The 115,343-nt window shown below is 45.3% G+C and carries 71 protein-coding genes, 1 other RNA gene and 1 riboswitch (1 of these 73 running past the window's edge); of the genes, 36 read left to right on the top strand and 36 right to left on the bottom strand.

What is annotated here, in order from left to right; all coding sequences use genetic code 11:
- From AC1DP6_RS16515 to AC1DP6_RS16435, 17 genes are all read left to right on the top strand, one after another.
- Positions 1–628, top strand: the 3' portion of a protein-coding gene (locus tag AC1DP6_RS16515) for an aldehyde dehydrogenase family protein (RefSeq protein ID WP_477055815.1). The gene continues 737 nt to the left of window position 1, outside the view; the window shows 628 of its 1,365 coding nt (coding positions 738–1,365); its start codon lies off the left edge, out of view; its stop codon occupies positions 626–628.
- 234 nt (positions 629–862) lie between these two features.
- Positions 863–1,072, top strand: a riboswitch (cobalamin riboswitch).
- A 180-nt stretch (positions 1,073–1,252) separates the two neighbouring features.
- Positions 1,253–2,383, top strand: coding sequence for a DUF5074 domain-containing protein (locus AC1DP6_RS16510; RefSeq protein ID WP_477055814.1), 1,131 nt, complete (start codon positions 1,253–1,255; stop codon positions 2,381–2,383).
- A 144-nt stretch (positions 2,384–2,527) separates the two neighbouring features.
- The gene (locus AC1DP6_RS16505; protein ID WP_477055813.1) at positions 2,528–2,986 is read left to right on the top strand and encodes a hypothetical protein; all 459 of its coding nucleotides are present in this window, start codon (positions 2,528–2,530) and stop codon (positions 2,984–2,986) included.
- Between the two features lie 398 nt (positions 2,987–3,384).
- Entirely contained in the window at positions 3,385–3,978 is a 594-nt protein-coding gene (locus tag AC1DP6_RS16500) for an RNA polymerase sigma factor (RefSeq protein WP_477055812.1), read from the top strand.
- Positions 3,979–4,093: 115 nt separating this feature from the next.
- Positions 4,094–5,101, top strand: a complete 1,008-nt coding sequence (locus AC1DP6_RS16495) for a FecR family protein (RefSeq protein WP_477055811.1) — start codon at positions 4,094–4,096, stop codon at positions 5,099–5,101.
- 424 nt (positions 5,102–5,525) lie between these two features.
- Positions 5,526–9,167 carry a SusC/RagA family TonB-linked outer membrane protein gene (locus AC1DP6_RS16490; protein ID WP_477055810.1) on the top strand — a complete coding sequence of 1,214 codons (3,642 nt, stop codon included), beginning with the start codon at positions 5,526–5,528 and terminating at the stop codon, positions 9,165–9,167.
- Positions 9,168–9,177: 10 nt separating this feature from the next.
- Positions 9,178–10,665, top strand: coding sequence for a RagB/SusD family nutrient uptake outer membrane protein (locus tag AC1DP6_RS16485; protein ID WP_477055809.1), 1,488 nt, complete (start codon positions 9,178–9,180; stop codon positions 10,663–10,665).
- A gap of 37 nt (positions 10,666–10,702) precedes the next feature.
- Positions 10,703–11,602, top strand: coding sequence for a zinc-binding metallopeptidase (locus AC1DP6_RS16480; protein WP_477026002.1), 900 nt, complete (start codon positions 10,703–10,705; stop codon positions 11,600–11,602).
- A 33-nt stretch (positions 11,603–11,635) separates the two neighbouring features.
- The gene (locus AC1DP6_RS16475; RefSeq protein WP_477055808.1) at positions 11,636–12,934 is read left to right on the top strand and encodes a DUF4302 domain-containing protein; all 1,299 of its coding nucleotides are present in this window, start codon (positions 11,636–11,638) and stop codon (positions 12,932–12,934) included.
- A 28-nt stretch (positions 12,935–12,962) separates the two neighbouring features.
- Complete coding sequence (locus tag AC1DP6_RS16470) at positions 12,963–21,884, top strand: Ig-like domain-containing protein (RefSeq protein WP_477055807.1); 8,922 nt, start codon at positions 12,963–12,965, stop codon at positions 21,882–21,884.
- 11 nt (positions 21,885–21,895) lie between these two features.
- The gene (locus AC1DP6_RS16465) at positions 21,896–22,252 is read left to right on the top strand and encodes a T9SS type A sorting domain-containing protein (RefSeq protein WP_477055806.1); all 357 of its coding nucleotides are present in this window, start codon (positions 21,896–21,898) and stop codon (positions 22,250–22,252) included.
- A 60-nt stretch (positions 22,253–22,312) separates the two neighbouring features.
- Positions 22,313–26,413 carry a PKD domain-containing protein gene (locus AC1DP6_RS16460; protein WP_477055805.1) on the top strand — a complete coding sequence of 1,367 codons (4,101 nt, stop codon included), beginning with the start codon at positions 22,313–22,315 and terminating at the stop codon, positions 26,411–26,413.
- A gap of 31 nt (positions 26,414–26,444) precedes the next feature.
- Positions 26,445–27,449, top strand: a complete 1,005-nt coding sequence (locus tag AC1DP6_RS16455; RefSeq protein ID WP_477055804.1) for a PorP/SprF family type IX secretion system membrane protein — start codon at positions 26,445–26,447, stop codon at positions 27,447–27,449.
- A gap of 27 nt (positions 27,450–27,476) precedes the next feature.
- Complete coding sequence (locus tag AC1DP6_RS16450) at positions 27,477–29,474, top strand: OmpA family protein (protein ID WP_477055803.1); 1,998 nt, start codon at positions 27,477–27,479, stop codon at positions 29,472–29,474.
- Positions 29,475–29,507: 33 nt separating this feature from the next.
- Positions 29,508–30,539, top strand: coding sequence for a PorP/SprF family type IX secretion system membrane protein (locus AC1DP6_RS16445; RefSeq protein WP_477055802.1), 1,032 nt, complete (start codon positions 29,508–29,510; stop codon positions 30,537–30,539).
- 52 nt (positions 30,540–30,591) lie between these two features.
- The gene (locus AC1DP6_RS16440; RefSeq protein ID WP_477055801.1) at positions 30,592–31,179 is read left to right on the top strand and encodes a hypothetical protein; all 588 of its coding nucleotides are present in this window, start codon (positions 30,592–30,594) and stop codon (positions 31,177–31,179) included.
- 1 nt (position 31,180) lies between these two features.
- Positions 31,181–31,852, top strand: coding sequence for an RNA polymerase sigma factor (locus AC1DP6_RS16435; protein ID WP_477026010.1), 672 nt, complete (start codon positions 31,181–31,183; stop codon positions 31,850–31,852).
- A gap of 49 nt (positions 31,853–31,901) precedes the next feature.
- On the opposite strand, the gene AC1DP6_RS16430 is transcribed toward AC1DP6_RS16435, so the two are convergent.
- Positions 31,902–33,527 (bottom strand): glycoside hydrolase family 99 protein, encoded by a 1,626-nt coding sequence (locus AC1DP6_RS16430; protein WP_477055800.1) that lies wholly within the window; start codon positions 33,525–33,527, stop codon positions 31,902–31,904.
- A gap of 61 nt (positions 33,528–33,588) precedes the next feature.
- Positions 33,589–34,938 (bottom strand): GDSL-type esterase/lipase family protein, encoded by a 1,350-nt coding sequence (locus tag AC1DP6_RS16425; RefSeq protein WP_477055799.1) that lies wholly within the window; start codon positions 34,936–34,938, stop codon positions 33,589–33,591.
- Positions 34,939–35,124: 186 nt separating this feature from the next.
- On the opposite strand from AC1DP6_RS16425, the gene AC1DP6_RS16420 reads away from it, so the two are divergent.
- From AC1DP6_RS16420 to AC1DP6_RS16405, 4 genes are all read left to right on the top strand, one after another.
- Positions 35,125–35,751, top strand: coding sequence for an RNA polymerase sigma-70 factor (locus tag AC1DP6_RS16420; protein WP_477055798.1), 627 nt, complete (start codon positions 35,125–35,127; stop codon positions 35,749–35,751).
- Between the two features lie 52 nt (positions 35,752–35,803).
- Complete coding sequence (locus AC1DP6_RS16415) at positions 35,804–36,736, top strand: FecR family protein (protein ID WP_477055797.1); 933 nt, start codon at positions 35,804–35,806, stop codon at positions 36,734–36,736.
- Positions 36,737–36,807: 71 nt separating this feature from the next.
- Entirely contained in the window at positions 36,808–40,044 is a 3,237-nt protein-coding gene (locus AC1DP6_RS16410; protein WP_477055796.1) for a TonB-dependent receptor, read from the top strand.
- 16 nt (positions 40,045–40,060) lie between these two features.
- Complete coding sequence (locus AC1DP6_RS16405) at positions 40,061–40,861, top strand: hypothetical protein (protein WP_477055795.1); 801 nt, start codon at positions 40,061–40,063, stop codon at positions 40,859–40,861.
- Between the two features lie 96 nt (positions 40,862–40,957).
- Here AC1DP6_RS16405 and AC1DP6_RS16400 read toward each other — a convergent pair whose 3' ends face one another.
- The 5 genes from AC1DP6_RS16400 to AC1DP6_RS16380 form a co-directional block, all read right to left on the bottom strand.
- On the bottom strand, positions 40,958–41,974 hold the full coding sequence (locus tag AC1DP6_RS16400) for a GntR family transcriptional regulator (RefSeq protein WP_477055794.1): 1,017 nt from the start codon (positions 41,972–41,974) through the stop codon (positions 40,958–40,960).
- Positions 41,975–42,087: 113 nt separating this feature from the next.
- Positions 42,088–43,158, bottom strand: coding sequence for a UDP-glucose--hexose-1-phosphate uridylyltransferase (locus tag AC1DP6_RS16395; protein WP_477055793.1), 1,071 nt, complete (start codon positions 43,156–43,158; stop codon positions 42,088–42,090).
- Between the two features lie 8 nt (positions 43,159–43,166).
- Positions 43,167–45,374 (bottom strand): alpha-galactosidase, encoded by a 2,208-nt coding sequence (locus AC1DP6_RS16390; protein ID WP_477055792.1) that lies wholly within the window; start codon positions 45,372–45,374, stop codon positions 43,167–43,169.
- 92 nt (positions 45,375–45,466) lie between these two features.
- A complete protein-coding gene (locus AC1DP6_RS16385) occupies positions 45,467–47,122 on the bottom strand; it encodes a RagB/SusD family nutrient uptake outer membrane protein (RefSeq protein WP_477055791.1) in 1,656 nt (551 codons plus the stop codon).
- A gap of 39 nt (positions 47,123–47,161) precedes the next feature.
- Positions 47,162–50,251, bottom strand: coding sequence for a SusC/RagA family TonB-linked outer membrane protein (locus tag AC1DP6_RS16380; RefSeq protein ID WP_477055790.1), 3,090 nt, complete (start codon positions 50,249–50,251; stop codon positions 47,162–47,164).
- A gap of 304 nt (positions 50,252–50,555) precedes the next feature.
- On the opposite strand from AC1DP6_RS16380, the gene AC1DP6_RS16375 reads away from it, so the two are divergent.
- The 4 genes from AC1DP6_RS16375 to AC1DP6_RS16360 all read left to right on the top strand — a co-directional run bounded on the left by AC1DP6_RS16375 (position 50,556) and on the right by AC1DP6_RS16360 (position 57,377).
- Positions 50,556–51,689, top strand: a complete 1,134-nt coding sequence (locus AC1DP6_RS16375) for a helix-turn-helix domain-containing protein (protein WP_477055789.1) — start codon at positions 50,556–50,558, stop codon at positions 51,687–51,689.
- A gap of 187 nt (positions 51,690–51,876) precedes the next feature.
- A complete protein-coding gene (locus AC1DP6_RS16370; protein ID WP_477055788.1) occupies positions 51,877–55,185 on the top strand; it encodes a SusC/RagA family TonB-linked outer membrane protein in 3,309 nt (1,102 codons plus the stop codon).
- A 17-nt stretch (positions 55,186–55,202) separates the two neighbouring features.
- Entirely contained in the window at positions 55,203–56,789 is a 1,587-nt protein-coding gene (locus AC1DP6_RS16365) for a SusD/RagB family nutrient-binding outer membrane lipoprotein (protein WP_477055787.1), read from the top strand.
- A 60-nt stretch (positions 56,790–56,849) separates the two neighbouring features.
- Entirely contained in the window at positions 56,850–57,377 is a 528-nt protein-coding gene (locus AC1DP6_RS16360) for a DUF6886 family protein (protein ID WP_477055786.1), read from the top strand.
- A gap of 74 nt (positions 57,378–57,451) precedes the next feature.
- Here the strand turns inward: AC1DP6_RS16360 and AC1DP6_RS16355 are convergent, their stop codons facing one another.
- The 16 genes from AC1DP6_RS16355 to tam all read right to left on the bottom strand — a co-directional run bounded on the left by AC1DP6_RS16355 (position 57,452) and on the right by tam (position 84,316).
- A complete protein-coding gene (locus AC1DP6_RS16355) occupies positions 57,452–60,247 on the bottom strand; it encodes a M16 family metallopeptidase (RefSeq protein ID WP_477055785.1) in 2,796 nt (931 codons plus the stop codon).
- Positions 60,248–60,304: 57 nt separating this feature from the next.
- Positions 60,305–61,618 carry a MutS-related protein gene (locus AC1DP6_RS16350; RefSeq protein ID WP_477055784.1) on the bottom strand — a complete coding sequence of 438 codons (1,314 nt, stop codon included), beginning with the start codon at positions 61,616–61,618 and terminating at the stop codon, positions 60,305–60,307.
- Positions 61,615–62,964 (bottom strand): MutS-related protein, encoded by a 1,350-nt coding sequence (locus AC1DP6_RS16345; RefSeq protein WP_477055783.1) that lies wholly within the window; start codon positions 62,962–62,964, stop codon positions 61,615–61,617. The genes AC1DP6_RS16350 and AC1DP6_RS16345 overlap by 4 nt, the downstream gene beginning before the upstream one ends.
- A 12-nt stretch (positions 62,965–62,976) precedes the next feature.
- On the bottom strand, positions 62,977–65,277 hold the full coding sequence (locus AC1DP6_RS16340) for a Gldg family protein (protein ID WP_477055782.1): 2,301 nt from the start codon (positions 65,275–65,277) through the stop codon (positions 62,977–62,979).
- Between the two features lie 22 nt (positions 65,278–65,299).
- Positions 65,300–66,229 (bottom strand): ABC transporter ATP-binding protein, encoded by a 930-nt coding sequence (locus AC1DP6_RS16335; RefSeq protein ID WP_477055781.1) that lies wholly within the window; start codon positions 66,227–66,229, stop codon positions 65,300–65,302.
- Positions 66,230–66,372: 143 nt separating this feature from the next.
- A complete protein-coding gene (locus tag AC1DP6_RS16330; RefSeq protein WP_477055780.1) occupies positions 66,373–67,296 on the bottom strand; it encodes a hypothetical protein in 924 nt (307 codons plus the stop codon).
- Between the two features lie 27 nt (positions 67,297–67,323).
- Entirely contained in the window at positions 67,324–68,745 is a 1,422-nt protein-coding gene (locus AC1DP6_RS16325; protein WP_477055779.1) for a RagB/SusD family nutrient uptake outer membrane protein, read from the bottom strand.
- Positions 68,746–68,756: 11 nt separating this feature from the next.
- Positions 68,757–72,344: a SusC/RagA family TonB-linked outer membrane protein gene (locus AC1DP6_RS16320; RefSeq protein ID WP_477055778.1), complete on the bottom strand. Its 3,588-nt coding sequence runs from the start codon at positions 72,342–72,344 to the stop codon at positions 68,757–68,759.
- A gap of 258 nt (positions 72,345–72,602) precedes the next feature.
- Positions 72,603–73,820, bottom strand: a complete 1,218-nt coding sequence (locus AC1DP6_RS16315; protein WP_477055777.1) for a FecR family protein — start codon at positions 73,818–73,820, stop codon at positions 72,603–72,605.
- A gap of 56 nt (positions 73,821–73,876) precedes the next feature.
- Positions 73,877–74,479, bottom strand: a complete 603-nt coding sequence (locus AC1DP6_RS16310; protein WP_477055776.1) for an RNA polymerase sigma factor — start codon at positions 74,477–74,479, stop codon at positions 73,877–73,879.
- A gap of 351 nt (positions 74,480–74,830) precedes the next feature.
- Complete coding sequence (locus tag AC1DP6_RS16305; protein ID WP_477055775.1) at positions 74,831–76,357, bottom strand: redoxin domain-containing protein; 1,527 nt, start codon at positions 76,355–76,357, stop codon at positions 74,831–74,833.
- Between the two features lie 12 nt (positions 76,358–76,369).
- On the bottom strand, positions 76,370–77,899 hold the full coding sequence (locus AC1DP6_RS16300) for a RagB/SusD family nutrient uptake outer membrane protein (RefSeq protein ID WP_477055774.1): 1,530 nt from the start codon (positions 77,897–77,899) through the stop codon (positions 76,370–76,372).
- Positions 77,900–77,909: 10 nt separating this feature from the next.
- The gene (locus tag AC1DP6_RS16295; protein WP_477055773.1) at positions 77,910–81,461 is read right to left on the bottom strand and encodes a SusC/RagA family TonB-linked outer membrane protein; all 3,552 of its coding nucleotides are present in this window, start codon (positions 81,459–81,461) and stop codon (positions 77,910–77,912) included.
- Between the two features lie 186 nt (positions 81,462–81,647).
- Positions 81,648–82,787, bottom strand: coding sequence for a FecR family protein (locus tag AC1DP6_RS16290; RefSeq protein WP_477055772.1), 1,140 nt, complete (start codon positions 82,785–82,787; stop codon positions 81,648–81,650).
- 76 nt (positions 82,788–82,863) lie between these two features.
- Complete coding sequence (locus tag AC1DP6_RS16285; RefSeq protein ID WP_477026036.1) at positions 82,864–83,433, bottom strand: RNA polymerase sigma factor; 570 nt, start codon at positions 83,431–83,433, stop codon at positions 82,864–82,866.
- A 94-nt stretch (positions 83,434–83,527) separates the two neighbouring features.
- Positions 83,528–84,316, bottom strand: coding sequence for a trans-aconitate 2-methyltransferase (gene tam / locus AC1DP6_RS16280; RefSeq protein ID WP_477055771.1), 789 nt, complete (start codon positions 84,314–84,316; stop codon positions 83,528–83,530).
- Positions 84,317–84,485: 169 nt separating this feature from the next.
- On the opposite strand from tam, the gene AC1DP6_RS16275 reads away from it, so the two are divergent.
- The gene (locus AC1DP6_RS16275) at positions 84,486–85,250 is read left to right on the top strand and encodes a MerR family transcriptional regulator (RefSeq protein ID WP_477055770.1); all 765 of its coding nucleotides are present in this window, start codon (positions 84,486–84,488) and stop codon (positions 85,248–85,250) included.
- 150 nt (positions 85,251–85,400) lie between these two features.
- On the top strand, positions 85,401–85,757 hold the full coding sequence (locus AC1DP6_RS16270) for a HopJ type III effector protein (protein WP_477055923.1): 357 nt from the start codon (positions 85,401–85,403) through the stop codon (positions 85,755–85,757).
- 201 nt (positions 85,758–85,958) lie between these two features.
- Here AC1DP6_RS16270 and AC1DP6_RS16265 read toward each other — a convergent pair whose 3' ends face one another.
- Positions 85,959–86,741: a M57 family metalloprotease gene (locus AC1DP6_RS16265; protein ID WP_477055769.1), complete on the bottom strand. Its 783-nt coding sequence runs from the start codon at positions 86,739–86,741 to the stop codon at positions 85,959–85,961.
- A gap of 356 nt (positions 86,742–87,097) precedes the next feature.
- Here AC1DP6_RS16265 and AC1DP6_RS16260 point away from each other — a divergent pair, with 356 nt between their 5' ends.
- Together AC1DP6_RS16260 and AC1DP6_RS16255 are read left to right on the top strand one after the other, a co-directional pair.
- Positions 87,098–88,069: a hypothetical protein gene (locus AC1DP6_RS16260; protein WP_477055768.1), complete on the top strand. Its 972-nt coding sequence runs from the start codon at positions 87,098–87,100 to the stop codon at positions 88,067–88,069.
- A gap of 787 nt (positions 88,070–88,856) precedes the next feature.
- On the top strand, positions 88,857–89,996 hold the full coding sequence (locus AC1DP6_RS16255; protein WP_477055767.1) for a glycoside hydrolase family protein: 1,140 nt from the start codon (positions 88,857–88,859) through the stop codon (positions 89,994–89,996).
- A gap of 105 nt (positions 89,997–90,101) precedes the next feature.
- Here AC1DP6_RS16255 and ssrA read toward each other — a convergent pair.
- The 4 genes from ssrA to AC1DP6_RS16235 all read right to left on the bottom strand — a co-directional run bounded on the left by ssrA (position 90,102) and on the right by AC1DP6_RS16235 (position 94,764).
- Positions 90,102–90,475, bottom strand: a transfer-messenger RNA (tmRNA) gene (gene ssrA / locus AC1DP6_RS16250).
- A 113-nt stretch (positions 90,476–90,588) separates the two neighbouring features.
- Positions 90,589–91,923 (bottom strand): RIP metalloprotease RseP, encoded by a 1,335-nt coding sequence (rseP, locus tag AC1DP6_RS16245; protein ID WP_477055766.1) that lies wholly within the window; start codon positions 91,921–91,923, stop codon positions 90,589–90,591.
- Between the two features lie 85 nt (positions 91,924–92,008).
- Positions 92,009–93,175, bottom strand: a complete 1,167-nt coding sequence (locus tag AC1DP6_RS16240; protein WP_441577617.1) for a 1-deoxy-D-xylulose-5-phosphate reductoisomerase — start codon at positions 93,173–93,175, stop codon at positions 92,009–92,011.
- Positions 93,176–93,264: 89 nt separating this feature from the next.
- On the bottom strand, positions 93,265–94,764 hold the full coding sequence (locus AC1DP6_RS16235) for a GH3 auxin-responsive promoter family protein (protein ID WP_477055765.1): 1,500 nt from the start codon (positions 94,762–94,764) through the stop codon (positions 93,265–93,267).
- 385 nt (positions 94,765–95,149) lie between these two features.
- On the opposite strand from AC1DP6_RS16235, the gene rplU reads away from it, so the two are divergent.
- The 7 genes from rplU (at position 95,150) to AC1DP6_RS16200 (ending at position 100,080) form a co-directional block, all read left to right on the top strand.
- Positions 95,150–95,506, top strand: coding sequence for a 50S ribosomal protein L21 (rplU, locus tag AC1DP6_RS16230; protein WP_331957880.1), 357 nt, complete (start codon positions 95,150–95,152; stop codon positions 95,504–95,506).
- 49 nt (positions 95,507–95,555) lie between these two features.
- Positions 95,556–95,834, top strand: coding sequence for a 50S ribosomal protein L27 (rpmA, locus tag AC1DP6_RS16225; protein WP_133809043.1), 279 nt, complete (start codon positions 95,556–95,558; stop codon positions 95,832–95,834).
- Positions 95,835–95,898: 64 nt separating this feature from the next.
- A complete protein-coding gene (locus AC1DP6_RS16220; RefSeq protein WP_477026043.1) occupies positions 95,899–96,330 on the top strand; it encodes a hypothetical protein in 432 nt (143 codons plus the stop codon).
- A 122-nt stretch (positions 96,331–96,452) separates the two neighbouring features.
- On the top strand, positions 96,453–98,141 hold the full coding sequence (locus tag AC1DP6_RS16215) for a helix-hairpin-helix domain-containing protein (RefSeq protein ID WP_477055764.1): 1,689 nt from the start codon (positions 96,453–96,455) through the stop codon (positions 98,139–98,141).
- A complete protein-coding gene (locus AC1DP6_RS16210; RefSeq protein ID WP_477055763.1) occupies positions 98,138–98,839 on the top strand; it encodes a PrsW family intramembrane metalloprotease in 702 nt (233 codons plus the stop codon). The genes AC1DP6_RS16215 and AC1DP6_RS16210 overlap by 4 nt, the downstream gene beginning before the upstream one ends.
- Positions 98,840–98,945: 106 nt before the next feature.
- Positions 98,946–99,581 (top strand): DsbA family protein, encoded by a 636-nt coding sequence (locus AC1DP6_RS16205; protein WP_441577621.1) that lies wholly within the window; start codon positions 98,946–98,948, stop codon positions 99,579–99,581.
- A gap of 4 nt (positions 99,582–99,585) precedes the next feature.
- Positions 99,586–100,080 carry an N-acetyltransferase family protein gene (locus AC1DP6_RS16200; protein WP_477055762.1) on the top strand — a complete coding sequence of 165 codons (495 nt, stop codon included), beginning with the start codon at positions 99,586–99,588 and terminating at the stop codon, positions 100,078–100,080.
- A 190-nt stretch (positions 100,081–100,270) separates the two neighbouring features.
- Here AC1DP6_RS16200 and AC1DP6_RS16195 read toward each other — a convergent pair whose 3' ends face one another.
- The 8 genes from AC1DP6_RS16195 to AC1DP6_RS16160 all read right to left on the bottom strand — a co-directional run.
- On the bottom strand, positions 100,271–101,650 hold the full coding sequence (locus tag AC1DP6_RS16195; RefSeq protein ID WP_477055761.1) for a di-heme oxidoreductase family protein: 1,380 nt from the start codon (positions 101,648–101,650) through the stop codon (positions 100,271–100,273).
- A gap of 8 nt (positions 101,651–101,658) precedes the next feature.
- Positions 101,659–102,753 carry an imelysin family protein gene (locus AC1DP6_RS16190; protein ID WP_477055760.1) on the bottom strand — a complete coding sequence of 365 codons (1,095 nt, stop codon included), beginning with the start codon at positions 102,751–102,753 and terminating at the stop codon, positions 101,659–101,661.
- Between the two features lie 11 nt (positions 102,754–102,764).
- Complete coding sequence (locus AC1DP6_RS16185) at positions 102,765–103,199, bottom strand: QcrA and Rieske domain-containing protein (RefSeq protein WP_477055759.1); 435 nt, start codon at positions 103,197–103,199, stop codon at positions 102,765–102,767.
- 18 nt (positions 103,200–103,217) lie between these two features.
- Complete coding sequence (locus AC1DP6_RS16180) at positions 103,218–104,468, bottom strand: hypothetical protein (protein WP_477055758.1); 1,251 nt, start codon at positions 104,466–104,468, stop codon at positions 103,218–103,220.
- A 273-nt stretch (positions 104,469–104,741) separates the two neighbouring features.
- A complete protein-coding gene (locus AC1DP6_RS16175; protein WP_477055757.1) occupies positions 104,742–107,225 on the bottom strand; it encodes a Calx-beta domain-containing protein in 2,484 nt (827 codons plus the stop codon).
- Positions 107,226–107,267: 42 nt separating this feature from the next.
- Entirely contained in the window at positions 107,268–109,415 is a 2,148-nt protein-coding gene (locus AC1DP6_RS16170; RefSeq protein ID WP_477055756.1) for an OmpA family protein, read from the bottom strand.
- A 22-nt stretch (positions 109,416–109,437) separates the two neighbouring features.
- Positions 109,438–110,352: a PorP/SprF family type IX secretion system membrane protein gene (locus AC1DP6_RS16165; protein WP_477055755.1), complete on the bottom strand. Its 915-nt coding sequence runs from the start codon at positions 110,350–110,352 to the stop codon at positions 109,438–109,440.
- 56 nt (positions 110,353–110,408) lie between these two features.
- Positions 110,409–115,343 (bottom strand): Calx-beta domain-containing protein (locus tag AC1DP6_RS16160; RefSeq protein ID WP_477055754.1); only part of this gene is annotated, 4,935 nt, incomplete at its 5' end.

Genomic DNA, 115,343 nt, shown 5'->3' with positions numbered 1-115,343 from the left:
TGAAGCCACCGCTGATGGTGCCTTTTATAACAACGGACAAAGCTGTTGTGCAGTAGAACGTATATACGTACACGAAAATGTATACGATGAATACGTGGCGGCCTTTGTAAAAGCAGTGCGCTCCTGGAAGCTGGGTTTACCTACAGACGATGGTGTATACTTCGGCGCCTTAACAAGGTATGAACAACTGGAAGTACTGGAAGAACAAGTGAAAGATGCCAAAGCAAACGGCGCTACGGTATTACTTGGTGGCAAACGTATTGTGCATGATGGGAATTTCTTTGAACCCACCATTATCGTAGATGTCAATAACAAGATGAAGGTGATGCAGGAAGAAAGCTTTGGCCCAATCATCGGCATCATGAAAGTAAAGACCGACAAAGAAGCCATACAATTCATGAATGATACGGACTACGGACTCACCGCTTCCGTATATTCCAGCAGCCAGGAGAGAGCCGAAACCATTCTCTCGCAGGTAAACAGTGGCACCGGCTACTGGAACTGTTGCGACAGGGTTACAGCAGGATTACCCTGGGCCGGCAGAAAACATTCCGGCATCGGCGCTACCCTATCACATCAGGGCTTACGTGCTTTTACAAAAACAAAATCGTGGCAGATGAAGGGCTGATTATTTTTTCACCACCACGTAACAACCATCCAGCGCATGTTTGTCGGAGGTATCGAATCCGACTGTCAGCAGCTGGAAAGGTAGTTGCTGGGTGGTAGAAAAAATTAAGTAGTGCTTAAAAGATTAATAAAATGTTGTCGGCGACAACACTGGAAAAGATGCCTTGATATTTTTCGATAGTGATGCTACGCACTACCTCCTTCTTTCATTTTGGATTTTACTAATACTTCACGTACGTTTGCATCCACAATTGGTTCCGCCTGCGGGCGGATTAAAAGGGAATCCGGTGCAATACCGGAGCTATCCCCGTAGCTGTGATCCTGCATTCATTTTTGAATGAATTGATTTTCCGGATACTCCATACCACTGTCTGCATGTCCGCAGATGGGAAGGTTCCCGGAAAAGCAGGAGAGCCAGAAGACCTGCCAGATGTCATCAATCATTCAGCGCTTTCGGGTGAAAGGCCAGGAATGTAAGCCTAACGGCATATATTCTATTGTGTAAATATTATTTACCCCTGGGCGCATTATGCAGGTGTGATATCACCGGCTTTTGAGTTTTGTTTTTTTCCGGATCCAATATCCGGACAGGGAAAAGTATGTCATCATTCCAAATATCTATTATATGAAAAAACAGTTATTATCCTCCTTGTTGGTAGCGTTTGCCTTGTTGGTGGCTTCCTGTAAAAAAGAAGATGCACTGCAGTCATCACAGTTACAAAAGTTGGACGCCAATAACAAAACCGGCGTTACAACATCATTGATTACCGGTAAATATGCAAATGGTTTCTTTATTGCCAATGAAGGATGGTTCGGTCATGGCACCGGCGACCTGCACTTCTATTCGTATAGTGGTGACAGTTTGGTGCAGGACGTATATCACCTGGAAAACCCAACCGGTGCATTAGGTGGACCTTCCAACACATTGCAGTTTGCTACCTTCTTCAACAATAAGCTGTACATCGTAGTAAAAGCCGGTGGACCGCTGGTGGTAACAGATGGTGGCAGCATGGTAGAAACCGGTCGTATCACTACCTTGCCGGGTAACGATGGGCATGCCTTCCTGGGTGTTGATGCCACACACGGATTGCTGAGTGCCAGCGATGGTGTATACCCTATTACACTGCCATCTCTGGCAGTAGGCACTAAAATCAGTGGGGTTGCTGGTTATACCGGTGACATGCTTAAAATTGGCAGTTATGTTTTTGTATTATCTCAAACAGATGGTATCGTAGCCCTGAATAGCAGCACTTATGCTGTAGTGAAAAAGTTCGGCGCTGCTAACCTTGCTTTTGCCGCAGGTAAAGATGGAGCGGTATATGCGACCAATTCAGATTCACTGATTCGCATTGTTCCGTCTACCCTGGCGCGTACTGCGATCAAACTGCCGTTTACCGTGCCTTCTCCGTGGGGAGCATGGCGCCATGCGGGTATTACTGCCTCTACACAGGACAGTGCTATTTTCATTGTGCGCAACAACGGTTTTGCCGGTGGTACACAATTATACCGTTACGTAATTGGCAACGCCGCTTCATTAACTACGCCATTTATCACGCTGCCAACGGGTCAGTATTTCTATGGTGCAGGAGCAGCATATAATAAGGAAAAGAATGAACTGGTAGTGACTACGCTGAACGGATCATTCACCGGTAGTATCAACCGGGTGCTGATTTATGATGCCACCACTACTACCCTGAAAAAAACGCTGACCTACAACGGATGGTATTTCCCGGCTATGCCAGTGTTTCACGAATAAAGAGCCCTAAAATAAAAAGATACCCCGTTTGCCAATGGCAGGCGGGGTATTTTTTATCCCGATACTTCACTAGGATATTCAAGATTTTCTGGTTACTTTAATACGATATTTTTTCCACGTATTTCACTCTTAAACCATTGTTAAATGAGCGTTAAACTCACTCAGGTATCCACGTTTTTTTGTGCCCTGCTATTGCTATTATGTTTAGGCGGTAGCAAAGTTGTTGCCCAGGTAGGACCCGTTAGTATTTCTGGACCCACTACTGTGACTCCCGGCAGCGTTGGCATCTATTCACTGGTACCCACTGTTAGCGGCAGCACGTACGTAGCCTGGAACGTTACCGGGGATGGACAGATTATTTCTGCACCACCCAATACCGGTCTGGAAGGTTATGGCATCAACACCTGCTATGTCACCTGGGGACCCAACATTCAAACCGTTTATCTGACGGTAACGCTGGCCCGGAATACTCCGATACAGCAGTACACGCTGCGGATAACACGGGGAACGGGACTGAATGGTGCAGATAGTTATGAGGTAGTGAAGCAGGTACCAGCTGCGGAAAAAATAGCGGAGTCCAGGGAAACACCGTTAAAACGGTAAGGGCGGAAATTTTCAACGTATATCCATTGGTGTTGTTATGCGGCGTCAATGGATATATGTCATTATTCTTCTTAAAAACTGTGCTCTTTCAATAACGGATACCGCTCTCTTCCTGCTTAAGTATAAATTTCATGCTGTTTCTTCTGCCTTATACACATATACATAATTAATAATACAAATACCATTGCGCGGCTACGCTGCTTTTCCCTCTTACGCTGATCCTTCTGTATATGCTTATAACAATTRATAATTATAGTTAATACGAATTTATTTATTAAATAATAATATTTGTTACTAATTTATGCAGCAGAATAGATGGCCATTGCCTTTGGGAAACCTGGCTTTTTTCTAGCCATATAAATTGTATTCCACGATATGATTTATATAAAAGAAGAAATATGAATATACTAGATGCTGAATTGGTAGTACGGTTGCAAAACCACGAAGTAAGCGCCTTTGATACCTTATACTGGAAATATCACGAGGCGGTGTACCGGAATATTTTCAAGTTTGTGAAAGATGAAGTGGTAACAGAAGATATCCTGCAGGACGTGTTTGCGCGCCTATGGGAAAAACGACAGGATATCCAGCCAGATCAATCGGTCAGTGGATGGTTGTTTGTTATCAGCTTTAATATGTGCGTATCCTTCGTCAGGAAGAAGCTCCGGGAACAGGCTTTTCACAAAAACATCTTCCAGTCGGACGAGGATGATCCTGTAGCTATTGAACGTAAGAACATAGACGAAGAGCAATATCATTTGCTGGAACAGGCGATTTCAAAATTATCTCCCAAAAAAAGAACCATTGTTACCCGCTGTAAACTCGAAGGGAAAACCTATGAGGAAGTGGCACACGAACTGAATATTTCCCGGAATACTGTAAAAGAACATTTATCAGCCGCCATGATCAAACTCAATGACTATATACAACGCAACGGAGATCACAAATATATTGTGTTACTGTTGCTCTTCTTAAATTATCACGATTCATAATCACCAATCATTTTCATATTATATTTAAATTAATATTTTTATTTTCCAAAAAAAAATCAAAAAGGACCCACCCGTTTTTATCAACTGCGCGTATTTAGATTAAACCATCACGCTAGTGCCCAACAGAAAGGAATATCTCAAACAACTGTTAAATAAAGACAACTGGACTGCCGCAGAGCAGGAGTGGATGATGGAATACCTCGATGCCAATGACTTTGCTGAGCTGGAAATGGTAGCCGCAGAATATTTTGAAGCTGATATCATAACGGTAAAGTATATATTAGATAAACGCCTGTCTGACAGAATGCTGAAAAACATTCATCAACGTATAGGCATAAAGGATAGTTCTTTCAAAGGTATTTTCAGACTCTACAAACAGAAGATCGCTGCTGCCGCCGTGGTACTGCTGCTGGCGGGAGCCGCAGGGTACATGCTGTTACAGCACCGGGTAAAACAAAAACTGTTTGCCACTACTTCAGAAAGACAAACAGTGAAATTGCCGGATGGCTCAGTGGTATATCTTGAAAAGAATTCCAGTATTACCTTTCCGGAGGTATTTGATAAAAAGAACCGCGAAGTAACATTGAAAGGAGAAGCTTTTTTTAAAATCAACCATGATGCCCGACATCCTTTCATTATTTCTTCTTCGTTAATAAATACAACCGTATTAGGAACCTCTTTTAATATGGAAGTACATGAAGGAAACATTGCCAGAGTAGTAGTGGTATCAGGAATGGTACAGGTAAATACCAGGGAAAGTCAACCACATAAAAATGAAGCACTGGTACTGACCGCCAACAAAAGCGCCGTGTATAATCCGGCTTCGGACGACCTGCAGTTACAGGATGCCACTGATGACGCCAGGTTTTTCGCACAAAAAATGAGTGGTAAATTTATCTATAAGGGAGATCCTTTAGCCAAAGTAGCAGCCGACCTGCAGAGATATTATAATGTGCCGGTAGTAACCGATCAACGGTCCGCTCAGTGCAGGTTTTACGGATCATTTAACACCGTGGACGATTTAGAAAAAGCACTTTCATTAATTGCCTTTTCGTTAGATGCCCGCGTGAAAAAAGACAATACCAGCAGCGGGTATATCATTGTTGGTGGGAATTGTAAATAAAAACAGATGACCGCGATATCGTTAACCAAACTATATTCAAGATGATGATGAAGATAAACTGCTATCAACAAAGCTGAACCAAAATTTAAATAAAAGAACGAAACCATTTAAGTCTGGTATACTATCCTGGTGACCTTTAGCCTGAATGACATTCATGCTGGTTAACTAATTGATCAAATGCAACCCATTTGATCATACGGCCACCTATTGCCCATACTTACCGAATCAATAATCCGTAGCAATCACTCAACCAAACTGAATCGTCCATGAAACAGCATACATCGTTATTGTCCGGCTAATGTATTGCCATTATATGACTGATTAAAAAACACCCTGCATATGCAGAAGGCCTTCTATTGCCCGGTTTTATCCAGAAACCGGAACGGAGATTCTATGCCCAGAACGAAACAAATAAACTATAACTATGTTCAAAAGAAAACTATCATTTATTTATTGTTTACTGCTCCTGCTGGCAGTTACGCAGGCTCACGCCGGTAACAGTTTGCAGGATGCGCTCGACAAAAAAATATCCATCGAATTAAAGAATGTCATCCTGAAAGACGCATTGGAAAAGATCAGCAACCTTGCCGAAGTATCCTTTGTATATGTAGGCAATGAAGTACTGGATGCCAACAAAGTAAGTGTGAATGCACATAATGAGAAAGTCGGCGATCTGCTGAACAAATTACTTACCCCCTACTCCCTTTCCTACAGCGTGATGTATGACCGTGTAGTCATTAAACACGATAACGGAAAAAAGCCGGCACTACTCACTGTAACGAATACACTATTACGTATTACCGTTCCCGTTACCGATGTAAAAGGAATTGTTACCAATGAAAAGAAAGAACCGTTGCCAGGTGTAAGCATCATCATTAAAGGCACCTCCCGCGGCGTCACCACCAACGATAAAGGCGTATTTGAACTGAAAAAGATAGCCAACGATGCCGTCCTGGTATTCAATTTCACCGGCTACAAAACAGAAGAAGTCAGCGTAGCCCAATTCAGAAGCGGCGCCATCACCATTGTAATGAAAGAAAAACCCACCCGCCTGCAGGAAGTGGTGGTAACCGGTTTTCAGAGCATCGACAAAACTAAATTCTCCGGCGCAGCTACCAGGCTGAAAGGAGAAGATGTAAAAATAGACGGACTTACAGATGTAAGCCGTATGCTGGAAGGAAGAGTAGCCGGCGTTGCCATTCAAAATGTATCCGGCACATTTGGTACGGCCCCTAAAGTACGTATCCGCGGTGCTACCTCTATCAACGGTGATAACAAACCGCTGTGGGTAGTGGATGGTGTTGTACTGGAAGATGTAGTGAATATCTCCAATGACCAGCTTTCCAGCGGTGACCCTACCACCCTGCTGGGATCTGCCGTAGCAGGACTGAACTCCAATGACATTGAAAGCTTCGACATCCTCAAGGATGCCGCGGCTGCTGCCTTATACGGTGCCCGCGCCATGAACGGCGTAGTGGTCATCACAACTAAAAAAGGGCGTGCAGGCAAGCCCGTTATTGCCTACAGCGGCAACTTCAGCACACAGCTGAAACCCAACTACAACAATTTCAATATCATGAACTCCGGTCAGCAAATGTCTGTGCTGGCGGAACTGGAAAGAAAAGGAGTACTCAACTCCGACATCCTTTCTCAGGGTGATATCGGCGTTTTCGGCAAGTTGTACGAAAAACTGGATGCAGATAAAAACGGCAACTTCCCCGTAGAAAACGACCCGGAACACCGCAAAGCATTTTTACTCCGCTACGCCAAAGCCAACACCGATTGGTTTGGCCTGCTGTTCCGCAACAACTTTGTACAGGAACATTCCCTCAGCATTTCATCCGGTACCGATAAATCACAATCTTATTTCTCTACCAGCTTTTACAGTGATAACGGCTGGACGCTGGCCGATAAAGTAACCCGATATACACTCAACTATCGCAACACCTATAAATTTTCAGACAGACTTACTGCAGGTTTTTCTACACTGGCTTCCGTACGCCGGCAGAAAGCTCCCGGAGCACTGACCCGCAGCAGCAACCCTGTAGAAGGCCAATACGACCGCGATTTCGATATCAATCCGTTCAGCTATTCCCTCAATACCAGCCGTACACTCACCGCCTACGATGAAGACGGCAAGCTGGAATACTTCCGAAGAAATTATGCACCATTCAACATCATTAACGAACTGGAAAATAATTACCTGGACCTGAATATGATGGATTTACGTTTACAGGGAGATCTCGGCTGGAAGCTGACAAAGCATCTCCGCTACGAATTCACCGGCGCTATCAGGTATGTAAAGTCTTCCCGTGAACACCAGATCACAGAAAATGCCAACATGGCCAATGCCTACCGCTCCGCAGGAAATGCGACCATCGCAGAAAGAAACAAATTCCTTTACCGCGATCCTGAAAATCCGGATGCGCCACCAGTGATCGTGTTACCCGCCGGCGGTTTCTATAATCGTACAGAAGATCAGCTCTTGAATTATGATTTCCGCAATGGCCTCAACTATACCGACACTTTTGCACAAAAACATAACGTCAACATACTGATAGGTCAACAGGTAAAGTATGCGGATCGCCAAAATGCGTCCAACACCGGATACGGCTACCAATATGACAATGGAGGCGCCACTTTCACCGACTACCATATACTCAAACAAACAATTGAAAGCAACTTCCCTTACTTCGGTATGGGCAGAGACTACGATCGCTTCGCAGCCTTTTATGCTACCGGTACCTATGCCTATAACAACAAATATAACTTTACTGCTACCGGACGTTATGATGGCTCCAACCGTTTAGGACAGTCGCGCAAAGCACGCTGGCTGCCCACCTGGAGCGTGGCCGGATCCTGGAATATAGATCGGGAAGATTTTGCGGCCCGCATCAAACAACTGGATTATCTCACGCTGCGCGTCAGCTATGGACTCACTGCCAGCATGGGACCTGCGACAAATTCCAACATCGTTTATCAAACTGTAAATACCAACCGGCCACACCAGACAGAAGTAGAATCAGTGATCAGGTTATCGCACCTACAAAACGATGAACTCACCTGGGAAAAATTATATACTACCAACATAGGATTGGACGGCGGTTTCTTCAACGGACGCCTGAACTTCAGCCTGGATGCATATACCCGCAAAAGCTTTGACCTCATCAGCCGCATCAAAACTTCCGGCATCGGTGGCGAAATGTATAAAGCGGCCAACTATGCCGACATGGACTCAAAAGGATTGGAAGTAATGATAGGCGGAGATGTAATCCGCAGTAAAACCTGGGGGTGGAAATCTAATGTCACCTTTGGTTACAGCGTTAACAAAATCACCAATGCAAAAAATATTCCCGGCATTTTTGACCTGGTAGTAGCAGAAGGCGGCAACACAGAAGGCTATCCCGTACATAGCCTGTTCTCACTTCAATACACCGGTCTGGATGGCAAATCAGGCGCACCCTCATTCATCAATCAGGATGGCGCCAACAGTGGTGATGTAAATCTCCAGTCATTGAACACCAGCCACCTGGTATATGAAGGTCCGGTAGATCCACCTGTTACCGGTGGTTTCTCCAATACATTCCGCTATAAAGCTTTATCACTGAACATATTTTTTACTTATCAGTTTGGCAACAAGATCCGCCTCTATCCTGCTTTCAAAACTACCTACTCTGATCTCGATGCCATGCCCAAAGAGTTTTACGACCGCTGGGTAATGCCGGGAGATGAAAGCAAAACGTCCGTGCCTTCTATGCTGGATGCCTTTGAACAATTGCTGATAAGAGGTGCACACCCTTACAACAATTACAACTTCTCCACAGAAAGAGTGGCGAAAGGTGATTTCATTCGCCTCAAAACCATCTCTCTCACCTACCAGTTACCTGGTGAGTTAAGCAAACGTGCAGGGCTGAGTAACATTGCGGTAAGTGCCGCTGCTATTAACCCCTGGCTGATTTATGCAGATAAAAAATTACAGGGACAAGATCCCGAATTTTTTAATGCAGGTGGGGTGGCGCAGCCTATTCAAAAGCAATTCACTTTTTCATTAAAAGTTGGTATTTAAAAAAGGAACTATGTCAATCTACTATATAACATCTACCCATACACGCAAAATGAAACCAGTGCTCATCGGGGCATTTGCACTGATGACCCTTCTGGCAGGCGGCTGTAAAAAATACCTGGAGCAGGTACCTGACAGCACCTGGACAGACCTGAGTTCACCGGCCAAAGTGAGTAAGTTACTGGGCACTGCCTATCCGCAATCCAGCTACATTACTATGTGCGAAGCCATGTCGGATAATGTTGGCGACAAAGGAGTGGGCGCCTACTATCGCCCTAACGAAGACGCCTATTTGTTCAATGACATTCAATCAATAGATGAAGACTCGCCGGAAGATTACTGGAAGGCCTGCTATACCGCCATCGCCGCTACCAACCAGGCCTTGCAGGCATGCAACAACGCAGCTGATCCGGCGCTCTATGCACACCAGCGCGGCGAGGCATTGGTAGCCAGAGCCTATGCACATTTTATGCTGGTCAATATTTTCGCTAAAAGTTACGATGCCACTACTGCTGCCAATGATCCCGGTATTCCTTATGTAACGGAACCTGAAACAGTGGTGATGAAACAGTACGACCGTAAAAGCGTGGCCTATGTATATGAGATGGTGGAGAAAGATCTACTGGCTGGACTGCCGCTGATCAGCGATGATGCGTATAGTGTTCCCCGTTTTCATTTTAACCGCAGTGCTGCCTTTGCATTTGCCACCCGTTTTTATCTGTTCAAAAAAGATTACGCCAAAGTAGTAGCCTATGCCGACAATACCTTTTCCAATAATGATTTGGCCAACAACATGCGCGAATGGAATACCGTGTACGGCAGTATGTCACCCGCTCAAATCTTTGACCTCTATGCCAACGCCAACGAAAGAGCCAACCTCCTGATTGCAGAAGCGCCTTCTCTCTGGGGACGCAATGTAGGCAGGCTACGCTATGACCTGGACTACGTACATGAAGCCCAGATCATAGGCCGCAATGTAACCGGCGGCACATGGGTGTATCCCATCTATTACTATGGTTCGCAGGATTACTTTGTTCCCAAGCTGACAGAATATTTTGTGAAGAACTCTGTCAACGCCACTATTGGTCAACCCTATGTGATGGTGCCACTATTTACCACTGAAGAAGTATTGTTTAACCGCGCAGAAGCCAATACTTACCTCAATAACACCAGTGCAGTAGTTAAAGATCTCAACCTTTTCGCCAGCAAACGTATCCGGAATTACAACCCTTCCCTGCATAATATTTCGCTCTCCGACATGCAGAACTTTTACGGCATCGGCGATGTCAAAAATGCCTGCATCCGCACCATCCTTGATTTTAAACGGGCAGAGTATTTACAGGAAGGTCAACGCTGGTTTGATTTGCAACGATACAAAATACCAGTTGTGCATAACACCCGTGAAGGGAAAACACTGGAGCTGAAAGCAGATGATAAACGCCGCCTGTTTCAGATACCGGCATCTGCTACTACTTCCGGCTTATCATTAAATCCAAGATAACAATACAGCGATCGTATCAACATAAATACCTATTCAAATGAAAGCATTCTTACTCATCATTCCCTTATGCTTGCTGATGGCTTGCAGCAAGAAAGAAGACCTGGGCAATGTAGAAGATATACCCGGCCTGGGCGGAGACACCTGGGCAGCTTCTCCGTTGGACAAATGGCTGCACGACACGCTTACCGTGCCTTTTAACATTGCAGTAAAATACAAATGGGATCAATTCGAATTTGAATTGAATAAAACACTCGTACCGCCTAAAGAAGAAAAAATAATCCCAGTGATGTCGGCCATCCGGAAAGTATGGATGAATACTTATATCGCCGAAGCCGGCAACCTCTTCTTTAAGAAATACTGTCCCAAGTACTTCATTCTTTCCGGTAGTGCCAGCTGGAATGAAAACGGCACCATTACCCTTGGCACCGCAGAAGGTGGCCGCAAAGTAGTGTTGTACCTGGTAAATGATTTCTTAACGAAATCTATGGATGGCTACAAACTCTCCGACTCCGCTAATGTGAAACAGATGTTTCATGTAATAGAACATGAGTTCGGACATATCCTGCATCAAACAGTGATGTACCCCGTAGCATTCAAGCGGATCTGCGCAGGTTTCTACACCGGCAACTGGAACAACATTTCCGATATGGAAGCACGCCAGGATGGTTTTGTAACCCCCTATGCCATGTCTGCTTTTGATGAAGACTTTGTGGAAATGGTATCTACCATGCTGGTAGAAGGTAAGACTGGATTTGATGCGATCGTCAACAGCATTCCGGAAGGAACCAGTATCAATGGGGTGACAAAAGCAGTAGCACAATCCCGCTTACGCCAGAAAGAAGCCATGGTGGTCAGCTATTTTTTAACAGTATGGAATATCAATTTCTATAGTCTACAGACACGCACCAGGAAAGAAATTAATCAGTTACTCTATTAAATGCAAGGTTTCGCAAGGCGTAAAAATAATAGTATGAAAAATAATCTGATCTGTTTATTATTCATCATGACCGGGATGTTTGCCTGTAAAAAGGAAACGGATCCCGTTTTTGATAAGTCACCCGATGAACGTATCAATGAAGCGTTGTCACATTATCAGCAGGTACTCACCAGCGCGCCGTATGGCTGGAGAGCGCTGGTATATCCGGCTGGTGTACCCGGCAGCGTATACGGCTTCTATTTCAGTTTCTCTGATGCCAACCGGGTACAGATGTTTTCTGATTTCACGGCAGCCAGCACCAATGCTGTAAAAGAAAGCAGCTGGCGCCTGAAAGCATTGCAGCAACCCTGTCTCCTGTTCGACACTTATTCCTATCTCCATGTACTATGCGATCCGGATGCCAGTCATAATGGCGGACAGTATGGTCAGGGACTGGGATCTGATTTCGAATTTGYCATCAATGACGCCGCTGGCGACTCAGTTTGGCTCACCGGTCGTTTCAACAAGAGTAAAGCCGTTTTGATAAAGGCTACCCAGCAGGAAAAAACAGCTTATTTCCAGCAGCAAATCAACCGCTCTATCGATAGCATCGGAGCGATACTCACCTACTTCCACCGGCTGACAGTAGGCTCCAGCCGCTATGACATCAGCATCGATAACTTCCTGCATCAAATAACTTTTACCTGGATAGCCGATGGGAAGGTAAAAACGAAAACTACCGGTTACACCTATACGTCCACCGGCATTTCGTTATCACCGGCTTTTAACGACAACGGCATTACTATCAGCAGTTTTGATCAGGTAAAATGGGAAAACGGCGCCATCAACTTTACCGTCGGCGGCAAAACCGCCAGTATCACGGAAACGGCTACACCAGTAGCGATTGATTATGCTGCCCCGAAAAGATGGTACCAGTATGCCGCGGAAAACGGAAAGTATTGGGCCACTGACGGCGGCTTTCATGTAAACGGTCAGGATAATGCGTTCCATCTTAATTCATTACCCGGTTATGCTTTTCTCACCTACTATCCGCAGATAAATGGTCCGGGTACAGACCTGGATTTACTGGGTTTTGTATTGAGAGGAGATGACGGAAATACGATCGCTTATGGCCCCGGTTACAGTGCACCTACCTACACCTCCGATGGCAGGATCATCTTTAACGACATCGGTTTTTCCGGTAGCATGCCTGCCAACAAAGCCCCGGTAGAAAAAACAAGATCACTGATGGCGGACCCAATGGGGTATTACCTCGTGCAGCTCCGCCCACTTACCTATGCCATGGTAAGCGCCAGGGATGGAAAATCCTGGATCACCTGGCAAAGCTTTTAATCGCATCAACCAAATTTAAATACCTCATATGAGAAATTGTACTGTTCATTATCTATATAAAACAACATTACTTGTAGGAGTACTGCTGATGCTGGCTTGCCGGCTATCGGCACAAACAGATATCAGTGTTGGTCACGGTACTTCCGGTAATACAGATCTGGGCTATCCTTGTCCCCTGCAGGATTACTACGAAGGCACCAGGACTCAGTACCTGTATCGCGCTTCAGAACTCCATGCAGCAGGAATGAATGCCGGCGTTATCAACGGTCTTAAATACAAGGTGCTCAACCTCAATGCGACAGATACCATTGAGCAATACACCATTAAAATTGGTACTACTACAGATACCACCCTCAGCGATGCCACCTGGATCACGATCAGTAACCAGGTGTTTGGTCCTGTTAACTACCTGCCTGTGGCAGGTACCAATACGCTCAACTTCATTTCAGGTTTCTTCTGGAATGGTACAGACAACATTGTGATAGAAATATGTAATGGCGCACCTGATTCAGATACGCGCCTTACCTACACCCACAACCCCGAAGTTCCCTGGACAACAGGACTTCCCTTTAATGGTTCACATACTTACCGTACGGATGGCATGAACTATTTATGTGGTACCACCTCCACCAGTAACACTGGTACCATGACAACCCGCCCCGACGTTATATTTTCCTGGACACCTGCAATAGCCTGTACAGGAACACCTTCAGCAGGAACAGCTACTGCCAATCCGACTACCGTTTGTATGAATGGCCAGGTAACAGTTACCCTCACCGGCGCTACCATTGCATCTGGTCTTAAATACCAGTGGCAGTCATCTGCCGACAATACGAATTGGTCCAATATCGTTAATGATACTACCAACAGACTGGTGACTACTCAACCAGCCACCAGGTACTACCGTTGTAAAGTAACCTGTGTAACAACTAATCTCACAGCTACATCCAACAGCGTAACCGTTACCTCACCGCTTGCTATATCAGGTACCTTCACCATCAACAAGGCATTGCCTACCGGTGGTACCAACTTTGCCTCTTTTAATGATGCATACAACTGGATCAAATGCGGTATCAATGGTCCTGTTATATTCAATGTGGCCCCCGGTGGCACCGCCTATAATGAGCAACTGGTGATCACCCCTGTACCAGGCGCCTCTGCCACCAATACCATTACGTTTAACGGTAACGGAGATACGCTCACCTATGCAGGAACTTCTTCTTCTCCGGCAGTGATCAAACTGTCTGATGCGGACTATTTCACGTTTAATAACCTGGTCATTAAAAACCCTGTTACCAACAATGGTTGGGGCGTACACCTGACAAATGATGCAGATTATAATGCGATCCGTAATTGTACATTTATCCTGGACACTACCAATACTTCCAGCAGCAATGCAGGTATAGTGATCAGCAGCAGTGCTACTTCGGCTACTTCTACCGGTGAAGCAAAATGTGATTTTAATGTCTTCTCTGATAATACCATCAACGGTGGTTATTATGGAATCGCATTAACCGGCAGCAATACTTTTGCCAATGGTAATAATAAAGTAACCAATAACAAGATCAGTAACTTCTACAGTTATGGTATCTATGTAACCGGTTCCTTCAATACCCTGATAGAAAACAATATCATCAGCAGGCCCACACGTAGCAACGTCAGTACCTTCTATGGTATTTACTTTACCAATCTCAGTACAAAAGCAAACATCACCCGCAACACTATCCGCAATCCTTTTGGCGGTGCACCGAATAATACCAATGCTGCCTACGGTATTTACTTCAGCAGCACGGATGCATTGTCACAACTGGAAAATGTGGTGAGCAATAACCTCCTTTATAATTTTACAGGTAAGGGAGATGTTTATGGCCTCTACAATTCGAGCTCGGATAACGTTTGGTACTATCATAATACTATTGCGCTGGACGGTGCTTCCACTACCAGCGCTACTTATACTACCCGTGGATTTTATCAGACTTCCCAGGCAGACGGGGTTGAATTCCTCAATAACATTATTTCCGTAACACGCAGTGGCGGCGGCAATAAATATTGTATTTACTTCTCTTCTACCAGTGGTACTATTCATGCCAACAGGAATGACTACTACCTCGCTGCTACCGGTGGTACCAATAACATTGGTTACTATGGCGCTAACAACAGCAGTCTGCTCGACTGGCAAACCGCATCCCATCAGGACAGTAGTTCTGTCAGCTCCAATCCTTTGTTCGTAGGTGTTGCCAGCGGTAACTATCAGCCGGCAAACGCGTCTATCGATAACAGGGGAGTTCCGGTGAATATTACGGTGGATATTAACAACGCTGTCAGAAGTACCACCACACCTGATATAGGCGCTTACGAATTTACACCCGGCCCCTGTACTTCGCCACCACTGGCAGGTAACGCACAGGTAAGTCCTTCAGTGATTTGCGTAAACAGGAAGGTGTCATTAACATTAACAGATAATTCCATTGGACTGGGACAAACCTACCAGTGGCAAAAGTCTGCTACCGCTAACGGTACTTATACCAACATAGGTGGCGTACTGACCAACCCGGATACAGTCATTACTTCGGTAATCACCTCCTGGTATCGTGTAGCCGTTACATGTAGTGGGAATACATCTTACTCACAACCTATACTGCTTACGGTAACCCAGGCTTTCCCGGCAGGTACTTATACCATTAATAAAAACGCACCGGCCAGTGCCACCAACTTTATCAGCTTCAATGCTGCCAAAGCTGCGATGGAATGTGGTATACAAGGTCCTATTGTACTGAATGTAGTATCCGGATCCGGTCCTTACCTGGAGCAACTGGTACTCGATTCCATTGCAGGTACCTCCGCTGTCAATACCATTACTTTTAACGGTAACGGTAACAAGATAAAGTTTGCACCTACCGACAACAATGAAAGAGCAGTGATCAAATTGCGCGGTGCAGATCATATCACTTTTGATAGTCTTACCATAGATGCCACCAGCGACGACTATGGCTATGGCGTGCAAATGCTCAACAATGCAGATAGTAATACCATTACCCGCTGTAATATTATTGCTGACACCGAAGCCACTTATTCCGACTATGCCGGCATCGTGATTAACGGCAGTGAATCCAGTGCAACTACGGGTACCACCAATAATTGTGACGGCAATATCATCTCCAAAAACACCATCACCGGTGGCTATTACGGGGTGATCATCTACAGCCAGACCAATGGATCTGCTACCGGCAATATCATCAGTAACAATACCGTAAAAGATTATTATGAAACCGGTATTAATATAAGCTATGTTACCAATACCAAAATAGATCATAATGATGTTTCAAGACCTGCCCGCACAGATGGCAGTTGGTCTATCTACGGCATCAGTGTGGAAAACAAAGGAGCGGACGTAGTAGTCAGCAATAACCGTGTCCACAACCTGGCAGGCGGCATGCTAACTACCACCTCTTCTATTTATGGCATAGAAATGTCCTATGCAGATGCTACGGCCACTAATCCAGCCAGGGTATTCAACAACGTAGTATACGATATCCGTAATCAGAGCACACAATATGGATTCTCCAACTATAGCGCTGATTATGTTTATTATTACCACAACACCATCGTACTGAACGATGCAAAGAATACTTCTAACAACAGTAGTACCGGCTTTTATCAGTCAGGTAGCGCCAGCGGTATTCAGTTCTTCGATAATATTCTTGATATCAGCAGAGCTGGCAGAGGAAGCAGAACAGGTATAACAATTGGTAACGGTACCGTACTCACTTCCAATTACAATGACCTCTATGTAAAGAGCAGTTTCAATACCGCCTTCGTGGGTGGTAACTCCACTACCCTGGCGGCATGGACAACAGCTACCAAACTGGATAGCAACTCCCTGTTCATTTCACCGGTATTTGCAGATCCGGTAGCCGGCAACTTTGCCCCTGTTATTTCTCCGCTGGATAATACCGGTAAAGCAGTAGGTATCACCAACGATATCCTGGGCGTTACCAGAAGTACCACCAAACCAGATATGGGTGCTTATGAAGTAAGTGTTCCCAACTGTAGTAAACCGGTAGTACCAGGTACCTCCAACGTATTCCCGCTTACACCGGTTTGTATGGGTACCGACATTAAACTGGACCTCACCGGCAACAGCACCGGTGGTACACAAACCTATCAGTGGCAGCGTTCCAAATCGGCCACCGGTCCTTGGGCAAATGCCAGCGATACCCAGTTTGTGAGTGCATTTAATACTACCATCAGCATCGAAAATTACTATCGTTGCTTAGTGGTGTGTGGCGGCACAGACAGTGCTTATTCTACTACGGTAATGGCTAACCTGAACCCGCCTCTGCTGGCAGGTACCTATACCATTAACCCGGCGCTGCCCAGCAGCCTTACCAACTTCCAGTCATTCAGCAGCGCTGTTTCCAAACTGGAATGCGGTATAGCCGGTCCCGTTATCTTCCTCGCCAAAGCAGGTAGCTATACTGAGCAGATCACCATGCATCATATACCTGGCGCATCTGATGTAAACAGGGTTACCTTCCGCAGCGAAACAAACAGTGCTGCAGCGGTTACGCTGACCTACACCGGCACTTCCGCTTTAAACTATGTATTGAAGCTGGACAGCGTAGATTATGTTACCTGGAAAGCGATCACTATTAAACCAGCGGGTACCACCAATGCAAGAGGTGTGGTATATGCCAAAGGATCTTCTTACGACAGCATTGCTGCATGTACCATTCCATTACCARCTACTACCAGCACCGGCTCTTCCGTGAGTGGTATTTACGGCGATGCCTGTATAGGTACCGGCAACGTGATCACTGGTAACACCATCACCAATGGATCAAATGGTATTTACTGGAACGGCACTTATAGTGCAGTTACCCCAGGACTGGTGCTGGATAGCAATATGGTGGAAACACCGTATGCAAAAGGTATCTACGCTACCTATACAGACAGCGTGATGATACTCCGCAACCGTGTGAACCTGAGTGGCAATTTGGCCGCTGATGCTTATGGTATTTACACCGATAACACCAACGGCTACTCGATTTCACGTAACAATGTTCATGCTACCAATACCACCGATGATGTACACGGCATATATCTCTATTATGCAGAGGCTAATGCCGGTGTAAAAGGGATCGTATCCGGCAACACCATTGTAGCCAGAAAAAATCTCACCGGAGAAATACGTGCGCTCGAGCTTTATCAGACCGATGCGGCCACTATTTCCAATAACGTCATCAGCGTACAAGCAACTGGCAGTGCTGCTTATGGTATTTACAGTGAAAGCAGTCTTAATCTCAACTACTATAACAACTCCGTACTGAACAGCTCTGTCACCACCGGTGATAACTATGCCGCTTACTTCCGGCATACTGCTTCTTACTACGGAAATGTTAAAATCAAAAACAACATCTTCGCATCAGATACCAGTGGCGTGGCCATGTACGTGGCAGATCCGCTTTACCTGAAAAGCGATTACAATACCCTGTATACAAAAGGTACTCTACTGGTGAAACAATCAACACCAGCAGGTTCCTATGCTACGCTGCATGATTACATTGCCGCGGACACACTGGATATAAATTCCATTGTATACAAACCTGCCTTTACTAATGACACCACCCTGCAACCGGCTATCGCTAATCCGGAAGTTTGGGCGATCCATGGTCGTGGTGTGCAGATAGAAGGCAATGATAAGGATATCAACGGCGCTGCCAGACCGGTTAGACTCACTGAAGGAGTACCGGATATGGGTGCCTATGAATTCCTGCCTACTTCTGTACCTCCGGTACTGCCTGCATTCCCTGCTGTAGCAGCACCAGGCGTTACCCAAACATTTATGTTTGGTACTGATACGGTTACCAAAATTACCTGGAACCCAGGTACCGCTATACCCAGTAATATAGCCGTAAGACGCTACTCTGGTATTAAGCCACCTAACCTGGCTACCGGTGCCGCCTATATGTATTTTTATACAGATGTAGATGTTACGCCTGCAAATGGCACCTATAATTTTAATATCGATCAGTTCTACCTGGATCCATGGCAGGGCTTCATCAAACGCCAGAAAGACATCCGTTTGGCGCGTACAGATGCTGCCAACGCCTGGATTGTGGATTCACTCAGCCACGTGTATGATATCCCGAATGTGATCAGGGATAGCTCATTGCACTTCCTGGATAAATTCACCGGTCTGAATGGTGGTGGTACTAATACACAATTACTGCAGCCATCAGACAGCTCCAACAGGGGCACCCGTTTCTGGGTGGGTTATGGTCACCATCAGTTCTTCCCGGGCAACAACTCGCAGAACATGGTATTGTACCTGAATGCGCAGGATTCTTCTAACGTAACAGTACGTATTAATGGTACCAGCTGGGAACGTGTATATCACATTCCTGCCAATAAAACCATCACTACCGAAATAATACCAAAAAGCGGACTGAATGACGCCCGCCTCATAGAAGAAGGATTCTCTGATAAAGGCATCAGCATAGAAAGTGATGTGCCTATTGTTGCCTACGCACATATTTATGGCAGTGCCTCTTCCGGTGCTACCATGCTACTGCCGGTAGGTACTTACGGCTATGAATATGCTACGCTATCATCCAGACAGAATTACAGCACCGATACTTATTCCTGGTTCTATGTAATAGCCGACTATGATAATACCAAAGTAGAAATCACGCCTTCTGTACCAACCCTTGGCGGTAAACCGGCTAATACAACGTTTACGGTTACACTGAATAAAGGAGAAGTATACCAGATACTCGGCGCTATGATGCCGGGTGGTGGCAGCGAAGGATACGACTTATCCGGCAGCCATGTGAGATCCATCATCAACGAAGATGGAAAATGTTATCCGATGGCGGTGTTCTCCGGCAGTAGCCGTACAGGCATCGGTTGCGGCGGAGATGTCGGCAGTTCAGGAGATAACCTGATTCAGCAAAACTTCCCGTCACAGGCATGGGGTAAAAAATATCTCACAGCGCCTACTTCTAACAGTTCGGCTGCGAGCTCACTGATGACGAACATCTACCGCGTGCTGGTGAAAGATCCTGCCACTGTGGTAAAAGTTAATGGCTTCAAGTTAACAGGTTTAGTCAATAACCGGTTCTATCAGTTTGAAAGTAATACGGCTGATAAAATTGAGGCAGACCAACCTATCATGGTAGCCCAGTACATGGCATCCAGCGGTAGCTGCGCCAATACAAACGGCGATGGTGATCCGGAAATGATTTACATCAGTCCTGTAGAACAGGGTATCAAAAGAGTAGGTCTGTACCGTAATACGCGGGAATCTATCAACGTCAACTATCTGACCCTCATTATACCAACAGGAGGTTTGTCCTCCCTGCTGATCGATGGTAGTGGTACCTTCGACCATACTTATCCCCATCCTAACGCCAGTGGTTACACGGTAGTGGTGAAACGTTGGGCAGCGGCGCCTGCACAGTGTACCGTTACCAGCGACTCCGCCTTTACTGCGGTAACCTATGGTTTGGGCAGCGTGGAAAGCTATGGTTACAATGCCGGTACCCTGGTGAAAAATCTGAATATCCTTCCGGCATTCAACAACGTGTTGAATAATACAGGACAGAACAACACCTATACCTGCGCTAATACACCGTTCCGGTTCTCTATGCTGATACCGGTGAAGCCAACGGCTATCACCTGGAAATTCAGCCAGGTTGCAAACCTTGCGCCTAAAGCAGATATCCTGCAAACCAACCCGGTACCGCTGGACTCTGTAATCCGCAACGACCGGAAGTATTACCGCTTCGTATTACCAAACGATTATGTGTTCAGCAAACCAGGTATCTATTATGTACCTATCCTGCTCACACATCCTGATATAGAAAGTTGCAGCAACAGTTTTGAAAGCATCCTGGAAATAAAAGTGATCCCGGCGCCGGTGGTGAACTTCACCGTTGATTATACTGGCTGTGTGAATGATGCTGCGTTGTTCAAAGGCACCGCTACTACCAGCAATGGCGTAGGTATCAGCAGCTGGAAATGGAATTTCGCTGACTCTACAGGTTCGTCCGCAAAAGATACCACCAAGTATTTCAAATACCCGGGTATCAAACAGGTGAAATTAAGCATCGTGGCAGCAGAAGGTTGTGTGGGTGATACGACCAAAGAAGTGGAAGTATATGCACCTGCTGTGGCACAGATCGTGAAAGACTCTTTCACCGTGTGCAACGGATCTGATGTAACGCTCTCTGCTAAAAATCCTGAACCAGGTGTATTATACAACTGGTATGACGCACCAGCAGGCGGTAACCTCCTGCATACCGGCAACGACTACACGATTAACAACATCGCTGCTGATGGTACTTATTATCTCGAAACACTTACACATGGATGCCCCGGCCTGTCACGCGCCAAGGCGATTGTATATGTACTGCCGGTACTGACCACACCAGTGGTAACGGTAGACAGTGTAGGCGTGAATATGATCCGCTTCAAATGGAAGGCCATCGCCAATGCTACGGGATATGAAGTATCTATAGATGGTGGTACTACCTGGACATTGCCATCTTCCGGCAGAGAAGGACTGGTACATATCATCACAGGCTTACAACCGGTGCAAACCGTGAAACTGATCGTACGTGCCAAAGGTTGTGAAGACAAAACATCACTGCCTGCTGAAGGCAAAACCTTACCGGACGGCATTTACATCCCGAATACATTCACTCCTAACAGCGATGGTAAGAATGATGTGTTGCTGGTATATGGTTATATCATCAAGCAACTGCACCTCACCATTTTTGATCAGTGGGGCGAAAAAGTATTCGAATCCAATACCCAGACAACAGGCTGGGATGGCAACTACAAAGGAAAAGCATTGCCTTCCGGCGTATACATCTATGTATGTCATCTTACCCTCATGGATGGAAGTAAAACAGAAAAGAAAGGAGTTATTAACCTGATCCGTTAAAAAGCAGTTCTATGAAAAAAATCAGCATAGTGAAGTCGTTACTGTTTGTCATCGGATGTTTAATGTTGCATTGGCCTATGGCCAATGCAACCATCCGACCGACACGACAGGGAATAGACAGTATTATGATGGACAGAAGATCCGTACTCGTATATCCTAACCCGGTAATTGCTGCACTGAATATAAAGTCCCGCCAACCAATTCAACAACTGGTACTCTATACCATGGATGGCAAACCCATTAAAAAGATGACAGCTACCGGAAAAAATAACCAGATGTATGTGCGGGATATACAACGCGGCGCTTATATGCTGAACACCATTTTTGAAGATGGAACCAGGACGTCGAAGATGATCATCAAACAATAATCATTTCAATATGAAAAATTGAAGAAGATGTCAACCAAATTAACATATTATAAGGCTTGCATGTCGGCAAAACAACTTTGCATTGCCATATCCCTTATCTTGATTTCCTCCGTGGCCAATGTTGCATACGCCCAGAATCTTTCCAACAAGGGGAAAGATTTCTGGGTGGGCTACGGACACCATCAGTTTATGGAAATGGGACAGAGCAACAGCCAGGAAATGATCCTGTACCTCAGTGCAGAACAGCCGGCTACCGTAACTGTCAGCATTACCGGCACTACCTGGACACGTACCTATAATATTCCCGCTAATACGGTTATTGCTTCTGACCTGATTCCGAAATCAGGCGGTATAGATGCAAGATTGTATTCCCTGCCTCCCTCCTTTGGTGGTACCGGCGGAGAAGGCGTATTCACAGGTAAGTCTATACACATACAAAGTAATGTGCCCATTGTAGCCTATGCACATATTTATGGCAGTGCCTCTTCGGGTGCTACCATGCTGATGCCGGAAGAAACCTGGGGATATTCCTATATCTCCGTCAACAGTATGCAGAACTATGCAGACGACTGTTTCTCCTGGATGTTTGTAATTGCAAATCAGAATAATACCGTGGTAGAAATCACGCCATCTGTATTAACGCGCAATGGCCGGCCGGCGGGTGTGCCTTTCACTGTTACGTTGAACCGCGGCGATATTTACCAGCTGGTAGGCGCCTCACTCGGCAGCGGCGTTGGGCGGCAACTCACAGGTACTACTATTAAATCCATAGGTAATCCGGCGGGGCAATGTTATCCCGTAGCAGTATTCTCCGGCAGCAGCCGAACCGCTATCACCTGTAACAACAGTAGCAGCAGCGGAGATAATAATATTCAACAGATCTTCCCTTTCCAGGCATGGGGTAAACGTTATCTCACAGCGCCTACTTCTGAAGACGACGTGGCATCCAGTCTGCAATTTAATATCTATAAAGTGGCGGTGAAAGATCCAACCACAGTGGTAAAAAGAAACGGCGTGATCCTACCGGCCGGCAGTCTGATTGCTAACTCTTATTATGAATTTGTGAGTAATACCGCCGATTATATTGAATCGGATAAACCGGTACTGGTGGCGCAGTTTATGTCTTCATCAGGCGCCTGTGGCAATACCGGCGGCCTCGGTGATCCGGAAATGATATACCTGAGCCCTGTGGAACAGGCCATCAAACGGATTGGATTTTACCGCAACAACCGGGAGTTTATTGAAACCAACTATCTCACGATGATCATACCTACGTTAGGTGTTCCTTCCCTGTTGATAGATGGTAGCCCTTTGTATGACTTCTCTTACCCGCATCCTAACCTCCCCGGCTATACGGTAGTCATTAAGAGATGGGCGGCGGCACCTGCACAATGTATTGTAAAAAGTGATTCTGCCTTTACCGCCGTTACTTATGGCCTCGGAAGCGTAGAAAGCTATGGCTACAATGCTGGTACGCTGATCAACAACCTGAATGCAGTAGGGTCCATTCATAACAGTTATGATACTTCAAAAAGTTCCAATGATTTTACCTGTACCAATACTCCTGTGCAGCTCTCCATTTTAATGGCCTATCAGCCTACTAAAATGGTATGGAAGCTCAGCGCACTCGGCACGGCAGTTACGCCCAATGCCGATGTAACAGATAACGCACCCGTAAGTACCGGCACCGTGTCGATCAACGGTATTACTTACTATAAATATACTTTGCCAGGCACCTACCAGTTTAGTGCCATAGGAGAATATGATGTGCCGGTGCTGACCACACATCCCAGCATTGAGAACTGTACGCACACAGAAAAGGTGGGATTCACCGTCAGCGTAAAAGGTAAGCCCCGTGCGGTGATGACCTATACCTACACCGGTTGCACCCTGGATACGGTTTATTTTAAAGGAGACAGCAGTTTAAAAGATCCTTTGATTGATCGCTGGCAATGGGAATTTCCCGGCGCAATAAAAGATAGTGGCGTGAGAGTTGGCAAAGTATTTCCGGTTGGCAATGCTGCGGTAAAACTCACCGTTATTTCAAGAGATGGCTGCGTGGGAGATACCTCCTTCACCGTAGCAGCAGTAGCGAAACCCGTGGCCACCTTTACCACTGATATGGCTGCCATATGCGAAACAGGCACATTAAAAATTACGGATCAGTCGACCTATGGAGGCACTGCGCCATTAAAATCCTGGTACTGGAATTTCGGTAACGACTCCGTGTTAAATGCGACTACCGGTGCCGTACAAACGATTACTTACAAAGATCACAACTCCTATACCATCAAACATGTGGTAAAAGTGAGTGACCTGTGTATAAGTGATACCGTAACAAAGGTGGTGACCGTATATGCAAAGCCTACTCCGCTGTTTGCTTACCCGGGCGATTGTTTGCCTGTAGGTGGCCTGGTTCAGTTTACCAGTGGTGCCGTGGTACCTGATGCACAAACCATCAGCACCCATGCCTGGAATTTCGGAGACGCCAACGCAACAGGCGCCAATCCCAACACTTCTGTACTGAAAGATCCCACACATAACTATACAAAGTTTGGAACGTATAGCATTAAATATAGTGTGACTACCAATAAAGGCTGTACGAAAGATACAACAGTTACGGCCACCTTTAAACTGAAACCACAACTGGCTTACGCTGCATTAACCGGTGTTTGTGTAAATGTACCTGGCACCATCGCAGTAGGCAAAGCCACTGTACAAAACGGCGTGGCGGGTAAAGGTTTTTATCGTGGTCCGGCAACGGATTCCGCTGGTAACTTTACACCTGCCACCGCCGGCACCGGTACACATACGATCTGGTATGTATTTAATACAGACAGTGGTTGTACCGATTCCATTTCCACTACGATGGTGGTATATCCTAAACCTACAGCTGCCTTTACTGCAGCAGCCAATCTGTGCCTCGGACAGAATACTGTTTTCACTGACCAATCCACTATTTCAGCGGGCAACATCACCAACTGGAAATGGGACCTGGCTGATGGTACATTGAAAAACAACACCAACAACAATCCGTTTACCATCACCTATCAGAAAGACAGCAACTACCTCGTGAAGCTGGTGGCCGTGAGTGATCATAACTGTATCAGTGACACYGCCAAAGCTATAGTAGCTGTACATCCTTTACCAGCAACAGATTTCAGTTTGCCGGCTAAAGTATGTATGCCCGATGGCACTGCTGTTTTTGCCAACCTGACCACGGTGAAAGATAAATCAACACTCACCTACCAATGGAACTTCGGCGATGGTGGTACCGGCTCAGCCGCGAAAGATCCCACCTGGCAGTACAAAGCCTTTGGTCCGTTTAACGTGAAGCTGATCGCCACCACTGCCAGTGGTTGTAAGGATTCTGCTACCAAAACATTAAGCGCCTTCTTTGGTCAGCCGGTAGCTTCCTTTAAAGTAACACCGGATACCCTTTGCCAGGGCGCCGATAATGTGTTTACTGATCTGAGTACAGATCCTACCAGCACCATTAATAAATGGCAATGGAGTTTTGGTGATGGTACCACTTCCACAGAGCAGCATCCGGTAAAAAAATATACTGCCCCTGGTGAATACAGCGTGCAGCTGCAAGTAGCAAATCAGTCGGGTTGCGGTTCTTCTGCTTATAGCAGCAAGGTAATCGTATACCTGCAACCCATCATCGATGCAGGACCATCCTTTGTAGTTGCGCAGGGCACCATCATCAGCTTCAAACCAGTTGCCAATGATTCGGTTAACCTGCGCTTCAACTGGGATCCCCCGGCAGACTTCCCGGACCCTACCCTGCTGTCGCCCGTAATACCTGCGATGCACGATGCGACCTATACGCTGACAGCTATCGGCAAACACAGCTGCATGGCGCGTGATGCTATGACCGTGAAAGTATTGAAGCCCGTGGCACCACCCAATGCATTTTCGCCCAATGGTGATAATATCAACGATACCTGGATCATCACCAACCTGGCTGATTATGCAGAAAGTACAGTGGAAATATTCAATCGGTATGGAGCAAGAGTGTATCGCTCCACTGGCTACAACGTCCCCTGGGACGGCCGGTTCAAAGGGAATCAGCTGCCAATGGCCACGTATTACTATGTCATCCGGCTCAGAGCAGGCATGGCACCCATTACAGGTTATGTAACTATTATCAGGTAAAGTAAATCATTCACATAAAAATATATTGTAAATGAGAACAATCATTGCAACCCTAGTCCTCTCTGCAGCTGCTTTATGCACCGGTACCCGGTTAATGGCACAGACAGATCCGCATTTCTCGCAGTACTACGTATATCCGTCATGGTTAAATCCTGCACTCACCGGTGTATTTGACGGCGACTACCGCGTAGCAGCTATTTACCGCACCCAGTGGGGAAATATCAGTCCCTTTAAAACATATGGGGTAAGCGGAGAAATACCTACTGCAAAGAACATCAACATCGGCGCCAGCGTATTAAATCAAACTGCCGGCGATGGTGGATACAACTACACCACTGCTTACGTAAGTGCTGCCTATACCGGTGTAAAGCTGGATGCGAATCATTATCATCAGCTGAACTTCGGGTTACAGCTGGGTTTTATTCAACGCAAATTTGACCCTTCCAAGCTGACCTATGGTGAGCAATGGAATCCCGTTACCGGTTACAATCCGGGCAATCCTATCTCTGATGGACTCACCCGCAACTCGGCGGCTTCTTTTGATGCTGGTGCCGGTGCCTTGTACTATGATGCTACCCCCGGGAAAAATTTCAATATCTATGGTGGCTTCTCTGTTATGCATCTCACAAAACCACAGGATCAGTTCAGCGCCAAAGGAGATGCCCGGTTCCCAATGCGCTTCAATGTGCATGGAGGGGTGAAACTAACGTTGTCGGATAAACTCAGTATTACGCCCAACTTCCTTTACATGCTACAGGGACCTGCCCAGGAAAAAATGATCGGTGCCTACGGTCAGCTGAATGCCGCTCCGGGTACTGATTTCCTCCTTGGTTTGAACTACCGGTACAAAGATGCGATTACTACCCACGCAGGATTTATTTATAAAAATATGATGCTGGGCGCCAGCTATGATATCAACACTTCTGATCTCAGCAAAATGGCCCATGGGTCCAACAGCTTTGAAATATCGCTGACATTCATCGGCCGCAAATCTGTCAGAACACCGGACGTAGAATTTGTTTGTCCAAGATTGTAATCAACTTTTAAACGCAACAGGTATCTCATGAAAAAAATATTTTTTACCTCCGCAGTGTTGTTATCAGGTATGGTGTCGTATGCACAGTTTACGTACAACTACCTGAAAGCTGCAGATCAGTACTACAGCAAGGAAGACTACAACTCCGCCGCTACCTATTACGAAAAGTACCTGGGCTCCCGCACTAAAACCGTGAAGCCGGATACTTACAAGCCTTATGCAGCTGTGTCTGTAACGAAAAATAAAACGATAAAAGTCAGCAGCGAACAGCAGGCCGTGTACAAGCTGGCCGAAAGTTACCGCAACCTGCATAACTATGGCAAGGCAGCCCCCTATTACGAATCTGCCATGGAAATGGATAAAACCAGCTTTCCGCTGGCCGCCTACTATTATGCTGTTTCCCTGCGGGCACTGGCTAAATATGAAGACGCCGCACAGGCCTTCCGCAATTTCCTGAATAACTATACCAGCAATGATAAATTCTCAGAAGCTGCGAAAAGAGAATTGCAAAACCTGGAATTTATTACGGCACAGTTAAATAAAAAAGATTTATCGGAGTACAAGGTGAGCAAAGCGCCGGCAGCGCTAAACACCACCGGTGCCAGCTATGCGCCGGTGTGGAACAGCGGCAGCAATCTCATATTTACTTCTACCAGGCCAGATAGTTCTCTTCAGAAAAATCATACTTACATCAATCGTTTATATACGGGCGATTATGAAGCCGGACAAATATCCAATATCCGGCTGCTGAAGCTGAATCAACCGGAAGGACTGCATCAGGGTGCTGCTTGTTTATCGCCGGATGGACAATCATTATTCCTTACCCGCTGGCATATAGATCATGGCAAAAAAACGTCTGCTATTTATATTGCCCGCAAAAACGGTGATGGCTGGAATGAGCCGGTACTAATGGATGCCTTGGTGAACACTGCAGGAAATAATACCCAGCAACCTTATCTTTTGGGAGATGGCAAAACATTGTTGTATGCCAGTGACAGAGCCGATGGATATGGTGGTTTCGACTTATGGTATGCTACCCTCGACGAAACCGGTAAACCGTTACAGGCCACCAATCTGGGTAACGTCATTAATACTGCCGGCAACGAGCAATCACCGTTTTATCATGCAGCTACCGGCACATTAATATTCTCTGCCGATAACCGTATCGGTATGGGAGGCTACGACTTTTTCTCCAGCAAAGGAAACATTGGTAGCTGGAAAACCCCGGTGAATATGGGATACCCGGTAAACTCCGTAAAAGATGATATCTATTTCGCCAGCAGAAGCAATAATAAAAACCTGCTGGATGAAGTATTGCTGGGTACTGACCGCGCAGCGGCCTGTTGCCTGGAACTATTCTTTGTGCATAAAAACCGTCCGTTAAAACAACTCAGTGGTATTGTTATCTCCTGCGACAACCAAACCCCGCTGGCCGGCGCCGCTATCAATATTATTGATACGGTCAACAATAAGGTCATATTCACACAGCAAACCAACACTGATGGTAGCTACGCTTTTACAGTAGAAGATTACTTACCGTTAAAAGCAATAGCTAATGCCAACGGATATACGACTAACTCACAACAAATCAGCGTTCCCCTGAATGAAGATACGGCAGCTATCACCGCACCGGTATTATGCCTCACAAAAATCATTACACCAGAAGCCCCGGTAGTGCTGGAGAACGTGTATTACGATTTCAACAAGGCAACGTTGCAGGAAGCTTCTTTTGCATCACTCGACAAACTGGCGGACCTGCTGGCGGCTAATCCGGCCATGCACATAGAACTCAGCGCGCATACGGATAGCAAAGGTAAAGCAGCATTTAACCAACGCCTCTCTGAAGCCCGTGCAAAAAGTTGTGTCGACTATCTCGTGAACAAAGGCATTGAATCATCCAGACTTACTTACATCGGTTATGGTGCTACGCAACCCGTAGCTCCCAATACCCTGGAAGATGGCACTGATAATCCTGAAGGAAGACAAAAGAACAGGAGAACGGCATTTACCATTATTAAAAAGTAACAGCCCGGCTGTTTAATCCAAAATCGCTGATCCATGAAAAACATTGTGCTCATAGGTTTGCTTGTTTTGCTGGTGCATTTTACCCATGCACAGCAACAGCCACATTACACGCAGTATATCATGAATCCTTTTATTATCAATCCGGCGTTGGCAGGTATTGAAAACTACTGGGACCTGCGCCTGAGTCACCGGCATCAGTGGGTAGGTATGAAAGGAGCGCCGGTCACTACGTACCTGACCCTGCAGGGGCCACTGCGTAAATCGGATTACAATACCGCCTCTCCTACCGGTTTTGATCCGGAAGGAAACAATCCCAGGGGTAAAGCGTACTGGCAGGATTATACCACTCCTCCCCCGCATCCGGGTGTAGGGCTCACGATCCTGAACGACAGAACCGGTCCGCTGAATCGTTTCTCCGTTACCGGTGCATATGCACATCATATTAACCTGTCGCCCAGAACCAGCGTCAGTGCAGGCATTGGCATAGGTATGCAACAGGTGAGTCTCGATGCCAGCAAAGTATCCTTCTTTGATCCGTCCGATCCGGTATTGGGCAGCAGCTCCGGTGTATTGAACAAATGGAAACCGGAAGTAAATGCAGGATTATGGTTGTACTCAGCAGATTTTTTTGCAGGCTTATCGGCCCAGAATATTATACCGCAGCAAATCGGATTTGATAACGGTAAACTGGTTGGCGACTCTCTATATAGTGGTAAACTGGTGCCGCATTTATTCTTTACTACAGGCTATCGTTTATGGATAAACGATGATCTGAATGTAATGCCATCAGTGATGCTGAAAATGATTACCGCCATGCCACTGAGCGTAGATGTCAATGCCAGGTTCATGTATCGCGACCGGCTCTGGCTGGGTGCTTCCTATCGGCTGCATGACGGCGTAGCAGCCATGTTTGGGTTGAATATCAACTCACAGTTTAACATCGGTTACTCCTACGACTATACGGCATCATCTTTAAATACGGTGAGCAAAGGATCACATGAAATCATGATTGGTTTTCTGCTCGGCAACAAGTATGGAGATACCTGCCCACGTAACGTCTGGTAGTATTTTTTAATTGATTCTTTCATTAATAAATAAAAACAAAACAATTGTCATTATGAAACAGATTACACGTTTTATGCCCTATGCATTGATCACTGCTGTTGTATTATTTTTTGCTGCCTGCTCCAAAGACGGCGCTGCTGGTCCTGCAGGTCCAGCGGGTCCTGCCGGCCCTGGGGGCATACCGGGTGCCACTGGTCCTAAGGGCGATTCAGGTGCAGCTGGTAGTGCGAACGTTATCTATTCTACCTGGCAGGATGTAACATTTGCGCCGGCTGATACCATCTTTAATCAGAATGGTACTATTAACACCATCATTTACGGTGCTACGCTGACTGCCGCGAAGTTAAATGCTGCCTTGCTCGCCAATGCGTCTATCAATGTATACATCAATCTCGGTAACGCTGCCACTCCTTTCGTACAGGCATTACCGTATGTAGATGAATATGGTTACCTGGTAAGGTTTGTAGCCTACCTGGGTAAAATTGATCTGATCGGCAATGCACCTATCAGTACCACTACTGACAAACGTTACCAGTACAGATATGTAATTATTCCGGGCGGTGTTACGGCCAGAAGTGCTGCCGGCATTGACTGGAATGATTACAACCAGGTAAAAAAATATTTAAACTTAAAGGACTAGGTTGGCTATACCAGCCACCAATATGTGTCAGGGCTGCCCTATTCAGGGTGGCCCCATTCAAAAAACATTCATTGACCAACAATACACGATCACGCGCATGAACCTATATAGCAACCTGACGGATCAGGAATTAATCCGCCTCTATATTTCAGGAAATAACCCGGCCTTTACCACCCTGGTACATCGCCATAAAAACAGGATCTTTACCACCATCGTTCTATTGGTAAGAGATAGAAACCTGGCAGAAGATATTTTCCAGGAAGTATTTATCAAAATTGTGAATGCACTGAAATCCGGCCACTATGTGGATAACAGCCGTTTCCTTGCCTGGGCGGTAAGAATAGCCCACAACGCCTGTATCAGTCATTTCAGAAAAGCACATACCATGGTCATCTCCTACAACGATGCACTGGGCGATAGCATGGAGTTGTCAGAACACAGCCAGGAACATCTTATTATCAAAGCAGAAGTGAGTGAGGAAATCAATAGGATGCTCGATCGTTTGCCCGGCTTACAACGCGAAGCATTGATACTCCGGTATTATGCCGATCTGAGTTATAAAGAAATGGCGCAAACCATTGGTATCAGCATTAATACCGCATTGGGAAGAGTAAGATATGCACTGATGAATTTAAGAAAACAGGAAGGTGTGGAGAGCCTGGTATCCGTGTAACAGCCCGGTAAAGTAACCGACCCGGATTTGCATCCAGGCCGGCTATTTGCTATTGAACTTTTACAGAAGATACCTGGTCATTGGCACTTGGACTCAGGGTAAGAAAACTAGGTGTATCACTGGTGCTTGTCCAGGAAGTACCCGTAAAATTATCCCCCGCATACATGATCACGGTCCGGTCGGACGGCACCTTAACAGAAGAAGCCCAGTCGTTGGTGATGCCAAGTGCTGTCAGCTGCGCCGTTGTATAGTTACCCACTGCCAGCGGCTGACCGGCAGCACCACCGTAATTAATGTCCGCATAAAAAACAATGCCGCTGCTGCCACCGCTGGTTACATGCGGTGTAGGATGCGACCATACCAGTCCGGTTTGTCCCTTTATCATTTTAGCGCCATCGCTGGTGAGACGGAGATAGAAGTCTGCAGAAACAGCTACGCCATCTGCATCTAGCGATAGAAAATACTGATTTGTTGGTTTCATGGACGCGTTTTCTGCAGCTTTGGCAATAGCCGTGGCTTCATCATATTCATCAAACATGCCCACATATACGCTGGGCACGCCCGCATTACGGATATTGGCAAACTGCTGCCACATGAAATCACCATGTAATCTGGGTATTAAGTTTTGCGCACCACCTTTCCAGTTAGACCATGCAAAGCCAGGGAAGGCTTCTGCCTGGTAATCGATGTTATGGGAATTACAATAGGCAAAATCAGCGGCTACCACGCTGGCATAATTGTTAGCCCCTGTAATGTTTGAAAAAGTGCCGGTAGCCCAGGGCATGATCATATTACTGGCATCAAAAGCCGGCAGATTGGCGGTTTGTGTGCGCCAGTCTCTCGGACCACCCACAATTACATAACAGCCCTGGTTCTTGAAAAAGTTAATGACATCCAGCCAGGAGGTGGCATTGCCCGGCCGGTTGCTGACACCTACTCCCCAGATACAGATCACCGGCTTACCATTCTGTTTGGCATAGGCAGAAGATCCCGTCAGCTGCAGCGCGTTTACGATCACGTTAGTCCAGTCCGTTTTTATTTCTGTCTGGAAATTTGTCCAGCCGGAGATGTCATACATCACGTAAAACTTCCTGTTGTACGTTTGTGCGGCATCCCTTACTCTTTGTGCAATACCATCTTTCTGCGCATCACTTTTCCCAAAACGCTGCATGGCGGCACAGTCAATTCCATATTCCTGCATCCAGCGGAAATGGGTGTTCACCGTTTGCGGTGTCCAGGAAGAAAACAGGTTGGCCGGCTGCCCGTTGCCCAGATTAGCATAGCCCGTAGCAAAGGTGGTGGTGTACTCTCTTGTATCCGGCCACAGCTCAAAGGTTTGATTGCCGGGAGAAGGTGCATTGCCGCCAGGACTGCTGCCCCAGTGTACCCAGCTATTGCGCGGAGAGCCATCATTTTTGCAGGCAAACCAGCCCTGGTAACCTACCACCAGCTTGCCCACCACATCGCCGGCAGGCGACACCGGGAAAGCAGCTGCGCTCACATTCACAGCAGCCACGTCTTTCACCGTATCTACTTCCGGTGTCATCTTTTTTGTGCAGCTCATAACGATGGGGAGCAACAGCCCATAACAGCTCATGTGGTTAAAGCTCCGGAAAATAATCTGCCACCTGGAACGGGCAACGACAGAGCTATCATTTTTTGATAGTGCTTTCATAAAAACGTGGTTTGAGATGGTTAAAAAAAGAGCAGTTCATTCGGGTTGGGAATGAATGATGCTACTGGATACGTACAGAAGATATTTTATCGTTTGCGTTGGGCGACAAAGTGGTAAAATCCGGCGTGTCGGCTGTCCGGGTCCACGAGGCGCCACTGAAGTTATCATCTCCATAAAGTATTACCGTGCGCCCTGCAGGCACCTTTACGGAGGAAGCCCAGTCATTGGGCACACCCACCGCCGCCAACTGTGACAGGGTATAATTACCTGGCTGCAGCGGCTGACTGGCAGCGCCACCATAGTTGGTATTTTGGTAGAAGACAACACCGCCGGCAGTTCCACCGCTCAAGTAAGACGCCAGGATGGGTTTTATCAGGTTAGCTGCTTTGATATTACCACTTACACTGGGATGCAGACCATCGGTATAGTCGGCAGTAGTGAGCCAGCCATTGGTATCCACGTAGTGTAGTTTATTATCACCTGCTGCTATCCTCGCGTTTACAGCAGCTACAGTAGGCGCGGTTTTTACACCTATAAATGTTCTCAGCACAAAGATTTCAGCATCAGGGAATTTATTGCGCACATTAGCCAGAAAAGAAATATAGGCCGTTTGAAATTGCGCATCCGGCACCTGCTTATTATTATCATTGGTACCAAGATTAATTGCAATGATCTTTGGCGTATACCGTGTAAAGTCCCAATCAGGAGAATTGGCATAGGATGAATTCTGCAGTTTAAAATATTGTACCTCCATACTTCCCTGCGTAGCAAAACCGCTTACCAGCGTAATGCCCGGATAGGCGATCTGTGTATGCTCTGTACCCAGCAGTTCTGCACATACCCACGGATAGCCGGATACGTTCGCCTGTGCATCCGTATAGCCGGCAGTAATAGAGTCACCGATCCATTCAATCAGGTTGTTGGCCACTGCCGGTGTGCTGGTAGTAGCGCCCGGGTCGAGTACAAATCCCTGGAAGCTGAACAGATAGTTATAGTCTTTCCCCTGCGCCACACTGACAGTATGCGTTCCGGCCGGCAACGGTGTGGGCGTCAGGTTAATGGTACCACTGGCATTGAGGTAACTTACCCAGGGACCGCTATCGATCTTTGCAAAATAATTGGTGGCATTCCCTACTTTAATTTTCACCGTGGTACCGGTAAATTTAACCCGGAGATAACCGCCTCCCCAGTAATTCATATACTGACTGGTATTGCTGAAATCCCATCGACCAAAATACCGGATGTTGGGGTCGCCTAATTCACCAGGCAATGCTGCAATGGCGGCATTTGTTTTTATAGTCACCGCATCGGCAGCAGACCGGGGTGATGATTCTTTTAAATACGATTTGCTACAGGCGCCCGACAGACAAGCCGTGAGCAATAGTACAAACAGATAGATGCTCGTTTTCATATACGCAGAATTTGGTGAACAGGTGGAATGGTTTATTAAAGGCAAAGAACGCCAAGCACGATTAACAAATAGCTTAACAGATCCGTTAACATCGGGACTAACATCTTTTTTTCTTCAAAAAAGGCCCATCATATCTTAATGGTTTGGTAACATTGCCCGATTACATTTGCAGAGATATATCTACACATGAACGCGAACTTCCGGGAGGATATGGAATTGTTGCAGGGTATCCGTCAAAATGATGCCGGAGCTTTCAGGCAGTTATTTGACCAGTACTGGCAGCTGCTCTTTCAGCTCGCCGCCCGTAAAACAGCCGATGCGCAGGACGCGGAAGATATCGTACAGGAACTTTTCATAGAATTATGGCGCAAAAAGGAACCATTGGTACTGAGTGTGAGCCTTCAAAGCTACCTGGTATCCTGTGTCTACCTGAAAATATTTCAATACTTCAGGAAAAAAGGGTTCCAGGAAAAACACTATGAAGACTTTGCCCGTTATGAGGCACAGATCAAAGAGTCGCCGGAAGCAGCAGATCTCCCCCATGCTTCTTTTGAAACAGAATATGGCAAACTGCAGGATATTATTACGCAGACCATCGCCATGATGCCGCCGCAAATGCAAACCGTATTTTCCCTGAAGCATTACCGCGGCATGACAACCAATGACATTGCGGCCGAATTGAATATTTCCCCGGAATCGGTAAAAACACACCTGAAGCTGGGYATGATCCGCCTGCGTAAAGCAGGAGAACAATACCCAGCTGGCATCATCCTGCTACCTACTTTTTTAACCATCCTGGAGAGTTCATATTAAGTTAACATAGAAAGCTTCCCCCATTATTCCGGTTTGCGCAATTACTACCTGTATGGCGCAACATAAAAAACGATTAGACCTGCTGCTGCATAAATTCCTGCACCGGCGCAGCAGTCCAAAGGAGGCATCTTTACTATGGCAATGGCTCTGGCAACTGGATATCCCGGAAGAGCATGTCGCGACAGGGCAACAGGAACGCCTCTGGCAGGCTATTTCCCGGGAAACAATCACGGCGGCACCTAAACAAACGCACCGGTACCGTCGGCCTCTTTTAGCCGTAGCCGCCCTACTGCTTTGCCTGATAGCCATCGGCTGGCTGCTGCTAAAACCAACCACCCAACCCATCCAACAATATGTGGTAAACAGTGACGACCAGCATATGAAGTCTATCGGTTTACCCGATGGTAGTACCGTCATACTCAACCGCTCTTCTACCCTCACCTGGTCTTCTGACTATAATCATAAAGTACGGCAGGTAATACTTACGGGAGAAGGATACTTTAAAGTCGCCACCGATGATAAGCGACCTTTTATCGTGCAGTCAGCCGGGCTGGAAACCCACGTACTCGGCACCGCATTTAACATTGAAGCACACAAAGGTGCCGCACAAATACGGGTAGCACTCACGGCAGGCAAAATAGCGGTGTATCCGGCAGGTAGGCCGGAGCAGCAAAGTCTGCTGGAACCAGGACAGCTACTGCGTTATGAGCCAGCCACCGGCAAATTATCCACCAGCACCTTTACCAATGATGTAGTCTGTTGGACCACCGGCGGGCTTTCTTTTAACGGCATCCCACTATCGGAAGCACTTCAGCAACTGGAAACACATTATCATATCCGGATACAGTATCACCCACAGCAGCTGGCACATAAAACGGTGACCGCTTCTATGGGGAAAACCAGCTGGCAGAAAGCATTGTCGGCCATCCTGTTTCCGCACGATTTAAAGTATAAAGTAAAAGACAGCATCGTCATTATCCAATAAGCGCAAAAAAAGGAGGTGCGACCAACACCCCCCTTTGTAATACCTGCATTTAAAAAAACACAAGTACCAGTATGAACTACAATTTTACCCAAAAAAGGGGGAAGTACAAAAGTCACAAAAAACAGGGCCGGTTATTTTATTGTTTCCTGCTCACTTTAACATTGCTCCAGCTATCCGCAAGAGCACAACTTAATCAGTTAACAGAAAAAATAACCATTCACCTGCAGGCCACTACCGGCTTAAAGGTCATTGAGGCACTCGACAAACAAAGCAGTTACGGATTCACTTTCGCTGCAGAACAATTAAATGCAGTGGCCATTTCCGCCTTTCATGCCGCCAATATTACGCTGGGAGAAGCGTTGCATCAGCTGCAGCAACAATATGGACTGCAGTTTTCCCTGCAGGATAAAAACATATCTGTAAAAGCAGGACGGACGGCAGCAGGCAAACAACAACAGGGAAAAGTAACGGGCAGGATCCTGGATGATGAAAATGGCAAACCTGTTATTGGTGCTACTATCCGGATCGCCGACAAAGGAGCAGTTACCGATGCTGATGGCGCCTTCACCATATTACTGTCGCCGGGTAAATATGAAGCCATGATCAGCTCTATTGGGTATGGCACCAAAGCCATCACCGATGTTGACGTAAAAGATAATCCGCCTTTTATACTCAATGCCTCACTTAAAAGAAGCAAAGGACAATTGCAAAGCGTGGTCGTTACCGCCAATGCCCGCAAAGAAAGCGTGAACGCCCTCCTGCTGCAGCAAAAGAAAGCAGCAGAAATTACGAACGGCATTAGTGCAGAAGAAATTTCCCGTACCCCGGATAAAAATATCGGCGAAAGCTTAAAGCGTATCAGTGGGGTAAGCACCAACGAAAATAAATACGTAGTTGTACGCGGTATCGGAGAACGCTACAACACCGCTATGCTCGATGGCATTACGCTACCCAGCACAGAAGCACAAACCAGGAATTTTTCCTTCGACCTCATTCCCTCCAACCTGGTGGATAATGTAGTGGTGAGTAAAACCATCACACCGGATATGAATGCCAGCTTTGGTGGTGGCCTGATCCAAATCAACACCAAAGATATTCCTGCCTCCAATTTCACTTCCATTAGTGTGGGTACCTCCTACAATGATCAAACCACCGGAAAGGATTTTTATAGCCGGCCCAGAGGGAAATATGATTTCCTGGCATTCGATGATGGCCACAGAGGACACTATCCTGCCAACCTGCGACCAACAGAAGAAATATATTACGAGGCACATAAATTACCATTTGATATTTTCGAGCAAAGCCGACAGTTTAAGAACAACGACAATTTCAACACCTATCGTTACAAAGCGATGCCCTCGCAGAATTATCAGTTTACGATCGGCAGGGCGATAAAGCTGGATACCACCGGGCACAATAAACTGGGATATACCGGTTCCCTCAGCTATCGCAATACACAAACAACTACAGAACACCAGGACCTGCGACGCGGCTCCTGGCTGGCTACCGACAGCAGTGTAAATAATTATGGCGCCACTTATAGTTTTGTGACAACCATTGGTGCGCTATTAAATGTTGGCTGGCAAACAGGCAACAACCGTTTTAGTTTCCGTAACACCTATACCCGGATGTTCGATAACGCACTGGTAAGAACCTTTGGTTATGATAGAGATAACGGCAGACCATATAAGGATGATCCTCCAATACTACGGGAAACAGATGATCCCACCTTCCTTGATCTGCTACAGAATAAACTGAGTGGGCAACACCTTGCAGGAAAAGTGAAAATAGAGTGGAACCTCGCCAGAACCGCCATACACCGGAATGAAAAAGATGTGATCTACACGGCAGCCGGACCTGAAAAAGTAGGGGATACCTACATTTATGTTTACGGTCCGGGCAGTAGCACTGAACCTAAAGAACTACCAATATCCCGGTCGTATTTCCGAAATAATGAAACACATTACAACTGGGCTGCCAGCGCCTCCATCCCTTTTCGTGTAGGCAGTATTTTCAGCACCGTCAAAACAGGATATGCCGGGAACTCAAAAAAGAGCCGGTTTCGCTGGCAAATAGCACCGCTTGCGGCCACCACCAAATTTGCGGACAGCCTGCACTACCTGCCTGTTGGTGAATGGGGCAATCATATGTACGACTCCACCGGCTTTCTGTATGCATTCACTCCCTACGGTTTGGACTACTACGAAGGCAAAAGTGAATCCCACGCAGGCTTTGTAATGTTTGATCACCAATTACTCAGCAACCTGCGACTGGTATGGGGCCTGCGTGCAGAATACTATGCATATACGGAGCTCAACAACCCCACCAATACCAAGCTAAGTTTTTATGTGCCAAAAGATGATCCGAAATGGCAATGGATGCCATCGGCCAATCTTACCTGGAGCGTTACCCAACAGATCAATCTCCGGGCTTCCTGGAGCAATACCACCGTACGCCCGGAACTGATGGACAATGGCCGGTTTAACCGCTATAGTCCTTACTACGATGGACAACTGATGACAGGGGGTATTACCTCCACCCGCATTGCCAGCTACGATTTTAAAGCAGAATGGTATCCCGGCGCCGGAGAAGTGATCTCCGCGGGTGTTTTCCATAAATATTTTGATAAACCGGTGGAATTGGTCATCAATGCTAATTCCGGCAATCCTGCCTATGTATTGCAAAACTCAGAATGGGCCAAAGTGTATGGACTCGAATTTGAAGCCAGGAAAAACCTGGGCTTCATTGCACCGGCAGTATGGCTGGAAAACATTACCTTATTTGGTAACCTCACGTTACAAAAATCTACCGTACAAAGTCAATACTCTATGACGGATCCTGCTACCAAAAAAGAAATCACTTATATATATAGTAGCAAGCGGGAATTATACGGACAAGTACCTTTTCTGTTAAATGCCGGTATCACGTATAGCGGTAAGCATGTGGGGGTTAATATCGCCTATAATAAAGCCGGTTATAAAACCAACCTGGTATCCGACGATCCTCAATTAATGGAACGTGAAATGCCCCGGGAGCAACTGGATGCTCAGATCAGCTACAGAATGCTGCATGACAAACTGCAATTAAAATTCAACATGGGTAATTTATTAAATGGTCCGTTCCAGTTCTATAAAAACCTGCACTGGAGACAAAAAGCCGACTTCGTGGCACCCGATCACCGGTATGAATGGAGCGACCGGTTTGAATGGTTGCCTGGATACAGCGAAAAATATGAAGCAGGCGATACCCGTACCTTCACCCGCTTCATTGGTCGTACTTATAGCTTATCTGTTTCCTACAATTTCTAAATAAAAAAATAAAATCATGAAACGCATCTGCAGATCATTTATATACATGTTCACCATTGCTTCTTTTCTTACCGCCTGTAACAAAAAAGAGCTAGCCATCGCCCCGGTATCCGTGGTAAAAATGATGCTTCAAGGTTATAATGCTGATGATACGCTGGAAGTAGTAAAAGGTAATGAAGTACTGACTATATTGAAAGCCAACAGTACATTTCAATCCATCGCCCTGGTAGTCATCCGGAACGATAAAGAACAAATTGGCCTGCGTAAAAAAAGAACAAAGGAAATTATCAGCACGATTGACGTAAACAGGACACCTTTCGAACAAAAGAAAAAAATATTTTTTGATGGCAAAACCGTTAGCGATAAGATGGAAGTGACGCCTGTCACCAACCCGGAAAATATAGGCTTCCGCCTGTGGTTCACCACTGATTTCCCTTATTTCTACGGTGGTCTGGTAGATTTTGCTATTTCGAAGTTGACCTATGATAATATTACTTATGACTTCTCTTTTACACCAGTAAAAACAATAAAAAACGTTGGCAACACCTTCAGTGAATTTATAGAATTACCCCCGCTCACCAGCACTGAGCAGGAAACAAGTTTGTATATAGTAAGAATATTCAAAGCCGGCACTACGGAACTGCCTTATAAAGAAGGGGTGGACCTGTCTGCCTTACCGGAGCCTCAATTTTACTATTGTCCCATTGATGGGCTGAAAGCAGGGCAGAGCGCCTTATTCAAGGTGAGTCCGTACTATTCGGAAAAGCAATTGGGCGAAAGCTTCGCGCTGGAAGATATTGCTTACTTCTTTCGTTAAAAACTATTTATCCTTATAAAACCTATAGCGGCCATCTACAAAAAAGAGCTGATCATTGTGATCAGCTCTTTTTATTTTCACTCAAATAATTTATTGCTACAAAGATTTCCTTCTTATCAACACCGTAGGCAGTACTTCCTGTACCTTTTCCCGCGTTAATACAAAAATAGCAGCCTTTTCTGCCATCAGTTTAAAGTCCGTAGAGTAAGTAGTGATACCATTACAGATAATTTCTTTTACTACATCATCATTGTGAGACAGGATGCCCACATCCTTTCCGGGTACCAGTTTCTTTTCCACACAATCTTTCAGGATGGCCCACAACTCTGTATTGTTAATGGTGTAATATACTTTCCCTTTGGCAACGGTACCGGGTACATATTCTGTTTTAATTACCCCGTTGATTTTATGATCTTTAATAAAGCGTTTAAATGCTTTCAGAATTTCTATCGGCGTATCGGTAGAAGGCCGGTAGTAGAAGATCATTTCATCAAACTTGCGGATCGTATCTTTTAAAGTGGTGAATGCATGGTACGAGGAGTCTCCAAACTCCTGAACAATGTAAGAGTAATCCGCCTTCAATGGCTCATACCGGTCTATCATCAGGAACTTATCCATGGGCAGGCCTTTCAGGATCTCAACTGTTTTGGGATGCGGAATCGGCGCTACCACATACATCCCGTACCGGCCTTTAATAGTAGCCACGATGCTTTCAAATACCTCGATGTTATTGTGGTGGAAGAATACATCCAGCTGAATATTTTCGCCGAGGTTAGCACGGAATGTTTTGTAAAATGTTTCCTGGAAGGTATCAAATGCAAATAACAGCAATGCTACTTTCAGCTGCTGCCCGGTGTCATCGCTGCTTACAAAAAAACCCTGCCGGTTGCGTGCCGTCACAATACCTCTTTCCACCAGCTCTTTATAGCCTTTGGCGATTGTTTCCCTTGCAAATCCAAGTTCACCGATCAGGTTATTCACGGAAGGTAATGCATCCCCCCTCGATAACAATTTCGAATTGATGGCATTGATGATGCCCTGAACGAACTGTTCGTGTTTGGAAAGGCCTGGAATTCCTTCCAGTTCATGTATCTGCTCGTATATGTCCTGCATGTAAGGAAAATTAATCAGGGCGCTGCCAGGAGGCCACTCTTTTATGGTTATCAATTGTTCACTATAAAACGACAGCATAGCACGTTACTGTACTATGCTGTCCTACTAAGCTATCAACTTTTTTCTACACTTACAAGTTTTTGCAGGGAATAATGCTCTTCCGGCAGTGATTGCAATTTTTTTGCAGCCCATTCCGGTGTGATATCCCGTTGCGGACTCGCCAGGAGTTCATACCCTACCATGAACTTTTTCACGGCCGCAGAGCGCAGCAACGGCGGATAGAAATGCATGTGCCAATGCCATTCCGGATGTGCGCCGCTATTCACAGGCGCCTGGTGCATACCGGCAGAGTAAGGGAAAGACGTTTCAAAAAGATTATCATACCGGGTGCTCAGTCTTTTTAAAATATCTGCCAGCGCCAGCTTTTCTTCTTCCGTGAAATGCGTCATATCCGGTACATGCCGCTTACTCACTATCATGGTTTCAAACGGCCATACCGCCCAGAAAGGTACCAGCGCCACAAAATGTTCGTTCTCCACAACAATTCTCTCCTGCTTATCAAGTTCCAGGGCTACATAACTTTGCAGTAAGCTTTTTCCGGTAGTTTCATAATATTTTTTCTGGTGAGATGTTTCCTTGATCAGTTCTGCCGGCAAATCRCTGGCTGCCCAGATCTGGCTGTGTGGATGGGGGTTGCTGCATCCCATGATCTCGCCTTTGTTTTCAAAAATCTGTATATACTTAATGTCCGGATCTTTCGCTAAATCGCGAAACTCGTTCTCCCATAATCCAATCACTTTACGGATATCTGCCACTTCGAGCAACGGCAGGGTGAGATCATGCCGGGGCGAAAAACATACTACCCGGCAAATACCTTTCACGCCGCGCGCATGTAATAACTGATCTATCTGCTCTGCTCCGGCCGGCGTATCCGCCATCAGTGCCCCAAAATCATTGGTAAAAGCAAAAGGCTCCTTATAATCCGGATTCAGCTCTCCGCCCATCCGGGCGTTACCCGGACACAGGTAACAGGTAGCGTCATATGCAGGCAACGGATTTCTGTCTACTTTTTCTACTTTACCGTTCCATGGTCTTTTTGTACGATGTGGTGATACCAATACCCATTCACCCGTTAATATATTTAACCGCTGGTGTGGATGTTCTTCTAACTGGAATACGCTCATAAAATGGTTTAGGGTGCTTCGTTAATCTGGATCACCACACTGGTCCTTTTAAGGTTCAGTTGTGGATTAAATCCAATGGTCATTAAAAAATCTCCCGCAAAAGTAACATTATCTGGAATAGTGGAAACTTCTCCCGGATAAAGATTGATCTCTTTTAACCGGTATTTCTTCGCAGTATCCAGTCCTTTCAGCCGGATAGGTAATTTACTGCCTTCCCCGTAGCGGTAATTCACCAGGTAGTTGAACATCACGCCGCTGCTTTGTTTTTCATCCAGGTACATCACAGCGGCCACGCTGCCCTCGTGCGGATCTGCGAGGCGGTATTGATCACCGTGCCAGATCACATCTTTCAAAACAGTATAGTTGGATATAGCTTCCTGACAAAAGATCCGCTCCTTTTCTTTTAAATCCTTCACCACAATATCAAAGCCCAGCTTGCCCATCATGGCTACATCTACCCGATACTTAATCGGTTGTTTACCCCAGTCAGTCACATGATTGGCACTGGCAATAGCCGGATAGAAATAAGAATTTTCCCATTGAATAAAAATCCGTTCCAGCGGATCAGTGTTATCACTCGGCCAGTATTCTGTAAAATATTGTAAGGCCCCGTAATCCACCCGGCCGCCACCGCCTGAGCAAAGCATCATCGGCACAGTAGGATATTTGGCGCGTATCCTCGCCAGCACTTTATACAGTCCTCTTACGTACTCTACATACAGCTGGGAAGACTGCTTCCCCTGGTAAGCAGACCAGGCATTATAAATAACAGCGTTGCAATCCCATTTGATATAAGACAATTTCGGCGCTTTGATAAACAGCGAATCCACGATCTCAAAAACAAAGTCCTGTACTTTAGGGTTGCTTAAATCCAGCACCAGTTGATGGCGGAAATAATGCTCCTCCCGACCGGGTTGCCTTAACACCCAATCCGGATGCTTCGCGTTCAGTTCACTTTGCGGACTCACCATTTCCGGCTCTATCCATATGCCAAATTTCACCCCATTGCGTTGTGCCATACTATCCAGTGCCGCGATACCGTTGGGAAGCTTTTTGCGGTTCTCTTGCCAGTCGCCCAGCGCTGCATGATCACTGTTGCGGGGAAATTTATTACCAAACCAGCCGTCATCTAGCAGGAAAAGATCTACCCCCAGCTCTTTGGTATCTTTTAATAAGCCTTTCAGTTTTGCTTCGTCAAAATCAAAATAAGTGGCTTCCCAGTTATTCAATAAGGTGAGCCGCTCTCCTTTTCCATCCGGTATTTTATAGTTCCTGGCCCAGCGTTGCAGCTTACGGCTGGCATCTCCTTTTCCGTTGTTAGAAAAGGTATACAGGAAAGGCGGTGTTTCAAATGCTGTGTTAGCGGGTAGTATATAGGGAGATGCATAATTATTGATGCCGGCGATGATACGCAGGTTATCCAGGTTGTCCAGCTCAAGATCTACCCTGAAATTACCGCTCCACTCCACGGAACCATACAACACGCTGCCATGGTCTTCTGTAGCCGGTTGATCCAGCGAAATCATAAATACCGATGGCTGAAATAAATTAGCACGGGTACCCAGTTTAGAATCCAATGTTTTAATACCATGCGTCAGCTGGGATTCTTCTGGTTGCATTTCCTGGACCCAGTCGCCGTGATATTGCTTCAGCCAGTAACGGGATGCTTTTAAATACAGATTTGCAGACGCAAATTTCTGCAGGGTCACATTACCTTTTTCCGTGTGTCTGATCACCGACCATTGTTCTATTACATCTGCTGCTTTATACACTTTGTAATGCAGCGTTACTTCAAAAGGATACAAGGGGTCCTTTAGCAAAATGCTGGTTTCTTCCACATCCGGGCCACGGGAAATTGTTTTATGACTTACATACCGCAGATCCAGCCCATTGTTACCATCGGCATGGACCACCGCAATCGCTGGTTCGAAAAGATTTTTTGAACCGGCGGCAGTATACGCGGCATTGGCTACTTCGGAATAATCCACTGTTTGCTGGTAAGTAGCAGGGATTTGCTGATACGTGGCGCTGTTGGATAATTTAGTGCCGAAGTAGATGGTCGACAGTTGTCCTTTTGCATCTACCTGTAGAACCACTGCGTTTTGCTTTGATTCCACGGGTATAATCATTGGCCTGGAATCCTGTGCGGTGGCATATCCGCAACAGCCAATAACAAATAACCAGATACTATGTCTTACATGGATGAATCGCCTCATGAACAAAAACCTTTTATTTAAACGATAGCTACAAGTATTATGAGCAGTACGGATAACGGTAGCCCGCTATCCGTACTGCGTTTTAAGAAATATTAATACCCGTCATTCTGACGGAGTTTTTTACCGGAGGCATTAATTTCCGATTGAGGAATAGGCGCCCAGTAATTTTTTKCCGGATCAAAATTACGGGCCAGAGCAGTGATGATGCTGTAGGTAACAGACCCATCTGCTTGTTTGGTAGGACGGATACCATAAATAGGTACCTTCTCTGTTACACCGGCAATCATCCACCTGCGTACATCATAGTAACGGTGTTCTTCAAAGGCCAGCTCTATACGGCGTTCATTACGGATGCGGGTACGCATATCGGCTTTGGAAAGTCCCCCCGGCAATTCCGGCATACCTGCTCTGAGACGGATACTGTTCACCGCCTTATACACACTATCTACCGGCCCTGCGGCTTCGTTCTTTGCTTCCGCAAAGTTGAGCAGCACTTCTGCATACCTTAAATATTTCCAGGGCTGATAGGCCGTCTGGTTAGGATTTTCTACCGGATTACTTTCATTGATATATTTTCTTACATAATAACCGGTAGGACTGGTATTCCAGTTACCATTACCATCTTTACTGTCTTTACCACCAGGCAAAAATGTCTCCACGTTACGGGTTCTGTAAGGTGCACCATTATACAAGATGCTGGCATAAAAACGCGGATCCCTGTTTTCGTACGGCTTCGCCTTTTGGGTGGCATTATTCCAGTCGAAACGGGTACCATCTTTCATCTCATAATCATCTACCAGGTTTTGCATCGGTGTATTACCACCCCAGCCACCATAGCCGTTAGGGCCATTTACCAGCTCCAGGTTGGTGTGTTCATTGGTAGGAGAATATACGCGTTCAAAAATATCTTCCGAAGTACCACTGATCGTAAATAATGTTTTGTAATCGTTGTACAGGGAAAACTTATTCAGTGCAATGACTGCTTGTGCAGCATTGGCAGCGGCAGTCCATTTGCCGGCGTTATCAACATTTTTAGCATACAAAGGACTGGCTGCATATAGCAACAGGCGTGCTTTCAGTGCCAGCGCTGCTTCATAGGAACCACGACCAATAGGATACTTTTTATTCTGCATCAGGGTGGCGGCATTATCCAGTTCATTCACAGCATACTGGATACATTCCTGTACCGGTTTGCGGATAAACAACGAATCGAAGTTGGTATCTTCCAATGTGTATACCCGATCTCCCACCAACGGCACATCACCAAAATTGCGGATCAGGTCCTGGTAACGGTAAGCACGGATAAAACGTAATTCTCCTTTCAGTCTGTCTTTGCCATAACCGCTCATCGGTACTTTGTCGATGTTAGCCAACGCATAGTTCACCTCTCTGATACTACGGTAACTTCTGATCCAGGTATCACTGATCCAACCTGTTCTGTCAGGCGTAAGCGCGCCCTGCTGCACAAACCAGGTATTGTTATCCCATACCACCATAGACTCATCTGTCACAGAACTCATCCAGGCATCTTCGAAAGCCCTGCCAAAGCCAGGCTTGCCGCCATCATTGTTGCCACCTACACCAATATATCTACCGGTTACGTAAGCCTCTGCCAATGAGGAATCGCCCCATACCGCCGCATCGGTGATGATGCTGGTAGGTGTGGTATTCAGAAAATCTTTTTTACATGCTCCCAGTGCCGCGAGGCCAGCTGCTGCCAGGATCAGTGCTATATGTTTCGTTGTCATTTCTTTGCAATTGAAATAGTAAATGAATTGTTGCTCCTCTTAAAAATTCACATTCACACCCACGTTAAATACCTTCTGTTGCGGATAAAAATATCCGCTGCCATCGGTGCCTTCCGGATCTATTTGTTTCACACGGGTAAAGGTGAGCAGGTTAAAGCCATTCAGATAGAAACGCGCCGCTTTAATAGATGCTTTGGATAATAAAGACGGTGGCAGGTTGTAGCCAATCTCTACGTTCTTAAGACGGATGAATGACGTATTCCAGTTCCAGAAAGTGCTGGGGTAGGAACCCAGGTTGCTGGAGTTAGGTCTGGATACAGCACGTGGCCAGGAAGCATTGGTGTTTTCAGGCGTCCAGCGGTTATCTGCCCACTCTTTCAGGAAGGAACCAAATTCACCGGATTCCCAGAGGAGGTATTGCGCTGAATTACCTTGTCCCTGCAGCAAAATATTTACAACAAAACTTTTCCAGGAGGCTCCTAACGTGATACCATATACGATTTGCGGAATGTTGTTCTGATCTACTCTTACCCGGTCGTTAGCGGTGATTTTTTTATCGCCATCGAAATCTTCCAGGATCAGGTCACCAGGCTGCGTGCCAGGTGCATGCGGTGTTGCATCAATTTGTGCCTGGTCTTTGTAGATACCTATACTGCGGTAGTATAAGCCGGCATTGATCGGATGGCCTTCCACTTTCTGGTGAAAGGGAGTGCTGGGAGCTTCATCCAGGAAAATGACTTTATTTTTGATAAAGCTGAAGTTACCGCCAATGTTGAATTTCACTTCATTGAACTTCGTTTCATACATCACCGATGCTTCAATACCCTTGTTACTCACCTTACCGATATTTTCGTCCGGTATCTGGCTGCTGCTGATACCACTCACTCCCGGGATGCTTAAGCTTCTTGCCGCAAGGATGTTATCCCTGGTTTCACGAAATACATCTACGGTTACATTGAAATGATTTAACAATGATAAGTCCACACCAATATTGGCTTTCTTCGCTGTTTCCCAGGTGATATTGGGGTTCGCCAGTTTAGCCCAGAAGATAGTGGGGATATTGGCGCCATAAGGCTGCCCGGCATTATTCACGGTGCTAAGCACGCCGGTTTGCAGATTCAGGTTTTGCAGGTACTGATAACCTGGTGCCTGGTCTGGCGCAATGTTTTCATTTCCCAGCAAGCCGTAGGAAGCACGGAGCTTTAAGCTGTTCACCACATTTTTATTAAACCAGGATTCTTCCGAAATGCGCCATGCGGCCATCGCGCTGGGGAAAAAGCCATATTGTTTTCCGGGTGCAAAAATGGAAGATCCATCTTCCCGCAACTGTACATCCAATAAATATTTTTCTGAGTAGTTATAACTGATACGGCCAAAATAACTTCTGCGGGTAATGATATAGCTACTGCCGTAGTTACTGGCATCCGTTGGTAAAGCACCACCCTGGCTCAGTTCCGGCAACTGCGTAGTGATATAGTTCTGACGGCCGGCGCCAAAAGTTTCGTATGTTGTTTTGGACTGCTGTACGGCCGCAAATGCGCTGAGCTGATGTTTGCCAAAGTGTTTATCATAGCTCAGACGGAGAAAGGAGTTCAGGAGAGTATAGTTAATCTGGCTTTCAGACATGGAAGGATTATTCGGTCCGCCTTTCACCGGATCATAGGTCTTATCCCCTTTATCATACTGGTATACAATCCAGTTTTTTGCCAGCTGTTTATCAAATTCGAAACGTTTGTCGATAGATACCATTCCATCTAAAGACAATCCTTTCGCCAGCTGGTAACTTGCTTTTCCAATCACGCTTCCGGTGGTAATAGGTCTTTTATCAGCACCGGATAGCTGTGCCATGGCCAGCGGGTTCTTGCCCATTTCCACGCCGGCACCCATGAGTCCATTCGGATAATAAGCGGGGAGTGTAGGGTAAGTACGATACAGGAATTCGAACACGTTAGATGCCCCGAAACCTGCCAGTGCTGTTTTTTCTTCCTGGCGACCAGACACCTGTACCGTTGCCTTGAATTTAGGCGAGAAGTTGATATCAAAGTTCGCGCGGATATTATACTGTTTATAGTTAAGCGGACTATTACGATACAATCCATCCTGGTTCAGGAAGCCGCCGGAGATATAATAATTCAGTTTCTCGCTGCCACCGGAGAAGGATAAATTCGCAGAAGTTTGTGAAGACAATGGCTTAAACAGTTCCTTCTCCCAGTCTGTATTAGGATAGGATACCGGATCTTTTCCATTTCTGAACAGTTCTATTTCTACATCGGAATAGCGTTGATTTTTGCCTTGTGTGGGGCTGTTATAATAGGCTATTTCATTGAGGATGGTTGCATAGGTGGAAGCATCTACAAATTCCGGTAAGCGGGTAGGTTTAATAAAACCCTGGTTGAGGGTAAAATTGAAATTTGTTTTACCGGCTTCTCCTTTCTTGGTAGTGACGAGTATAACGCCGTTTGCTGCCTGGGAGCCATAAATGGCAGCAGAGGCATCTTTCAGCACAGTAATACTTTCAATGTCGTTAGGATTTAACCGGGAAAATCCACCGAGTGCGTTGGGTACACCATCAATTACTATCAGGGGGGCAGAGTTGCCGGTGGTGGCCACGCCGCGGATCAGCAGGCGGGCATCATCGTAACCTGGCTCTCCGCTGGTGTTAGGCGCGATGAGTCCGGGCATACGGCCTACGAGTGAATTCGAAATATTTGGTTGCGGACTTTTTAAGAGTTCTGCACTTTTCACTGCTGTCACCGAACCGGTTAAAGTGGCTTTTTTAGCCGTACCATATCCTACTACTACCACATCACTGAGATTTTCTATAGTAGATACCAGGGAGATGATGTTAATGTCGTCTGTCAGCAGGACCTCCTGTTGTTGGAAGCCGATACCGGAAACCACCACGGTATTTTTACCGGCTGGTGCACTAAGAAGAAATCTGCCTTCCTCATCCGTTTTGGTGCCGGTGGTGGTGCCTTTCACGACTATATTGATAAAGGGTAGCGGTGATTTATCTGTGGAATTGATGACTTTCCCTTTAAACGGTTTTTGCTGGGCGTATCCAGGTACACACAAACAAAACGCAGAAAGAAACGCTAAAACGCATTTCACCAAATGTCTGGCAATCATTTTCAAAAATTTAAAACGTAAATGGAATACGAACGGTGGAAAAAATGAATCGTGGATGGCGCGGTGCTCCAATATTCATAACGTGCTTGTTTTAGTTGACCTGTACTATACTGTTCTATACTATACTATTCTATACTACAAATATAATTTCCAAGAGTGAAACCGCCAAAAAAATAATTTCACAGTTTAGTAACAGTGGGAAAGCGACCACTGGTAAGGCTAATTGACCACTATAAATAAATCGAATCCTTAAACTGCTGTTAACATTGTAATCCTACATTAGCACAATAACTTCTCCTGATATATGGTCAGCATTATACTTTTATCCTGCGTCAACTTTCAAACCGGCGTTGCACTTTATCTGTTTAATATCCTGAGACCAAAAGATAAATTTGAGAAAGCACTCAACGCTTTTCTCATCATCCTGTTCATACACCTGGTCATCAAGCTGTCACTGCTGGTCGTCTTAAAAAATAACTTCCTATATAACAACAACTCCAGCGGCTTCGGCGTAGCCTATGGCCCCCTACTCTATCTCGCTACACTTTTTTTTCTCTCACCCAATACGGTAAAGCGCCGCACCATTGTGCTGCATATGGCTCCCCTTCCCTTGTTTACCCTTGTATTTTTTGTTAACAGTGCAGGATACCTGAAAGGAGTTATCTCACCGGGGTTTATTAATACCTATTCCCTTATCTATCAGTTATTCAGTTCGGTTTCACTGATCATTTATCCGCTGGTATCCTGGCAGCTGTTAAACAAAAGGGAAAGGAACGATGATCCCCAAACCCTCCACAAACTAAAACTGCTCGATTCCATTATCCATATTCTCCTCACCGGTATCCTGCTGGGGCTTTTTTTTATTATTTCCTATTACGCGCAAACAGGTAAGTGGGATCTTAATCCATGGATACTAACCTATATCTGTTTCCTGGTATTGCTGGTGCTGATTCTTCGCTATAAAATGGAAACAGTGCCCTCTTTCCAAAAGGCCCAGGAAACGGTGAAAGCCGATGCAACAGTTGTTGAGGCAACTCCCGACCGTCACTACAAAAAATCCCCACTGGATGAAGCGAGACTGGATGCCTATGAAACCAGCATCCGCGCTTTTATGGAGAAAAGTAAAATATACCTTGAACCGGAAATCTCGCTGGAAGATCTCTCCGAAAGAGCCAAAATCCCTAAACATCATATCACCCAACTACTCAATGAACACCTCCAAAAAAATTTCTACACCTTTATTAATGAATATAGAATCGAAGAGGCGCTGACAAAACTAAAAGACCCGGAGCTGGATATAAATATATTATCACTCGCTTATGATTGTGGGTTCAATTCAAAGTCTTCTTTCAACAATTACTTCAAAAAAATAACTGGACAAACCCCTTCCAGCTATCGCAAAAAAGTACAGGAAAACATTCCGGTAACAATTCAGTAAGAATTAGGTAACATCCACTTTTTCTCTTAATCACTTGATTACAAACATCCTAAGAAAATGTAGTCGTGCTAACCATGTGGCACGTACGTATTTCCGACCTTCCCATATGGCGCTGTCGTAATAGTTTTTCCGTCTGCTCATTTTTGTGTCCAATACCATTCAAACTATTACTTAAACCAAAATGACAATGAGCTTATCTACTTTATGCAGGACATTTATCCCGCTATGGCTGTCCCTCATCCTGATCGCAGGCAATGCCATGGCGCAGGAAAGAATAGTAAAAGGGAAAGTATCCGGAGCCGATGGAACAGGTATTCCAGGCGTAAGCATCCGGGAAAAAGGAAAACCAGGGGGTGCCTTCACCAATGATGGCGGCGAGTTTTCCATCAAAACCAGCGGCTCATCTGCCCTCCTTACCTTCTCTTACGTAGGTTATTTATCTCAGGAGATAAATACTGGAAGCGAAACCACTTTTAATATCACATTAAAGGAAGATAACAAACATCTTGATGAGGTAGTAGTCACCGCCATGGGCATCCGGAAAGAAACAAAAAGACTGGGTTACTCCGTACAGGAAGTAAAAGGAGCCGACCTGGTGAAAGCCCGCGACCCTAACCCCATCAACTCACTGGCAGGTAAAGTAGCCGGTCTCACCGTAGGCGCCAATCCCGAAATGTTAGGACGGCCGGAAATGGTACTCCGGGGCAGCAAAGATCTCCTGTTTGTAGTGGATGGCGTACCTATTAACTCCGACACCTGGAATATCAACCCCGATGATGTAGAGTCCTACACCGTACTGAAAGGCGCCAATGCCGCAGCACTGTATGGCTTCAGGGGCATTAACGGTGCCATTGTCATCACCACCAAAAAAGGAACGAAAAACAGCAAAGGATGGCAGGTAGATGTGAACAGCAGCACCATGCGGGAAAAAGGATTTCTCGCCCTCCCAAAAACCCAGACAGAATACGGCCGCGGAACCACTTTTAAATACAGTTACGGTGACCAGCTATATGATAACGGCCAACGCCTGCCGGAATGGGGACCACGCTTCGAAGGCCAGCCGGTAAAACAATACGACAGTCCATACGACCTGTTAACGCATGTGAGAACCGCAACTCCCTGGACGGCTCGTGGGAAAGACAACTTCAACAACTTTATGGAAACAGGACTGGTGAACACCAATAACGTGTCACTCTCCACTACCACCGATCGCTCAGATATCAGGATCTCCCTGTCTAATATGAACCAGAAGGGCATGAACCCCAATACCAAACTGCATACCTACGCACTGGCCATCAATGCAGGATATAAAATTACCGATAAACTGAAAGTTGAAGCCAGCGCCAATATCAACAAACAATCTTCACCTAATATCCCTGACGTAAACTACGGTCCCAATTCCTATATCTATATGTTCCAGGTGTATGGCTCTGCGGATTATGATATTAATGATCTGAAAGATATCTATAAAGGTCCCCAGGGAGTTCCCGACCTGATCCCGTATGCACAGGAATACGGACGGGAAAACAGCGCCTGGTTTATCGCCAAAAAATGGTTACGCTCTCACGATAAAACAGATATCAACGCCTATGCAAAAGCCACGTATCAATTCAGTGATGCACTGAACCTCAGTCTCCGCTCACAGATTACTACCTGGAATCAGTTAAGAACAGAACAGGTACCTGCCGGTACTAACCTCAACACCTACACGCCCTGGTATTACTTCGGATGGTATGGTGACTATCGTGAAGACCGTCGTAACCTGTTCGAAAACAACACCGACCTGCTCCTCAACTATGATAAAAAGGTAGGTAAGTTCAATATCTCCGCACTCGCCGGTACCAGTATGCGTTCCTTCAGCTACAACTCTACCTGGGCTACTACCAAAGCATTGGCAGTGCCTAATATCTATATACTTACAAACTCCAAAGAGCAGTATTCCACCTATTCCTGGAACTCCAAAATGCAGGTATACAGTGGATTTTACTCTTTTGACATTACCTATGGCAACTTTCTGACTTTATCTCATACAGGACGTGTAGATCATGTGTCTACACTGGCTAGTGGTTATAACACGTTTTACTATCCATCCGTTTCCCTGAGTTCTGTGATCAGCGATTATGTAGATCTGCCTAGAGCGATCTCCCTGCTGAAAGTGCGCGCTTCTTATGCAAATGTAAAAGGAGCACTCACCTCTCCCACAGTAGCATCTGCCTTCACACAATCCACCGGAAAAAGTACAAACAGTGGTTTATTGGGATATGGTACCGATCTGTACACATCGTACGATGGCCCAACCTATGCCAACCAGATGACTTATACGCTGGCCAACTATTACAATAACCAGCCTTCAGTTGACTTTTCCAGCACGATCAGCAACCCTACACTGAAACCTTTCAGCGTCACCTCTTATGAAGCTGGTATGGACCTGAGACTACTCAACAACCGCCTGGGTGTTGACTTTACTTATTTTTCCAGCCTGAACGGACCCCAGATCTTTGCGCTGCAGGTAGCGCCCTCCACCAGTTACAGTGCACACAACGTAAATGCTATCACTTCAAAAAAGAATGGTTTTGAAATTGCATTAAACGCCAGCCCTCTGAGAAATCCCAAAGGACTCAACTGGGATCTGTCGCTGAACTATGCTACTTATAAAGAAACGCTCAATAAGATCTACGGCGATGAGAAGACAATCACTTTAAACAACCATAACTACAAAGTAGGAGAACGCCTCGATGCGATTTATGGTCCGGGCTTTGTACGCGACGGAGCCGGCAATGTCGTATACAGCGGTGGGTTACCACTGAGAGCTCCTTCCGATATCAATAACAACGTATTCCTCGGACATGCTAACCCCGATTTCACCTTCGGTTTCAGCAACCGTTTCTCTTACCACAACTTCACTTTCAGCTTCCAGATAGATGGACGCATTGGCGGTAAAATATATGACGAAGTATACAAAGATGGTATGAACGGTGGAACGGCCTGGGAAAGTGCTAACGGAGACTTCGGCGTTGCCCGTTTGGCTGACTGGCAGTCTACCAACAATGGCACTGTTGCTCCCGGCAGACATTATATTGCTCCCGGCGTTAAAATCATTTCCGGCACACCAGCATACGCAGGAGGCCAGATCACAAATCTGAAAGATATCCAATTCGGAAAGAATGACGAAGCTACCACCGTACAAAGCTTCATTTCATCTGGTATCGGTAACGTGAATGAATACTGGATGACCGACCGCTCCTTTGCGAAACTGCGTGAAGTAACTATTGGATATAGTCTCCCTGCAAAATTGCTGGCTAACGGAAAGTTTATCAAAGCAGCTACTTTTTCACTGGTAGGCAGAAATCTGTTGTACTGGGCCAAACGTAAAGACATAGACCTTGACCAGTTTGCCTCCGGCTACAACGATACAGACCGTTCACTGGGCAATGGTGGCATCTTACAAAGTATGACTGCCAGAAGAATGGGCTTCAACATCAATCTTAGTTTCTAATTATTCAAATCATTTGTATGAAGATTTCTTTCCAATACATCATCATCTTACTGGTAACCTTGTCTGTTATCAGTGGTTGCCAGAAAGGCGATCTGTTGTCTAACCCTAATGCAGGGTCAGACAACTCCACCGTACCGGTGTCGTTATTGCTTAATCACCTCACCACCAATCTGATGCGGGAAGAGGAACCCGTGATATCTCCGGTATACCGGTTTAATCAGAATATCGTCTCAAATTATTCTTATTATTTCGGCAGCAACACTTATAACTGGTCCAATACCAATCATACCTACGATATGATTCGCTATTGCAGCAAGATGGAATCACAGGCGATCAAACAATACGGCAATTCTACCAATGTGTACTTTGCCTTGAGCAAATTTTTCAAAGCTTATGCATTCCTCTGGCTTTCGCAACGGGTAGGTGACATTCCCATGTCAGATGCCGGTGATATCAATAAGCTCACACCTGTTTATGACAAGCAGCATGATGTTTATAAAAACAGTCTCCTATTGCTGGATTCCGCCAATACCATGTTTGGCAACCTCACCACTCCATTAAATGCCGGCACCAAAGTAGATGCTACTGGTGATATATTCGGGCTCACATACCTGCAGTGGCGCAAGGTGATCAATACTTACAGACTGCGCATACTGATCAGCATGAGCAAAAGAGCAGATGATAACGCTGACCTGAATATAAAGCAACAGTTTGCGGCCATCATCAATGACCCGGTAAAATATCCGGTGATGACTTCTAAAGATGATAATATGGTATACCGTTATACCGCTATCACACTCTATCCACCTAACCGCTCCGGCAATGCGCCTTACAATAACTGTGAAAATATCAGTCAGACTTTTCTCAATGTAACAGCGGCCTACCAGGATCCCCGCGTATTCGCACTGGCCATTCCGGCACCGGCGCAACTGGCTGCTGGCAAGCAGGTAAGCGATTTCACCGCATACGTTGGAGAAGACAATGGCAGATCGCAAGGACTCATGTCTAACTTCTCCGCCGACGGCAAATACTCCTCTCTTAGCTACAACCGGTACATGTCGTCTTCTTCAGGTGCCAATGCAGAACCTTATATCCTGATCGGCTACACGGAAATGTGTTTCAATATCGCAGAAGCGGCCTTCAGAGGCTGGACTACCGGTGTGAATGCATCCGACTGGTATCTGAAAGGTATTAACGCCTCCATGGACTGGTATGGATTAAAGCAGGGGCAAACTGTTACCATTGGTAACGTAGATGGTTCCAAGCCCAACATCGGCAGCGCTACGATTGATATCAACACCTTCCTCGCCGGCACCAATGTAGCCTATGATCCGGCCAAAGGATTAACCCAGATCCTCACTCAGAAATTTGTGGGATTTTTCATGAACTCCGGATTTGAATCTTACTACAACTGGCGCAGAACAGGTATTCCTACCTTCAGCCAGGGTGGCGTGGGTATTGGCACTGCTAATAACCAGATTCCAGTCCGCTGGGAATATCCACAGGATGAGATGACATATAACAAAGAAAATTACAATTCAGCTATCACCAGCCAGTATGCTGGTATTGATGATGTAAACGGAAAAATGTGGCTGATTAAATAACTTTTAAATTTATGAGAGAAGGCAAACCGGGCGGTTGCCTTCTCTCATAAAATACCCAACATGGAAAAACTTTACCACATCAGCGAAGACCCAAGAATTAAAATATTTGAACCACGCCCCGCCTCCTTCTACCCGAAGCATGTATTACGTCATGCCGTATTCGCCATATCCGGACAGCTACTGCATAACTATCTGCTTCCCAGAGATTGTCCACGGGTTACTTTCTATGCAGGGCCCAACACCACTGAAAAAGATAGAATACGGTTCATGGGCAACAGCACTGCCACCTATGTGGTTGCTGTTGAATCGGCTTGGTTACGGCATATACAACAGGCCATTATCTACTGCTATGAATTTCCTTCCGATACATTTTCCCTGTTCGACCAATGCGCCGGTTACTATGTTTCCCTGGTGCCGGTAACTCCCGTTTCAGTAAGACCGATATATAATGTGATGGCAGAAATGCTGCAACGAAATGTGGAGCTACGGTTCATGCCCTCACTTACAGGACTGGCAGATGCGGTGAAATATTCTACGCTTAATTTTTCACTGATCCGGATGCAGTATGCAAAAACAGGTGGCACATAACAGGAGCAGTAATAACAAAAAAACCGCCTCCCTTTTGAGGAGACGGTCTTTGTATAATCCATCAAAAACAACTACTATTTTTTCTCCGGTAAGGATACAAACCGGATTACATTCTGGCCACTCAGGTAGTTCTTTGAAGCTGCCTTAATGGTAGCTCCATTGATTTGCCCCAGCAACTTCTCCATATCAGGTACTGCTTTCAGCGGTTCCTTACTTTCCAGTTTACTGGTGAGATATTGCAACCAGAATTCATTACTTTTTACCTCCAGTTCAAACTGCTTCATATAGCCGATTTTAAACTTTTGCAGTTCATCCGCCGTAGCACCGGCCTGTTGTAAATTCGCTATATCCTGCTGCACCAGGCCTATCAGGTGCTCCACATGTTCAGGCGCACACCCAAACGATACATTGATGGCAAAACGTTGATCAGGTTCTTTCGCCATGCTGCCCTGTACGGAAGGCGTATATACTTCTCCTGCATTTTCCCGCAGACTGGTCAGCAACCGGTATTGCAGTATCTCTGACAACGCCTGCAGCTGCAGCTTATTCATGGTATTATAAACACATTCTCCATTATACACCAATAATACCGTTGCTTTATCTTCCTTGCCTTTGGCGACTGTTTTAACCAGGTTGCCTTTAGGCATTTGTGCATGCAGCTTAATCCCCTCTTCGTTCCGTTTCAGAGATGGCAGCGCGCCCAGGTACTGTTCGAGCAAAGGTTTTATGCTATCTGTATTAAAGTTACCCACAAATACAAAGTTAGCCTGGGAAGCATCTGCAAACCGGTCCCGGTAAATATCGTAGGCCTTATCCAGACTGATACTATCCAATCTTTCCTGTGTAGCAGGACTGGTACGATAATGATACCCACTCAGTACATTGCTCACGGTGTCTTTAAATACATTTCCCGGATCATCATAACGGTTTTTGATCTGCTCCCTGGAACGCGCTATGGCATTGTCAAACAGCACCGTGTCTTTACGTGGTGCGGTATAACGCAGGTACACCAGTTGCAGCGCTGTTTCCAGATCCTTTACATTACTCCCCCCATTTACGCCTTGCCCGCGTCCACCAATATAAGCACCTACGGACACTGCTTTTCCATTCAACATCTTCGCCAGTTGAACCGGAGAGAAATCTGCCAGACCGGAACCGCCGATGATGCCAACAGCGCTGGATGCACTTGGGAAATCTGCATTGGGATATTTATTGATACCTCCCGGTGCAAAAGAAATAAACTGGATCTGATCATTTTTATAAGTGGTAGGCTTCAGCCACACCTTCACACCATTACTCAGCGTCAGTTGTTCTACGCCCACTTCAGCAATGGTTTTGCGCGCCACTACTTTTCCCGGCGCAGGCATATTTTTTAATAGCATGGCATCTGTAGCAGTTTCCTTATACTGCTCCAGAGACGCACCGGCTACTGCCTTAAACCATCCCAGTACCGTAGCGGAATCAGGAAGACTATTTTTATCTTTTTCGGCAGCCACCAGGAATATGTCCCGGTTATTCTCTTTTAAATATTCGTTGGCCACAGATTTCAGGTCATCCAGACTGATACCTGGCAATACCTTTTTTACAAAGTTATATTCCCAGTCAAATCCCGGCGCAGACGTGCCTTGAAGGAATAATTGCTGGTATTCTGCCACATAACTGCTGGAAGGCGTTTTACTCTTTTCGTGCAAAGCAGCTTCCATACCAGTCAGATAACTCAGCTTAGCCCGGTCCAGTTCAGCTTGTGTAAAGCCGTTACGTTTTACCTGTTCCACTACTGACCAGGTAGCAGTGAAAGCTTCTTTCAGTTTCCCTGGCTTTGCAGAAACGGAGAAGGAAAACTGATCCAGTCCTCCGATTAAATTTCCGATGCCTGCATTCGCGCCCAGGAAGGGAGGATTAGATTGCTGACTTAACTCGTTTATACGGAAAGAGAGCAATTGATTAAACAAGCCCCGCTTCATGGAATTGAGATAGTCTGCAGTGGTAATCAGTTTGGATGCGGTATGCTTGATCAGCAGTTCCAGTTGGGTACCACTTACTTCCGGATCTGTTAATGACAGGAATTGATTTTTTCCGGTCAGTGCAATTTTATAGTCAGGTCTGGGTTTTTCGTTGGGAGGATTTTTCAGGTCTGCAAATTGCTTGCGGATCTGTTGTTCCACCTGGTTTACATCCACATCACCCACCACAATGAGGGCTTGCAGATCAGGACGATACCAGTCGCGGTGAAAACGGCGGATGGCATCAGCAGGGAAATGCGTTAATATGCTATCCGTGCCGATAGGCTGCCGCATAGTATAGCGCGAATAATTCAGAGTCAGCGGAAATGTTTGCTGTTGCAAGCGCTCCCCGACTCCTTTACGCAGTCTTTTTTCTTCCAGTACCACACCTCTTTCCTTATCAATAGCATCTGTTTCCAATAGTGCTTCATGCGCCCAGTCGCGCATAATATCCAGGCCACGACTCACCATGGCAGGATCATCTGTAGGAATCGGCAACTGGTAAACAGTTTCATCAAACGACGTATAGGCGTTGAGGTCAGCCCCAAATCGCACACCTGCTTTCTGCAGATAATTGATCAGCTCATTTTTAGGAAAATGCGTAGTACCATTAAAGTTCATGTGCTCCATGAAATGGGCCAGCCCTTGCTGGTCATCATCTTCCAGAATAGAACCTACTTTATTCACCAGGTAAAATAATGCCCTTTTCGCCGGCTCATTATTTTTGCGGATATAGTAGGTAAATCCATTTGATAGCTGCCCTGTGCGAACAGCCGTATCCAGCGGGATCGATTGACCCGGAGCCTGCGAACTTCCGGCTATAGAAAGGCATAGCAGTCCTGCTGTAGCCAAGTAACGATAGTACATAGTTATTTCTCTTTTGCTATTTTTTTGTTGTAACAAGATCCCACTTTTTTATAGTAGCTACAGCATATCCAGTATGCCTTCATTTTCAATAATGATCATGCCCTGCCGGTCTGCCGTAATACCTTTCTGCAATCGGTATGTATACCTGGGCACCGTTCCTTCCATAATAGTAGGCAGGAATTCAAACTGAATATGATCTCCTTCAGATTTCAACGCATCTCCCACTTCAAAAATATGGGTGGAGATAATAAAGAAGCAATCCGTGAATGCTGTAAATGCTGCTGTTACCGCCAGGGTGGCATCATACGCATCTTTCACATTGGTACCTTTAAACAGTTCATCAAAGATGACAAAAAGATGCTTACCTGCATCTACTTCTTCTGCCACCTTTTTCACCCGGAGTACTTCTGCATAAAAATGACTGTATCCCCTGTTCAGATCATCGGGTACATTCACAGAAGAATAGATACCATCCAGCACAGAGAACTGCAAATCTACCGCCGCCACAGGAAATCCCATATGAGCAAGGTACATCATGATCCCGGCTGATTTCATCAGGGTAGACTTACCGGCCATATTAGCACCAGTCAGGAATAACACATTGCTGTTGCCCCTGAAGGAAAGGGTGTTGGAAACGGCTTTGTCCAAACCAGGATGTCTTACCCCTGTTGCCACCAGCATATTCTTTTCTTTCGGAAAAGCGGTGCCATAGGCAAATCCTTTTTTCTTACCGATGCGGGATACGGTGATAAACACTTCTATCTCATAAGTCAGGTTCAGCAATGTTTTCAACGACTGTTGGAATACATTCGCCACCAGGTAATGTAGCCGCGCGTTTTGCAGCAAAGATCTTTTTGTGGTGGTCAGCTCTCTGAGCCGCTTATCCCGGAGGATATGCCGGGCGGTGGCCACCCATTTTTCCCAGGGCGTATTTTTATCGCGGCCCTCCTTTTCCAGCTGATCCAATAATATCGCAAAGCCCTTCAATAAGGCGATGCAGGTATCAATTCCGGCCAGTTGCAGTTGATAAGTTTCCTCCTTCACCAGCACTGCCATTAATTTTTTCCGGCTCATCTTCCAGATCGCCATGGGCAGATTACCCGCACTTCCTTCGTCCAGGAAGGCTTCCATGCTCCCCAGCAACGCTTCATCAAAAGGGAAAGTAGTAGGATGATCTCCAAAATAACGAAAAGCAGCACTCCTGTTATTGATCTGGTCTGCATCTGTTAGCGGATGCAGGAATAGTTCATTCAGCAGTTTTTCAGCGCCCCTGGTTTTTACCTGGTTGAAAATATGGAAGATGGAATGTGTATGATACTTTCCCAGCAACGATAAATCATCCAGTGTTTGTTTGTCGGCAATAAAGCTCATGTGGTCTTCTTTATTGATTTTTTCCTGGCTAATATATCCAGGATACCTTCATTTTTAATAATCACCATACCATGCCTGTCGGAAGTAACGCCGGATGCCAGTTTATGTGTATAAACAGGCTTATTGCCTTCCATTAACGTTGGCAGATATACGAAATTGATATTGTCACATTTTCCCCTGAGTACTTCACCCGCTTCAATAATATGTGTAGATACTACGAACATACAGTTTTGCCTGCGGGCAATCGCAGCAGTGATAGCAATAGTGGCTTCGTATGCATCTTTAACATTGGTGCCGCGGAACAGTTCATCAAAAATGACGAACAGGTATTTATCCCGGCTTAATTCCCGGGCGATGGTTTTGATACGCAATACTTCTGCATAAAAGTGGCTGGCTCCCTGACTCAGACTGTCCGGCAGGTTGATGGTAGTAAAAATACCATCCCGCACAGAGAACTCCATTTTTGAAGCCGGCACCGGAAATCCCATCTGTGCCAGGAATATCGCAATGCCCAGCGCTTTCATGAAAGTAGATTTCCCCGCCATATTTGCCCCCGTCAGGAAAATGATATTACTCGATGGGGTAATGGTCAAAGAATTGGCTACCGGTTTCGTTAAAGATGGGTGATAAAAATTCTCCAGCACCACCGTTTGTGCCTGTGGAGGCAAGGCTACCGGGAAACAAAACTGATGTTCGTTAGCAGTGCGGGCAACAGAGAGATATACATCAGCGAGATAAATATGCCGTAGTAGTTGCTGGATCTTTTCCCGTTGCCGGAAGCGGAGTACTTTATCGTACTCCGCTACTTTGGCAAAAGGAAATTTATGTTTCGTTTGCTCCTGCATCATCGGCTGCAGCTCTTCCAGGCGCAATAGCTGATCAATGGCCTCCAGTTCCCGGCTATAGGGGATATTGGCTACCTGCTGCCGGATACTGTCTGAAAACAGCCTCGTAGCCTGTAAGATATTGATCAGGCTTAATACACCTTTTTCAATGGCTTTATATTCCGTGTCGGCTGCAATGAACTGGTTGAATTTTCTGCTCAATGTATCTTCCTCTTCATTCAGCCGGCTGCGCTCATCTGTATTTTCCAGGTGCTGTTCCCCCGCATCAAACCATTCACTTTCATAAGGGAAAGGAATCGCCTTTTCAGCGAAGGAGCGGATAGTGGTGCTGCGTGCATTGATCGCCGCTGCTTCAGAAAGCGGCTCGTGGAACATTTCTTCCAGCAACTCAGATCCGCCACGGGTAAAGGTTCGGTTAAATATCGCGTAAATAGAATCCCCTCCTCCTTTCCCGAAAATATTCAGATCATTCAGCGTTTGTTTATCAGTCATTAGGCTCATACCTGCTCTGTTTTACTTTCTTCTTCTCCTGATGAGTAAAATGGTGCTTCCTATTAACAATAATCCTGGGATAACACCCATTAATCCGTATTTCACCACTTTCAGTCTTTCTTTGGTGAGCGTTGTTTCATTGTCGGAACCACGCGGACGGCTTACATCCACAGGTACAGTGCCGTAAGATAACCAGTGGAACATACCAGGGATCATGGAAAAGTTAGCAGCGCCGTAATATCTGATCGGTGGTTTCATTCCGCCGTTGCTGATACAGTCGGCATCTCCTATAATCATGATGCGTTGCTCTTTATTACCTATCTTTCTTGTCAGGGCCATGGCGGTCACAAAGCTGTCCACCTTTTCTCCGGCAGCAATATCTACAGTGGCAGAATCATTCACAAAGTCGATGGTTTGGGTTTCGTTCCAGGTCTTAGCCGTATCGGTTTGTAAAACAGGGGTAGCTTTGAAACCTTTGTTTTCGGCCATCACCAGCCCTGCCGATTTTACCATGCCCACATATTTGTGTTGCTGACTCATCACTTCAAAGATCTCTGCAATCCCTTTAGCTGCCGGTGTAGGCCTGCATATCACTGCGTTGGCGGCTACATCCTGCTTAGGTTGTACCAGCTGACCAGGAACCGTTTTCACACCAAATTGTGCAATAAATGATTCCATTGCTGCTGATCCTGGTTTAAGGGTAACAGCCAGGTTACCACCATTGGCGATGTAGGCATCCAGTTTCTTTTTAGAAACAGTATCCATGGCCTGCTGCATATCGGAAATCACAATGATATCTACTTCTTTCGGAATCTGTTTATCACCGGAAAGATCCAGTGTTTCCACATCACATCCCTGGTTAGTCAGTGCATAGCGGAATGTTTTAACAGAAGAAAACAGGGTATAGTCCTTAATCCTTTCCCCTTCTATTTTCCGCTCTCCCTGTCCCTGCAGAAAAGCAATCCTGGGCAGTTTCATCACCATGCGTTTGAATACGGCAGATACTTCCGCCTCGCTGGGGAACTTCTCCATATCATCATAGATCCTCAGGAATGTCTTCTGTCCGTTTTCCCGCTCTACCAGGCGAACAAAGGTGTTCCCTTCATCGGTGAGATCAATTTTCTTCTTTATTTCTGCTGGTGTCAAAAAGAGGTCAAGGTCCAGTTCTTTGACTTCTGCTTCTTTCTGGGCTTGCTCTGCCAGGTTTTTATTTTTATAAATGATGTCCAGACGAGGATTATTGCTGGGCTTATCGTAATAATAAACGTATTTCATTTTCGTTTCCGGCTTGAAACGGATGAATTGTTTTAGCCGTTGTTTGTCTTCATTCACCATCGAAGGAATACCATTATAATATTCCCTGTCCAACAGGTTAACGTAGGTGGTGATGGTCATGCCACCATCCAGTTTAGCCATGATAGCCTGACTGTTTGGTGTCAGCGTATTGCGTTTTGTTTCAGTGGCGTCATAATAAGCCATGAGCATAGGTCTGGAGGTAGCGTATCCCAGCATCATGGCCGCCACTACTACCAGTACATATTTCCCCCACACCTTAGAGAAGGAAGCATGCGTGCGGTTGGCCTGTAGTTTCTGGATACTCAGGGTCAGGAACAGGCATACCACGATAACAAAGTAGAGTATGTCTTCGGTGCATATCAACCCGCTGATCATTTCATTACAACGTCCGGAGATGGATAACCAGTAAGTGATGTCGCGAACAAAGCCGATATCCTGCCATACTTTATCCATATAACTGAGAGTGGCCAGTAATACGAGCGTACCCAATGCTGCCACTACCTGGTAAGAAGTAAGGCTGGACATAAACAGCCCGATAGCCGAATAGGCACACATCAGCAGGTAGATCGCCAGCAATCCGGATGCAACAGAGGAAAGCTCAAAATGATCTATTGTAAATATCCCGATCACCACATACACCAGTAAAACACCGATGAGCAGGAAGCTGTAAGTCATCATAGCGAGGAACTTACCGCGGATGATCTGGGAAGAAGTTACGGGAGATGAATATAATAATTTGATAGATCCGCTGCTCAGCTCTCTGCTCATCAGCCCCATGGTAAGCAATGGCATATAAAGATACAGGTAGCCCTGTACCGTGGATAACAAACCACGCTGACCRGAAAAGATGTTGGCGGTAATAAATGCATTTCCCCAACCGGTGCGCTGCGCCTGGAGTACTTCGTGAAGATGTTCCACAAAAGCCATCCCTGTCTGAAAGGTAAATACGATTAGGATCATCCAGGCGATCGGCGAATAAAACAAGGTGAATAACTCCGCCTTGGCGATCTTATAAATTCGTCTCATTGAATATTTTTTTATCAGCTTTTTATTTGATGTTTTTTTTCGACAACCGGGCAAATACAGCATCCAGTGAACTCTTTTCAATGATCAGTTCCATCAGTCCCCAACCTTTGGTCACACTGATTTCCGCTATGCGCTGTGCTGTTTTCTTTTCTCCATCATATCCCAGTCTGAAACGGGAAGGCGCCAGCTGCTCAATAGATCTGATGCCTTCCAGCTTCAGCAGCTCATCATGGGCGGGAGGCGTGTCCAGCACAACTACCAGCGTATTAGGTTCAATGTAATTGTCAAACATTTCCAGGGTACCGGAAAACACCATCTGTCCCTCTTCTATCATCTTAATTTCCCGGCAGGTAGCCTGTACTTCGGTGAGGATGTGGGTAGACAACAATACCGAACGGTCCAGTGCAATATATTTGATCAGGTTACGTACTTCCACGATCTGGTTAGGATCCAGTCCGTTGGTGGGTTCATCCAGTACTACAAACTTCGGGTTGTGTACAATGGCCTGAGCAATGCCTACGCGCTGTTGATAACCACCCGACAGGTTACGGAGTAAACGATCCCTGAAATGCGCTACACCACATCTTTCCAGCGCTTCCTGTACCGCTTTTTTCACCTGTTTTTTTTCTACCATCCGCAGGTCAGCGCAATAGGTGAGATATTCTTCCACAGTAAAATCCTGGTACAGCGGCAGTTTCTGCGGCATAAATCCGATGTTGCGCTTGGCCTCTACCGGATTATCTTTCAGGTTAACTCCGTTAATAAATACTTCTCCTTTCGATTGCTTCAGCACCCCACAAATAATATTCATGGTGGTGGATTTACCGGCCCCGTTGGAACCCAGCAGGCCTACAACACCCTGACTATGGATCTCAAGATTTATATCTCTGACCGCCCACTGGGAAGCGTAACGGTGAGACAGATTTTCAACTTTTACGATGGCGTTTTCCATTCATTACGGATTGTTTATTAAATAAAATAGCTGGTGTAAGCTTTTGCTCACACGATGATTGCGTTTGAATACGATTTATGAAGATGGACTACTGAAATTCCTTTCGTCCGGGGACCAGCCCCGGGCGAAAGGAAGGGTTAGGATCAGTAGGTAGCATTAGCGATGGCGCGCACGTCTATGTTATATTTTGTTTTGTAATAATTTACCAGGATGTCGAACTTCTGCTTAATCAACGGATAGGCCAGATAAGGTTGCATCTGCGCATCCGTTCTGGTAAGCACATTCAGGATAAAGGAACTGATATCATTTGATTTGGCACTGGGCCAGTTATAGGTACCGAAATACCATTCAGATGCAGAAGTAGCCGTGTAAGAACCCGGTAAAAAACCCCTGGTCCTGAAAGCCGCCTGGTTCATAGGGTTGGTGGCGTTTACAGGCGGAGTAGGTGCCGCTGCTGCATAATCACTGATCGTATAAAACGCTGCAGGCACCTGAAGGATGCTGTTAGCGAGATAATAATTCCAGATAGGCACTATCAGCAGGTTCCTTTTATCTACCTTTTGTGCAGATGTCATAGCGCCGAGACTACTATTCAGCCCTGCGAAAGTGATGGACTTTCCCACTACTTTATAATCAAAGTAGAGGTATTCCCGGCCTGGAGGAAATCCGACTCTGTATTGTTTAATGGTATCTGCCATCAGCACGCGATAGGGAATACCCTGGCTTTTCTTAAAATCTTCCGGCAGAAATTTCAACCAGATATCATTCAGGAAAGTCAGCATATCACCTGCATAAGCCGGATTACCCAATACCACGGTATCGATCTTGGAAGAACCGCCACCAGTGGACTGTACCCATTCAAAATCCTTCTGCGTAAAATTATAGAGGAAGTAAGAACCGTACGTATTGTACAATTGCTGGATTTTATCATTTGCTTCTTTAGGAGCATTTCCCTGCGGCAAAACATAATCAGGTCCGACTGACACCGGAGGTCCGATGGCAACGTCCTTTTTGCAAGAGAATAACAATATGCTGGAAATGCAGCCGATAATAAATAGATGCTTCATTGTATTGTTGTATTGCTTGTTAAACAATTATTGCCCGTTCCTGTCGGCCATGGTGCCGGAAGGATTCTGTTTCAACGCAGGATTTCTCATCAACAAACTGGAAGGAAAAGGCAGTGTATACATCGGGTCTTTTTCTTTCAGTGTGTAATGCAGTATCGCTTCTCCCAATTCCGCCTGATAACGGTGAGTGATGGAAGGCATGCCATAACGGCGCAGATCAAACCAGCGGAATCCCTCCATACAGAATTCCTTGCGGCGTTCGTCCCGCACGGCTTTCAGCAATATCGCCTTATCACTGATATTTTCATCCGTATATCCGATGATGCGCTTGTGGCGCAGATCATTCAGGTCTTTCAGCCCCTCAGATAATTTTCCGAGTTGTGCGCTTGCTTCCGCCCTGTTTAAGACTGCTTCTCCGCTACGAAGACATTGCTCCAGTTCCTGGTCCACATTCGTGTACTTGGTTACGATCTGTGTACCACCGTTTGACGCTGTGAAACCATATTTGAGGCGTACATCATTGGCATCATATATAGACCGGAGTTCAGGAGAGGGGCTATAGGCAGTCTGATCGCCCGCCTGTGCTCTGCCGCCAAACATCCATTCTACTTCAGGATTGGAATACGTGATCCAGTAACCGGTGCTGATGCCTGTCAGGTTCGTTACCACTCCTCCCTGCTCAAACACCTTATTAGCTTCAGCTACACAGTCTTCCCATTTTTCCATATAGAGGTATACCCTGGATAAAAGAATATGGATAGCCGGTTGATTGATATGAAAGTCCTTACGGGCAATGGGCAGCGGATCCATCAGCGCGGCGGCGTCTTTCAGATCGGCGACCACCTGTGCATATACCTCCGCTACAGTCGATTGCGCCATGTATTCGGCCGTTACACCTGAATTCAGTTTTAATGGTACAGACAGCGATGCAGGATTGCTGTTGTATGGTTCTCCGTAAAGATTTACCAACCGGAAATAATACATGGCCCGTACAGCCAGTGCCTCGGCTTTTACCCTGTCTTTATCAACCTGGCTGCCAATAGCAGTGTTGATATTATCCAGCACGGCGTTACACCCCTTAATCAGCTCATAGTAGCGGTAATAGGCGGTAGTAGAAGGATCTGTATTGATAACATTGCCTAAACCATTCATGTCACCCAGTTTAGGTTGCCAGGTATAAAAGAGATAATTCTCTTTGGCCGCATTGGATCCCACCACAGTAGTGCCATCTCCCCATTCAATGAACAGGTCTACATCATCATCCATAAAGTAAACGAAGTTAGACGGATCCTCATCTTTCATATAACCCGATCCTATCAATAGCTCCCGGAAGTCAGTGGCTGTTTTTGGAATCACATCACTCTGGGACTTTTCCTCCAGGAATTTTTTGCAGCCGCTGAGTGTCAGCAGGCTGGTGATAAAAAAAACAGTTAATAATTTATATTTCATGCGTTTCAATATTAGAAGGTCATATTAAAAGATAATGACGTTACCCTGCGGGCAGGCCATCCTGCCGTTTCCGGATCATAACCCCTCCATGCATCGTCAAAAGTTACCAGGAACGGATTGGTCAGGCTAAACGATGTACTTAAACGTTTGATGTGTACTTTTTTCAGCAGGTCCTGCGAAAATTCATAACCTATTGACAATTGACGGCAACGTATAAAATCAGCATTGGCCACCATATAATCAGATTGATTATACAGTTGATAAGGTGTCTGCGTGTAGTTAGTCATTACTGGTAATGGAATCTCTATCCTGCGGGGATTTCCCGGAGGAATAGCCGGCACGTTGGTATGTAGTTCATCACCTGGTTGTTTCCAGCGGTCAAGTAGTATCCTTGGTACATTTTGCTCCGGTGTAGGTGCACCATTGGCATTATAGAACGGAGGCAGACGTTTCTGATTGCCGAATGCCATCGCAAACTGTGTACTCAATGAAATATTTTTATACCTCAACATCGTACTAAATCCTCCCGAAAAATCAGGATCCAGCTTACCTGATTTTACCAGGTAGTCCAGGTCATTCGAAGTGGGTTTGATATCCATTTTGTTGAAAGTAGGAATACCCGTCTTTCCATTTAAGCCAGCATAAGAATAAGAGTAAAAGGTAGAATAGGCTTCTCCGTTCACAATAGCGTTTCCACTCAGATAATCTTCCCTGGTATTGATCCGTTGGTTTTGCGCCAGCTTATTGCGCGCAAGACCTGTATTCACGGAAAACTGCCACAGGAAGTCTTTGGTACGTACGGGAATTACACTGATAATCAGGTCATAGCCGGTGTTATCCATCCGGGAACCAAATACCGTAGCAGAATTCATCCCGTTTTCAACAGGCACATCCCGCGATGCCAGGATATTACTGGTTTTCTTGTACCAGTTGGCAGTAGCATTCAGGCGACCTCTCAACAACGATATATCCACGCCAAGATTCCATGTTTTTGTTTTTTCCCAACCCAGGTCCGGATAAGGAAGCGATTTGATATTGAGTGTATATTGCTTGAATATGGTGCTAAGCCCTCCATCTGTGGCAATGAGATAAGGAGATACTGCTTCCACTGCATTCCCCTGGTAACCATAAGTTGCCGACAGGTCTAGTCCGTTCAGCCACCGCAGGGAACGCAGGAACTTTTCATTGGCAACACGCCATTTTCCACCCACAGACCAGGTTGGCTGGAACCTTTTGTTTTTGTCCTGCCCGAAACGGTTGGATGCATCCAGTCTTGCATTGAAGTTGAATATATAACGCTGATCAAAACCATATACGGCAGACACATATTCGCTGAGGTAATTGCTTTCCTGGTTCACAATCTTTGAATTCAAACGCATGGCTTCATAGAGGCTGGAACCACTGGCACCAAGAAACACAGGCGCCAACGGCAGCGGAGCGTAGCTTTCACCACGGTAACGCAGGTAGCCATAGCGTGTATCCATATTACTCTGGAGCAATCCGGAACGTGCTTCTATTCCCCCTTGCAGAGTCATGGTGTGCAGCTGACCAAATAACCGGTCATATACCAGGCTGTTTCTCCAGGTATATCCTTTGTTGGTAGCATTCTGCATTTGTACCAATCCTCCAAAAGGCAGGCGACTGGCCAATTCCTGTGGTGAGTTGGATAGTACGCTGCCAAACTCATATCCTCTTGTTTGCGTGATATAGAAAGATAATTCTGTAGCGTAAGATTTTATGTTGGTAGTAGCAACATTGTATGCCAGCAAGCCCTGATACTGGAGACCTTTTGCTAATTGCAGGTTCACGTCAACAGTGGATGACAGGGTAGTGTTGGTATTTTTATTCCCTGTATTATTAATTTCATTCTGAATGTTATACAAATAACCAGGAGCACCAGGAATAACGGTACTGGGTTCGCCTCTTTTTTCATGATAAAAGAGTGTACCATCATCGTTATACATGGGAATCGTTCTGGCAGTATTATACGCATAGGTAAACGGATCTACACCATAGGCATAACCGTTTGTTTCCCGCATACTCCCATTCAGCATCAGGTTTACCGTCAATGCCTTTCCAAAGCGGAGGGTGGTATTAGACGCGGCTGAAAAAGTCTTCAGGTCATTTCCTTTACCTTCTCCATTCTGCTGTTGCATACTGAAGGAGGTTCTGTTAGTAATCTTTTCACTACCACCAGAAATGCTCACGCTATGGTTCTGACTGAACGAATTGCGGAAAAGCAGGGCAAACCAGTCTGTATTCTGGTTTTCCATCTTCCTGTATTTCTCTAAATAGGTAGCGTAATCGATCTCTTTTTTCTGCAATTGCTGTATTAATCCACCATATCCAATAGGCAATATCTCAGAAGTATAACTGTCGCGTCCTTCATATACTTCTTTAGAGAACTGCATCAGTTGCTGTGAGTTCATCAGATCGTACTGACTGTAAGACGGTCTTTGACCAATAGAAAGGTTGTTGCTGTAGGACACCGCTAACTGTCCGGGGCGGCCTTTTTTCGTGGTGAGTACARTCACGCCGTTTGCCGCCTGTGAACCATAAATAGCAGTGGCAGAAGCATCTTTTAATACGGTAATGGTTTCAATATCATTGGGGTTCAGCCAGGAAATCGCATTAGAAGCGATCAGGCGTAATTCACCCATATCTGTGGCCAGCGATCCGCTACCTTCCGGAAGTGGTAAAGGATCACGCTGAATGACCCCATCTACTACCCATACCGGCTCCTGGTTACCAAGAATGGTAGAAGTACCCCGGATGCGGATTTTTGGAGTAGAGCCTACCTGACCTGATTGCGTCATCACAGACATGCCGGGTACCACCCCCTGTAACATCTGGTCAATACTGGTTTCACCCGCTATTTTAATATCATCGGCCCTTACAGCGTAAACGGCGCCTACATAATTTCCTTTATTTACATTCCGATATCCGGTCACCACCACATCGCTCATTTCGAAATCTTTCCGGTTCAGCGTGATATTCATGGTGATGTTGTTACCATCGGTCACCAGCAGGGATTTGGACTGGTCCTTATTCAAGGTATAAGCAGTATAGCTTTGGGCCGTTTGGCGGATACCAATTTCCAGGGTTTCATAACCCAGCATGGAAATCTGGATCACCGTGTTTTCCGGTAGCTGACGAAAATAAAATGTTCCGTCAGTGGAGGTAACGGTGCCGGTAACAGTATTTTTAATCCGCACAGAAACGCCCGGCAGTAGTTCTCCGGTGGCCGACCGGATCACGCCCGAAATAGAGGTGGGTGGTGCCGGGATGTCCAGGAAGTTAATGGCAGGCTTACGCGACAACACAATGGTTTTATCCTTAATCAGGTAAGTGACCGGCAGATCTTTCAATATAATATCCAGCACCTCTTTCAGCGGCATATCCCTGGCAGACAGGGAAACGCTGCGGGTATCACTAATGGTGTTGATATTGCTGAAAACAACATACCCGGTTTGCAGTTTAATTTCGGTAAATACTTTTTTAATAGGTATAGATTTACCCGATAGCGTAACGGTTTGTGCATGACCTGAGGCGCTTGCCTGCAGGATGGCGGCTGTTAATAAAATGACAGTAAGTCTCATAGCCAGGAAGATTTTGGTTAGGCCCTTGAATTTTCCCCTACGGTCGGGGGGCCAATAGCATTTTTTTTGCATAGATTGCATGAGATTTGGTTGTTAATAAATGAGAAACGAAGAAACCGTTTAGAACCGACCAGATTCATTCACCGTCATGGCTGCAATCCATGACGGTTTTTTAATGGTTGGTTATTGATATATATAGTTATTCCCTGACTGGTTTATCCAGCCCTCCTTAATGCATTCGGTGAAGAATATTATTGGCTACTTATTATTTAATACAATCAGTGTACGTCCTTCTACTCTAAAGTCTACTTCCGTTTTCCTTAATATTTCCAGCAGGTCCGCCAATGGGATTTGTCTGCTCATTTCTCCCTTATATTTTTTATCCGGTATACCATTCTCATATACCACATCTATATTATACCAGCGTTCCAGCTGTCGCATAACCTCCCCCAGGTCTGCGTTTTCGAAATTAAATAAGTTATTTTTCCAGGCCATTATTTTTTCAAGATCCGGATTATTTACCACCGTAATTTTTTCTTCCGGCATAGGCAGGCCTGTTGCCTGGCCGATGCTGGCTTGTTGACCAGGTTCCAGTATAACACTGTTAGCATGACTAACCGCTACTCTCACGCTTCCATCTAGGAGCGTGGTGCGAATTGACTTTTCGTTTTCGTAGGCATTTACATTAAACAATGTGCCCAGTACTTCGATGGTTCCTTTATTGTTGATGTTGACGAGGAAAGGTTTGTTGGCATCCTTCGCTACTTCAAAGTATACTTCTCCCGTTACCTCCACCCTTCTCTCCTGTGCTGTAAAGGCAGTAGGATAGCGGATAGAGCTGGCGGCATTTAACCACACTTTGGTGCCATCCGGTAAGGTCACCTGGAACTGTCGTCCCTTTGGCGTGGTCATTTTGTTGTATTCGGTGCTGGTTGCACTTTYACCGGCAGCATCATATATCAGTTTCCCGTTAGACATTACTACGGAAGCGCCGCTTTGATGAGTGACTACCCCATTGCCCATACTGTCGAGCGATACCTGCCGGCCATCTGCCAGTGTAAGAATCGCCCCTTCTTTTCCCGGCGCAATAGCTGCCAGGTTGGACGCATGTAAAGTGGTGGGGGCTGTTGTATGATTGACCAAAAACCAGGTAGTTCCGCCTAATAACAGTGCCACAGCAGCAGCTGCCCAACCCCATTTGCGTAAGGAATGAATATGGAAGATGGAAGACCGGGGAGGCGTTGCAAAGGCAGGAATCTGCGCACCAATTTTCCGGGCAATCCGGTCTCCGTCATAAGCATAGAAGCGTTGAAGATGAGTCATCAACTGTTCTCCATCACTGAGCTCCGCAAAAAGATGGCGGTTATTATCGGATGCGTTGATCCATTCGTCTAATACGATTTGCTCATTGGCATCGAGACTACCATCCAGGTATTTGCCAATTAAAATGGCGATGTAATGATTCTTTTCTTCCATACTACACTACTAAAACAACTAACGCTTCATTTTATACCGGTCTTCTGAAAAAAAAATTACTGTTGCAGTAATATTAGTGCAGAAAGCAGCATGGGCAAGGAAATCAATTCATTCTTCAATAAACTGTTACGTAGCAATGCCACCCCTTTCGCCTTTTGATTTAAAACGGTTTGGTAGGCCATATTCAGCTCGGCGGCAATTTCAGCCGCGCTTTTGCCATCTATAATGGCCATGCGGACTACTAACCTGCATTGTGGGGGTAACTTTTCAATTTCCGAAAAAATGATCTGCATCACTTCCGTCCTGATGTAAGCATTTTCTACATCTATTGCCAGTTTATCCGCAGATCTTTCCAGCAGGTGATGAATATCATGATGCCGCTTTTCCGACTTAATATAGTTAAGTGCAGCATTTTTGGCAGCGGTGAAAAGAAAGGACTTCAGGTGACTGAGGGAAGGAAAATCTTCTTTYTTTTGATAAGCACTGATAAAGCAATCGGATACGATATCTTCCGCTGCCATGGTATTGGCAATGATTTGTTCCGTAAAAAAACAGAGCGGCCGCTGATATATAGCATATACCTGGTGCAGCGCTTTATGATCCCCTTGCTGAAAAGAATTGATCAGCTCCATTTCCCCTTTTGCTCCGTTGATTGACAATAGCTAGTTTTAAATTTCAGATGTTTCAGTTGAAAGCACAAACTATAGCAAAAAATTAAGAGATTATAGTGTGGAGTTTAAATTACTATTGTTTAATTATTTATACATTGTAATTGGTAGATATCTAAATACCGAACTTAAAGATGAAAAAGAAGATACTATTTCCATCCAAAGAACTACAGGAATTTAATAAGAAGGAAAGAAATTCCCTTGCGCAAAAAAACGGAATACCCAGTCGCTAAACTGTGTATTCCGTTCTTATACCAATCCTTTCCTGAAAGTTTCTTTCTGTCCGTTACTACACGCTCGTCATTAACCCAAACAGCTGCTGATAAAGTCTGTATATAAAATTCAGTTTCTCTTCAACACCGATCCTATCATCAGTTCCAGCGTCCGTTCATTACTTCCATCTATCCGGAAATCTGTAAACACCAACTGGCCTTTTTGATCGATCAGGAAATTAGTAGGCTCTCCACGTACTTTATATACCTTGGCCGCCCATTCATCGGTAGCGCGTAGCGGAGTAAAAGAATAACCCGTTCCTTTCATAAATGGTAATACATATTCGTCCTGGTCGGGAGAAACATTAATCCCTACATAAGCTACTTCCTGCCCTTTAAATTTGTCCATCACACTTTGAAAATGTGGAAACTCGCCGCGGCAGGGGCCACAACCTGGAAACCAGAAGGTGAGCAATACCACCTTCCCCTTATAATCTTCCAGGGAAGCAGTTCCTGAGGAGGTATACAGCCCGAGATTGAAAGGAGGAGCAGGTTTCACCGTTTGCTGCCGTATCTGCCAGATATCGTTTTCCATCTGTTGGGGATTCTTTCCCTGCGCTTTTCCGTACACTTCCAGTTCCTTCCAGATATCATCTGTTGGGTCCTTCGCATAAATCGCGGCAAGTCCATTGTAAGCTTCGTTGGTATTACCTACTCCATGCGTGGCCCTGGCTTTCAGCAAGGCGATGAAAGAATTCAGTCTTGTGTAACGCGGCAGCTTTATGCTTGCCAGCAGATCAGCAGCTTCCTGGAATTTCCGCTGCTGCAGATAGGTATTCACTGTAATGATCTTTCCTGCCAGCGTATCTTTGGCGCCCCAGCCTTCCTGGCCCTTCAGGGAGGAAGCCAGTGCTGCGGCTTTTTCAGGAGCTGTTTTCAGGTAAATACTAAACAGATCATCCATTCCGCCAGACGACCAGCTGAATTTCGCAGGCGGATACAAAGCACGCAACTGCTCATATACTTTTACTTTTTCTGTGGTGTCGTTGCTCCTGGCACCCAGCCAATATAAGCCCTGAGCGCCGCGTTCACTTTGCGGGAACTTTTTGGCCAGATCATACAACATGGCCCGCCACTTTTTGCCATCAACATGCTCAAAATCCATGGCATAATAAAACGCATAGCCGGGATCTGAGGGATCTGCTGCTGATGCTTTACCCATATATTCCCTTGCGCCATTCTGATCACCCCAGCGGTCTGCATCAATAGACAGGTCTCTCCAGGCCTGGGCCAGTTTGGGATCCAGGTTCACTGCCTTTAGCAGATACGGTTTTGCTTTAGGACTTTCTGCATCAGCAAAGGCCTCCCCTATGGCAAAAGGTATGGTAGCTGATTTTGGGAATTGTTTTGCCCACTGCGCATACTGTCCTTTCAGTAATGATATCACCGAATCTCCGTTGCGGAAAGATGCGTTGGGAATACTTTTACGGAATGCCTTAATGTAATCGTGATGCGCCCCAAGGCTATCCGGATACTTTGTTATCACAGCTTTTAACTCATTGATATCTGTCGTACTTTGTTGTGCTACAACAGGTATGGCCGGGAGCCCTGCAAGCAGCAAGGCAATACCGGTATTCATTATTTTTTTACAAATCATATAGAAGCGTTTTTAGTATTTGTTCTGTTCAATTAAACCATTACTGGAAATAATTTCTGTGCGGGGAAGCGGTGCGGCAAAACGTCTTCCGTTTTTAGGCAGCGTATATAACCGGGTGGGCTCTCCCACTGATACCTGTGCATTATTGTAAGGATAAAAAGTTCTGCTCAGTACTACATCATCGTTGGGATCATCATTGTTATTAAATCGCCTGATGTCAAACCAACGTTGTGTGAAAGGCATTTCACGCCTGCGTTCTTCCAGGATCAATTTTATGGCAGCATCTTTACCGGCAGCAACAAGATCTACCCATGGACCGGGTTTCATGCGTTTCGCACGCAGGGTATTCACAGCAGTCACGGCTTCACTGATGCTTCCGGTTCGTGCCAGGCATTCTGCTTTGATCAGCAACATTTCTGCAACGGTAGGACCAGAAGGGATTCTGTCTTTAAAAAAGAAAACGTATCCCGGGTAACTGTATGCAGGCTTGATTAAGCCACGGTCGTAAGAATAATTTTCAACGATATGATATTCATAACGCAGGTCATGATCATGATCGTACAGGTCCAGCAATGCCTTGCTGGGTATATACCACCACGACTCATGATTCAGCATCCTGAAATACAGGAATTCTTTCCAGCCTATCATGTCTGTCATATCAGACTGGTTGTTGTGCGTATATGGGTATTTAATGGTCACTGTTTGCGCATTAGGGGTACCCGCATTGATCGTTATATTACCATCAATCCCATACTTCATTTCCGTGTTATAGTCCACCAGGCGGCTGTATTCTGCTAATGCTGCATTCGCATATTTCAGTGCTTCCGCATAATTATTCCGGTTTAAGTAATAACGTGCGGCGAAGCCATTCACTCCGGCCTTGCTGGCCCGCCAGTGACGGGGTATGCCACCTTGCACCAGGGAAACAGGCGTTTTCATTGCTTCTGCCAGGTCTGATTCAATCAGTTCATATACTTTCCCCAATGGCTGGCGCACCACCGGTTCCTCAAAACCGGTACCTAACTTTATAGGTAAGCCGGTTTCCTGCTTGTTGGCATCTGTATAAGGCACACAATAAGTGTTGGCAAGCACCCAATAGCTGTATGCCCTTATGAAATGCGCATCCGCTTTTATAATTGCTTTCTCTTCATCAGTACCGCTTACTTTGTCCGCATAGGAAAGGGCCATATTAGCGTTAAAGATCTTCTTGTATTCACCACTCCAGAATGATTCCCTGCCATCGTCCGGTAGATTATTAATATCCCAGAGTGTAAACTCCACCTGTGCCATGGAAAATGTGGAAGGACGCGCATTATATAAATCCAGCGGAAGGTCTGCATCATCAGTACTATAAATAGCAGTCCTGTTTCCTTCCTGGTAAAAGGTGCCATAATTATTCAACAGGGCATTTAACTGGGCGGTGGTGGTAACTACCAGCGAGGATGTTTTATTGGGTGGCTCATTCAGATATTTATCACAGGAAGCAAATAAAGTAAGCATGGCCATACCCGGCAACAAGCGGTATATTGTATTGATAAACATAATGGCAGATTTAGAGCGTTAATTTAAGTCCGAACGTAAACTTGGGCTGGGGTTTCATTGTTCCCAGCGGGTACTCCGGATCTTCCCCGGAATGGTTGGCCAGAATCGTAAAAAGATCATTACCCTGTGCATATAACTGCAGTCCTGCAATGTGCATAGCTGATGCCACCCTGTTTTTCAGGTGGTACGTAATATTCACTTCCTGCATACGGATATGCGAGGCGTTTTCTGCGAGGTAACTCATGTAAGGATAAAACCGGTCCCAGAAATAAAATTTAGGCTCATCATCATTCATGGGCAGTGGTACTATCTTCATCGGATCTCCCTTCATCACTTCTCCCAGTTTATTATTCGGCAATACCCTGGAACCCCATAGCACCGGGTAGTTGAACGACATACGGTTAAACACGTGACCGAATTTACCGGTAATGATAAACGATACATCAAAGTCGTACAGCTTGAACGAGTTCACCATGCCCAGCGTATAAGGCGCTACAAGTGTTCCCATATCCTGCATATAATCCCGGCCATCTCCCGGCGTCCATCCTGTAAAATTATAATTGTCCTTCCCTGCACCTTTTACATAAGGTTGTTTGTCATACACTCCTGCATATTGAAAACTCCAGAGCGTATTGGCATCCTTACCCTCCACATAGGCGCCGCTTCCGCCGGAATACAGCGTAGATGCAGCATAATTGGCAACAAACAGTTTTGTGATCTTATTTCTGTTATAGGCAAAGTTTACATCTCCCCTCCATACAATATCATTGCGTTTGATACGTATGGTGGTACCTGCAGTAATTTCTATTCCACGATTACTCATCTCTGCATTGTTTAATTTCTGGGAAGTGGTACCGTTTACGGCGGGGATGGACAATACGGCAATAAGATCTCTTCCCCTTTTATTGTAAACATCTACTTTACCCCGAAGCTTGTCGCGGAAAAGCGCATAGTCTACCCCTAAGTTCCAGGTGCCTGTTTTTTCCCAGCGCAGCGTAGGATTACCATAGCTGGAAACAGATGCTTTAAAGTCCTGTGTATAAATATCCGGCGTCGCCGTGGTGGAAATCAACGGACGGAAGGCGGTGGACTTATCCACGTTGCCGTTAAATCCATAAGTCAATCGCACATTCAACCAATCGATCCAGGAAATACGCGATATAAAACGTTCCTTTTGTAATTGCCACGCCAAACCGGCCGACCAGAAAGGTGCATAACGATACTGCGGATCATCCGTGATCAGGTTGGAAGCATCTGTACGATAGCTGCCGGACACGGTGTATTTATTCCTGAAAGTATAGGCGCCATTGGCAAAGAAAGAAAAGTATCTTTCTGTTGCATAAGAGAACGTATTGGTATAAGAGAATGTCTGGTTATTGCCAAGCCAGTTCTTAATCGGAGAAAAAGTGCCTCCGGGTCCATTGGGAAATGTGCCCAGCGTCAGTGTCTGATCATTATAACCATAGGTAACAGGATTACCGAAAGTCTGCGTAACGAAGTTGTTGATTTCAGACCCGGCAATCACATTTACTTCATGTTGTTTTCCGAACCTGCGGTTGAAGTTAACCTGGTTGCGGAAATTATATGACTCCGCCTTACTCCTGCTCTGCGTAAGGATGCTGCCCTTGGGAAGATTCAGGGTGATAGCACCGGTTGACTGATTCCAGCTGGCAGCAGTATTCACCCTGCTTCTTACATAAAAGGTCTGATCATTATAGAGTCCGCGGTTAAAGGTATTAAACAGCTCATACTGGATCTTGCTGTCGAACGAAAGACCCTTCATTAATCTGAACGTCAGTCCGGCCTGTATGCGGGCATTTAACTGTTTGGTAGTAATATCCCGGTTGGCTACCTCCTGGATGGGATTGTAGGTCCAGTCAGCATAAGGAAATTTATTCATTGGCACAGACCGGGTTAATATAGGCCAATAATACTGGCTGATATTGGTATAGGAGCCATCTGTATTCAGCAGCATATCGTAGGGCGACAAACCCTGTATGTCGCTAAGTGACACTCCATTGCTGCGCGCATCATTGTATTGGACCATAGCCGTGGCATTAAAGTCCAGCCATTTAAATACATTGGCACTGGTGCGGTAATTAAACAGGTAGTTATTTCCGCTGGTTCCTTTGAAATTCGACTGCTTTTTCCCGAACAACAAAGACAATACATTGCTCATCCGTTGCGAGCCACCGTAAAGGGTGAGGTTGTACTGCTGATCCAACGGGTTAGCCAACAGGTTTTTTGAAATCTGAGAACGGTTATCCTGTGTTTTTAATTTCTCCAATACCGCATCGCGGTCGGCATTTGACAGGTATCCAAGATAATTTTCACTCAGGGCTACTGTTGCCTGCGACCACTGCTTCCCGTAGTTGGAAGTCAGATCACCGGAATTTACCTGGGCTCCCCACCTGTTAAATGTCAGTTTCTCATAATCCACTGTTTCGGCAGACGATGCAAGCGGATTTACATAGTCCAGGTTAAATTTACTACCCACGCGGGTAAACGCGGAGACCTCTACCCGGAGCGGAACGCCACGTGCAGATTTTTTGGTGGTAACAACAATGACCCCGTTGGCTGACCGCGCCCCCCAAATAGATGCGGCAGCCGCATCTTTCAGGATAGTAATACTTTCTATATCATTGGGGTTGAGTGTATTGAAGTCGCCCTGTACCGGAAAACCATCTACCACAACAAGGGGAGTTGCAGTTGCATATAAACTGGTTTTCCCCCTGATCTCAAAAGTAGGATTACCGTCAACATCCAGCTTGGCCTGCATACCGGCAGTAGTGCCAATAAGACGCTGGGCAATGTTAACAGCCGGTTTGTCGAGTTGCGATTTACTGATCACATCAAACGAACCAGTAGCGCGCTCCTTCGATATGGTTTGGTAACCGGTAGACAATACCGCTACCGCATCGAGCAGGTTGGTTTTTGTTTTTAATACGATGGTGAGAAAATTTCGCCCATCTGCTTTTACTCTCATTGTTTCATAACCTACACTGCCGATGGTCAATGTTGCGTTCTCCGCTACGCCTACCAATGTAAACTCCCCGTTCTCGTTAGTGATAGTACCCATGACTCTTCCTTCTACGCGTACGCTGACGCCGGGCAGCGCTTTATCGTTTTCATCTGTTATGCGGCCACGAATGGTATTAGCGGCCAGCACCTGCAGCGGAAGAGACGGAAAAATACCATTTGGCATACGCTTGATAATAATAAGATGATCTTCTATGCTGTACGTATAAGGCGTCCCCTTAAAACACGCATCCAGCGCCTCTCTCATGGTAATGTTCTTCAGCCTCAGATGCCGTACTGTATTATTCTCCAGTAAAGTATTATCGGCGATAAAGGAGTAACCTGTCTGGTTTTTTATTTCACCCAGAACATATTTTATAGTCAGGTTTTCCTGTTTGATAGTAATGTACTGAGAGTAAGTTTTAGCGCTCAGATGCAGTGCGATGATGAGTAATAATATGGTCAGTCGCATGATCTTCCAGATTAAAAGAGACAATAATTCGCCCCTGCCCACAGGGGCATTCCCATTAACAATAAGTTTCATAATTTTGGTTTGTTCGGCTGTTACTTTAAAACGAGGTCCTTTAAGCAGATTTGGTTGATAAGGTAGCCTGAATATTACACCGGGGGTGAGTCGTAATCACTTCCGGTTTTTTCTTTTCAGGCATACCGGTGGCCTAACAACTATCCTGTTGTCATATGAATGAATTTTTGGTTGATGAATAAATTTTTACTTAGCTGAAACGATCAATGTCCGGCCTTCCAGGCGTGCGTTAACGCCATAAACAGTTAATGCTTTTAATACATCAGATAAATATACATTCCGGTCTATCGTACCGATAAAGCCGGTTTCCGGCAATGTTCCCTCGACTTTTATTTCTACATTATACCATCGTGCAATTTTTCTCAGCAGCGCCTGCAGATTGTTGCTTTCCAGGGAAAGCTGCCCGTTTACCCATGCCATCGCATCAGCTGCATTTTCTATTTTACTTACCGTCACCGACTCCTCCCCTGCGCTGGCCTGCGCCTGCTCTCCCGGCTTCATGAGCGTTCCGTTAACCCGTATCAATCCCTCTATCAGGGTTGTTTTCATTACTGGTTCATCGGCATAGGCATTGACGTTAAAAGCCGTACCAATATCTTCAATCACATGTTTGCCTACACGCACTTTAAAGGGTTGCGCTTCGTTATGTACTACCTCAAAATATACTTCCCCCGTAATATCCACGATGCGTTCCTTACCGTTAAAAGTCAACGGGTATCGGATAGAGCTGGCTGCATTCAACCATACCCCGCTTCCATCCGGCAACACCATTCTCCATTGTTTGCCTTTATCGGTAGTAATTTCATTATACAATACCTCCTTGGTACCGCCCTGGTATTTTATCATCCCATTCTCCTTCACCACTTTCACTTGTCCCTGTATGGCCACTGTACCATTACCGGCGCTGTCCAGCACCACACTGCTCCCATCTGAAAGATGCAACACTGCACCGTTATTTCCGGGCGCAATGTCTTTAGCTGCCAATGCAGGGGAGCCGACCCTTGTGGCACGTTGCAGCCACCAATACATGCCACTACTACCCAGCAGCAGTATAACGGCAGCAGCGGCTACCCACGCCCGTAAAGGGCGCCGGAAGGGTACTTCCTTCGTTTTTATATCGGGCTGCCGGATGCTCTCCAGCAACTTCGCTTTCATTTCCTCTTGCAGCTCCCTGCTTTCTCCGGCGTTGTCTGCCTCCTTGTTCAGGTCATCCAGGCTGTCCATATAGCTTTCAATAAAGCATACTTCAGCCGGAGACGCCTGTCCCGCCTCATATTTCCTGAGTATAGATCGCAAATGTTTCTGGTGCCAGTCAGAAAGCTGCATAAATAGCCTTTTTTATATAGTCACAAAAAAAAGCGCAGCTTCCCGGAAAAAAGATATTTTTTTTCACGGCTTCATTTTAGTGGATAAAAAGGTGCAGGATGACGGCTAATGTACCAAACCTGGTACGCAGATGCCGGAGAGAAAGACTTAAATTATTCTGTATTGTTTTGGGAGAGAGATTCATTTCCAGCGCAATTTCCTTTACCGACAATTCTTTCAGGAAATATTGTATAAAGATCCGGCGTTGCGTTTCCGGCAAAGTGTCYACCCATCCTTCCAGCAGCTTTATAAAATCCTTTTGTTTCAATAGCTGGTCGGCCTCGTAGGGAGAAAAAAGAAGCGTTTCAAATAAGTCGAAAAAAGCGGGGATCTTATTACGATTGATATAATTAATAAGCCGGAAACGGACGGCCTGTTCCAGGTATGCCGGCAAATGGCTGATGGTTAAACCCTCCCGGCGCTTCCAGATATCCAGGAACACATCGTGCACAATTTCTTTTGCCTGCTCTTTGTCTGCCTGTTTACGGCAGGCCGATTGATAGAGCCGGTTCCAGTAACGATCATAAATTTCAGTAAAGGCCGCTTCATCGCTGCGTGCAAGCAGCGATATCAGTTGCTCATCTGTATATACATCATACTGAGACATAAAAAATAGACACAATGGTTGGTGCTATAAAGATAAACTGTTTTCATTCAGATGTTTAAAAAGAATTTTCGGGAGTGAGAACCCCTCATGACGATTAACGGGTGGCAATAATAAACAATCTTGGGAAAGGTAATAGTACGGTACCATTATCATATACAGGATATGCTTTGCTTATTTCAGCGGTATACCTGGCCAGAAATACCGCTTTCTCCTCCTCCTTCAGGGGATCCAGAAACGGGCGAAGTCCGGTTCCTTTAAACCATTCTACGATAGCCGCCGCGCCGCCGGCAAGCGGATGATAATAAATAGTACGCCATATATCTAATGTTTTCACCTGGTTACGCAGTTTTTCGTAATACCAGCCGGCCCCTTCACGTGCTACCCGCTTTGATGCGCTCACCAGCTTTGCTGCCCATGGACCTTCCGCAGCCACTGATCGCATTAATTGTTGGGCTGGTTCGTCAAAATTGTCAGGCATCTGCACCGCTAAACTTCCACCCGGATTGAGTTGATGGATCAGCGATGGGAAAAGCGTTTTATGATCAGGTACCCACTGCAAAGCGGCGTTAGCCAGGATAACATCGTAATGCCCGTTACCTTGCCATGTTGAAATATCTGCTACCTCAAACAGCAAATCAGGCATTCTTTTGCGCGCTGCCGTTATCATATCTTCCGAACTRTCCATACCCGAAACAATGGCAGCAGGAAAATGAAGTTGAAGTAATTCGGTTGAATTGCCCGGACCACATCCTATATCCGCTGCCGTCTTTACTTCCGTAACAGGCATATGCGCCAGTAAATCTATAATAGGTCGGTTGCGTTCATTTTCAAACTTGGAGTATTGTTTTGCAGACCAACTGTCGTTTTTATTTTGATCAGACATTTTKTAAACTTTTTTCTATCTACAATATTATTCGATATTTAAACAGGTAAGTGCAGCACTTTGTTAAATATTGTTCCGGCAGAAATAATGAAAAAAAATCTGACTTTTCTCTTGACTCTAACCTTAGGTCATACCCTATATTTGTTGCCACAAGGTATAAATCCAAACGATGAACAATTATTCTGTAAAAAAGCTGTCTAAACTGGCAGGTGTCAGCGTGCGCACCTTACACCTGTATGATAAGATAGACCTGCTGAAACCTTCTGTCCGTACCGAGGCCAGGTACCGGCTATATGGCGAAAAGGAATTACTGCGTTTGCAACAGATACTTTTTTACCGGGAACTGGATTTTCCGCTGAAAGAAATCTGTACCATTCTGGATGATCCTGCATTTGACCTGATGCAGGCACTGGAAGGACACAAAGTAGCGCTGTTGGCCCGGAAGGAAAGAATAAACACATTGATTGGTACCATAGAAAAAACATTGGTAACACTTAAAAACAATACTATGTTACAGGTAGAGGATTTATACGAAGGCATACCCCAGGAAAGCGTAGTGGCCCACAGAGCAGCAGCCATGGCCAAATGGGGCGAGCATACCATTTTAGAAGTAGAAAATACCCTGCGTACCCTGGGTAAACAGGAAATGGAAGCGATGCAAACAGAACTGAATAACATTACCACCCGGCTAACGACCCTGGTGGGTGATCCTGAAAATGCGACCGTACAACAATGTATCGCACGGCGCTATGAGATAATAACCCGGCTGACCGGCGGAAAAGTAGAACCAGCCCAACTGGACTATTTCCGAAAACTGGGGGAATTATATGCTACAGATAAAACAGATGTTGCTCCAGATGGGATGCCGAGCAGACAAATGGCTGCTTTTATAACAGAGGCAACCCGTTATTACCTGAAAAACAAACAACATTAAACAGAACGGGCCGGCTGTAAAAACCGGCCTGTTTAAATAACTATATCTCCAAATGAAAAGCTATCTCTTTAAATTTCTATTTTTGATCTGTTAAATGAGGTGTGCCGGGGTTGTCATCAGCAGCTTCACACAGTCTCACATTCATTTTAAATACATAATACGCCGGATGAAAGAACAGCTGATTACCCTATTCAGAAATTAAAAGACAATTCACTCCCGTTCAAAGAGGTCATTGAGTTTATAGAAACTTACTATCAGCATCAACCAACTGCCTTTCAAAATGGAGAAGCGCATAATGAAGCTACCCAGAATCAGGGCAGTGCCAAAGTTTTTGCTTTCGCTCAACTGAATCACCTGAGCCAGGAAGATACCCTTTGCTTATTTGCCGAACACTATCAATCCGTATTAAATACGCCGGATGGAACAGACCACCAGAATATCAGGCAATTCATGATTCATGGCTGGCCTGGGATTGTTTTTGAAGGGCAGGCATTATTGGCGAAATAACCTGACAGACGAGTTTACACCTTTAAAATACAGCTAAAAAGAAGGGATATAGATCAATGATTTATATCCCTTCTTTTTTTGAGTTTAAACTTAAAAGTAAAAATAGATCGCTGTAGAATCGTTCTTGCAGTCTTTACTATAATAAAAAGGGCGGACTGAAAATATTTTCAGTCCGCCCTAAAGATCTGTTTACATTTCTGGTTATTGTGGATATAATATCTGTGTTGCAAGAACATCTCCGGATGTAAATCCATTCCATGGAAGCACGGTTGAATTCATCACAGAGTTTGGATCTGAGGTAGGCGTTCCGGGTATTAATGTACCGGAGGTTTGGTTGGTATGGTGGAAGCCTATTGTATGACCAAATTCATGGGTGATAGCAAACAGCTTCTGACTGGCGGCAAGACTATTGAAATTGGAATTAATTTCAACACTTACACCAGGTGCACTATTTGATCCTGGCAGATAGGCCCTGGCTATCCAGTTTGCGCTTTCAAAACCCATGAAAATCCGGGTGTTTGCATTGGCCTGATTGGCTACAATAGACATCCCCAGACGGGTGCCATTCACCGCGTTCCAGTTATTTACCGCACCCTGAATGGCTGTTTGCCAGTTGGCAGGTACTGCAGGATCAATGTAGAACTTAATGTTGGTGTTGTAAGCATTACTTACAATGTAAGTACCTCTCCGTTGTTCTGTTTGAGGAACACCAGACTGTTGTTCTTTCTTCCAGCCGGCAACGCGTTGTTTAAGTTCAGGAATGGTGATAATAATGTCACTTTCAATAACAACACGGTCTTTATCAAAGACAATATGCTGTCGGTCAAAGCCCTGATTTACCAGGTAATTGGTCATGTCTTCTACTGCATTGGGAGCTGGTGACGGGTTTTTCAAATCTTTGTCATTCTTTGAGCAGGAGGAGAAGATCATTAAAGATGCAATACAGAGTACCGCGCTAATGTAGAATCCATTAGGGTGTTTCATGCTAGTACAGATTTTGGGTTAAATAATTGGGTTAAATGATAAAAAATAAATAATGAACTAAAACTAACGCCTATGGCGGTAATATTGTTGCAGTTTAGATGTTGGAATACCAAAGGCTTAAAAAGTGGAGATGGTGTGATCACTCACACACAATAAAACAGTTTAATATATTAGTATTTATTTATTAGCAGATAATAAATCATGTAGACGTTTTGTAGCCATCTATTGAGACCACTGTAGTAAATCTGTAGGCGTATGAAAATATGGTATCCCACACCAGCCACCTACTTTTGAGGACTCGGGATGACTCAATTTGCCAGCTATCCAAAAAATGTAAACCGCATAAAAAGTAAAAAATGATCAGAAAGATTAAGCATTTAGTAGGTCCATTGTTATTATTACTGGTCACCAGCTCCATTCTTCAGGCCCAGTCATCTTCTTCACTACTGTTGGTATATGATGATTATTCAGGTAAAAGAGGTCTTACCTATTGGAAAAATGGAGAAATGATCGAGTTAACAGATGGAAAAAGACATGCCGGGGCATCAGCAATTGCAATATCCGGAAATGATGAGTATGTCGCTGGCTATCAGGATAACGATGCAGGAGAGCCTGTTGCCACCTATTGGAAAAATAAGAAAGCAATCACACTCTCTGACGGGAAAACGTATGCAAAAGCAGTGGGTATTAGCGTATCCGGCTCAGATGTACATGTGATTGGAAATAATGGCAAGCTGGCTATGTATTGGAAAAATGGAGCTGGCACCTCATTGGGGGAGGAGACAAAATTGCATGCTATTTCCGTTAGCGGAGCCGATGTTTATATAGCCGGTTACCAGGTAAGTGATCAGGGAGAATACGTGGCCACGTGCTGGAAGAACGGAAAAGCGCAAGCGCTGACCGATGGCAAAAAGAGCGCAGAAGCCCATGCTATTGCCGTATCCGGCAATGATGTGTATGTGGCGGGATTTGAAATCAATTCAGCCGGCGAGGAAGTTGCCGTGTATTGGAAAAATGGCGAGCCTGTCACCCTTCCGAATGGTTGCAGAGCAGATGCGATTGCCGTATCCGGCAACGATGTATACGTGGCCGGGATTGACAGAACCCCAGCCGGTGCCAATATCGTTGTTTATTGGAAAAATGGAACAATTGGCCGGTTGACCAATGGGAACGAAGCTGCAGGTGCCGGGGTAAGGGCTATCACCGTATCAGGAAATGACGTTTATGTGGCCGGCTATCTTGATGGCATAGCCACCTATTGGAAAAACGAAAAACCGGTAAGTCTGAATGATATAATAGGGGGAATAACCGGGATAATTGTCAGGTAAGAAGTATCAGGGATGTTTTCCCGAAAAACTATCTTGCCTCCGGGAGATATTTTGATGAATAACCCACTTTATACCTGCTTCCTTTCAATAGTATCTCTTTTTCTGCCAGAGCTGGCCATAGCAGCGCTGCCATGGCCAGTTTTGGCAATATATATCCGGACCTCATCCCCGCATCAAGTCCACCTCAAGTCCACCTCTACTGCAATGATACTATACGTACTAAGCCTGTCCCAGGCATATGCCCGGCAGCGCCTACATAATGAAGAGGCAATGTTGACTGTAATGATGTGTGTTCTTAATGCGCTATATCATAAAAGAAGATAAAATTCCCGTGATGCAGGCTTTCAGGCAGCTGGCAGGCTTAGATCTGTAGCATGCTGCCTTTATAGATTGACTAAACTTTATGCTTAAAATCCCGAATTACCAACTAAAGTCCCCTTTCCAAGCCAACAAAAACAAAAAAGTCAAAATCAATGTAACGATCGGGGCCGCATATCCAGTCCTAATTTTCCCGGCTCGGTGCTCCCTGCCTTTTCCAATGAAATAATTCCATCTGCAAATATTCGTATAGCGTTCATTTTTAGTTGAGGATAATGAGTGCTGCCTAACAACCACGAATTGTGCTAATCCTGTTTCAGTATTAGCAAAGTTTACACTGGTTATGCCATTTTATTTGCTATAAATTAGGCACCTRAACATGAATTAGACTTAATCGGCACCATTTTCCAGGCATCAGCATAACCAATAGTTGATCAAACATTTAAAATCCTGTTACAAATTCACGATGATGATTAGAAGAAAAAAAATGCTGCTGCTGATTTGCATGATCTGCCTCGCACTTCAGGGATCCGCGCAAACTCTTCACCCAGCTACAGTATTACAGAGTGCGAAAGGAAAAACTTTAATGTTGCCTTATTCGCATATGGCTTTAACGGCAAAGTTAATAGGGACTGCGGTTAGCAATGCTAATTGGTTTAACTGGTGCATCAGTCCCATCCAGGGCAAAGACGGCAAAACACATATTTTTACAAGCAGATGGCCTGCCAATGAAGGCGACCAGGGATGGATGGGCACCAATGCGGAAATTGCGCATTATGTAGCAGATAAACCTGAAGGTCCATTCCAGTTTGTGGAAACAGTTTTGAAAACCTCCATGTTTCCTGATACAAATAGAATGTTTGCTCCTCATAACCCGCGCATAGAATACGTCGATGGCAAATATATACTATTGTACATTTTTCAAACGGTAAAGAAGGATGTAAAAATGCGCATAGGGATGATGGTGGCTGATAAACTGGAAGGCCCCTGGCGGTTTGCCGGTAATGATGGCGGACGGGTAGCAGAAGTTTCACAAGTCCCCGGACACTGGACGTACAAAAGTGTTATCGGTATTGATAACCCTGCTTTTATGAAAATCGGGGAAAAATATTGCATTTATTTCAAATCGGGCACACCTAAGCAACTTGCTGCACAATACGGAATTGCTATTTCAGATAAATTGGAAGGGCCGTACACACTGCAAGATAAGCCAGTTACGGATAATGTCAGTTATTTGGAAGATGCGCAGGCATTTAAGGTGGGCAAGCAGTACTACTTACTGACCACAGATAATATGGGCGGCAATACGGGTATTTATGGCAACTTGATTCTCTGGAAATCGGATACAGGCACAGATTTTAAGTTGAAGGATGCAAAAATTGCTATGGGAAATATTTTGGATTACTGGGGAACTGAAGAAGATCATAAAAAATTATTGACTAACCCTAAACACTACGAGCATGATAAGAGCGGAAAACTGGAGCGCCCGTCTGTATTGCTCATCAAAGGAAAACCAGCATATTTTTATTCTACAGCTGGTATTAACATCAGCGGCGGGCAGGTAGCCGAGAATTATGTATTTAAAATTGACTGGAATAATGGAGAGTAACATCCTTTGAAAAACGCCCTTATATGGCACAAAAATTCAAATCCGATTGAACACAAAAAAAGGTAAGTCAAGCAGACTTACCTTTTAAAAATAATTGCACTATTGTGGTGGAGATGGCGGGAATCGAACCCGCGTCCAAACATATTCGCCGAAAGCTTTCTACATGCTTATTTACGCATTGTTTTGTCGGAACCTGGCAGGGGCGTAACGAACCAACCGTGTCCTTATCCGTTGTAGCTTCAGTATTCACTCACAGAAACCATGAATACCTATCCCTATGGGTTTATGATTCGGCGGCGGAAGTCACATAAGGCGACAACTTCAAGCGGCTATAATGGGTGTCTAATCTATGATTAGGCAGCCATGGCGTAATTAGATTCGCCAATTAGAGTTTGAATATTCAGATTATCGTGCTAATTATCCAACGCACGGCATGCTTACACTTTCAAAGATCTATGCTGTCAAAACCAGGCATCCCCGGCAAATAGGCGACAAAGATACGTTTTTTCTGTCAAGCGTCAAATAAAAAAAGTTGCAGAAGAAAAAATATTCTCCTGCAACTTTCTTTATTACAATAACTTATGTGTCTATACTAAGAAAACCATTTGCTGATACTTCTCCAGATATCCAGTCCATTTGCAAACAGAAGCAAACTAAACAGGAGCACCATACCAACTATCTGTGCATACTCCAGGAACTTTTCGCTGGGTTTACGGCCGGTAACGATCTCGTATAACAGGAAGAGTACATGGCCACCATCCAGTGCCGGGATAGGCAGGATATTCATGAATGCCAGGATAATTGATAAGAAAGCCGTCAGTTGCCAGAAGGAAACCCAGTCCCATGCTTCCGGGAACAGGTTAGCAATGCTGCCGAATCCACCCAGTGACTCTGCCACCTTTACTTCTTTGGAAACAAAGATCAAACGGAACTGTCTGATGTAGTCTACCAATTTATCAACACCTTTCTGATAACCTGCCGGGAATGATTGCAGGAAGGTAAAATGCCTGGTGTTGTAATTGAAAGGTACTTTTGGATACACACCGAACTCGCCTTTCTCCGTTAAGGTGGCAGACATGCTCAGGGTATCCTTACCACGAAGCACGGTAATAAAGACATCTTCCTTTTTGTGTTTCCGGATCTCTTTGGCAAAATCGCTAAAAAAGGGAACCGGCAGGCCATTGATGGCTATCAGCTGATCTCCTTTCTGCACTTTTACTTTGGCAGCAGGGCTTCCGGGCTGCACGCTATCCGCTACAAACGGTAAACGCGGCATCGCAAAAGGCGCCTTCTGTTTCAGTAATGCTCTGATAAAACCATCTGGCACAGGAATACTTACTTCCTTGCCATCCCGCGTTACCTGTATGCTTTTAGCTTCATGCAGGATCACATCTCCGGGGATAGATTCAAAAGACTTTACAGGGCGATGATCAATGGCAATGATATTATCACCGTCTTTTATACCAATACTATGTGCGAGAGAATCTGCTACTATACCGTATTTCACTTCGCTCACCGGCAAATAGGTTTCTCCATAATGCCATAACAGCATGGCATATATGAAAAATGCCAGGAGTATATTTACGGTAACTCCACCTATCATAATGATCAAACGCTGYCAGGCTGGTTTGGCCCGGAACTCCCACGGTTGCGGAGGTTTCGCCAGCTGCTCTTTGTCCATACTCTCATCTATCATTCCGGATATCTTTACATACCCTCCTAATGGTAACCAACCAATACCATATTCTGTTTCTCCCTTCTTGATCTTAAAGAGAGAAAACCATGGATCAAAGAACAAATAAAATTTTTCTACCCGGGTTTTGAACAGCTTGGCCGGGATAAAATGGCCTAACTCATGCAACACTACCAAAATAGAAAGTGACAGTAATAACTGCCCTGCTTTCACCAATATTACCTCTGTAGTCATTTAATTATTTCTGCTTTAATCTGCCTAATATATCAGTTTTAATACATATTCCGGCAAAACTCTTTGTTAATTTTTATTGGCAATTTTATATAACGATGGAATTGATAAGGGAAGCAGCATGTTCGCGTGCAGCATTATCGCATTCATAATAATCGTGCAGGGTGGGGGTTTCAATAAACGGTATCTTACCCAGTGTTTCCTCAATTACCTCTGTCATCTGCAGGAAGCCAATCCTGTTTTTCAGGAAGGCATTCACTACTTCTTCATTGGCTGCATTCATTACACAGGCAGCATTTCCGCCTTTGTGCATCGCTTCAATGGCAATAGCCAGGTTGCGGAATGTTTTGGTATCCGGCTGCTCAAAAGTGAGCGTAGGATAGTTCCTGAAAGAGAACCGTGGGAAATCATTCGCCAAACGATCAGGATAACCCAGCGCATACTGAATAGGCAGTTTCATATCCGGTAAGCCCATTTGTGCTTTCAGGGAACCGTCTATAAACTGTACCATAGAATGAATGATAGATTGTGCATGTATCACCACTTCAATATTCTCCGGTGCCAGTCCGAACAACCAGCGTGCTTCAATCATTTCCAGCCCTTTGTTCATCAGGGTGGCGGAATCGATCGTTATTTTGGCGCCCATGCTCCAGTTAGGATGTTGCAGGGCATGATCTTTCTTTACATTAATCAGGAAATTGGGCTTTTTACCCAGAAAAGGTCCGCCGGAAGCCGTGAGAATCACTTTCTCCACTTTGCTGAAAGGCTCTCCCAGTAAACATTGGAAAATAGCCGAATGCTCAGAATCGACCGGTATAATGGGTACATTTTTTCTGCGGGCGGTAGCCATCACAATATCTCCTGCTACTACCAGGGTTTCCTTATTGGCCAATGCCACCGGGGTACCCTGCTCAATAGCAGATAAAGTAGGCGCCAGACCTGCAAATCCCATAATAGCCGCCAGCATCATATCAATAGAGCTCCAGGCAGCTACTTCCACCATGGCTTTGGGACCGGCAAATACTTTAATGCCTTTATCAAATAATATGTCTTTTACCTGCTTGTACTTTGCCTCGCTACCTATTACTACCGCATTAGGTTTGAATTTCAGCGCCTGCTCTATCAGCAGATCTGCATTCTGCTGTGCGGTCAGTACTTCTACACTAAATCTGTCGGGATGCGCAGCGATCACCTCCAGTGCCTGTATGCCAATGGATCCGGTTGACCCAAAGATGGCAATCTTTCGTTTATTCATTACGGTGATTTACTTTTTTACAGTTAACAAAAAATGAAGAATCAGCTGCCGGTAATTACCTGACAGCTGTTGCTGCTTTGAATCGCCGGTTATTTTTGTAAATATGCTGCCAGTTCATCTGCCAGCTTTCTGTCATTACTCAATCGAGGCACCTTATTTTGTCCTCCCAGTTTTCCAATAGCTTTCATATAATCGATAAAGCCCTGTTTGCGAACAGTCCTTATCTTCAGGGGTTGCAATATATTACCTGTCAGCAGATCATCGTAATAAATATTTTTCTGACGCATGTTTTCATTTACTTTCTCCGCAAATGCAGTCAGATTGTCCGGCATATTCTCAAATTCTACAAACCACTCATGGTAAGGTAATTCACCATTGGTTTGCACCATCGGGGCCACCGTAAACTCTGTAATATGCACATTTTCTTCTGCTGCGGCCTTCATCAGGCTATGCTCTACTTCCTCTCCGATCACGTGTTCGCCAAAGGCAGAGATAAAATGTTTAATACGGCCGGTCACCAGCAAACGGTACGGATTTACAGAAATGAACTTCACCGTATCACCGAGGTTATAGCCCCATAATCCGGCGTTGTTGTTGATCACCATAGCGTAATTTACGCCGGTTTGCACATCTTTGAGCGATAACCTGGTCGGATTTTCATTGAAAATCTCGTGGGCAGGAATAAACTCAAAGTAGATTCCGGAATTGGTGTTCAACAGCAATCCATCCTGCTCCTGCGAATCCTGGAAGGCAAAGAAGCCTTCTGATGCCGGAAATGTTTCCAATGTATGGATGGGGGCGCCAATAGAAGCCATCAGCTTGGCCCGGTAAGGCTCAAAGTTCACGCCACCATATACCATCACATCAAAATTTTTAAATATTTCTTTGATGCGCTTACCATTACTACGCTCCATCAAACGGTCAAAATACATCTGTACCCATGGTGGTATACCACTGATCAGCGTCATATCCTGGTTGATGGTCTCCTCCACAATCTTGTCCAGCTTGGTTTCCCAGTCATCAATACAGTTGGTTTCGTAAGATGGCAGCTGGTTGGTACGCAGGTACCGGGGAATATGGTGGTTCACAATGCCGCTCAAACGACCTGTAGGAATACCACCTACCCTTTCCAGCTCCGGAGAACCAGACAGAAAAATCATTTTTCCATCTGCAAACGCTGTATTGCCGGTTTCCCCCATATAGTTCAACAAGGCATTACGGGCGGTATCCATGTGATTGTTAACCGATTCTTTGGAGATGGGAATATATTTCACGCCACTGGTGGTCCCGGAGGTTTTGGCCAGGTAAATCGGCTGCCCTTTCCACAGTACATTCTGCTTTCCCTCCTTAATTCTTTCTATATAAGGCTTAAACTGCTCATAATCCCTTAGTGGCACAGCCTGCTTAAACTCCTCATGGGTTTGAATGGCGTTAAACTTATGCTCTGTCCCAAACTCTGTCTTTTTGCCTGTCTTTATCAGCTCCTGCAGGATAGCATCCTGATCTTCTACCGCCCTTAACATTTCCTTCTTTATCTTATTATGTACGATTGAAGCAAATGGTTTGGCCAGCAGTGATTTAAACTTCATGCCTGTTATTTTATGATTGAGAGACTAAAGATTGGAATAATTTCTTATTTAATTAGCCTGAATTCCGGTCTTTACCCTGGGAAAAAGAGCCTGCCGGGAAAATAAATGACTAAATTATTAAATAAAAAAATGCCCCTATCCTATCTGTATTTATTTGCGTAAACGACAAAAGTATACAAATTTGCGTTGGTTTGTACGGCAAGATAGCTGTTTTTAAATGATCCGGAAATAGCATAAAGAGGTGGATATTGCGGTCCGGCACCCGAAAGTATAATTTGTTAAAATAATTTAAAATTCAAGAAAGTATGTATCTTTGAAAAGATTAAGCTTTTGTCGGTCCTTCACATGTGTTTATACATTGTGATTTAAAAAAGACCGAAAAACTTTGTCTATTAAAAAACAAAAGGTTACTTTTGCGGAAATTATATTTTGGATAATTATGTTTGCAGTTGTAAAAATCGCAGGTCAGCAATTTAAAGTACAAAAAGACCAGGAAATTTTTGTACAGCAGTTACAAGGAAATATTGGAGACAAGGTGGAGTTTTCCGATGTACTGTTAACAGATAATGCTGGGACGCTGTCCGTAGGCACTGATGTAAAATCAGTAGTAAAAGCAGAGATTCTGGCTCATGTTCAGGGTGACAAGGTCATCGCTTTCAAGATGAAGAGAAGAAAAGGCTTCAGAAAGAAAGTTGGTCACAGAACCCACTTTACAAGAATCAAAATCAATGAAATAGCTTAATTAAGTTTAAGCTAAATTTTTTATTAGACAAGTTTAAAGTAATAATACAATGGCACATAAAAAAGGTGAAGGTAGCGTTAAGAACGGCCGTGACTCCCACAGCAAAAGGCTGGGAGTAAAAATCTTCGGTGGTCAGCCAGCTATTTCCGGTAACATCATCGTTCGCCAGAGAGGTACGGTTTATCATCCCGGTCAAAATGTAGGTCTTGGTAAAGATTTTACCATTTTCGCAGTTAGTGATGGAGTAGTTGAATTCAGAAAAGGTCGCGAAAACAAAACTTACGTTTCTGTTAAAGCATTTGATACCACTGCTCAGGCGGAAGCCTAATCAGTGTTAGCCATAAAGTTTTTTTTAATACCCAATTTTTTTACTAACCCAAATTCAAAAAACAATGGCAACAATTAAAAAAGCGGCTGCTAAAAAAGCTGCGCCTAAAAAGAAAGCTGCTCCTAAAAAAGCCGCTGCTAAGAAAGCTGCTCCTAAAAAAGCTGCTGCTAAGAAAGCTGCTCCTAAAAAGAAAGTAGCTGCTAAGAAAGCTGCTCCTAAAAAAGCTGCTGCTAAGAAAGCTGCTCCTAAAAAGAAAGTAGCTGCTAAAAAAGCTGCTCCTAAGAAAGCTGCTGCTAAAAAAGCTGCTCCTAAGAAGAAAGCTGCTGCTAAGAAAGCTGCTCCTAAAAAGGCTGCTGCTAAGAAAGCTGCTCCAGCTAAGAAGAAAGCCGTTGCTAAGAAAGCTGCTCCAGCTAAAAAACCAGTTGCTAAGAAGAAAGCTGCCCCTAAAAAGGCTCCAGCTGCTGCTCCAGCAACTCCTGCAACTCCGGCTAACTAAGATCGGAATTACAAAATGTAGTTATAAGGATCCTGGCTTTTTTGCCAGGATCTTTTTTTTTGTCTTACCCTGTATCATCCTGAGTAAGACAAAAATTCGCATGATCTCCGTATTTTTACTGCATGGATAATTATTCAATCGCAGATAATTTCTCCCTGCTCTCCAAACTAATGGATATACACGGAGAAAATAGTTTCAAAGCCAAATCCTTCGCCTCCGCGGCGTTTACAATAGAAAAACTGCCCTCGCAGCTGAAAGAAACGCCTAAAGACGAGATATTCCGTATCAAAGGCATCGGAGAATCTACCGGCAAAAGCATACTCGAAATGCTGGATACCCAACAATTCTCCCTGCTCAATCACTACCTGGAAATTACCCCCGCCGGTATCCTGGAAATCATGAAGATTAAAGGCCTGGGACCCAAAAAAATAGCTACCATCTGGAAAGAACTGGAAGTAGAATCTATGGGTGAACTCCTCTACGCCTGCAATGAAAACCGCCTGATGCTCCTCAAAGGATTCGGCGCCAAAACACAGGAAAGTGTACGGCAGAATATAGAATTTTACCTCTCCAACCGCAACCGCTTCCTCTACGCAGAAGTAGCGGCTACCGGCCAGCAGCTGGAAAATCAACTACAACAACTCTTTGCGCCGGCAGCCGTTTCCCTCACAGGAGCCTTCCGCCGCAACAGCATTATCATAGATGAAATAGAAGTACTGATCGCCGCCCCGGTGGAAATAGTGGCCCAGCAACTGGCCGCCCTCCCCGGCTTTGAACTCACCGCTACCAACCAGGATAACCTGGTATGGAAATACAATGAGAAACTTAAAATAGTAACACATAGCTGCGAAGTAACAAACTTCTACGCCAAACTATTCACCACTACCGGTGCCCCCGCTTTCATCGATAAATTCAACACCGCAGGCGGAGCCGCTTACCTCCACAATGCTGTATCTGAAGAAGCGATCTTCAGTGCCGCCGGAATGGCTTATATCCCGCCGTTCTTACGGGAAGGCATAAACGAATTAGCACTCGCCCGCGAACAACAACTGCCGGATATCATCGTACCTGGCGACATCAAAGGTATCATCCACTCCCACAGCAACTGGRGTGATGGCGAATCTTCCCTGGAAGAAATGGCCGTTGCCGCCRAAGCACAGGGATTCGAATACCTCGTCATCAGCGACCATTCCCGCTCCGCTTTTTATGCCAATGGACTGCATATCGAAAGAGTGCTGGAACAACACGCCTCCATTGATGCACTGAATAAAAAACTGGCGCCTTTCCGCATTTTTAAGAGCATAGAATCCGATATCCTCAACGATGGTACACTGGATTACCCCGATGAAATACTGGCCAAATTTGACCTTGTTATTGCATCTGTGCACTCCAATCTTAAAATGACAGAGGAAAAAGCAATGGCCCGTTTGCTGAAAGCCATCGAAAATCCATATACCACCATCCTCGGACATATGACCGGCCGACTCCTGTTAAGTCGTAACGGCTATCCGGTGGATCATAAAGCGATCATCGATGCATGCGCCGCCAACCAGGTAGTCATAGAACTCAATGCCCACCCCCGACGCCTCGACATCGACTGGACCTGGCTGCCTTATGCCATGGAAAAAAAGGTGCTCATCTCCATAGATCCTGATGCCCACAGCATCCATGGATTCGGAGATATCAGGTATGGTACGCTCGCTGCGCAAAAAGGAGGCATCACAAAAGCAAACAATCTGAGTAGTTACACTGTTGACATGCTGAATAATTATCTGCAACAACGTAAGCAACAAAAAAATATCCTTCCATGATGCTACTGGGATTAGCCGTGGCCCCGGGATTTGCAATATGTCTGTTTATTTATTTAATGGATAAATACGATCCCGAACCCACCGGCTTACTGATAAAGAGCTTTCTGYTGGGCATGGGCTGCGTAGTGCTGCCATTGCTTGTACAAGGTCTTGCGGTATCACTAGGACTACGGGAAAATAATGGCACACTGCTGGGTACTGCGGCCTTCGCCTATGGCATAGTAGGTGTTTCAGAAGAGCTGGCCAAGTTCCTGGTACTACTGCTATTCGCCTATCCCAAAAAAGCTTTTAATGAACCCATGGATGGGATTGTATACGCCGTCATGATAGGAATGGGCTTTGCCACCCTTGAAAATATCGCGTATGTAGGCCGGTATGGTGTAGGCACCGGGGTAGCCCGGATGTTCCTCTCCGTACCCGCTCACGCTACCTTTGCTATACTCATGGGTTACTATGCAGGCATGGCAAAATTTGTTCCGCAGAAAAGCAGTAGCCTCCTCTTCCAGGGCTTGCTGATTGCGGTCTTCTTCCATGGCACGTTCGATTTCTTCCTGTTTCTCGGTAATAATATTTTCCTGATGGGCGCTTCTGTCATCACCCTCATTTTTGCCGTGAGACTATCTATCAAGGCTATACGAAAAGATACCGCCCTCTCAAAAAAGCTGCATGAACAACACTTTTTTGAGGAAGAAAATTGAAAAAAGCCGGGGCATGAAGCATAAGGCAAAAAGCTTTCAGCTTTACGCTTTTAGCTACCTTTGTACCGTAAACACCTTACAGCTAACCACTAAAAGCTAACCGCTGATGCGATTCATATATATCTACGATCCGCTATGCGGATGGTGCTACGGCTTTACCCCCGTAGTACAACAATTGCAGGAACGCGACAACGGAAACATGGAATTCAATATCCTTTCCGGAGGCATGATTACCGGTGATAACCGCCATCCGTTTTCTTCTATGGCCACCTACATCCAAAGGGAACATACCAATGTAGAAGCCTTGACCGGCGTGAAATTTGGCCAGGCCTTCCTGGAAAAATTACTGCCCTCAGAAGAAATCATGGATTCCGAAAAGCCCAGCATTGCCCTCACCGTATTTAAACAATACCAGCCGGAAAATGCCATCACCTTCGCACATGATATGCAGGTAGCACTGAACTATAACGGGCAAAGCCTTAATAATGACAGCACCTATCGTGCGCTCATAAAAAAGTTCAGCTTGCCGGAAGATGAATTCATCAGTCGCCTGCACGACGAACATTACCGCTATGAAACAAACCAGGAATTCCAGCTGATACAAAACTGGGGCATCACCGGATACCCCGCTGCTATACTGGATACCGGCAAACAACTATATCTCTGCGCCAGAGGATTTACCACACTGGACAAACTGCAGGAAACCATCGAAAATATACTCCGGGAAAATAACAGCTTATAATACTATGTACCAAATCAATAAAGCAACAGTAAATGATATCCAGGTGATACAAGATCTGGCAGAAAAAATATGGCGGCCCACTTACAAGGCAATAATTACACAGGCTCAGATCGACTACATGATGGAGCTGATGTACAGCACCGCAGCGCTTAACAAACAGATCACCGAACTGCAACTTCAGTTTCTGATCCTGATGGATGATGACCAACCAATTGGTTTTGCTGCTTATGGTACGACTGATACGCCAGATGTGTATAAGCTCCACAAAATTTATCTGGACTATAATTACCAGGGAAAAGGCGTAGGAAAATTATTGCTGYAGGAAGTCGTGGATCAGGTAAGCGCCCGTGGTGCCAATATCCTCGAACTGGATGTAAACAAATACAATAAAGCCAAACTTTTTTATGAGAAACAGGGCTTCAGTGTTTATAAAGAGAGAGACACTGACATCGGCCATGGATACCTGATGGAAGACTTTGTAATGCGTAAATCATTATAAAAAAAAGCCCGGTAAGGATATACCAGGCTATTCCCAAGTTAACCATTAAAAGACACAACTCTTTAAAAAAATAACATTGTTTTATAAGGTTATGTACGATAACTGTTAACAAGCGGATTTATCCTTACAAAAAAAAGCAGCATCTTTTATATTCTAATATAAAAGATGCTGCTTTTAAGTTTATTAATATTTATAAAGATTTCAGGAACGCAATGAGATGGTTACGCTCATCCGCAGATAGCTTCACATATCGATTCCTGCTGTCTGCTGCTTCTCCATCATGCCAAAGGATGGCTTCAGGAAGACTCCGGGCCCTGCCATCATGCAAATAGTAAGGAATCCCATTCGTTTTTTCAAACAAACCGATTCCCCACAACGCAGGCGTTTTCCATTCACTGCCGCTTGCCTGGAAATCAGGACGACCATCAGCCAGCCCCGCTCCCATATCGTGCAGCAGTAAATCCGTATAAGGATGGATACGCTGATTGCTGAGAGCTTTAAAACGTACATCCGTACCCGTTTGTACTGTAGGAATATGACAGCTGCCACAGCCCAGTTGCGCGAATAATACTTCTCCCTGCTTTACAGCCGGATCTGTTGTATTTCTGCGCGCAGGTACCGCAAGTGTTTTAATATAGAAAACAGTCGCATCCAGCGTCGTATCCGCCAGTAAAGGATCTGCGGCACGACCTTCGTTCTGTGTTTGTCCCCAGGAACTTTCCTTAGGGAAAATTCTGCTGGTAACCCCCATGTCCTGCTGATACGCCGCCGCTACCTGTGTTAGCAGTGTGGCCGTATTCGCTTTCATGCCATAACGTCCCAGCAAGGTTTTGCCGGAAGCCGGATCATACACGTAGTTAGGTTTTCCGCTGATACCATGCCCATCACGTGCCTGTTGTGCCGCAAAACCGGTAATGGTAGATTCAGGAATCATATCCAGCAAACCTAATCCAAAAAAGGGCGGCGCCATACGAGCCGATAACATCACGTTACCAGGCAAAGGCAGATAAGCATTGATCAGCCGGTAAGCAGGTTTATACAATACGGTAATGCTGCCATCAGGATAAATATAGTTCTCTTCTGTATAAACAGTATTCACCTTGGCTTCCGGTTGTCTCCCTAATACCGCCAGGTCCTGCAACTGCAATCCAAAACCAGGCACCGCTACCGGACCACCATGTTCATCACTTCCGGGAATGCTGATACGCACCAGCATGGAAGAGGTATTCAAACCCGTAGTAGGATTGCCTTTCCCATCGTTATGATGACAGCTCTTGCAACTTACATTATTGTAGATAGGTCCTAGCCCGCTGTTCACAGGTGAAGGTGCCGTTACAAATGTTTGATCTGATTGCTCATCTCCCACATCGTGTACATGCTGATCCTGTTCGTTCAGGCCTGGTATAGGATGACTGAAGGCCTTACTTGTAATATCGAAAAAGGTAGCCTCACCTCCACTTAACCGTGGATCGTAACCGCTTTCATCAAAGGTATCTGCCTTTTTGCACATCATCAGCCATACCGGCGATGCCAGCAGTAAAGCCATTACATATATCTTTCTAATTTGCATTGCCGGGCTTAATCAGTAATATTTTTAACCACAAAATCTCTCAGCTCTGTATTCAGTAACAATGCCAACGCATTAATTGACTTCATCGCATTTTCGCATTGTGTGCGTTGTCCGCCTGCATCCAGGATCGCCTTTTCATATGGCAGTGTGATCGCATCAAAAGAGCCGATAGCTGCCTGGAAACCCTCTACAATCTTTTTATTCAGCGATGCATTTTTTGCCGCTACCACCTGGTCAAAACCTACACCTTTGTTACCCAGGAAACTGCTGGTATAAACATTATAAGCACCTACCAGGTTATTTTTAAAATCGGTGAGTGAGTTACCGCTGAAAGGAGATTCTACTTTGGTACCATCTTTCAGATCAAATGGTTCCTTCATCTTACCATCACCCACTTCATCACAAATGCCTTTCATACCATCTACGATAGCGATATATACATCCTGCTTTTTAGCATAGATATTACCACTGGCGCCGATAGTCAGTAATTTATTACCATAGTTACCTCCTGCAGGAGCCCAGCTGTCTGACAGTTTGTTACAGATGTTTTTAAGATCCAGGGTAAGACTGGTAATATATTGCATTTCACGGGCGTTGATATCAGCCGCTTTGCGCTGACCATCGGCTCCCCATAAAATGTATTCTACCGGGTGATAACCCTTTAAAGCATCTGTCAATTTCTCAACATCCTGTAATTCCAGCTTATTGGTATTGTCAGCAAGCAATGCATCCAGTTCGGATTTATCTACCGGCCAGGTATCCATGCTCGGATCCAGGTTATCATCTTCCACAGGTCCAAACAGGAAACCTTCACATTGCTCCCAGGTGCTGCGCATATCACGCCATGCCTGCCTGGCAGCGGCCAGGTTTACTTCTGTAGGTGTTGCCTTTAAAATAGTTACTTTATCGTTGAAGGTGCCGGCCTTATTAGCCAGGTCTTTATAGCCCGGAATAGCTGTTTTACTAACAAAATCAGTAATGAAAGTAGCTTTCAGCGTATTAAAATCCGTTGTGGGAGTGCCGGTATCCGGCTTATCACTTTTGGAGCAGGATACAGCGCCAATTACGACTATTCCCAACAGGGCCAGTTTTATATATTTCATGAAACAGTTGATTATGAAACGTGAATAATGAGATTACTTTGTTGTACTTCGGTTTTGAGTTGCAGCAGGTGGGTGGCTGCCGGGCCTTTCTTTACTTTACCGTCTTTATCGAACTGGCTACCGTGTACCGTACACATATAGCCGTTACCGGTAGGCGTGAGCGGATTATGCTGATGCGTACAACGAAGCAACAGGGCTTCATACGTATTGTCTGGCAACTTACGCACGGCTATTTCGTACGCATAACTTTTAGGGCTCACCAGCTGCAGCGGAGCAGCATCAAATAAATTCAGCGGCACCGTTACCTCGTTTCCATTCATCACGGCACGGTAACTCTTCATTGTGCTGCAGGACTCCAGGAAATCCACCATGGAAATGCTCACGGCACCTACCAGGCAAGCCTTGCAGGTATCTTTCAAAAAACTTCTCCTGTTCAGATGACTCATATCATTAAGATTTGAACATTAAAATGAATAACCGATACCTATGTTCAGAAAGGAATTATTTGTTTTGTAGGGAATCCGGTTGGGGCTGGGATTAACAACCAGGTCAGGATTCTCATCACCGGTATGCATCAGTCTTACATCTGCCTTTATTACCACATTGGGAATAGGCAGGTAACTGAATCCGGCAATCAGGTGTTGTTGTTTTTCAGTACCATCATAAATGGCATTGATGGGCGTGGCACTGTTCAGGTCAAACATTTCATAGCGGGCAAATACGTTCAGTTGCTGGCCTTCCATGCGACGGCTTTTTTCCAGGAGGTTATAGGCCCCTTCGAAGTAAGCGCCATACATGCCTTTACTCATATTGCTGGCATATGCTTTATTCACATCTTTTGCATCCGGGAAAGAAATGGAAGTGCCCAGTATCTTAAAGGCAAAACCATTCCGGGCATATTGTATGTCTGCTTCTCCCAGGTATATCGGCAATGCTGCCATACCATAGCTGAGTTCAAGACTATCAGATTTTCGTTTGTTCAAACCGTTGGTACCACCGGCATAACCAGATACCTGGAATTTGAAGTCCTTCCAGAAATACTGCAGGGAGGCGGTAATCGCCAGGTTATTGGCAAAAGCACCCTGTCCTTCGGCACGTCCTTCTTTAATACCTGTGCCATGGGTAAATTTGGAGTCATCGAGTCCATTTACTACTGCCACGCTATAATTAATAGGCAGGTTACGCAAACGGCCATAAAAGCCAACACCCAGCTCACGCCAGGTAGCGGGTATCACTACCTGCTCTACCAGCGGACGCTCTACCCCATTAAAATTTACGGGCAGGTGGTTTTCATTCAGCAACCCGATACGGGGTGTAAACAACCCCGCCACTATATACTGCCGTGGATTAAGATTAAAGCGTAAATAAGCCTGTTCAAAGGCAATTTCTCCCGTAAACCCATTGTTCTCCTGACCTACACCTGCCTTCGCATTTTCCAGCTCTAATTCACTGAAAAAGGCAATCTTCGAATTAAACTGATGCCCTACAAATAATACCGCACGTTCCAGTGTGGCAAAAGACATCTGTTCATTAAAATTTCTCTGGTAATAAGCCGACCCGTAGCCGGAGATCACTGTTTTACTTTTGGCGATACCTGCATTCAGGGAATCTTCACTGGTGGTAAATACTAATTTTTGTGCGGCTGTTAATTGTTGAGCGCTGGCAAAAGACACTGCAAAAATGCAACCCAATAGCGTAGAAATGACCGTTTTCATTGCACAAATTTTGGATAATAGAGGTGATTATTAACTATCGTAACCGGAAAATTTTCAAGCAAGATGGGCATTGCATCGGTTATTCATTCAAAAACATTAATTATCAATACTTTAACATATCAACTCTCTTTTTATAAGAAAAAAAATCGATACGGGTCGCTCAAAAACGGAAAATCTCCGATCTGTTGTATCAAAAAAAATTCCCGCATAGTAAACTATGCGGGAAGTAGGTGTGCCTGAAGCGCGTATATCGGTTATTGATCCAAGCCGTTATTATTTAGCTGTCAGCACGGTGCCTTCATCGTTATCATCGTCGTGGATGATCGCTATGGCCTTGTTCAGTTTCAGCTCAGGAGAAATTTTCAGCACCCCTGCATTTCCTGCTGCAGTGGCGTCACGCAGTTTAACTGCTACCAGTGCATCTGCTTCTTTTACGCGGTCGTTTACCAACGCTACCTGGATATCGGTTTCGCTGAATGCACAATCACCGGTAATCTTCACCATGTCACCGTTCATGATAACATAGTCCTTACCATAGGTGGCAGTACTCGCAGAATCCACACCAAAGAAGATGTTGATATCGCTACCGGTACAGTTGGTTTGTACAGATTGATCGGAAGCTTTTACCAGGATACATTTAAACATACTCACCGGTGCAGTGGCAGATTCGTTGGCATCTGTCAGCTTAACCAGCGTAATGTATGCTGCCTGATCCTGTATGTACTGAGAAGCAGAAATAGAGGTAACGTCTCCGTTGTAACCTACCGCTGCTTCGTTCTCTGCTTTTATTTCACTCAATACCAGTACTACTGTTTCAGCCAGTTCAAAACGGTTGTCGTCTTTTACTTTTACATTCAGACTGGCAGTAGTTGCACCACTGTCGATTACGAAAGGAGCTTTAATGCTGCTCACGAAATCTGCACCAGGTAAAGCAGTACCGTTACCGAATTTATAAGTTAAACGAACCGGTTTAGAAGTAGCATTGATCAGCGGCGTATTATCTCTTTTAAATAAACCGGCAGAAAATACCACATCTGTAGCAGGTTCTGCTCCGTTGTTACCTCCAATGAATTTCACCATCGCCGGCTGATCCAGGATGGTTACTTCACCTTTGGATTTAGTAAGATACAGTTCTGATGCATCCAGCACTTCTACGTGGAAAGACTCTTTGCCTTCCAGCAGGTTATCGCTTTTTACAGGAATCTGTATGGTTTTGGAAATAATAGCACCAGCGGCGAATTCAGAAGGTACAAAGGAAATAGTTCCTTCGGTAACATCGAAGTCAGCTGCACCGGCACCACCTTTATGCGGAATAGTTTTATAATGAACGTTAACGGGTGTACGAACACCGTTACTCCTTAAAAATCCGGATAAAGTAATTGTCATGGTTGCATTAGATAAACCATTCAGAGGCTCAGAAACAGCGATATCGTTAATAGATACACCATGACTGATCTTAATGATACGGTTGCCATCTTCGTCACCACCACCCGCTGCAATGATTTCGCCGGAAGGGCTCATCAGCAGGGAAGCCAGACTTGTTTTAGCATCGTATTTACCCAGTTGTTTATCAAACATCATTTCACCATCAGGAGTCAGTTTAATCATGCGGTAGCCATCTTTGGCAACTACGCAGATCTCATCATCTTCGGTGAGTAACAGGTGCTGGAAAACAGAACCCAGGTTTTTGTTTACCACTGCGGTTCCATCAGGAAGCAGTTTTACAATTTTACCGGTGTTGTTGCTAACGTTACCGCCGGCAGCCACCACCTTTCCATTTTTGCCTACTTCCAATGCATATAAAGCAGCATCAGTTTCTTTATTAAACAACTCTGTTCCATCAGGACGCAGTTTAACAATACGGCCTTTATCTTTTTCTTCTGCGCAGGCAAAGATCTGACCCAGGTCATTTACTTTGATGGCATTGAATTTACCGTCAACAGTACTGTATTCCTTGTCAAATACTACCTGACCTTCCGCATTCACTTTCGCGATGCGGCTGGCGTTGCCGGTACCATAAGCGCCACCGCCCATAGCCAGTACAGCACCATCTTCCAGCAGTAACATTTTTTCGAAAGTAGCACCTGGTTTACCGAAAGAAAGCTCAAATTGTTTTTCTCCCTTACCATCTACTTTTACCATGTAAGCTTTTCCCTGTCCATCACCCACGTCGCCACCTACAGCAACAATGTTTTCATCTTCATCAATCAGCACATTGGTAAATACATTGTGTGCACCAAAACCTTTGTCAAATTCAACTTTACCATCAGCGCTCATTTTGGTGATGCGCGCCTGAGCAGGCTTGCTGCCATCTACGCCAACGGTAATGTAATTACCATGACGATCGGTAATGATCTTTGTGAAATAACCACCCTGACCATTGCCAATACTTTTGTCAAACACCACTTCACCAGTAGCAGACAGTTTGGTAATACGGGCATTGCCATAAGCAATGGTACCACCACCCACTGCCACGAGTTCATTTTTAGGTAATAAAAGCAGATCCTGGTAAGCTACCAGTCCGCCCTTATTCAGTTTGGCATTATAAATAAGGTTTCCTGTTGCAGATAATTTGGTAATGCAACCATTATCTGTTCCGCCGCCGATAGCAACAATCGAGTTGTTCTCCGCAATCGCCAGTTTCTTATACTGGTTCTTGGGAGCACTGAAACTCTTGTTAAACACAACAGGCATTTCCTGTGCGAAGGCTTGTGTGCCTACCGCCAGTAAAAGCATTAGTGAAGAAATTTTGTTCATTTGTATTAGTTTGATATACGCAAAAAATAACCGATAAACAATTTATTGAATCCTGACCTCACATCTCCTGTTTACGCCTTGCAGCTGTATGAAGACGTCCCTGTCGTTGTCCAGACTATGCTGTCTCGCTATCCACACCGGCCTGGTAGAGCCGAAGTAATTAATCTTTATTTTATCTGCATCCACTCCCCTGCTCAACAGGCATTCCTGTATGTACACCGCACGGTTCTTGGAAAGCGACAGATTATATCTTTCCGTACCAATAATATCCGTATGCCCGTTCACCATTATAATCCGGTGAGGATTGGCCTTCCATAACTGGAAAATAGAATCCAGCTTGCGCCATTCCTGATCCTGCGGTACATAGGAATTCAGGTCGTAATAAATAAAACCCGGTACTTTCCAAAGTGATTCCAGTGCTTTCATGGCACTATCTTTTGCCAATGTGTAGCTGCCACCTTTTAATGAAGCAGGCATGCTACCCGACTGTTGCCAGCTTACCACCTCCGGACTGCTGTATGCTGCCTGGCCGGTGTGTACGGGTATTGTTGTGGTACTATTGGAAGATGTAGAAGCAGTAATGCTGCTACCCGGATTGGTCGTTTGCCAGGGAATATTTTCAGGAGAACTGTCTGTTATATTGTCGGAATACGCTACCACTTTACGCTCAGGTGTGGCAGCAACGGCAACTGTGGCAACAGGCTTTACAACAGCAGGAACCACTACCGGCTGTTCTGCAGGGCGGTTATCATACTGTTTACTACCTACTAAAGTCAGCTGTTGACGGCTGTCCGTCTGGTTCATAGTATAAGGCACGCTATCGTCGTCTTTTACTGGTTTGCCGGGATAAGGCAGATCCAGTTGTTTCAAAGGATTTTTCTTCAGGTTTAATACATAGATATGATCATTATCATGTGCACCCGAACGATCTGATGTAAAATATAATAACAGCTTGTTTTCATCCAATACAGGATTCAGATCATCAAACTGTGTATTCACAGGATAAGGCAAATGTACGGTACCTTCTTCTGGTTTTTTAGTGTTGATCATAAATATATCCAGTCCGCCAAAGCCCCGAAGACCGTTGGATGAAAAGAATAATTTATCGCCAACAACAAAAGGATACAGTTCATTTCCGTTGGTATTGACGGCGGGCCCCATGTTCACAGGTGCTTTCCACCTTTTGGCTTCCTTGTCCCAGTCAGCATAATAAATATCTGTACCGCCCTGACCGCCAGGCATATCAGATGCAAAGTACAACCGTTTACCGTTAGGTGCAACTGATGGATGCAGGAAAGAATAAGACTCCGTGTTTTTTCCCAGCTTCACCGGCAACGGCTTGCTCCACATATCATGGTCTGGTTGATAAATAGCGGATAACAGCTGCGTGCCATTATTATAGTTGATATAGGAGTTCTTATCATTCTTCACATCCGTAAACCGGTTGGAAGTGTAGATCACCTTTTGTCCGTTCTCAAAGAAAGAAGCCGGCCCTACCTGTAAAACACCCCGCAGACTGTTATTAAATGGCTCTACCCCATCTTCTGAAATCTGGTATAATTTGGAGTTGGTGTAGAAAGACTGCTGTTCATTCTTCTTAATATCATTGGAAAGGAAAACAACATTGTTCTGATACAATGCCAGCCCATATTGATACCCTGGCAGATTTAACCGTAAGCTGTCCACCCGGATATTTTCCATAGAGTCACGGTTAAAGAAGCTGTAGTAGTCCACCAGTGACGCCTGCAGGTTAGTAAAGCGGGCGTTACTTTTATAGTTATTGGCGTATATCGCGCTTATTTCCTGCGCCTTGATCACCCTCCCTGTACGTTTCAGCAAATCGATGTAGTTAGTAACATCGGTCACCAGTACATCTTTTTCCGGTTTGTATAACAATTCATCGTACAGGCTGATCGTTTTTTCAAACTGCCGGGTTTCAAAATAAGTCCTGGCCAGTTGCAACTTGGCCCTACGTAAAAGGTCTTCACTGGTGCCATTATTAATCACTTCGATACACAGTGAGATGGCCCGCTCATATTCTTGTCTTTTGTAAAGACCCTCGGCACGTTTTACCTTAGCCTTACTCCCCAAGCCACCTATTTGAATATGATCCTTTACAAAACTGCAGGAAACAAACAGGGAAACAATGCTCAGAAAAAGTATGAGGGAACAAAAATTAATTTTTCGCATACTATTCTTCATTTTATTATAATTAGAAATAACGTGGCGCCACCACTTTCCACTTCGACCAGGAAAAACGGTAGTTCACCATCAACTCATGCGATACAGTTTGTGCGCCTTTCAGGTTCGACTGCATAGGCGTATCATAAGAATAGCCTATCTGCAGGTTCTTGGTAGCCTGTACCTGTACCAATCCTGTTACTGTTTTTTCTGAACGCCAGGAAGCTCCCAGCCATACCACATTCTTCAACAGCACATTGGCATTCAGATCATACTGGAAGCCCGCCCCTTTCACCTGTCTCAGTAACACATTCGGCTTCAGTTTCACGTCATCATTAATATTGATAAGATAACCGGTTTGCAGATAGTAGTGCGATTCTACCACTACCTTATTCACACTGTTACCCATATCAAAGCTTTTGAACGTAGGAGAGGAAATCCCGRTAAAGAAACGATCGGTAAACAACATAAATCCAAATCCAACATCTGTTTTCCAATAGCTCTGGTTATGTGCAAACGCCGGATCGGTAGTAGATAACGAGCTGTTATCTTCCCGGAACTGCGACATACCACCCTTGATGCCCATGGCCAGGTAAATTTTCTCGTTGAGCTTTACCCGCTGGGAAACATTAAAATTGACAGCCGTTTGTGAGTTCACCGTAATTTTTTCATTCATCAGCGAAACACCAAAGCTGGTGTTAGTGGCTTTAATAGGTGTATAAAAAGAAGCCGTTGCTGTTTTAGGTGCACCATCTACTCCCACCCACTGGTTACGACCCACTGCCGTAAGACTGGAGGATTCGTCCATTGATGGGTAAGCCGGGTTGATGATCATACCGTTGAACATGTATTGCGAATACAGTGGTTCCTGTTGTGCGGCTGCCTGCAGGCAACAGCACCAGCATAAGATAGCAACCCCTAAAGCTTTCATAAGACGCTCTTTCATAGGTATCAGCTTAAATATTTAGTCAAACTCATCTTACTAATAAATTCGTGTATACGTTAACGTTTAATCACAATGAAACCGGTGTAACGCTCTTTCTTACCATCAATGGTTACTTCAATGTTATAGAAGTAAGAACCATCCGGTACATCATTACCTACACTGCCTCCTGCATTTGCACGTCCTTTAAAGTTGTTGGACTTGTTATCGTAGTTCTTCAGTTTAAAGATGGTACCACCCCAACGATTAAATACCACCACTTCGTTGTTTGGATACTTCTCAATGTTTTCGATATACATCACATCGTTACCCAAACCATCATTATTTGGTGAAATAGCAGGATGTACGCGGATCTTACCACTGTTATTGTTGATCGCACGGCCATCTGTGGTGAACTTCTCTACGGAATCAGGTACACCATCACCATCAGAATCAAGATCCAGGAAGTTCGGAATACCATCTCCATCTGTATCATCATCAAACGGATCACCATTGCCATTGATATCTTCCTGTCCATCAGTTAAGCCATCACCATCTGTATCACAGGTTTTGCACATAGCATCATCGTTCAGGATCACACCCGTTGCCTTAAGCGGATTACCTAATACCGGTGTATTCTGGCCGGATGGTACTGATACAGAAGACATCTTCAGGATAAATGTTTCGTTTTGTTCAAACGTAGTATCACCTTTAATATTCACTGCTACCTGTCCGATGGTTTGTAAAGGAGCAATCACCGTTTGTTTGATCGTATTGTCGAAATCAACACCTGGTGTAGCTTTGAAGTCCATATAAGGATAAGATACCCCTTCAGTGGATTCCTCAAAATCATAGTTAACAGTAATCGCACGGGAGCTTTGTCTACTCAACTGTACATTAAACCGCAGTGGTGTATTTTCTCCTTTATTGCCTTCTTTCACACTGAATTTATCAGCGGCAAAAGTCAGCGTCAGCGGGTCATTATCGGTAATGCTTACCCTTGCGGTATCCTTTTCACCCGCTTTGTATACCAGCGTGCTGCTGCCTCCAACGAATGGCAGAATAGCTGTTTTCAAATAACCATCATCATCGTTGATATCATTATCAGCAGCAGTAATAGTGAAAGTATGTTGTTTGGTCAGCGCCGGCATGGTGATCGTAACTATGTTACCATTCACTGTGCCTTCACCAGCGGTAAACGTACGTGCCGCATCCTGGGCTATCTTTATTCTCACCGGTACATCATGTGCAGCGGAAGCTGGCGAAGTAAGCGTAAACTGTACGGCAGTTCCTTCTGCCACACTGGTAGCACTGGCAGATAATTCTACTACCAGGGTATCATTGTCATGTATAATCACATCCGCAGCGGCATTAGCAGACAATGGCCAGGTTACACCAGGAAGCGTACTGCTAACAGTTTTCAGCTGCACGGCTACATTCTCATCTCCTTCTACAATATTATTATCAATAGGCGTTACCGGGATATCCACACCATGCTGACCAGCAGGAATTAATACCGTACCACTCAGTTTCTTATAACGGGTATCCGCTACAGCATTACCTGCTACGGTATAGGCAACCGTCACATCTTTTGTGGCAGACAACTGGGTATCGGTAAACTGAACCCGGAAGGATCCTGCGATAGCTGGCTCGGAAGCATCAGCGGTTTTTGATATCGCCATTTCACGACCCGGTGAATCACTTTCATCATCATGAATATTCAGGCTCACAGTATCACGATCATCTACATCCAGGGCAATGTTTTTGTTAAACCGTTTCATTTGTGCCAGCATCAGGGCTACTTTCACCCGCTCATCTCCTTCAATCACCTTGTTGTCTATCACATTCACGGGAACGGATACACTATTTTGGCCAACCGGTATAACTGCGGAGGTTTGTATCGGTGAAATATTGGTCGTTCCTGCAATGCTGCTTACATAGAAAACTACTTTCACATCTGTGGCAGCGGTGAGGTTAGCTGGCAACTTCACGATATAAGCACCATTGGTAGCCGGTTCTGCAGCATCTTTATCTTTTTGCAGGATCACCCGCATATCCCCTGTTTCAGGAATCAGCACCATACCTGGTTGTGATATAACATATCCGGTAGTTCCCAGCTGCGCAGTAAACTGCAGTTGCTCATCACCCTCCAGTATCTTATCATCCTTCACCAACAGGTGATATACCTGGTTGTGTTCACCGGCAGCAAGTGTTACCTGTGCAGGTACACCACTGTAGTCAGCAGCATCTGCGGTAGATGTTGCATGCCTGGAGATGTTAATAACCACATCTTCTGAAGAAGTAATCTGACTGTTCACAAATCCAACTGTCACATCACTCGTATTACCTTCCTGCATAACGGAGGAGTCTACACGCACTTCCAGTTTCAGGTTGTCCGGATTCAGCCGGGTAGCATCATCAATGGTAACCGACAGCTTATCTCCTTTCATGCCAGGATAATTCTGCGGTGCTGCAGTAATCCATAACAGTTCTGGTTTCTCCAGTATGAAATCTGTTTTTGCCTGGAAGGTAAAGTCCACACCAGGTGCGTTCGCAGGAATGGTAACCATAAGCGGCAGATTATTGATATCACCTGCACCCGCTACCGAAGCAGCATCTATACTTAATGCTACGGTGATAGGTTTGCCGGAAGTAACTCCTGGTGCCAACGCTACGTTCATGGTATAGTTGTTACCTTCCAATACATGTGTACCAGTAGTTACCGCAGTGAGATGTATAAATCCGGTGGCCGGATCATCATGTGTTCTGTCTTTAATAGTGATCGTGGTATCTTTTATAGCAGCCGCACTGAAAACCGGATCTGTAATACTTCCCTTAAACACCACTGTTTCATCATCTTCCAGGATCATATCTTTCGCTGCCTTCAGCACAAATGGATGTGTACCGGTATTTTGTCCTTTTTTGATAAGGATATCATATGGAGAAGGCAATGCGTTATGATCCGAATTGACAGCGGTACTCAGCGTGTTATCCTTATTAATATGTACCACGATGTCCTTACCTGCCTGCAGGTTGTTAGGCAATTGTACACTTAACACAGCTCCCTGCGCGCCATTCTCGTCAATAGCAACCATACTGGTATGAATCAATATATCAGATGGTAAAGGATACTGCGCCGCATCATCCTGAATGGTCAGCGTAGGTATAGCAATAGTATAAGTACTGATGCCATCTGCGGCCGTAGCGGAAAGTGTAATGGTTTCCGGACCTTCTGTGAAATTATCTTTCTTAATATTTAAACCGGTCACCACGCTGCTGCTATCCAATGTTACGGTAGTAGCCAGTGAATAGTCCGGTCCTGCTTCTGCGGTACCTGCTGTTTGTGGTAACTGTATGTGGATAGGGATAGCAGTAGTCACTCCCGCAGGCAAACTAATGGTCACTGCACCATTATCACCTTCTACCAGCGGTGATTTAAAGATATTCACATTCAGCTGCAGGTTAGCCGGATTGGTGCGGGTAAGATCCTTGATACTCAGGCTCAGGTTGTTCACCGTATAGCCATTGGCGGTAGCATTTACTATCAGTGCTTCACTATTCTCCAGCACCTTATCCGCAACAGTTTGCAGTAATTCAAAATCAGCCGTAGTAGTACCATGTGGTAATACAAACGTAGTGGCCGACATCGTATAGTCGTCAACGTTTTTAGCGGTAGTCAGCGCCGGGTCTACTGCCAGATGAATCGTCAGATCCTTGGTAGAAGCATATGGCACGGATACATGCACCATTACTTTATTGCCTTCCGGTATTAAGGTAGCATCCGGTGTGAGTGTAATCTTTCTGGCGCCAGGTTGTGTTTGGGTAAGGTCCTTAATATAAATGGCGGTGTTGGTAGCAGGCATATTCACATCACCTTTGTTACCCTCTACGATAATGGATCCTTCATCATCCAGTATTAAATTGGTACTGGTAGTGATAGGTGCCGTAGATCCGGCGGCAGTGTTATTGGCGATCGTAACAGTAGCAGGAATACTACTATGACGACTATCAGCCACGGTAGATAAAAGCGCACTCTTATTAAGATTTACTACCCAATTCTTACCGGCTTTCCAGCCATTCGGTAAAGTAGCGGTAATCACTGCACTTTGTCCTTCGTTTACGCTATCCGGTACACTGCTCAGTTTGATGGAATCACCGGCAGGGAATGGGTACTGCGCATCTTTGATCGTCAGATCAAGCCTAGCTGGTGCAAAGGTATACACCGTGTTATAAACGTCACTGATCGCTGGACTCACATGAATATCTTCTACATCTTCTACAAAAATATCACTGGCTACTTTCAGTTCAGCAGCACCGGAAGCACCGGTAAAGCTGGTATCTGTTGGCAGACTGTAATCGGTGCCACGGGTAGCGGCGCCTGTAGATGGCAGACTTATCTTAATAGGTATTTCCGTACTCACACCAGCAGGTAAACTAAACCCAATCTGTTGGGTATTGCCTTCCGGCATGCCGGCAGCAGGTGGCGTGAATGTAATCTTCGTTTTAGTCGCATCTCTGCGGGTAGCATCATAGATCTTCAGTTGCGCATCTGTTACCATGTAACCACTGGCGGCACCGGAGATATTCAGTTGCTCATCTTTTTCTATGATCTGATCTGCAATCGCTTTAATCACTGCGGCGGTAGTAGTAAATACTGCCGTGTCTTTCGGAAATACGATAGATGTTTGCAGGTATTGGAAATCAGTTGCAGCAGCTTCTGTACCAGCCACTTTCGTTGTTAAGGTAATGGTCACTGGTCTGGCAGAACGGTAACCAGCTGGCAGTGACATTTTGAACGCGGTACTGTTGCCTTCATTTAATGTTGAGCTATCTGGTGTCAGTGTCAGTTTCTTCTGCGCAGGGTCCGTGAGATCTTTAACATAAATATGGGCGCTGGTAGCAGGCATATTTACATTGCCTTTATTACCATCTACATTTAAAAGCCCTTCATCATTAAACACCTTATTGGTCAATGTCTGAATAGCGGTGGCATCGCCATGATCCGCTCCGCTGGC

The organism is Chitinophaga sp. 01L420 (assembly GCF_056399985.1).
Note: the sequence above shows the minus strand (reverse complement) of the source record. Positions and strands in the feature narration are given on the sequence as shown.

What these genes read in the sequence shown, in the direction of transcription:
- AC1DP6_RS16510 (WP_477055814.1), top strand. Translation starts at nt 1,253, where the DNA reads ATGAAAAAACAGTTATTATCCTCCTTGTTGGTAGCGTTTGCCTTGTTG.
- AC1DP6_RS16505 (WP_477055813.1), top strand. Translation starts at nt 2,528, where the DNA reads ATGAGCGTTAAACTCACTCAGGTATCCACGTTTTTTTGTGCCCTGCTA.
- AC1DP6_RS16500 (WP_477055812.1), top strand. Translation starts at nt 3,385, where the DNA reads ATGAATATACTAGATGCTGAATTGGTAGTACGGTTGCAAAACCACGAA.
- AC1DP6_RS16490 (WP_477055810.1), top strand. Translation starts at nt 5,526, where the DNA reads ATGTTCAAAAGAAAACTATCATTTATTTATTGTTTACTGCTCCTGCTG.
- AC1DP6_RS16485 (WP_477055809.1), top strand. Translation starts at nt 9,178, where the DNA reads ATGTCAATCTACTATATAACATCTACCCATACACGCAAAATGAAACCA.
- AC1DP6_RS16480 (WP_477026002.1), top strand. Translation starts at nt 10,703, where the DNA reads ATGAAAGCATTCTTACTCATCATTCCCTTATGCTTGCTGATGGCTTGC.
- AC1DP6_RS16465 (WP_477055806.1), top strand. Translation starts at nt 21,896, where the DNA reads ATGAAAAAAATCAGCATAGTGAAGTCGTTACTGTTTGTCATCGGATGT.
- AC1DP6_RS16455 (WP_477055804.1), top strand. Translation starts at nt 26,445, where the DNA reads ATGAGAACAATCATTGCAACCCTAGTCCTCTCTGCAGCTGCTTTATGC.
- AC1DP6_RS16450 (WP_477055803.1), top strand. Translation starts at nt 27,477, where the DNA reads ATGAAAAAAATATTTTTTACCTCCGCAGTGTTGTTATCAGGTATGGTG.
- AC1DP6_RS16445 (WP_477055802.1), top strand. Translation starts at nt 29,508, where the DNA reads ATGAAAAACATTGTGCTCATAGGTTTGCTTGTTTTGCTGGTGCATTTT.
- AC1DP6_RS16440 (WP_477055801.1), top strand. Translation starts at nt 30,592, where the DNA reads ATGAAACAGATTACACGTTTTATGCCCTATGCATTGATCACTGCTGTT.
- AC1DP6_RS16430 (WP_477055800.1), bottom strand. Translation starts at nt 33,527, where the DNA reads ATGAAAGCACTATCAAAAAATGATAGCTCTGTCGTTGCCCGTTCCAGG.
- AC1DP6_RS16425 (WP_477055799.1), bottom strand. Translation starts at nt 34,938, where the DNA reads ATGAAAACGAGCATCTATCTGTTTGTACTATTGCTCACGGCTTGTCTG.
- AC1DP6_RS16415 (WP_477055797.1), top strand. Translation starts at nt 35,804, where the DNA reads ATGGCGCAACATAAAAAACGATTAGACCTGCTGCTGCATAAATTCCTG.
- AC1DP6_RS16410 (WP_477055796.1), top strand. Translation starts at nt 36,808, where the DNA reads ATGAACTACAATTTTACCCAAAAAAGGGGGAAGTACAAAAGTCACAAA.
- AC1DP6_RS16405 (WP_477055795.1), top strand. Translation starts at nt 40,061, where the DNA reads ATGAAACGCATCTGCAGATCATTTATATACATGTTCACCATTGCTTCT.
- AC1DP6_RS16400 (WP_477055794.1), bottom strand. Translation starts at nt 41,974, where the DNA reads ATGCAGGACATATACGAGCAGATACATGAACTGGAAGGAATTCCAGGC.
- AC1DP6_RS16390 (WP_477055792.1), bottom strand. Translation starts at nt 45,374, where the DNA reads ATGAGGCGATTCATCCATGTAAGACATAGTATCTGGTTATTTGTTATT.
- AC1DP6_RS16380 (WP_477055790.1), bottom strand. Translation starts at nt 50,251, where the DNA reads ATGATTGCCAGACATTTGGTGAAATGCGTTTTAGCGTTTCTTTCTGCG.
- AC1DP6_RS16375 (WP_477055789.1), top strand. Translation starts at nt 50,556, where the DNA reads ATGGTCAGCATTATACTTTTATCCTGCGTCAACTTTCAAACCGGCGTT.
- AC1DP6_RS16370 (WP_477055788.1), top strand. Translation starts at nt 51,877, where the DNA reads ATGAGCTTATCTACTTTATGCAGGACATTTATCCCGCTATGGCTGTCC.
- AC1DP6_RS16365 (WP_477055787.1), top strand. Translation starts at nt 55,203, where the DNA reads ATGAAGATTTCTTTCCAATACATCATCATCTTACTGGTAACCTTGTCT.
- AC1DP6_RS16360 (WP_477055786.1), top strand. Translation starts at nt 56,850, where the DNA reads ATGGAAAAACTTTACCACATCAGCGAAGACCCAAGAATTAAAATATTT.
- AC1DP6_RS16355 (WP_477055785.1), bottom strand. Translation starts at nt 60,247, where the DNA reads ATGTACTATCGTTACTTGGCTACAGCAGGACTGCTATGCCTTTCTATA.
- AC1DP6_RS16350 (WP_477055784.1), bottom strand. Translation starts at nt 61,618, where the DNA reads ATGAGCTTTATTGCCGACAAACAAACACTGGATGATTTATCGTTGCTG.
- AC1DP6_RS16345 (WP_477055783.1), bottom strand. Translation starts at nt 62,964, where the DNA reads ATGAGCCTAATGACTGATAAACAAACGCTGAATGATCTGAATATTTTC.
- AC1DP6_RS16335 (WP_477055781.1), bottom strand. Translation starts at nt 66,229, where the DNA reads ATGGAAAACGCCATCGTAAAAGTTGAAAATCTGTCTCACCGTTACGCT.
- AC1DP6_RS16330 (WP_477055780.1), bottom strand. Translation starts at nt 67,296, where the DNA reads ATGAAGCATCTATTTATTATCGGCTGCATTTCCAGCATATTGTTATTC.
- AC1DP6_RS16325 (WP_477055779.1), bottom strand. Translation starts at nt 68,745, where the DNA reads ATGAAATATAAATTATTAACTGTTTTTTTTATCACCAGCCTGCTGACA.
- AC1DP6_RS16305 (WP_477055775.1), bottom strand. Translation starts at nt 76,357, where the DNA reads ATGATTTGTAAAAAAATAATGAATACCGGTATTGCCTTGCTGCTTGCA.
- AC1DP6_RS16300 (WP_477055774.1), bottom strand. Translation starts at nt 77,899, where the DNA reads ATGTTTATCAATACAATATACCGCTTGTTGCCGGGTATGGCCATGCTT.
- AC1DP6_RS16295 (WP_477055773.1), bottom strand. Translation starts at nt 81,461, where the DNA reads ATGAAACTTATTGTTAATGGGAATGCCCCTGTGGGCAGGGGCGAATTA.
- AC1DP6_RS16290 (WP_477055772.1), bottom strand. Translation starts at nt 82,787, where the DNA reads ATGCAGCTTTCTGACTGGCACCAGAAACATTTGCGATCTATACTCAGG.
- AC1DP6_RS16275 (WP_477055770.1), top strand. Translation starts at nt 84,486, where the DNA reads ATGAACAATTATTCTGTAAAAAAGCTGTCTAAACTGGCAGGTGTCAGC.
- AC1DP6_RS16265 (WP_477055769.1), bottom strand. Translation starts at nt 86,741, where the DNA reads ATGAAACACCCTAATGGATTCTACATTAGCGCGGTACTCTGTATTGCA.
- AC1DP6_RS16260 (WP_477055768.1), top strand. Translation starts at nt 87,098, where the DNA reads ATGATCAGAAAGATTAAGCATTTAGTAGGTCCATTGTTATTATTACTG.
- AC1DP6_RS16255 (WP_477055767.1), top strand. Translation starts at nt 88,857, where the DNA reads ATGATTAGAAGAAAAAAAATGCTGCTGCTGATTTGCATGATCTGCCTC.
- AC1DP6_RS16240 (WP_441577617.1), bottom strand. Translation starts at nt 93,175, where the DNA reads ATGAATAAACGAAAGATTGCCATCTTTGGGTCAACCGGATCCATTGGC.
- AC1DP6_RS16235 (WP_477055765.1), bottom strand. Translation starts at nt 94,764, where the DNA reads ATGAAGTTTAAATCACTGCTGGCCAAACCATTTGCTTCAATCGTACAT.
- rpmA (WP_133809043.1), top strand. Translation starts at nt 95,556, where the DNA reads ATGGCACATAAAAAAGGTGAAGGTAGCGTTAAGAACGGCCGTGACTCC.
- AC1DP6_RS16220 (WP_477026043.1), top strand. Translation starts at nt 95,899, where the DNA reads ATGGCAACAATTAAAAAAGCGGCTGCTAAAAAAGCTGCGCCTAAAAAG.
- AC1DP6_RS16205 (WP_441577621.1), top strand. Translation starts at nt 98,946, where the DNA reads ATGCGATTCATATATATCTACGATCCGCTATGCGGATGGTGCTACGGC.
- AC1DP6_RS16195 (WP_477055761.1), bottom strand. Translation starts at nt 101,650, where the DNA reads ATGCAAATTAGAAAGATATATGTAATGGCTTTACTGCTGGCATCGCCG.
- AC1DP6_RS16190 (WP_477055760.1), bottom strand. Translation starts at nt 102,753, where the DNA reads ATGAAATATATAAAACTGGCCCTGTTGGGAATAGTCGTAATTGGCGCT.
- AC1DP6_RS16185 (WP_477055759.1), bottom strand. Translation starts at nt 103,199, where the DNA reads ATGAGTCATCTGAACAGGAGAAGTTTTTTGAAAGATACCTGCAAGGCT.
- AC1DP6_RS16180 (WP_477055758.1), bottom strand. Translation starts at nt 104,468, where the DNA reads ATGAAAACGGTCATTTCTACGCTATTGGGTTGCATTTTTGCAGTGTCT.
- AC1DP6_RS16175 (WP_477055757.1), bottom strand. Translation starts at nt 107,225, where the DNA reads ATGAACAAAATTTCTTCACTAATGCTTTTACTGGCGGTAGGCACACAA.
- AC1DP6_RS16170 (WP_477055756.1), bottom strand. Translation starts at nt 109,415, where the DNA reads ATGCGAAAAATTAATTTTTGTTCCCTCATACTTTTTCTGAGCATTGTT.